General features: G+C 73.7%; 101 protein-coding genes and 1 pseudogene (2 of these 102 running past the window's edge). 54 read left to right on the top strand and 48 right to left on the bottom strand.

All coding sequences use genetic code 11. From position 1 onward, the window contains the following. The 4 genes from ACIBEC_RS11305 to ACIBEC_RS11290 all read left to right on the top strand — a co-directional run. Nucleotides 1–104 carry the final stretch of a cation:proton antiporter subunit C gene (locus ACIBEC_RS11305; protein ID WP_360491111.1) on the top strand. It extends 241 nt beyond the left edge of the window, so only the last 104 of its 345 coding nucleotides appear in the window; its start codon lies off the left edge, out of view; it ends in the stop codon at nucleotides 102–104. 65 nt (nucleotides 105–169) lie between these two features. Then, nucleotides 170–1999 carry a complex I subunit 5 family protein gene (locus ACIBEC_RS11300; protein WP_360491561.1) on the top strand — a complete coding sequence of 610 codons (1830 nt, stop codon included), beginning with the start codon at nucleotides 170–172 and terminating at the stop codon, nucleotides 1997–1999. 281 nt (nucleotides 2000–2280) lie between these two features. Then, nucleotides 2281–4107, top strand: coding sequence for an alkaline phosphatase family protein (locus ACIBEC_RS11295; RefSeq protein ID WP_360491114.1), 1827 nt, complete (start codon nucleotides 2281–2283; stop codon nucleotides 4105–4107). 389 nt (nucleotides 4108–4496) lie between these two features. Then, the gene (locus tag ACIBEC_RS11290) at nucleotides 4497–4721 is read left to right on the top strand and encodes a hypothetical protein (protein WP_360491117.1); all 225 of its coding nucleotides are present in this window, start codon (nucleotides 4497–4499) and stop codon (nucleotides 4719–4721) included. A 142-nt stretch (nucleotides 4722–4863) separates the two neighbouring features. Here ACIBEC_RS11290 and ACIBEC_RS11285 read toward each other — a convergent pair whose 3' ends face one another. Next, nucleotides 4864–5100: a DUF6296 family protein gene (locus tag ACIBEC_RS11285; protein ID WP_360491120.1), complete on the bottom strand. Its 237-nt coding sequence runs from the start codon at nucleotides 5098–5100 to the stop codon at nucleotides 4864–4866. A gap of 227 nt (nucleotides 5101–5327) precedes the next feature. Here ACIBEC_RS11285 and ACIBEC_RS11280 point away from each other — a divergent pair, with 227 nt between their 5' ends. The 3 genes from ACIBEC_RS11280 (at nucleotide 5328) to ACIBEC_RS11270 (ending at nucleotide 7767) form a co-directional block, all read left to right on the top strand. Continuing rightward, nucleotides 5328–5894, top strand: a complete 567-nt coding sequence (locus ACIBEC_RS11280) for a DUF6328 family protein (protein ID WP_396287897.1) — start codon at nucleotides 5328–5330, stop codon at nucleotides 5892–5894. A 372-nt stretch (nucleotides 5895–6266) separates the two neighbouring features. Next, nucleotides 6267–7322: an AI-2E family transporter gene (locus tag ACIBEC_RS11275; protein WP_360491126.1), complete on the top strand. Its 1056-nt coding sequence runs from the start codon at nucleotides 6267–6269 to the stop codon at nucleotides 7320–7322. A gap of 109 nt (nucleotides 7323–7431) precedes the next feature. Beyond that, the gene (locus ACIBEC_RS11270; RefSeq protein WP_360491129.1) at nucleotides 7432–7767 is read left to right on the top strand and encodes a GNAT family N-acetyltransferase; all 336 of its coding nucleotides are present in this window, start codon (nucleotides 7432–7434) and stop codon (nucleotides 7765–7767) included. 157 nt (nucleotides 7768–7924) lie between these two features. Here the strand turns inward: ACIBEC_RS11270 and lpdA are convergent, their stop codons facing one another. After that, on the bottom strand, nucleotides 7925–9331 hold the full coding sequence (lpdA, locus tag ACIBEC_RS11265) for a dihydrolipoyl dehydrogenase (RefSeq protein WP_360491132.1): 1407 nt from the start codon (nucleotides 9329–9331) through the stop codon (nucleotides 7925–7927). A 324-nt stretch (nucleotides 9332–9655) separates the two neighbouring features. Further along, complete coding sequence (locus tag ACIBEC_RS11260) at nucleotides 9656–11170, bottom strand: M28 family metallopeptidase (RefSeq protein ID WP_360491564.1); 1515 nt, start codon at nucleotides 11168–11170, stop codon at nucleotides 9656–9658. Between the two features lie 250 nt (nucleotides 11171–11420). On the opposite strand from ACIBEC_RS11260, the gene ACIBEC_RS11255 reads away from it, so the two are divergent. Continuing rightward, a complete protein-coding gene (locus tag ACIBEC_RS11255) occupies nucleotides 11421–11600 on the top strand; it encodes an antitoxin (RefSeq protein WP_360491135.1) in 180 nt (59 codons plus the stop codon). 100 nt (nucleotides 11601–11700) lie between these two features. Here the strand turns inward: ACIBEC_RS11255 and ACIBEC_RS11250 are convergent, their stop codons facing one another. Next, nucleotides 11701–11859, bottom strand: a complete 159-nt coding sequence (locus ACIBEC_RS11250) for a hypothetical protein (protein WP_360491138.1) — start codon at nucleotides 11857–11859, stop codon at nucleotides 11701–11703. Between the two features lie 73 nt (nucleotides 11860–11932). Here ACIBEC_RS11250 and ACIBEC_RS11245 point away from each other — a divergent pair, with 73 nt between their 5' ends. Together ACIBEC_RS11245 and ACIBEC_RS11240 are read left to right on the top strand one after the other, a co-directional pair. Next, nucleotides 11933–12523, top strand: coding sequence for a TetR/AcrR family transcriptional regulator (locus ACIBEC_RS11245; protein ID WP_360491141.1), 591 nt, complete (start codon nucleotides 11933–11935; stop codon nucleotides 12521–12523). Further along, nucleotides 12520–13902, top strand: coding sequence for an MFS transporter (locus ACIBEC_RS11240; protein ID WP_360491144.1), 1383 nt, complete (start codon nucleotides 12520–12522; stop codon nucleotides 13900–13902). Before ACIBEC_RS11245 ends, ACIBEC_RS11240 begins: the two co-directional genes overlap by 4 nt. Here the strand turns inward: ACIBEC_RS11240 and ACIBEC_RS11235 are convergent. Further along, on the bottom strand, nucleotides 13889–14416 hold the full coding sequence (locus ACIBEC_RS11235) for a DinB family protein (protein WP_360491147.1): 528 nt from the start codon (nucleotides 14414–14416) through the stop codon (nucleotides 13889–13891). The two genes, ACIBEC_RS11240 and ACIBEC_RS11235, sit on opposite strands and share 14 nt — an antisense overlap. Before the next feature lie 98 nt (nucleotides 14417–14514). After that, a complete protein-coding gene (locus ACIBEC_RS11230) occupies nucleotides 14515–15882 on the bottom strand; it encodes an MATE family efflux transporter (RefSeq protein ID WP_360491150.1) in 1368 nt (455 codons plus the stop codon). Between the two features lie 224 nt (nucleotides 15883–16106). On the opposite strand from ACIBEC_RS11230, the gene ACIBEC_RS11225 reads away from it, so the two are divergent. From ACIBEC_RS11225 to ACIBEC_RS11205, 5 genes are all read left to right on the top strand, one after another. Beyond that, nucleotides 16107–16640: a PadR family transcriptional regulator gene (locus ACIBEC_RS11225; RefSeq protein WP_360491153.1), complete on the top strand. Its 534-nt coding sequence runs from the start codon at nucleotides 16107–16109 to the stop codon at nucleotides 16638–16640. A gap of 188 nt (nucleotides 16641–16828) precedes the next feature. Then, complete coding sequence (locus ACIBEC_RS11220) at nucleotides 16829–17695, top strand: class I SAM-dependent methyltransferase (RefSeq protein WP_360491156.1); 867 nt, start codon at nucleotides 16829–16831, stop codon at nucleotides 17693–17695. 722 nt (nucleotides 17696–18417) lie between these two features. Further along, nucleotides 18418–19287, top strand: a complete 870-nt coding sequence (locus ACIBEC_RS11215; protein WP_360491566.1) for an isocitrate lyase/PEP mutase family protein — start codon at nucleotides 18418–18420, stop codon at nucleotides 19285–19287. Beyond that, a complete protein-coding gene (locus tag ACIBEC_RS11210) occupies nucleotides 19284–19601 on the top strand; it encodes a hypothetical protein (RefSeq protein ID WP_360491159.1) in 318 nt (105 codons plus the stop codon). Before ACIBEC_RS11215 ends, ACIBEC_RS11210 begins: the two co-directional genes overlap by 4 nt. A gap of 134 nt (nucleotides 19602–19735) precedes the next feature. Continuing rightward, a complete protein-coding gene (locus ACIBEC_RS11205; RefSeq protein ID WP_396287876.1) occupies nucleotides 19736–20752 on the top strand; it encodes a bile acid:sodium symporter family protein in 1017 nt (338 codons plus the stop codon). On the opposite strand, the gene ACIBEC_RS11200 is transcribed toward ACIBEC_RS11205, so the two are convergent. The 6 genes from ACIBEC_RS11200 to ACIBEC_RS11175 all read right to left on the bottom strand — a co-directional run bounded on the left by ACIBEC_RS11200 (nucleotide 20718) and on the right by ACIBEC_RS11175 (nucleotide 26632). Next, nucleotides 20718–21182: a hypothetical protein gene (locus tag ACIBEC_RS11200; protein ID WP_360491165.1), complete on the bottom strand. Its 465-nt coding sequence runs from the start codon at nucleotides 21180–21182 to the stop codon at nucleotides 20718–20720. The two genes, ACIBEC_RS11205 and ACIBEC_RS11200, sit on opposite strands and share 35 nt — an antisense overlap. A gap of 103 nt (nucleotides 21183–21285) precedes the next feature. Further along, nucleotides 21286–22128 carry a hypothetical protein gene (locus ACIBEC_RS11195; RefSeq protein ID WP_360491168.1) on the bottom strand — a complete coding sequence of 281 codons (843 nt, stop codon included), beginning with the start codon at nucleotides 22126–22128 and terminating at the stop codon, nucleotides 21286–21288. Beyond that, nucleotides 22125–24023: a GMC family oxidoreductase gene (locus ACIBEC_RS11190; protein WP_360491171.1), complete on the bottom strand. Its 1899-nt coding sequence runs from the start codon at nucleotides 24021–24023 to the stop codon at nucleotides 22125–22127. Before ACIBEC_RS11190 ends, ACIBEC_RS11195 begins: the two co-directional genes overlap by 4 nt. Next, complete coding sequence (locus ACIBEC_RS11185; RefSeq protein ID WP_360491174.1) at nucleotides 24020–24472, bottom strand: hypothetical protein; 453 nt, start codon at nucleotides 24470–24472, stop codon at nucleotides 24020–24022. The genes ACIBEC_RS11190 and ACIBEC_RS11185 overlap by 4 nt, the downstream gene beginning before the upstream one ends. A gap of 314 nt (nucleotides 24473–24786) precedes the next feature. Further along, nucleotides 24787–25833, bottom strand: a complete 1047-nt coding sequence (locus ACIBEC_RS11180; RefSeq protein WP_360491177.1) for a TIGR03617 family F420-dependent LLM class oxidoreductase — start codon at nucleotides 25831–25833, stop codon at nucleotides 24787–24789. A gap of 202 nt (nucleotides 25834–26035) precedes the next feature. After that, on the bottom strand, nucleotides 26036–26632 hold the full coding sequence (locus ACIBEC_RS11175; RefSeq protein ID WP_360491180.1) for a TetR family transcriptional regulator C-terminal domain-containing protein: 597 nt from the start codon (nucleotides 26630–26632) through the stop codon (nucleotides 26036–26038). Between the two features lie 145 nt (nucleotides 26633–26777). On the opposite strand from ACIBEC_RS11175, the gene ACIBEC_RS11170 reads away from it, so the two are divergent. After that, nucleotides 26778–28283, top strand: a complete 1506-nt coding sequence (locus ACIBEC_RS11170; RefSeq protein WP_360491183.1) for a carboxylesterase family protein — start codon at nucleotides 26778–26780, stop codon at nucleotides 28281–28283. A gap of 284 nt (nucleotides 28284–28567) precedes the next feature. Next, nucleotides 28568–28720, top strand: a pseudogene (locus ACIBEC_RS11165) (hexameric tyrosine-coordinated heme protein); the annotation flags it as partial. 117 nt (nucleotides 28721–28837) lie between these two features. Here the strand turns inward: ACIBEC_RS11165 and ACIBEC_RS11160 are convergent. Further along, a complete protein-coding gene (locus tag ACIBEC_RS11160) occupies nucleotides 28838–29509 on the bottom strand; it encodes a type 1 glutamine amidotransferase domain-containing protein (protein WP_360491186.1) in 672 nt (223 codons plus the stop codon). 174 nt (nucleotides 29510–29683) lie between these two features. Between ACIBEC_RS11160 and ACIBEC_RS11155 the strand changes: the two genes are divergently transcribed. Beyond that, nucleotides 29684–30610 carry a LysR family transcriptional regulator gene (locus ACIBEC_RS11155; protein ID WP_360491189.1) on the top strand — a complete coding sequence of 309 codons (927 nt, stop codon included), beginning with the start codon at nucleotides 29684–29686 and terminating at the stop codon, nucleotides 30608–30610. Between the two features lie 121 nt (nucleotides 30611–30731). On the opposite strand, the gene ACIBEC_RS11150 is transcribed toward ACIBEC_RS11155, so the two are convergent. From ACIBEC_RS11150 to ACIBEC_RS11120, 7 genes are all read right to left on the bottom strand, one after another. Then, nucleotides 30732–31568: an ABC transporter permease subunit gene (locus ACIBEC_RS11150; protein WP_360491192.1), complete on the bottom strand. Its 837-nt coding sequence runs from the start codon at nucleotides 31566–31568 to the stop codon at nucleotides 30732–30734. Continuing rightward, entirely contained in the window at nucleotides 31565–32602 is a 1038-nt protein-coding gene (locus ACIBEC_RS11145) for an ABC transporter ATP-binding protein (RefSeq protein WP_360491195.1), read from the bottom strand. The genes ACIBEC_RS11150 and ACIBEC_RS11145 overlap by 4 nt, the downstream gene beginning before the upstream one ends. 154 nt (nucleotides 32603–32756) lie before the next feature. Next, complete coding sequence (locus tag ACIBEC_RS11140; RefSeq protein WP_360491198.1) at nucleotides 32757–34193, bottom strand: RtcB family protein; 1437 nt, start codon at nucleotides 34191–34193, stop codon at nucleotides 32757–32759. Nucleotides 34194–34255: 62 nt separating this feature from the next. Further along, nucleotides 34256–34711: an archease gene (locus ACIBEC_RS11135; RefSeq protein ID WP_360491201.1), complete on the bottom strand. Its 456-nt coding sequence runs from the start codon at nucleotides 34709–34711 to the stop codon at nucleotides 34256–34258. A gap of 101 nt (nucleotides 34712–34812) precedes the next feature. Beyond that, the gene (locus ACIBEC_RS11130; protein WP_360491204.1) at nucleotides 34813–36057 is read right to left on the bottom strand and encodes a styrene monooxygenase/indole monooxygenase family protein; all 1245 of its coding nucleotides are present in this window, start codon (nucleotides 36055–36057) and stop codon (nucleotides 34813–34815) included. Between the two features lie 96 nt (nucleotides 36058–36153). Further along, nucleotides 36154–36906 (bottom strand): alpha/beta fold hydrolase, encoded by a 753-nt coding sequence (locus ACIBEC_RS11125; RefSeq protein ID WP_360491207.1) that lies wholly within the window; start codon nucleotides 36904–36906, stop codon nucleotides 36154–36156. A gap of 260 nt (nucleotides 36907–37166) precedes the next feature. Next, nucleotides 37167–37787, bottom strand: coding sequence for an AAA family ATPase (locus ACIBEC_RS11120; protein WP_360491210.1), 621 nt, complete (start codon nucleotides 37785–37787; stop codon nucleotides 37167–37169). A 222-nt stretch (nucleotides 37788–38009) separates the two neighbouring features. On the opposite strand from ACIBEC_RS11120, the gene ACIBEC_RS11115 reads away from it, so the two are divergent. Together ACIBEC_RS11115 and ACIBEC_RS11110 are read left to right on the top strand one after the other, a co-directional pair. Further along, entirely contained in the window at nucleotides 38010–39563 is a 1554-nt protein-coding gene (locus ACIBEC_RS11115) for an AMP-binding protein (RefSeq protein ID WP_360491213.1), read from the top strand. A 151-nt stretch (nucleotides 39564–39714) separates the two neighbouring features. Further along, nucleotides 39715–39897 carry a hypothetical protein gene (locus ACIBEC_RS11110; RefSeq protein ID WP_360491216.1) on the top strand — a complete coding sequence of 61 codons (183 nt, stop codon included), beginning with the start codon at nucleotides 39715–39717 and terminating at the stop codon, nucleotides 39895–39897. A 24-nt stretch (nucleotides 39898–39921) separates the two neighbouring features. Here ACIBEC_RS11110 and ACIBEC_RS11105 read toward each other — a convergent pair whose 3' ends face one another. From ACIBEC_RS11105 to ACIBEC_RS11095, 3 genes are all read right to left on the bottom strand, one after another. Continuing rightward, complete coding sequence (locus ACIBEC_RS11105) at nucleotides 39922–40911, bottom strand: ABC transporter ATP-binding protein (protein ID WP_360491219.1); 990 nt, start codon at nucleotides 40909–40911, stop codon at nucleotides 39922–39924. A gap of 115 nt (nucleotides 40912–41026) precedes the next feature. Continuing rightward, the gene (locus ACIBEC_RS11100) at nucleotides 41027–43852 is read right to left on the bottom strand and encodes a hypothetical protein (RefSeq protein ID WP_360491222.1); all 2826 of its coding nucleotides are present in this window, start codon (nucleotides 43850–43852) and stop codon (nucleotides 41027–41029) included. After that, complete coding sequence (locus tag ACIBEC_RS11095; protein ID WP_360491225.1) at nucleotides 43849–47022, bottom strand: FtsX-like permease family protein; 3174 nt, start codon at nucleotides 47020–47022, stop codon at nucleotides 43849–43851. The genes ACIBEC_RS11100 and ACIBEC_RS11095 overlap by 4 nt, the downstream gene beginning before the upstream one ends. Before the next feature lie 408 nt (nucleotides 47023–47430). On the opposite strand from ACIBEC_RS11095, the gene ACIBEC_RS11090 reads away from it, so the two are divergent. Then, the gene (locus tag ACIBEC_RS11090; RefSeq protein WP_360491228.1) at nucleotides 47431–48168 is read left to right on the top strand and encodes an ABC transporter ATP-binding protein; all 738 of its coding nucleotides are present in this window, start codon (nucleotides 47431–47433) and stop codon (nucleotides 48166–48168) included. A gap of 190 nt (nucleotides 48169–48358) precedes the next feature. Here ACIBEC_RS11090 and ACIBEC_RS11085 read toward each other — a convergent pair whose 3' ends face one another. The 3 genes from ACIBEC_RS11085 to ACIBEC_RS11075 all read right to left on the bottom strand — a co-directional run bounded on the left by ACIBEC_RS11085 (nucleotide 48359) and on the right by ACIBEC_RS11075 (nucleotide 52537). After that, nucleotides 48359–49906, bottom strand: coding sequence for an FAD-binding protein (locus ACIBEC_RS11085; RefSeq protein WP_360491231.1), 1548 nt, complete (start codon nucleotides 49904–49906; stop codon nucleotides 48359–48361). A 419-nt stretch (nucleotides 49907–50325) separates the two neighbouring features. Then, nucleotides 50326–51942 carry an alpha/beta hydrolase gene (locus ACIBEC_RS11080; RefSeq protein WP_360491234.1) on the bottom strand — a complete coding sequence of 539 codons (1617 nt, stop codon included), beginning with the start codon at nucleotides 51940–51942 and terminating at the stop codon, nucleotides 50326–50328. 262 nt (nucleotides 51943–52204) lie between these two features. Beyond that, nucleotides 52205–52537, bottom strand: a complete 333-nt coding sequence (locus ACIBEC_RS11075) for a hypothetical protein (RefSeq protein WP_360491237.1) — start codon at nucleotides 52535–52537, stop codon at nucleotides 52205–52207. 129 nt (nucleotides 52538–52666) lie between these two features. Here ACIBEC_RS11075 and ACIBEC_RS11070 point away from each other — a divergent pair, with 129 nt between their 5' ends. After that, nucleotides 52667–53341, top strand: a complete 675-nt coding sequence (locus ACIBEC_RS11070) for a TetR/AcrR family transcriptional regulator C-terminal domain-containing protein (protein WP_360491240.1) — start codon at nucleotides 52667–52669, stop codon at nucleotides 53339–53341. A gap of 4 nt (nucleotides 53342–53345) precedes the next feature. Here ACIBEC_RS11070 and ACIBEC_RS11065 read toward each other — a convergent pair whose 3' ends face one another. After that, nucleotides 53346–53936: a TetR family transcriptional regulator C-terminal domain-containing protein gene (locus tag ACIBEC_RS11065; RefSeq protein WP_360491243.1), complete on the bottom strand. Its 591-nt coding sequence runs from the start codon at nucleotides 53934–53936 to the stop codon at nucleotides 53346–53348. 491 nt (nucleotides 53937–54427) lie between these two features. Here ACIBEC_RS11065 and ACIBEC_RS11060 point away from each other — a divergent pair, with 491 nt between their 5' ends. Beyond that, nucleotides 54428–55618: an FAD-dependent monooxygenase gene (locus tag ACIBEC_RS11060; protein WP_360491246.1), complete on the top strand. Its 1191-nt coding sequence runs from the start codon at nucleotides 54428–54430 to the stop codon at nucleotides 55616–55618. A gap of 49 nt (nucleotides 55619–55667) precedes the next feature. Here ACIBEC_RS11060 and ACIBEC_RS11055 read toward each other — a convergent pair whose 3' ends face one another. Beyond that, nucleotides 55668–55823 carry a hypothetical protein gene (locus tag ACIBEC_RS11055; protein WP_360491249.1) on the bottom strand — a complete coding sequence of 52 codons (156 nt, stop codon included), beginning with the start codon at nucleotides 55821–55823 and terminating at the stop codon, nucleotides 55668–55670. Between the two features lie 107 nt (nucleotides 55824–55930). On the opposite strand from ACIBEC_RS11055, the gene ACIBEC_RS11050 reads away from it, so the two are divergent. The 10 genes from ACIBEC_RS11050 (at nucleotide 55931) to ACIBEC_RS11005 (ending at nucleotide 69417) form a co-directional block, all read left to right on the top strand. Further along, nucleotides 55931–56452, top strand: coding sequence for a MarR family transcriptional regulator (locus ACIBEC_RS11050; protein WP_360491251.1), 522 nt, complete (start codon nucleotides 55931–55933; stop codon nucleotides 56450–56452). 195 nt (nucleotides 56453–56647) lie between these two features. Then, entirely contained in the window at nucleotides 56648–57136 is a 489-nt protein-coding gene (locus tag ACIBEC_RS11045) for a hypothetical protein (RefSeq protein WP_360491254.1), read from the top strand. After that, nucleotides 57133–57999 (top strand): NmrA family NAD(P)-binding protein, encoded by an 867-nt coding sequence (locus tag ACIBEC_RS11040; RefSeq protein WP_360491257.1) that lies wholly within the window; start codon nucleotides 57133–57135, stop codon nucleotides 57997–57999. Before ACIBEC_RS11045 ends, ACIBEC_RS11040 begins: the two co-directional genes overlap by 4 nt. Nucleotides 58000–58413: 414 nt before the next feature. Beyond that, the gene (locus ACIBEC_RS11035) at nucleotides 58414–62304 is read left to right on the top strand and encodes a Pls/PosA family non-ribosomal peptide synthetase (RefSeq protein WP_360491260.1); all 3891 of its coding nucleotides are present in this window, start codon (nucleotides 58414–58416) and stop codon (nucleotides 62302–62304) included. Then, nucleotides 62301–63665, top strand: coding sequence for a M1 family metallopeptidase (locus tag ACIBEC_RS11030; RefSeq protein WP_396287895.1), 1365 nt, complete (start codon nucleotides 62301–62303; stop codon nucleotides 63663–63665). Before ACIBEC_RS11035 ends, ACIBEC_RS11030 begins: the two co-directional genes overlap by 4 nt. Before the next feature lie 136 nt (nucleotides 63666–63801). Continuing rightward, on the top strand, nucleotides 63802–65181 hold the full coding sequence (locus ACIBEC_RS11025) for a serine hydrolase domain-containing protein (RefSeq protein ID WP_396287894.1): 1380 nt from the start codon (nucleotides 63802–63804) through the stop codon (nucleotides 65179–65181). 311 nt (nucleotides 65182–65492) lie between these two features. Next, nucleotides 65493–66359, top strand: a complete 867-nt coding sequence (locus tag ACIBEC_RS11020; protein ID WP_360491269.1) for a GNAT family N-acyltransferase — start codon at nucleotides 65493–65495, stop codon at nucleotides 66357–66359. Then, complete coding sequence (locus ACIBEC_RS11015; RefSeq protein ID WP_360491272.1) at nucleotides 66356–67189, top strand: lysophospholipid acyltransferase family protein; 834 nt, start codon at nucleotides 66356–66358, stop codon at nucleotides 67187–67189. The genes ACIBEC_RS11020 and ACIBEC_RS11015 overlap by 4 nt, the downstream gene beginning before the upstream one ends. A 199-nt stretch (nucleotides 67190–67388) precedes the next feature. Then, nucleotides 67389–68342, top strand: a complete 954-nt coding sequence (gene pip, locus ACIBEC_RS11010; RefSeq protein WP_360491275.1) for a prolyl aminopeptidase — start codon at nucleotides 67389–67391, stop codon at nucleotides 68340–68342. 76 nt (nucleotides 68343–68418) lie between these two features. Next, nucleotides 68419–69417, top strand: a complete 999-nt coding sequence (locus ACIBEC_RS11005; protein WP_360491278.1) for a YdcF family protein — start codon at nucleotides 68419–68421, stop codon at nucleotides 69415–69417. 13 nt (nucleotides 69418–69430) lie between these two features. Here ACIBEC_RS11005 and mca read toward each other — a convergent pair whose 3' ends face one another. Both mca and ACIBEC_RS10995 read right to left on the bottom strand, forming a co-directional pair. Then, on the bottom strand, nucleotides 69431–70336 hold the full coding sequence (mca, locus tag ACIBEC_RS11000) for a mycothiol conjugate amidase Mca (RefSeq protein ID WP_360491281.1): 906 nt from the start codon (nucleotides 70334–70336) through the stop codon (nucleotides 69431–69433). Nucleotides 70337–70407: 71 nt separating this feature from the next. Then, nucleotides 70408–71856: an MDR family MFS transporter gene (locus ACIBEC_RS10995; RefSeq protein WP_360491284.1), complete on the bottom strand. Its 1449-nt coding sequence runs from the start codon at nucleotides 71854–71856 to the stop codon at nucleotides 70408–70410. Between the two features lie 193 nt (nucleotides 71857–72049). Here ACIBEC_RS10995 and ACIBEC_RS10990 point away from each other — a divergent pair, with 193 nt between their 5' ends. Both ACIBEC_RS10990 and ACIBEC_RS10985 read left to right on the top strand, forming a co-directional pair. Continuing rightward, entirely contained in the window at nucleotides 72050–72697 is a 648-nt protein-coding gene (locus tag ACIBEC_RS10990) for a TetR/AcrR family transcriptional regulator (protein WP_360491287.1), read from the top strand. Nucleotides 72698–72877: 180 nt separating this feature from the next. After that, the gene (locus tag ACIBEC_RS10985) at nucleotides 72878–73558 is read left to right on the top strand and encodes a DUF6445 family protein (RefSeq protein ID WP_360491290.1); all 681 of its coding nucleotides are present in this window, start codon (nucleotides 72878–72880) and stop codon (nucleotides 73556–73558) included. Nucleotides 73559–73619: 61 nt separating this feature from the next. Here ACIBEC_RS10985 and ACIBEC_RS10980 read toward each other — a convergent pair whose 3' ends face one another. After that, nucleotides 73620–74243 carry an endonuclease gene (locus ACIBEC_RS10980; RefSeq protein WP_360491293.1) on the bottom strand — a complete coding sequence of 208 codons (624 nt, stop codon included), beginning with the start codon at nucleotides 74241–74243 and terminating at the stop codon, nucleotides 73620–73622. 60 nt (nucleotides 74244–74303) lie between these two features. Here ACIBEC_RS10980 and murQ point away from each other — a divergent pair, with 60 nt between their 5' ends. The 4 genes from murQ to ACIBEC_RS10960 all read left to right on the top strand — a co-directional run bounded on the left by murQ (nucleotide 74304) and on the right by ACIBEC_RS10960 (nucleotide 78812). After that, entirely contained in the window at nucleotides 74304–75302 is a 999-nt protein-coding gene (gene murQ / locus ACIBEC_RS10975) for an N-acetylmuramic acid 6-phosphate etherase (protein ID WP_396287872.1), read from the top strand. 362 nt (nucleotides 75303–75664) lie between these two features. Beyond that, the gene (locus ACIBEC_RS10970; protein WP_360491299.1) at nucleotides 75665–76234 is read left to right on the top strand and encodes a hypothetical protein; all 570 of its coding nucleotides are present in this window, start codon (nucleotides 75665–75667) and stop codon (nucleotides 76232–76234) included. A gap of 680 nt (nucleotides 76235–76914) precedes the next feature. After that, entirely contained in the window at nucleotides 76915–78300 is a 1386-nt protein-coding gene (locus ACIBEC_RS10965) for an MFS transporter (protein ID WP_396287870.1), read from the top strand. Further along, complete coding sequence (locus ACIBEC_RS10960) at nucleotides 78297–78812, top strand: MarR family transcriptional regulator (RefSeq protein WP_360491302.1); 516 nt, start codon at nucleotides 78297–78299, stop codon at nucleotides 78810–78812. Before ACIBEC_RS10965 ends, ACIBEC_RS10960 begins: the two co-directional genes overlap by 4 nt. Nucleotides 78813–78896: 84 nt before the next feature. Here ACIBEC_RS10960 and ACIBEC_RS10955 read toward each other — a convergent pair whose 3' ends face one another. The 3 genes from ACIBEC_RS10955 to ACIBEC_RS10945 form a co-directional block, all read right to left on the bottom strand. Then, complete coding sequence (locus ACIBEC_RS10955; protein WP_360491305.1) at nucleotides 78897–80111, bottom strand: FAD-dependent oxidoreductase; 1215 nt, start codon at nucleotides 80109–80111, stop codon at nucleotides 78897–78899. Next, a complete protein-coding gene (locus ACIBEC_RS10950) occupies nucleotides 80108–80305 on the bottom strand; it encodes a 4Fe-4S domain-containing protein (protein ID WP_360491308.1) in 198 nt (65 codons plus the stop codon). Before ACIBEC_RS10950 ends, ACIBEC_RS10955 begins: the two co-directional genes overlap by 4 nt. A gap of 253 nt (nucleotides 80306–80558) precedes the next feature. Then, the gene (locus ACIBEC_RS10945) at nucleotides 80559–81758 is read right to left on the bottom strand and encodes a cytochrome P450 (RefSeq protein WP_360491311.1); all 1200 of its coding nucleotides are present in this window, start codon (nucleotides 81756–81758) and stop codon (nucleotides 80559–80561) included. Between the two features lie 232 nt (nucleotides 81759–81990). Here ACIBEC_RS10945 and ACIBEC_RS10940 point away from each other — a divergent pair, with 232 nt between their 5' ends. Together ACIBEC_RS10940 and ACIBEC_RS10935 are read left to right on the top strand one after the other, a co-directional pair. After that, complete coding sequence (locus ACIBEC_RS10940) at nucleotides 81991–82569, top strand: MarR family winged helix-turn-helix transcriptional regulator (protein WP_360491314.1); 579 nt, start codon at nucleotides 81991–81993, stop codon at nucleotides 82567–82569. 118 nt (nucleotides 82570–82687) lie between these two features. Continuing rightward, nucleotides 82688–83140, top strand: coding sequence for a hypothetical protein (locus tag ACIBEC_RS10935; protein ID WP_396287893.1), 453 nt, complete (start codon nucleotides 82688–82690; stop codon nucleotides 83138–83140). A 125-nt stretch (nucleotides 83141–83265) separates the two neighbouring features. Here the strand turns inward: ACIBEC_RS10935 and ACIBEC_RS10930 are convergent, their stop codons facing one another. After that, nucleotides 83266–84297, bottom strand: a complete 1032-nt coding sequence (locus tag ACIBEC_RS10930; protein WP_360491320.1) for a medium chain dehydrogenase/reductase family protein — start codon at nucleotides 84295–84297, stop codon at nucleotides 83266–83268. Between the two features lie 343 nt (nucleotides 84298–84640). Here ACIBEC_RS10930 and ACIBEC_RS10925 point away from each other — a divergent pair, with 343 nt between their 5' ends. Continuing rightward, complete coding sequence (locus ACIBEC_RS10925) at nucleotides 84641–86041, top strand: M14 family metallopeptidase (RefSeq protein ID WP_360491323.1); 1401 nt, start codon at nucleotides 84641–84643, stop codon at nucleotides 86039–86041. 140 nt (nucleotides 86042–86181) lie between these two features. Here ACIBEC_RS10925 and ACIBEC_RS10920 read toward each other — a convergent pair whose 3' ends face one another. The 4 genes from ACIBEC_RS10920 to ACIBEC_RS10905 form a co-directional block, all read right to left on the bottom strand. Beyond that, nucleotides 86182–87198 (bottom strand): HEAT repeat domain-containing protein, encoded by a 1017-nt coding sequence (locus ACIBEC_RS10920; RefSeq protein ID WP_360491326.1) that lies wholly within the window; start codon nucleotides 87196–87198, stop codon nucleotides 86182–86184. A 3-nt stretch (nucleotides 87199–87201) separates the two neighbouring features. Then, on the bottom strand, nucleotides 87202–87945 hold the full coding sequence (locus tag ACIBEC_RS10915; RefSeq protein WP_360491329.1) for a HEAT repeat domain-containing protein: 744 nt from the start codon (nucleotides 87943–87945) through the stop codon (nucleotides 87202–87204). 108 nt (nucleotides 87946–88053) lie between these two features. Next, nucleotides 88054–88566, bottom strand: coding sequence for an isochorismatase family protein (locus tag ACIBEC_RS10910; protein WP_360491332.1), 513 nt, complete (start codon nucleotides 88564–88566; stop codon nucleotides 88054–88056). Continuing rightward, a complete protein-coding gene (locus ACIBEC_RS10905; protein ID WP_360491335.1) occupies nucleotides 88553–89230 on the bottom strand; it encodes a TetR/AcrR family transcriptional regulator C-terminal domain-containing protein in 678 nt (225 codons plus the stop codon). Before ACIBEC_RS10905 ends, ACIBEC_RS10910 begins: the two co-directional genes overlap by 14 nt. A gap of 153 nt (nucleotides 89231–89383) precedes the next feature. On the opposite strand from ACIBEC_RS10905, the gene ACIBEC_RS10900 reads away from it, so the two are divergent. Next, nucleotides 89384–90694, top strand: a complete 1311-nt coding sequence (locus ACIBEC_RS10900; RefSeq protein ID WP_360491338.1) for an MFS transporter — start codon at nucleotides 89384–89386, stop codon at nucleotides 90692–90694. Between the two features lie 68 nt (nucleotides 90695–90762). On the opposite strand, the gene ACIBEC_RS10895 is transcribed toward ACIBEC_RS10900, so the two are convergent. Continuing rightward, nucleotides 90763–92268, bottom strand: coding sequence for a glutamate synthase subunit beta (locus tag ACIBEC_RS10895; protein WP_360491341.1), 1506 nt, complete (start codon nucleotides 92266–92268; stop codon nucleotides 90763–90765). Nucleotides 92269–92445: 177 nt separating this feature from the next. On the opposite strand from ACIBEC_RS10895, the gene ACIBEC_RS10890 reads away from it, so the two are divergent. After that, nucleotides 92446–93126 (top strand): response regulator transcription factor, encoded by a 681-nt coding sequence (locus tag ACIBEC_RS10890; RefSeq protein ID WP_360491344.1) that lies wholly within the window; start codon nucleotides 92446–92448, stop codon nucleotides 93124–93126. Then, nucleotides 93123–94508 carry an ATP-binding protein gene (locus ACIBEC_RS10885; RefSeq protein WP_360491347.1) on the top strand — a complete coding sequence of 462 codons (1386 nt, stop codon included), beginning with the start codon at nucleotides 93123–93125 and terminating at the stop codon, nucleotides 94506–94508. The genes ACIBEC_RS10890 and ACIBEC_RS10885 overlap by 4 nt, the downstream gene beginning before the upstream one ends. Nucleotides 94509–94632: 124 nt before the next feature. Here the strand turns inward: ACIBEC_RS10885 and efeB are convergent, their stop codons facing one another. The 3 genes from efeB to ACIBEC_RS10870 form a co-directional block, all read right to left on the bottom strand. Beyond that, the gene (gene efeB, locus ACIBEC_RS10880; RefSeq protein WP_360491350.1) at nucleotides 94633–95976 is read right to left on the bottom strand and encodes an iron uptake transporter deferrochelatase/peroxidase subunit; all 1344 of its coding nucleotides are present in this window, start codon (nucleotides 95974–95976) and stop codon (nucleotides 94633–94635) included. Then, on the bottom strand, nucleotides 95976–98042 hold the full coding sequence (efeU, locus tag ACIBEC_RS10875; RefSeq protein WP_360491353.1) for an iron uptake transporter permease EfeU: 2067 nt from the start codon (nucleotides 98040–98042) through the stop codon (nucleotides 95976–95978). Before efeU ends, efeB begins: the two co-directional genes overlap by 1 nt. A 291-nt stretch (nucleotides 98043–98333) precedes the next feature. After that, nucleotides 98334–98654, bottom strand: a complete 321-nt coding sequence (locus ACIBEC_RS10870) for a hypothetical protein (RefSeq protein WP_360491356.1) — start codon at nucleotides 98652–98654, stop codon at nucleotides 98334–98336. A 409-nt stretch (nucleotides 98655–99063) separates the two neighbouring features. Here ACIBEC_RS10870 and ACIBEC_RS10865 point away from each other — a divergent pair, with 409 nt between their 5' ends. Beyond that, on the top strand, nucleotides 99064–100686 hold the full coding sequence (locus ACIBEC_RS10865) for a cytochrome bc complex cytochrome b subunit (protein ID WP_360491569.1): 1623 nt from the start codon (nucleotides 99064–99066) through the stop codon (nucleotides 100684–100686). A gap of 90 nt (nucleotides 100687–100776) precedes the next feature. On the opposite strand, the gene ACIBEC_RS10860 is transcribed toward ACIBEC_RS10865, so the two are convergent. Next, nucleotides 100777–101178 (bottom strand): cytochrome C oxidase subunit I, encoded by a 402-nt coding sequence (locus ACIBEC_RS10860; protein ID WP_360491359.1) that lies wholly within the window; start codon nucleotides 101176–101178, stop codon nucleotides 100777–100779. Nucleotides 101179–101381: 203 nt separating this feature from the next. Between ACIBEC_RS10860 and ACIBEC_RS10855 the strand changes: the two genes are divergently transcribed. The 4 genes from ACIBEC_RS10855 (at nucleotide 101382) to ACIBEC_RS10840 (ending at nucleotide 104879) form a co-directional block, all read left to right on the top strand. Continuing rightward, the gene (locus ACIBEC_RS10855) at nucleotides 101382–101996 is read left to right on the top strand and encodes a TetR/AcrR family transcriptional regulator (protein WP_360491362.1); all 615 of its coding nucleotides are present in this window, start codon (nucleotides 101382–101384) and stop codon (nucleotides 101994–101996) included. A gap of 28 nt (nucleotides 101997–102024) precedes the next feature. Then, entirely contained in the window at nucleotides 102025–103566 is a 1542-nt protein-coding gene (locus tag ACIBEC_RS10850; protein ID WP_360491365.1) for an FAD-dependent monooxygenase, read from the top strand. Nucleotides 103567–103690: 124 nt separating this feature from the next. Beyond that, nucleotides 103691–104347, top strand: coding sequence for an NAD(P)-binding domain-containing protein (locus ACIBEC_RS10845; RefSeq protein WP_360491368.1), 657 nt, complete (start codon nucleotides 103691–103693; stop codon nucleotides 104345–104347). A 100-nt stretch (nucleotides 104348–104447) separates the two neighbouring features. Beyond that, a complete protein-coding gene (locus ACIBEC_RS10840; RefSeq protein WP_360491371.1) occupies nucleotides 104448–104879 on the top strand; it encodes a YchJ family metal-binding protein in 432 nt (143 codons plus the stop codon). Nucleotides 104880–104963: 84 nt separating this feature from the next. Here ACIBEC_RS10840 and ACIBEC_RS10835 read toward each other — a convergent pair whose 3' ends face one another. Next, on the bottom strand, nucleotides 104964–105983 hold the full coding sequence (locus ACIBEC_RS10835; protein WP_360491374.1) for a polysaccharide deacetylase family protein: 1020 nt from the start codon (nucleotides 105981–105983) through the stop codon (nucleotides 104964–104966). A gap of 207 nt (nucleotides 105984–106190) precedes the next feature. Between ACIBEC_RS10835 and ACIBEC_RS10830 the strand changes: the two genes are divergently transcribed. Beyond that, complete coding sequence (locus tag ACIBEC_RS10830; protein ID WP_360491377.1) at nucleotides 106191–106730, top strand: GNAT family N-acetyltransferase; 540 nt, start codon at nucleotides 106191–106193, stop codon at nucleotides 106728–106730. 63 nt (nucleotides 106731–106793) lie between these two features. Here the strand turns inward: ACIBEC_RS10830 and ACIBEC_RS10825 are convergent, their stop codons facing one another. Then, nucleotides 106794–107726, bottom strand: a complete 933-nt coding sequence (locus ACIBEC_RS10825) for a carbohydrate kinase (RefSeq protein ID WP_360491380.1) — start codon at nucleotides 107724–107726, stop codon at nucleotides 106794–106796. 391 nt (nucleotides 107727–108117) lie between these two features. On the opposite strand from ACIBEC_RS10825, the gene ACIBEC_RS10820 reads away from it, so the two are divergent. From ACIBEC_RS10820 to ACIBEC_RS10810, 3 genes are all read left to right on the top strand, one after another. Beyond that, on the top strand, nucleotides 108118–109599 hold the full coding sequence (locus ACIBEC_RS10820; protein WP_360491383.1) for a M1 family metallopeptidase: 1482 nt from the start codon (nucleotides 108118–108120) through the stop codon (nucleotides 109597–109599). A 265-nt stretch (nucleotides 109600–109864) separates the two neighbouring features. Next, complete coding sequence (locus ACIBEC_RS10815) at nucleotides 109865–110293, top strand: nuclear transport factor 2 family protein (RefSeq protein WP_360491386.1); 429 nt, start codon at nucleotides 109865–109867, stop codon at nucleotides 110291–110293. Nucleotides 110294–110384: 91 nt separating this feature from the next. Next, a complete protein-coding gene (locus tag ACIBEC_RS10810) occupies nucleotides 110385–110621 on the top strand; it encodes a hypothetical protein (RefSeq protein ID WP_360491389.1) in 237 nt (78 codons plus the stop codon). A 60-nt stretch (nucleotides 110622–110681) separates the two neighbouring features. Here ACIBEC_RS10810 and ACIBEC_RS10805 read toward each other — a convergent pair whose 3' ends face one another. Both ACIBEC_RS10805 and ACIBEC_RS10800 read right to left on the bottom strand, forming a co-directional pair. Next, nucleotides 110682–112286 carry a sigma-70 family RNA polymerase sigma factor gene (locus tag ACIBEC_RS10805; RefSeq protein ID WP_360491392.1) on the bottom strand — a complete coding sequence of 535 codons (1605 nt, stop codon included), beginning with the start codon at nucleotides 112284–112286 and terminating at the stop codon, nucleotides 110682–110684. A 199-nt stretch (nucleotides 112287–112485) separates the two neighbouring features. Next, nucleotides 112486–112927, bottom strand: partial view of a CAP domain-containing protein gene (locus tag ACIBEC_RS10800; RefSeq protein WP_360491395.1) — the end only. It continues 542 nt past the right edge of the window; the window shows 442 of its 984 coding nt (coding positions 543–984); its start codon lies off the right edge, out of view; the stop codon is at nucleotides 112486–112488.

Genomic DNA, 112927 nt, shown 5'->3' with positions numbered 1-112927 from the left:
TCGTCGGCGCCACCGTCACCGCGCTGCTCCTCGCCCTGGTGATCCAACTGCGCAAGCGCCACGGCACGGTGGACCCGGAGGAACTCACCGGGCTGCGCGGGTGAGCCCGTCGGACACCTCCGACCTGTTGCCGCTGGCCGTCGCGATCCCCCTGCTCGGCGCGGCGCTCATGGCCGTCGCCGGGCGGTGGCTGCCGCGCTCCGGCCGCGACGCCCTCGCCACCGCCCTGGCCGCCGTCGACCTCGGCTGCCTGGCGCTGCTCTGGGCGCGGACCGGCCCGGACGGCCGGGCGGTGTCCTGGCTCGGCGGCTGGCTCCCGCACGACGGGCACAGCGTGGGCATCGTGCTGGTCGCGGACCGCCTCGGCGTCGGCCTCGCGCTGCTCGCGGCGGTGCTCGTGCTCGCCGTACTCGGCTACGCCTGGCGGTACTTCGACGAGCCCTCCGGCGAGCACGGCGGGATGTTCCCCGCGCTGGTGCTGCTCTTCGAGGCCGGGATGTGCGGGTTCGCCCTCACTGGGGACCTCTTCGACGCCTTCGTCTTCTTCGAGCTGATGGGCGCCGCCGCCTACGCGTTGACCGGCTACCGGATCGAGGACCCGCGCCCGCTGCACGGCGCGCTCGCCTTCGGCCTGGTCAACTCGGCCGCCGCCTACCTGTCACTGCTCGGCATCGGCCTGCTCTACGCCCGCACCGGCGAGCTCGGCCTGGCCCAGATCGGCGCCGAACTCGACCGGCTCGCCGCGCCCGGGCGCGGCCCGGACGCCCTGCTGGTGCTCGCCTTCGTCCTGGTCTTGGCCGGTCCGCTGGTGAAGGCCGCCGTGACGCCGTTCCACTTCTGGCTGCCGGACGCGCACGCGGTCGCGCCGAGCCCGGTGTGCATGCTGCTGTCCGGGGTGATGGTCGAACTCGGCGTGTACGGGGTGGCCCGGATCCACCGGGTGGTCTTCTCCGGCGCGGGCGGCCTGCCCGACGCCGTGGTCCGGGACACCCTGCTGGCCGCCGGGGTGCTGACCGCACTGGTCGGGGCCGTGATGTGCTGGCAGCAGCGGCACCTGAAGCGGATGCTGGCGTTCTCCACGGTCGGGCACATCGGCCTGTTCCTGATCGGCACGGCCCTGCTCACCCCGGCCGGACTGGCCGGCACGGCGGTGTACGTGGCCGGCCACGCGGGTGCCAAGGCCGCCCTGTTCGGGCTCACCGGCGTCCTGCTCGACCGGTACGGCTCGGTGGACGAGCACGGGCTGCACGGCCGGGCCCGCGAACTCCGGCTGCCCGGGCTGCTGTTCGGGCTGGGCGCGCTCGCGCTGGCCGGGCTGCCGCCGTTCGGCACCGGGCTGGGCAAGGCCGTCGCCGAGGAGGCGGCCGGACACGAACTGGCCTGGCTGCCCGCCGTGTTCGTGCTGGTGTCGGCGCTGACCGGCGGGGCGGTGCTGCGCGCGGGCCTGCGGGTCTTCGGCGGGCTCGGCGCGCCGCCGAAGGAGCACCCCGAGGTGGCCGACACCACCGGCGAGGGTGAGGAACCCGAGATCCGCGCCCCGGAGCGGCGGCTGCCCCCGCCGATGGTGCTGGTGCCCGGGCTGCTGCTGGCGGGCTGTCTGGCCGTGGGCGTGCTGCCCGGCGTCGGCCGGGCGCTCGCAGCGGGGGCGGCGGCCTTCAGCGACCGCGCCGGCTACCTCGCCGACGCCCTCGGGCAGGCGACCTCACCCGCATCGACCGCGCCCGCATCGACCGCGCCTGCCTTGACCGAACCCGGGGCGGCACCGCCCGAGGCCTGGTGGACGGCCTCCGGCGTCGGGCTCGGCGTGCTCTCCGCCCTGCTGGCCGCCGGCTTCGCCACCACCGCCGTCCGGCAGGACCCCCGGCGCGGCAGCGGCGGGCTCCACCGGGCGGTCGTGCTGCCGCTGCGCCGCCTGCACTCCGGGCTCCTCGGGGACTACGTGGCGTGGCTCTCCGTGGGGCTCGCGGCGCTGCTGGTCGCGCTCACCGCGCAGCTGTGACCACCATGCGGCTTTGACGACCGCGCGGCTTTGACGACCACGCGGCTTTGACCACCGCAGAAGGTGGCACCCGGCTGACGGCTGGTCAACCATCCGACGCACCCGAACCGATTAGAAGCCAGAACGCTCCACCCCGGCCCGCCCTGGTTCACCTTGAATTCACATGTGCATGTAAATAACGTTCACCTCGCCCGTCTAGTTTCATGGCGCCCCGCCGCCACAAGATCCACGCGACGGGCCCCAACTCTGACAAAAATGACCTGACGTTCGAGGTACCAACCATGCACGCATTCCCCACCCGCACACGGTGGCTCCGCTCCGGCGCCGGCCTGCTCGGCGCAGTCTCGCTGGCGGCCTTCGGCGGCGCGCCCGCGGCCTTCGCGGCCGACGGCCCGCAGACCGCCACCCCGATCAAGCACCTGGTGGTGATATTCCAGGAGAACGTCTCCTTCGACCACTACTTCGGCACCTACCCGAACGCGGCCAACACCGCCGACGACAAGGTCAAGTTCACCGCCAAGCCCGGCACCCCCAAGGTCGACGGCCTCTCCGACGACCTGCTCCACCACAACCCGAACGGGACCAACCCGAAGCGGCTGAGCCCGGCCCAGGCCGTCACGTGCGACCAGGACCACACCTACAAGGACGAGCAGCTCGCCTTCGACGGCGGCAAGATGGACAAGTTCGTCGAGCACACCGATGTCGAGAGCTGCAAGGCCCCGATGTTCACCCAGCCCGGCCTGGTGATGGACTACTACGACGGCAACACCGTCACCGCCCTGTGGAACTACGCCCAGCGCTTCTCGATGAGCGACAGCTTCTTCAGCACCACCTATGGCCCGTCGACCCCCGGCGCACTCAACCTGATCACCGGCCAGACCCACGGCGGCTACCCGGTCGACCCGAAGACCGGCCAGAAGACCACCGACGCCTACGCGGTCTCCTCCCCGGACGCCAACGGCGTCGGCACCGTCATCAACGACCCCGACCCGGGCTACGACGACTGCTCCAGCTCCCAGCACAACCAGCTGGTGATGACCGGCAAGAACGTCGGCGACCTGCTGAACGACAAGGGCGTCAGCTGGGGCTGGTTCCAGGGCGGCTTCAAGCCGACCGACAACAAGGACGGCAAGGCCGTCTGCGGGGCCACCCACAACAACATCGTGGGTGCATCGCAGACCGACTACAACCCGCACCACGAGCCGTTCCAGTACTACAAGTCCACGGCGAACCCCAAGCACCTGGCGCCCAAGGACGTGGACGAGATCGGCCACGCCGGCCAGGCCAACCACCAGTACGACCTGACCGACTTCGACGCCGCGGTGCAGCACGGCAACCTGCCCGCCGTCAGCTACCTCAAGGCCGCCAACTACCAGGACGGCCACGCGGGTTACTCCGACCCGCTGGACGAGCAGCAGTTCGTCGTCGACACCCTGAACAAGCTCCAGAAGTCGAAGGACTGGGCCTCCACCGCCGTCGTCATCGCCTACGACGACTCGGACGGCTGGTACGACCACAAGTTCGCCGAGCCCGTCAACGGCTCGCGGGACGCCGCCAACGACAGCCTGAGCGGCGCCGGTCAGTGCGGCAAGGACGGCGGCTGGGGCGGGTACGCCGACCGCTGCGGCTACGGCCCGCGCCTGCCCCTGATGGTCGCGTCCCCGTACGCCAAGGCCAACTTCGTCGACCACACGCTGACCGACCAGACCTCGATCCTGCGCTTCGTCGAGGACAACTGGAAGACCGGCCGGATCGGCGACGCCTCCTTCGACGAGCACGCCGGCTCCATCGAGGGCTTGTTCGACTTCAAGAACCCGCAGTCGGCCACTCTCCTGCTCGACCCGGCCACCGGCCAGCCGGCCGGCGCGGCCACCCCGACCGGCCAGCCCACCGGTGGCACCACCGCCTCCGCCCCGGCCGGCCCGACGGACGGCACCGTCTCCGGCACCGCCGTCGCGGCGCCCACCAGCAGCGCGTCCGGCCCGGCACTGGCCACGACCGGTGCGGACTCCAACACCCTGCCGATCGCGGTCACGGCCGTGGCACTGCTCGCAGTCGGCGGCGGCGCGGTGTTCGTCACCCGCCGCAGGCGCGGCCGCCGCGCCTGACACCCGGCCCGGCGCGCATCACCCCCGGCACCGCCGGGCCCTCGACAGGGCCCGGCGGTGTTCGCGTTCCCAGGGCGGTCAGGCGGTCATGAACTCGGGCCGCGAGGAACAAGGGCCCCAGCCGGCCGGACAGCTGCGGCTCGGACCCCGCGCGAAGCGGCGCGGCCCGGCTGGGCGGGTGCCGCCGTCGAACGGGGCGTGGACGCGGGCGGCGGCGGACCGGTTGCTCCGTCCGGGGGCCGCCACGGCGTACAACGCGGGCCAGGCATCCGACGCGGGGACCGGCGTCCGGCGCCACAACCATCCCACCGGGTCTGGCCCGGTGGCCGTTCGGGAGGCTCCGAGGTTGCATGGACTGACCGAGCCCCCAGCGATCCGGAGGTAACGCCGTGTACGAGATGTGGGCCGAGCACGACCCGGCGGTGTCCCCGCCCGCCGTGGTGTGGCACGTGGTGGCGAAGGACGACGCGACATCGTCGCTGTGCGGGCGGTTCCTCGAACCGTCCCAGCGCGTCGTCCCGGCGGGGGACGGTACCGGTTCGGCCGAGCCGGACCGGTACTGCGATCCCTGCTTGGTCACCGTACGCGAGGCCTTGGCGGCCGGCGCCCGGTAACGGTCCGTTGCGGCATTCGTCACGCTCGTCACGCGTCGCTCGTCATGCGTCACTCGTCGCGGTCCTGGTCCGACGCGGTCCTCGCCCCTCACGGTCCTGGTCCGTCACCGCCCGTCACCGTCCTCGTCATGGCGTTCGTCCGTCACGGCAGCGGCACGGCCGGCAGGCACGGGTGCCGGCTGTCGACTCCCGGAGCCGCGAGGACGGTGGCCACCTCTCCGGTGATCTCCACCCGGAGTCCGCCGTCCGCGCTCTCCCAGACGAGGCCTCCGTCGGGCCCCACCGCGTGCGTCTCGTGAACGACGACGACGGCCGGTGGAGCGTGCGCGCCGATCGGGCCGGGGAGCGTCACCGCGTAGTGGCGCGTGAGGCTTCTCATCACGGCCTCCTTCTCTCCCCACCCTGTGTCACCGATTGTCCTCCCGGCCCAGTCGCTTGTATACGCACCATTGGTCCGCGGGCGGGTGCCGGGACTGCGCCTGCGGACAGACGTCGGTCCCACGGGACGACCGGTGGATCCCGCTCCGCGTTTGCCCCGGCCTGGCGCGGCTACACGCACCGGTGGACAGGAACCGGTGGACAGGAGGCGGAGGCGATCCCATGACCATGCCGGATACCAGCGCCAACGGCCGCGTCGGCCGACCCCGGACCGGTCGGCAGGAGTCGCCCGACGAACGGGCGGACCGTCGCTGGAGCGACCTGCTCCAGGAGGTCCGCGTCGCCCAGACCGGTTCGCAGGTGCTCTTCGGCTTCCTGCTGAGCGTGGTCTTCATGCCCCGCTTCGCCCAGCTCGGCGGTTTCGACCACGGGCTGTACGTGGCCACCGTCATCCTCGGCACCCTCGCCACCGGCGCGCTCACCGCCCCGGTCGCCTACCACCGGATCTTCGCCGGTCGCCGTCTCAAACCCCAATTGGTGGACGCGGCCGCCCGGTTGGTGGCCACCGGCCTGGTCCTGCTGGCGCTGACCATCGGCTCCGCGCTGCTGCTCCTGCTCCGGGTCGCGACCGGCGACTCGGCCTCCTCGGGCTGGATCGCGGGCGCCGTCATGCTCTGGTTCGCGTCCTCATGGCTGCTCCTCCCCGTCCTGCACCTGCACCGCCACAACGGGTCGCCCGGCCCGCCGTCGGCCGAACCCGGAGCCGACCGGCCCCCGCGCGACCCCCCGCCGTGACGTGGGTACGGACCGCGGCGCACGGGCCGCGTCCGGCAGGCGTCCGGCAGGCATGCGGAATGCGACAGGTGCACGAAGGCCCCGGCCAGAGAGACGCTGCCGGAGAGACGCTGGGAGAGAGATGCCGAGAGAGACGCCGGGAGCAGGACTTCCATCCGGGATGGCTTCCATGAGCGCGACGAGCCCGCGGTGCGATGCCCGCGGCCGCTGCGGGTCCAGCACGAGCAGGCCGCATGACCGGCATGACCGGGTCGTCGGGGTGAGGAGCCGGTGAGCCCCCGCCCTCGGCGGGCCGTACCGCTCGGCAGCCGCCGCCCTCGGGTGGCGCGGCGTCGCAGCGGCCCGGCCGGGCCGCCCGGGAACGCGCCCTCCGTGGACCGCGTCCCCGCCGGGCTGCGGACGGCCGCCGGGTACACCTGGCGGCTGGGATTGCTCGGCGTCGGTGCCTACCTGGCCGTCGACGTCCTCGCCCGGCTCGAAGTACCGGTCATCGCACTGTTCGTGGCTCTGGTCATCACCTCGGTCCTGCGCCCGCTGGTCGACCTGCTGGCCAGGGTGATGCCCCGCTCGCTGGCCGTCCTGCTCGCCTTCCTCGTCACCCTCGCGGTGATCGGCGGGGTCCTGACGCTGGTCGGGACGACCGTCGCCGACGAGTGGAGTCGGCTCGGCAACGAGTTGCGCGGCGGCCTCGGCCGGATCGACCGCTGGCTGACCGGCGCCCCCTTCCACCTGCGGCCCGGCACCGTCACCGACCTGCGGTCCAAGATCGGCGACTTCATCGCCGCCCACCGCTCGACGCTGGTCAGCACCGCGCTCAGCGGCGCCGGCCGGGCCGTCGAACTGGTCACCGGGCTCGCGCTCGCGGTGTTCTGCTCGGTGTTCTTCCTGCACTCCGGCGACCGGATGTGGTCCTGGGCCCAGCGGCAGCTGCCGGCCCGCAGCCGTTCGGTCTGGGACGGGGCCGGGCGCGCGGCCTGGCGCACCTTCGCGGGCTACACCCGCGGCGTGCTGATCGTGGCGGCGACCAACGCGATCCTGGTCGGCATCGCCCTGGCGATCCTGGGGGTGCCGCTGGTCCTGCCGCTGATGGTGCTGGAGTTCGTGGCGGCGCTCGTTCCGCTGATCGGCTCGCCGATCGCCCTGGCCATCGCTTCCCTGGTCGCCCTGGCGGCCCGCGGCCCGGTGATCGCCCTGCTGGTGCTGGCGCTGATCGTGATCATCGGCCAGATCGAGGGCCACCTGCTGCACCCGCTGGTGCTCGGCTGGTCGGTGCGGATCCACCCGGTCGTCATCGCCCTGTCGGTGATCGGCGGCGCCGTGCTGGCCGGTGTGCTGGGCGCGGTGGTGGCGGTGCCGGTGGTGTCGGTCGCCTGGGCGGTGATCGGCGAACTGCGCGAACAGCGGAGCCACCGCCCCCGCGGGCGCTGACCCGCAGGGCTCAGCCCGGGAGCGCGGGGGGATGGCCCGCGCGGGGGTGGCCTGACAGGATGCCCATGATCGACTTCAGTGACATTCCGCACGACCGAAGGGCCCCACCGTGACTACTCCCACCAGCACCGTCGTCGAGCGCGCGGACGAGCGGCACCGGTACGAGATCCTCGTGGACGGCAAGCTCGCCGGCTTCACCGAGTACCGGGACCACGAGGAGCAGCGCGTCTTCTTCCACACCGAGATCGACGACGCCTTCGCCGGCCAGGGCCTCGCCTCCCGCCTCGTCCAGGAGGCACTGAGCGATGTGCGCGCGGCCGGGAAGCGGATCGTGCCGATCTGCCCGTACGTCGCCAAGTTCCTCACCAAGCACGACGAGTTCACCGACATCACCGACCCGGTCACCCCCGAGGTCAAGAGCTGGCTGCGCACCGAGCTCTATTGACGGGCCCCGCAGTACGCGGGCGGGCCTGGCCTGGCCAGGCCTTCCCTGGTCTGCCTGGCCTGGCCCTGAGCAGCAACCTCCCCGGACCCGCCCCGGACCTGCCGCGCCCCATCGAGCAGTCGCTCGACGGGGCGCGGCGAGTGTCAGGAGCGGTCGGTCACATGTTGATCATGTGACCGGCGAGGCCGTGGATGGCTTCCTTGACCGCCTCGCCCAGGGTCGGGTGGGCGTGCACGTTGCGGGCGACCTCGTGGACGGTCAGGTCCCACTGCTGGGCCAGCGTCAGCTCGGGCAGCAGCTCGGTGACCTCGGGGCCGATCAGGTGGGCGCCGAGCAGCTCGCCGTGCTTGTTGTCGCTGATGACCTTGACGAAGCCGATCGGGTGGCCGAGGCCGTGGGCCTTGCCGTTGGCGGTGAACGGGAACTTGGCGACCTTGACGTCGTAGCCCAGCTCGCGGGCCTGCGCCTCGGTGTAGCCGAAGGAGGCGATCTGCGGCTGGCAGTAGGTGGCGCGCGGGATCATGGCGAAGTCGACCTCCATGGTCTCCGCCCCGGCGATGGTCTCGGCGGCGATGACGGCCATGGTCTCGGCGGCGTGCGCGAGCATCAGCTTGGCGGTGACGTCGCCGATCGCGTAGATGTGGTCGACGCTGGTGCGGCCGCGGCCGTCCACCGCGATGGCGTTGCGGTCGGTCAGCTTGACCCCGGTGTTCTCCAGGCCGTAGCCGTTGACGCGCGGCGCGAAGCCGATCGCCTGGAGCACCTTGTCGGCCTCCAGCACCTTCTGCGCGCCGTCCTTGGTGACGGTGACGCGGACCTTGGCGTTCGGGTCGCTGTCGTCGATCGACTCGACCCGGGTGGAGGTCAGCACCTCGATGCCCAGCTTGCGGTACTGCTTGGCAAGTTCGCTGGAGACCTCGACGTCCTCCAGCGGCACCACGCGGTCGAGGAACTCGACGATGGTGACCTTCACGCCGTAGTTGTGCAGCACGTAGGCGAATTCGACGCCGATCGCGCCGGCACCCGCGATGATGATGCTCTCCGGCAGCTGCTCGGTGAGGATCTGCTCCTCGTAGGTGACCACACGGTCGCTGAGGCTGGTGCCGGGCAGCAGGCGGGTGGTGGCGCCGGCGGCGATGACGCAGTGGTCGAAGGTGACGACCTCGAAGCCGCCACCGCTGAGCGCGACCTGCAGGGTGTGGTCGTCGACGAAGGTGCCCCAGCCGTCGTACTCGGTGATGCCGTTCTTCTTCATCAGGTAGTGGACGCCCTTGACCCGGCCGTCGGCCACCGATCGGCTGCGGCGGAAGGCCTCGCCGAAGTCGAAGGTCACCGTGCCCTCGACCTTGATGCCGAAGGTCTTGGCCTCCTTGGTGAAGATGTGGGCCAGCTCGGCGTTGCGCAGCAGGGCCTTGGAGGGGATGCAGCCGACGTTGAGGCAGACGCCGCCCCAGTACTTGGCCTCGATGACCGCGACCTTGAGGCCCAGCTGGGCCGAGCGGACGGCGGCGGTGTAGCCGCCGGGGCCCGCGCCGAGGACGACGACGTCGTAGTGCGTGCTCATGTTGCTGACTCCTCCGAGGGTGTCACGGTGTCGTGATCTCGGTCCCATGGTGGCAGGACCTTGCGCGGCGCACCCACCGGGTCTCGGTGGATGCGCTCCGCGCGGCACCGTACAGGCCGCGGGGCCGGATTGTCAGTGGTCTCCGCTACGGTGACCGCACCGACGTCCACCAGGGGTGATGACGGAGGGGAGAGGGCCGATGGCGAATTCGGGCGCGGCATTCGCAGCATGCACGACGGCATGCACCACATGCGCGGCAGGCACGGTGCGTACGGCGGGCGAGTGGGCCCGCCGCCCGAGGACGGCAGCGGGCCCACCCGGGCGTCAGGCCGTCACGCCGTGGGTGTGGCCGCTCGCGCCGGCGGCGGCCGCCTTCGCGGCCGGTACGGGCCGTTGTAGCGAGGAGAGGTCCCAGGCGTAGGTGCCGACGGCGTGGGCGATCACGTCGATGTTGACGTCGAAGGCGTCCATGTCGATGTTGCCCAGGTTGTCGCAGGCCTTGTGGTAGCAGGAGTCGAAGGCGGTGCCCGCCGTGCCGCCGTAACGCTCCGCCTGCTCCGGGGACTTGATCTTCTCGGCGCCGGTGTCGGTGCCGCCGGCCGGGATGCCCGCGTCGATGAACGGACCGTAGTCGGAGCGGCCGTCGAAGGCGCTCCGGTCGTGCGGCAGGCCGAGGCCGTCCAGGTAGCCGGTGATGTCCCGTTCGATCTGCGCCGAGCCGTCGGGGCCGGCGCCGCCACCGGCGCTGCCGGAGCCGTTGTAGACGAACTGCGCGTAGTTGGGGGATGCGATCATGTCGAAGTTGAGGTAGAGCCGGATCTTCTTCTGGTCCGCCTCGGAGAGTGACTTCACGTACGCCTCGGAGCCCTTGAGGCCGAACTCCTCGGCGGACCACCAGGCGAATCTGACCTTGTTCTTCACCGGGTGGACGGTGAGGTTGCGCGCGACCTCGAGGATGCCGGCCGAGCCGGAGCCGTTGTCGTTGATGCCGGGCCCGGCCGGGACGGAGTCGAGGTGCGCTCCGACCATCACGGTGTTGTTCGGGTCGCCGCCGCGGGTCTCGGCGATGACGTTCCAGGTCTTGCGCGGCTCCATGACGGTGCGGATGTCGAAGGTCACCCGGACGGGCCCGGCGGCTGCCTCGGCGGCCAGGGCCTCGCCGGCGGCCTGGGTGATCCCGCCGGTCGGGACCTTCCCGGCCGTCGGGTCCCCGAGGGTCCCGCTGAGGTCGCCCTCGGCGTTGTTGTAGATGAGCGCCCCGACCGCGCCCGCTGCCGCCGCGGCGGCCTGCTTCTGGGCGAAGCTGCACCCGCCGCGCCGGATCAGGGCGACCTTGCCGGTGAACCCGCCCGCCGGGTAGTCGGTGGGTGCGCAGCCGGTGGTGGCGCTGACCGGGGAGACCGCCAACTCGGCGGTCAGGCCCGCCTCCGGGCCGCTCACCGAGTACGTCATGGCGACCACGGGCACGGACTCGGCCTTCGGGGACACCACGTCGAGGCGCTGCGTACCGGCCTCGAAGAAGGTGTACTCGAACTCCTGCTTGGACACCTTGAGCCCCGCGCGCCGCGCCTGCTCGTAGACGTACTGCGCGGACTGCTCGTGGCCCTTCGAACCGGCCACCCTGGTACCGCCGTTGCGGTCGGCGATCCGCTGTAGCGCGGCCAGGGTGCCGCGGGCGCTCTCCGCATCGCTCGCCTCGACCAGCCGGGCGGCCAGCCTGGCGCCCTTGCGCGCCGGGTCCGGGTCGGCGGCGGCGCTCCCGGCACCGGCCAGCAGCAGCGGGCCGACCAGGGCGGCGAGGGTCAGCGCGGCACCCGCACCGCGGCGGGTGGCGGCGATCCGCGGGCGCGATAACGGGGTGGCGCTGTCGAGCCGGTTGGTGCGGTCGTACCGGGTGGAGCGGTCGAGCGGGGTGGTCGAGCGACGGGTGCGCAGCTTCAAGGCGACTCCTTCCGACGGGCCGTGAACTCACGATTTGACAGGACCGGAATCGCGTTGCCAAGCCCGCCGCGCACCCCGCGGGATGCGCGGAAGGGGATGCACGGTGATATTGGAGGAGTGGGGCCGTCTCATCCAGGAGTGTGACCACATGTCCATGATGGATAAGCTCAAGAGCCTGCTGAAAGGCCACGAGGAGCAAGCCGACAAGGCCGTCGACCACGCGGGTGACACCGTCGACGAACGCACCCAGGGCAAGTACAGCGGCCAGGTGGACGCCGCCCAGGAGCAGGCGAAGAACCAGTTCCGCGACCAGCCGCCGCCCCAGTAGCCGGCCGGAGCCGACACGCGGACCGGGCCCCAGCCCCCTCCGTGTCCACCACCCCGGGCCGGCCGCTCGTCGGCCGGCCCGGGGTTCGCCGTTCGCAGGGTCAGCGGTCGCGGGGTTCGGGCCGCACGGCCTCGCGCGGTGTCTCGTCCTCGGCGGCGGCGCAGCTCTCGCACGGTTCCGGCCCGGGCCGCTCGCGCAGCCGTCCGCACTCCGGGCACATCCGGTCCAGCCAGCAGGCCGATTCGCCGCCTTCGTCCATGCCGCCGATTCTGCCCGGGCACCCCCACGAAGGCGAGTAGACACTGTCTACGACCGACTGGTAGACAGTGTCCATGACTGATCAGGAAAGGGACCTCCGGGCCCGACTGGTGGCCGCAGGCGTCGAACTGGTGGCCACCGGGGGCGTCCAGGCGCTCGGCCTGCGCGAGATCGCCCGCCACGCCGGGGTCTCGCACGGAGCGCCCCGCCGCTACTTCCCCACCCACCGCGAGTTGCTCGCCGCCATCGCGCAAAAGGGCTTCGGCAGGCTCACCGACACCTTGGCCGGCGCCGACGCCCTCGCCGCCGCCACCGGGGCCGATGCCCGCAGCCGCCTCGACGCGCTCGCCCGCGCCTACCTCGGCTTCGCGGCCGCCGGCCCCGGCATGTTCGAGCTGATGTTCCGTCACGACCTGCTGGAGGGCAGCGGCGCGGAGCTGCGCCGCACCACCGTGCCGCTGTTCCTCACCTTCGTCGGCCTGGTCGCCGAGGTGCACCCGGACTGCGACGATCCGGCCGCCGCCACCGCCGCCCTGTGGTCCAACCTGCACGGCCTCGCCCAACTGCGCGCCTGGGGCAGCCTGCGGCTCATCACCGGCAGCGAGGACATCGAGCCGCTGCTGCGCGCCGCCCTGGACGCCCACCTCGGCCCGGCCGACCGGTGACGGCGCGGCCGCGCCGTCGGCTCACCCTCGCCGCGAGCATCACCGGTGCCGCGCTGGTCGCCCTCGACGGCACCGTGCTGACCGTCGCCCGGCCCGTCCTCCAGCACGACCTGCACGCCTCCGTCGCCGCCGTCCAGTGGACCGGCACCGGCTACCTCGTCACCGTCGCCGCGCTGCTGGTCTTCGCGGGGCGTGTCGGCGACCGCTACGGGCACCGGCTGGTCTTCACCCTCGGCGTGACGGGCTTCGCCGCGTGCTCGGCCGGGATCGCCCTGGCGCCCGGCATCGGCTGGGTCATCGCCCTGCGGGTGGTCCAGGGCGTGGCGGGCGCGCTGCTGCAGCCGGCCACCCTCGGCATGCTGCGCGCCGCCTGGCCCGCCGAGCGGTTGGCCGGCGCGATCGCGGTGCGCACGGCGGCGATCGGGCTCGCGGCGGCGGCCGGACCGCTGGTCGGCGGGGCGCTCACCGCGCACTTCGGCTGGCGGTCGGTCTTCCTGCTCGGCCTGCTGCCCGCCGGGGCCGCGCTGTTGTCGGTCCTCGCGGTGCCGTCCACGGAACGCCCCGTGGCGGCCGTACGGGATGGCGGGCTCGACCTGCCGGGCGCGGCGCTGCTCGCACTGGCTCTGGCCTGCCTCGTGCAGACCCTGGTCGCCCTGCCCGACTCCGGGTGGTCGGCGACCACGGCGCTCGGGCTCGCGGCGGCCGCCGCCCTCGCCGTGGCGCTGGCCCGGCACGAGCGGCGCACCGCCCGTCCGCTGCTGCCGCCCGCTCTGCTCCGCTCACCGTCGGTCGCGCCGCCGCTCGGCGTCCTGCTCGCGGCCTCGGCGGCGCTCCAGGGCGCGCTCTTCCCGGCGACGTACTACCTGCAGGACGTCCTGGGGCTCGACCCGCTGCAGAGCGCCCTGCGGGCGGCGCCACTCGCGGTGGCGATGATCCTCGCGGCTGCGGCCTCGGCCCGGCTGGCGAAGCGTCACGGTGAGCGGCCTGTGGTGCTGGTGGGGATGTCTTTGGTCACATCGGGCGCGCTGCTGACCGCCCGGCTCGGCCCCGGTTCGGGGACCGTCGCCATCGCCGTCTGCTTCCTGCTGCTGGGTGCGGGCTTCGGCGCGGTGATGGCCACGGCCACCGCGATGGTGGTCCGGGGCGCACCCACCGCCGAGGCGGGCGTCGCGGGCGGCCTGCAGCAGACCGCGCTGAACATCGGCCCGGCTCTGGGCATCGCGCTCGCCACCACCGCCGCCGGCCGCACCGAGCCCGGCACGGCGCTGGCGCCCGCCGCGCTGGCCATGGCCGCCGTGGCGGCGGCGGGAACGCTGCTCGCCGCCCGACTTCCCGGCCAATCGACCGACCGGGAACGGGAGTTCGTCACACGCCCGTGACCCCGTCGATGCACTCGCGGAGCAGGTCGGCGTGGCCGTTGTGGCGGGCGTACTCCTCGATCAGGTGGAACAGGATCCAGCGCAGCGAGACGGTCTCCGAACCGGTCACCGCCGCCGCCTGCGCGACAAGCGGGCCTGCCGCGTCCAGGGACGCTCCCGCGGTCAGCTCGCGCCCGTACTCGACCTCCGCCTGCCAGTCCGCGAGCGCCTCGGCCAACCCCCGCGCCTGGTCCAGCCCGTACCCGTCCGGATTGTCCGCGCCGTACACCGGCGGCACCTCCCGGCCCGCGAACACCCGCTGGTACCACGTGCGTTCGACCTCGGCGAGGTGCTGCACCAGGCCCAGCAGGGTCATCGTCGACGGGGGCACGGCCGCCCGCCGCACCTGGCGGTCGTCGAGCCCGGCGACCTTCCGGCGGAGCGTGGCCCGCTGGAAGTCCAACCAGCTTTCCAGCATGGCGCGTTCGTCAGCGTGCGCGGGCGGAATCGGCCGCCCGTCCGGAGTGGAACCCATGCCCGCCACTCTGGCACAGCCGACGGGGGACCACACCCGGCACGGGCCCTCCGCGCCGGCCACAGCGGCGAGTTGGCGAGCGTCCACGCCGCAGCCCTTCACTCGACCGGCTGACGCACCTGCGGCTCGTCGGCCGCCATCGGGGCCGGCGCCGACGCCGCCCGACGCCCCACGAGGGCCGACAGCAGCGCGAGCTGCAGCGCCGCGCCCACTGCCGGGCCGAGCCACACGCCCGACACCCCCATCGGCCCCGACAGCACCGCCGAGGTGGCGAGTTGGGCGCCGAGGCCGAGCAGCACGGAGAGCACCAGCGGGCGGCCGGCGCCCGCTGCCTGGTGGACGCCGCCGAGGGCCACCACCAGGGCGTACGGAAGGAGGTAGAGCGCTGCCATCCGCAGGAAGCCGACGGACTGCGCCGCCACCGCCCGGTCGTCGGTGAAGAGCGCGGTCAGCGGGGCGGCGAGCGTCGCGGACAGCAGCGCCGCCACGGCACCGAGCAGCGCGGCGAGGCGTCCGGTGTCGCGGCGCAGGGTGCGCAGCGCGCCGGTCTCCCCCGCGCCGGTGAGACGGGCGGCCTCGATCGCGGCGGCCTGGCGCAGCGCGTAGAAGGCCATGGTGACGACGAGCAGCACGCGGTAGCCGACACCGTACCCGGCCACCGCCGCGACGCCGAAGCCCGCCACCAGCCCGAGTTGGGCCGCGCCGACGGCCATCCGGGCCGTGAAGTCCAGACTGAACGGCGCTCCCGCGCGCACGATCCGCACCGCCGCCGCGCGCACTCCCCCGGCGAGACCGGCGGTCCGCGCCGACGGCGACGGCGCCGGCCGTCCCGGCAGGCGTACCCGCAGGCGCAGCGTGACAGCGAAGGCGATCGCCCGCGAGGCCGTCAGGGCCAGCGCCGCGCCCGGTACACCGAGGGCGGGCAGCGGGCCGGCGCCGAGGATCAGCAGGGGGTCGAGGGCGAGCAGCAGCGCGTTGGAGAGCAGGGCGATCCGCATCGGGGTGCGGGTGTCGCCCGCTCCCTTGAACAGTTCGTCAGCGACGCGCTGGCCGAAGAACAGCGGGAAGGCCGGGAGGGCCACGGCGAGGTACTCGGCGGCGCGGGCGGCGGCTTCGCCGTCCAGGAAGGCCCCCGCCAGCCGCTCGCGCAGCAGGAAGCCGGGGACGGCGAGCGCGACGCTTCCGGCGGTACAGAGCCGCCAGGCGGCCCGGGTGGTCCGGGCGGCCTCGGCGTGATCGCCCGCGCCGAGGGCGCGGGAGAGCCGGACGCTGGTACCGGAGCCGACCACCAGGACGAGCCCGAGCAGCAGGTTCTCGACGGTTCCGGCGAGTGTGACGGCGGCGACCGCGGCCCCGCCGAGGCCGGCCACCCAGAGGGTGCCGATCACCGAGGCGATCACCCCGGACAGCAGTTCCGCGTAGACGGGTACGGCGAGCGCCGTGAGTCGGGACAGATGCCCGCGCATGATTCCTCCCCTGTTCCGCCGCCCGAAGCCGCGCCCGGACCTGGGCCGGGGCCTCGGAATGGTCCGGGACCTCGGGCTTGGTGCGGAGGCCTCGGGTGTGGACCGGAGGCGTGGACCGGAGGCCTGGGCAGCAACCTCGAATAGAGATACATCGGATCGAGGTATATCGGCAAGAGGTAGCATGACCGCTCCACCGGGCGCACTTCGACGGAAGGGCTTCGACCGTGCTGACCCTCGCGATCCTCGGCTTCCTGTACGACGAGCCGCTGCACGGCTACGAGCTCAAGTCCCGGATCACCGGCCTGACCGGCCACATCCGCCCGGTCAGCGACGGCGCGCTCTACCCCGCCATCGCACGACTGGAGAAGGCCGGCCTGCTGTCCCGCCGCACCGAACCGGGCACCGGTGCCGCGCCGCGTCAGACCCTGGAGCCGACCGAGGACGGCCGGGCCGAACTGCTCCGGCGGCTGGCCGACCCGGAGCAGGTCGAGATCACCGACCAGATCCGCTTCTTCACGCTCACCACCTTCCTGCACCACCTCGCCGACCCACCCCGGCAGGCCGCCGTCCTCCGCCGCCGACTGGCCTTCCTGACCGCGCCGAGCAGCTTCTTCTACGACGGCGACGGCCGACCGGTCACCGCCGAGCGCGAGCCCAACCCCTTCCGGCGCGGGATGCTGCTCGTCGCCCGGGCCTCCTCGGCGGCCGAACGGACCTGGCTGGAGGAGACCATCGCGGAGCTGGAAGTGCCCCGGTAGCGCCCCGCAGCCCCCGGCAGCCCCCACAGCCCCACCCGCTCGAACGACCGAGCGACCAACCGGAATCAGGTTCTTCCGTACCTGGTTCCGCCGGGCCCCGGCGTGGCTATGATGATCCGCCTCACGTCCTCGGCGTCCCTCCGCGGCGTGACCCGCCACCGCGCCCCGCCGTCCCCCTGGAGGCCGCCGTGCCCACTGCCGAGACCGCAACCGCCCGTCCCGTGCCGCTGCAGCGCGACGACATCCCCGGCTGGTTCTTCAGTCTCGATCGGGCTGCTTTCAGCCATCTGCTGTCCGCCCAGAGCGCCGCGGGCGTCACCGGCGACATCCTGGAACTCGGCAGCTACCTGGGCCGCAGCGCCGTCCTGCTCGGCGACCACCTGCGGCCGGGCGAACGGCTGACGGTCTGCGACCTGTTCGACTCCGAGGCGGGCGACGACGACAACGCCGCCGAGATGGCCATGTCCTACCGCAAGACACTGACCCGCAGCGCCTTCGAGTCCAACTACCTGGCCTTCCACCACGAGCTGCCCGAGATCGTGCAGGCGCCCACCTCGGCGCTGGCCGACGGCCGGATCCCGGCGGGCAGCTGCCGGTTCGTCCACGTCGACGCCTCCCACCTGTACGAACACGTCGCCGGGGACATCACCGTGGCGCGGGCCGCGCTCACCCAGGACGGCCTGATCGCCCTGGACGACTACCGCTCCGAGCACACCCCGGGCGTCTCGGCCGCGGTCTGGGAGGCGGTCTTCACCGGCGGACTGCAGCCGGTGCTGCTCACCCCGATGAAGTTCTACGGCACCTGGGGCGACGCCGCGGCCGCCCGGCAGGTCCTCCTGGAGCGGGACTGGCGGGCCGAGGGCTACACGGTGGACGAGGACACCATCGCCGGGGCACGCGTGCCGCGCCTCAACTACCGGGTCAAGGCCCCCGTCCAGCGCTCCGCCTCGCGCCGACTGGCACTGGAGCTGCTGCCCCCCGTCGCCACCAAGGCGACCCGCCGGATGCTCCGGACGCTGCGCGAGCGGCGTGCCGTGCCGCCGCCGCGCGCCTGAGCCCCGACGGGCCGGCCATCCGTTTCACTCCTGCTGTCCCGTCCGCCACGTCCGCCACGTCCGCCGCCCAGTGGGGGCGGGCCGGGGTCGGCGCCCGCGTCGCCGTCGGCTGCCACACCGGTGCCGCCAACGCCGGCACGAACACGTAGGCGAGGACCGAGCCGAGGATCCCGGCCGCCGCGGCGGCGACCAGGAGGAGATTCAGGCCTTCGAACGGCGCGGCACCGCCCTGCCGGAACAGCGCGCCGAACGCCGCGACCCCCAGGGCCTGCCCCAGCTGACGGAACGTCGCCACGACCCCGACGGCCAGGCCCGCCCGCTCCGGCGGCAGCACCGCGAACACCGCCGCACCCATCGCCGGGGCCCATCAGCCCGACGCCGACACCGGTCGGCGCCGGCCCGGCCGCGCGCCCGTAGCGGCCGAGGAGCGCACGTCCAATCCGGCCTGCAGCGTGCGGGCGCCTTGCTGCCGCTCGAACGGGTCCCGTGGCGACGGATGGATGGGTGGACGGATGGGTGGGCGGAGGGTTGGGCCGATGAGCTTCTGTTACGCCTGACGTATTTTCAAAAGGCCTTCACTCCAACGAGGGAATCTCCTTTAAAGATTTGCCCACGGAACATTAAAGAGCGCATAGTGATGACACCTCAGTTTGGTCTAGGTAGCACCAAGTGCAGGCAAAGTCATCCCAGGCGAGGAGAAGGCCTTGTTCCACGGAATCACGATGGCGGACGCCCCCGGGCAGCGGCTCCGCGAGGAGATCGCTGGCCCCGGCACCACGCCCCTGATCGGCGTCTACGACATGTACTCGGCCTCCATCGCGGCCGAGCACTACAACGGCATGTTCGTCTCCGGCTTCGGCTTCGCGGCCTCCTACTACGGGCTGCCCGATATCGGTTTCATCGCCTGGCCGGACATGGTCGCCTTCGTCGAGCGGCTGCGCGGCGCGTTCCCCCTGCACCACCTGCTGGTGGACATCGACGACGGGTACGTCGATCCCGAGGTGGCCTGCCATGTCGTGCGCCGGCTTGAACGCATCGGCGCCTCGGGCGTGATCCTGGAGGACCAGAAGCGGCCGCGCCGCTGCGGTCACGCGGACGGCAAGCAGGTCCTCCCGCTGGAGGAGTACCTGGCGAAGCTGGAGCTCGTCCTCGCCAACCGGACGGACCTCGTGGTGGTCGCCCGCACCGACGCCACCGAGGAGGACGACATCCTGCGCCGTGCCCGGGCGCTCGCCGCCACGGACGCCGACGTGGTGCTCGTCGACGGCGTGCGCAGCGCGGCGTGGATCCACCGGATCCGCGCGGTGGTCGGCGACAAGCCGCTGCTGTTCAATCAGATCGGCGGCGGCAAGTCCCCCCGGCTCTCGCTCTCGGAGCTGACGGAGCTGGGGGTGGACGTGGCCATCTACAGCACGCCCTGTCTGTTCGCCGCGCACCGGGCGATGGAGGAGGCGCTGGCCGGGCTGAAGGTCGCCGATGGGCGACTGCCCGCCGCAGCCGAGGAGAGCCGGCAGATCGGCGTGCGGGAGTCCACCGAGCTGTTGGAGCGGAACATCTCCCGCTCCCGGGGGCTGACGGCGGTGACGGCGTGAGGGCCGGGCCTCGCGGGCCCGCCCCGCCCTCGGCGGCTGCCGTCCTGCGGGCCGGCGCGCTGGGGCTGGCCGGGGCGTGCGCCGTGCTCGCGGGCGGGGTCGCACCCGCGGCCGTCGGCAGTCTGATCACGGTCGTGGACAACTCCCACGCGGACTCCTGGCTCGAGATCGACCGGACGGCCAATGTCCAGAACGGCAGCGGCTCGGCGGGCAGCGACCACGACGGCGCGGGCTCGCTGGTGGGCGGTGTCCTGGGGCCGGGTTCGTCGGCCGGGCCCGCGCTCCGCCCAGTGGCGGGAGGCGGCGGCCCGTGAGCGACCGTCCGGCCGACTCGAAGCGGCAAGGACGGCAGGAACGGCCGCCCGGGGGACGGAGGAACGGGCTTCGGGCGCGTCGGCCGGTGCCACGTCGGCTGCGGCCTCGGTGGCTCGATCCGTACCTGGCGGCGTTGGCCGGGACGGTCGGCCTGGCTGCGCTGTTCCCCGCCTCGGGCGGGTCGGCGCGGGTCGCCGAGGCAGCCTGCGACCTCGCGGTGGTGCTGCTGTTCTTCCTCTACGGCGCCCGTCTCTCCACCCGCGAGACACTGGCCGGGCTGCGGCACCTACGGCTGCACGGGCTGGTGCTGGCCGCCACCTTCGGCCTCTTTCCCCTGCTCGGGCTGGCCACCGCGCTGCTCACGCCGGTGCCGCTGACCGGGCAGTTGCAGACCGGGGTGCTGTTCCTCTGCCTGGTGCCCTCGACGGTGCAGTCCTCGGTGGCGCTCACCGGCAGCGCCGGGGGCAATGTCCCGGCGGCGATCTGCGCGGGCACCTACTCCGGCCTCGCGGGGCTGGTCCTCACCCCGCTGCTGGCGGCCTGCCTGCTGGGTTCACACGCCGAGCTGTCCGCTGACGGGCTGCTGCGGATCGGGCTGCAACTGCTCGCACCGTTCCTGCTGGGGCAGGTGCTGCGGCCGTGGATCGGCGGCTTCCTGGCCCGCCACAAACGGGGGCTGACCCCGGTGGATCGCGGTTCGATCCTGCTCGTGGTCTACACGGCGTTCAGCGCGGCGGTGGCCCGGGGCATCTGGAGCCTGGCCACTCCCGCCGCCCTGTTCGGGCTCCTCGCGGTGCTCCTCGCCATGCTCGCCGCCGCCCTGGCCGCCACCGGGCTCGGGGCGCGACTGCTGGGGCTCGACCGGCCGGCCCGTATCGCGGCGGTGCTGTGCGGTTCGCAGAAGAGCCTGGCCAACGGGCTGCCGATGGCCACCGTCCTGTTCGGGCCGGAGGCGGGGGTACTGGTGCTGCCGCTGATGCTTTACCACCAGCTCCAGTTGGTCGTCGGCACGGTCCTCGCCGGGCACTGGTCCCGGGCCCCCGCCGTAGCCACTGCCACTGCCACTGCCACCACTGCCGCCACAACTCCGCTCAACGGGCAGGCGCCGGCCGCGCTCACCGGTCCGGGCGCGCCGCCAGCGCCCGGGTGATCCCCCGGCGCAGCCGGGTCGAGGCCCCGGGCAGGAGTCCCAGTCGGCGCAGCCGCTCGGCCGGCAGCTCCGGCCGTCGGGTCAGCTCCAGCACCGCCGCGTACGGGCGGTCGCCCTCCCTCAGCCGTTCGGCCACCAGGTCGACCAGCCCATCCAGGGCCGCGCCGGTGAGGGCGGGGTGGACGGCGAGCAACAGCAGCAGGCGGTTGTCGTTCCAGGTGCTGTGCCGTCGGAGGGCCAGCGCGGCCAGCAGGTCGGCTGGCGCGGCGGCGTTCCGGGCGATCGCGTGCCAGACGAACGGGTACTCGCCCCGGGCCACTTGGCGCAGCACGTCCGGGTTCGAGGTCCGTTCGGCCAGTCGGCGGTAGTCCCCGCCGTCGTGCAGCCGGCGCAGCGCCTCGACGTCGTCCTGCTGATGGGTGTCGTCCATGTTGAGGCGCGACCCTAACAGGCCGACCGTCCCTCAGGCTCCCGGCCGAGACGCCGGGCCGACCACGTCACCATGACCATGGCCATGGTGACGTGGTCGGTCGTCATCGGACGTAGTAGGCGCGGTTGTGGGCGGCGACCGGCGGGGACTGGTAGGTCCAGACCCCGGCGGCCGGGGCGTCGGCGATCAGCTGGGAGAGGTCGCGGGCGGACTCCTCGGCGGGGTTGCCGAGGTCGAGCCGGACGCGGTCGGCGGTGCGGTCGTCCAGCGCGTAGTAGCGGTAGGGCTGGTAGACGTTGAGCGGACCGGCGAGCAGCTTGCCCTCGTCGTCGGTGCCGTAGCCGGTGATCGGGGTGTTGTTGACCGGTTCGGCGGTGAGACCGACCAGGTTGACGTCCAGGGCGAGGAGTTCCTCGTCGTGGCGGTCCAGGCCGTCGGGCCCGAGGGTGGCGCGGCGGCAGGAGACGGACCAGCGTTCGCGCACGGCGGGCGCGTTGAGGGAGGGCAGCGTGGTCTCGAACCAGCCCGGGTGCTTGGGCTCGGCGTAGAGCCGGCGTCCGGCGTCGATGGCCAGCGGGTTGTCGCAGAGCACGTGCAGGCGGGCGATGCCGAGCAGCTTGGTCTGGTCGTAACCCCGGGCGTACTGGCCGTAGTTGACGGCCGGGATCCGGTCTTCGGCGAACACCGGGTGGGCGACCAGGTTGATCTCCAGCTCCTGGGTGATACCGCCGCCGTTCGGGTACTGGGCGAAGTAGAGCTGGTAGTTGAGCGACACGCACGCCCCACCGTCGAAGGCGGCGGCGTTCAGCCCGGGGTGGCGCTTGCCGAGCAGTTCGCGCGCCCGTTCGCGATCGACCAGGTAGTCGACGCCGATGTTGTGCAGCGCGCCGTAGTGGAAGGGCAGGTGGTAGGGCTCCGGTACGGGCGGCAGCGGCAGGCCGGTCATGAGGGCTCCGAGGGCGAAGGAGGTTCGGGGGTACGGGCGGTGGCCGGGGACGTGACCACAGCCGGGGACGTGACGGCCGGCGGGGGCGTGACCGCTCGCGGGGGTGCCACCACCGCCGGGCGGTGCAGCTCCAGCAGGTCCCGGTGCATCCGCTCGGCGCTGCGCAGCGCGAGCGCGGCCATGGTGAGCGAGGGGTTGGAGGTGCCGAGCGAGGGCATCGAGCCGCAGCCGACGGCGTACAGGTTGGGGTGGTCCCAGCAGCGCTGCCAGTGGTCGACGACGGAGGTGGCGGGCGAGTCGCCCATGATGTGGGTGCCGCCGGCGTGGCCCGCGCCCCGGTAGCCGTGGACGGCTCCCCGGTGTTCCAGCCGGCCCGGCCAGGCGCCCGCCGGGTAGGTGGTGTGGTCCTCGGCGCCGAGCAGGGCGAAGAGCTGGTCGGAGACGGCCCGGGCGGAGGCCATGCCCTCGCGGACGTAATCGGAGAGGTCGTAGCGGACGGCCGGTGCGGGGAGGCCGAGCGGGTCGCGCCGCGCCGCGTCGAGGGTGACCCGGTTGGCCGGGTCGGCGGGCTGTTCCAGCTCGAACTGGAGCGAGAACTGGCGGCCGAGCCTGTCGCCGAGGCGCTCGCGCAGCTCCTTGCCGCGCAGTCCCCTGCCGTGTGGGCCGGCGGCGATCAGCGCGGCCGCCTCGGCCTCGGGCGCACCGCCGGCCCAGGACCAGCCCCAGTTGCCGATCTCGATCCGGAACGGTGCCCGGCGGTCACGGCCCGGGCCGAAGCGGAAGGCCTCCAGGCCACTGGTCGAACCGGGGCCCCGGTAGGGGCCGACCGGGCGGGGCATCAGGCCCCAGGTGAGCAGGGCCGGGTGGTCCACGAGGTTCCGGCCGACCTGGTCGCTGCGGTTGGCCAGGCCGGAGAGGAGCAGCAGCCGGGCGTTCTCGATCGCGTGGGCGGCGAGGACCACCAGGTCCGCCTCCACCCGGTGGGCCGTGCCGCCGGACAGGTACTCGACTCCCCCGGCCCGCCCGCTCTCCGGATCGGCGAGCACCCGGCTGACCACCGCCTCGGTGCGCAGCTCCACTCCGGCCGCCCAGCGGGCCTGGGTGCGCAGCGGGGTGTACTTGGCCCCGGTCGGGCAGGCCGGGACGCAGCCGGCGCTGCCCGCGCAGAGCGGTCCGTCGCCGGAGCCCGGGCGGGTCGGTACCCCGCTGGCCGGTACCACGTCGGTCGGCACCCCGTTGCGGGCGTGCGGGGTGGCGGTGACGGCGAGCCGGGCGGGACCGGGCATCGCGGGGTCGCGGACGGTCCGGCCGTCGAGCACGTCGGCCAGCTGCCGGTCGAGGAAGCCGGCGGGGATGGCGCGCATCGGGAAGGCGTAGTCGTCCGGGATGGGCAGTCCGACGGCGTTGCGCTGCGCCTCGGCGTCGGCGGCGACGCCGAGTTCGTGCTCGGCGGCGCGGTAGTGGGGCTCCAGGTCGTGGTAGCCGATCGGCCAGTTGCGGCCGTGGCCGAGGTCGCCGGTGCGGAAGTCCTCGGGGTGCATGCGCGGGGTGAGCCCGGTCCACAGCAGGCCGGTGCCGCCGTTGGCGCGCAGGTAGCCGCTGGCGTACGGCAGCGGCCCGTACTGGCGCAGGTGGCCGGTGGCGGTGAAGCCGCCGTCGGGCAGACCGGTGAGGTCGGTGACATCGGGGGACGGCGCCTCGGGGTTGTGCGGGTAGGGCGAGGTGGGCGGTCCGCCGCCGGCCGCGCGGTGGGCGGCGGAGACCTCGGCGCCGGTGGGCGCGGCCCGGCCGGCCTCCAGGACGAGCACCCGCCAGCCCTGCGCGCCGAGGTGGTGGGCGACCAGGGTTCCGGCGAAGCCCGCGCCGACGACGACGGCGTCCCAGCGCGCGGTCATCGGGCCTCGCCTCGTCGGGCCTCGCCTCGTCGGGGTGCCTCGACCAGGAGCGCCTCGGCCCGGGGCGCCCCACTCCGGGGTGCCTCGGCCCAGCTGCCGTGCCCGGGCGCAGCAGCACCGGGCGGTGTGGCCCGGAAGGTCCGCCAGACCAGGCCCTGGTCGTGGGCACGGGCGGAGCTGGGTGCCTCGCCGGGCCAGGCACCGACGTACCAGAGGTGGACGAGGGCGTGCTCGTCGCGGACCCGGTGGGCCAGCACGGTGCGGTGGTGCTCCTCGGCCATGCCGGTGGCGCGCAGCTCGGGTACGTCGAAGCCCGTCAGCTCGGCGCAGACGCGCAGGAATTCCTCCGGGTCGGCCAGCTCGTCGGCCTCGTCGGCCTCATCAGCCTCGACGGGGTCCCAGTGCTGCGCCAGGTCGAAGTCGGCCGGACGATCGTCGGACACGGACACGCGGGCACCCCCACGATCGACAGCGGGCGGCCACGGAACCGGTGGCCGGGAAACGGATGGCCAGTCGGATGGCCAAGACATGACAGGTCCGGAGCGCCCATGCCTCGCTGCACGGCCGGAACTGCCACCGCGATCCTGCCGCCGGCACTCACCACCGGAAACCCGTTGCCCGAATCTGCCCGGACTTGATCACCTGCCGACCAGTCACCCACCCAGTTCGCCCATATGACGCCAGCTTTCGATCATCGAAGGTCGGTGATCGTCATCGGCGGTCAGTCCTCAGCGATCAGTCCTCGGCAGTCAGTCCAGGGCGGTCAGTCCAGGGCGCGCACCGCGTCCAGCACGTCCAGGCCCAGCTCCGGGTCGGCGTCCTCGGGCAGGCTGACGGACACTCTGGTGACCAGGCCCGCGTACCGGCGGCGGATCTCCCGGGCGACCTCCTCGACCGACCCGGACACAGCGAAGGTGTCGAGCACCCGGTCGTCGATCAGCGCGGCCATCTCCGCCCAGCGTCCGCGCACCGAGTGGGTGTGCAGCTCCTCCTGCAGCCCCTCCCAGCCGTGCTGCGCCAGCACCGGACGGTAGGCCGGGGTGGAGGCGTAGAAGGCGAGCCGCTCACGCGTCGCGGCCCGGTTGGCCGCCAGTTCCTCCTCGGTGCGCCCGGCGGCGGTGAGCACGTTGCCGACGATCTCGAACGGCCGCGCCGTCCACGCGGCCCCCTCCGCCTCGGCCCGCGCCCGCTCCTCGGCCAGCCCGGGCAGCACCTGCTCGGCCAGGTAGGCGGTGGAGGAGAACGGGTGGCTCAGGAACCCGTCGGCCACCGCCCCGGCGGTGCGGGTCATCAGCGGCCCGACGCCCGCGAGCAGGATCCTCGGCACCCCGGCCGGGACGGGGTCGGGCGAGAACACCGGGGTCATCACCGTGTGGGTGTAGAACTCGCCCCGGAAGCGCAGCCGTTCACCGGTCTGCCAGCTGTCCCAGATCGCTCGCACGGCGTGCACGTACTCGCGCATCCGGGCGGCCGGACGGTCCCAGGGCATCCCGAAGCGCTTCTCGATGTGCGGCTTGACCTGCGAGCCCAGCCCGATGACGGCCCGTCCGCCGGAGGCCGCGTGCAGCCCCCAGGCCTGGTAGGCCAACGTCATCGGGGTGCGGGCGAAGGCCACCGCGATGCCGGTGGCCAGTTCGATCGACGTGGTCCGGTCGGCGGCGCGGGCAAGCTGGAGGAACGGGTCGTACGCGGTCTCGGCGACCACCAGCCGGTCCATGCCCCGGCGTTCGGCGCGTTCGGCGGCGTCCAGGATGCCCGCCGGGTGGCCGGAGGCGGTGGCGTCGAGGCGGAAGGCGGCGGGTCGGTCCATGGCGGTGCTCCTGGTCGGGGGCTGCGGTGCTACCCGGGTAGCCTGCCACGCCCTCGGCACCGGCCCGGCCCGGCCCACCCTCGACCCGGCCCGGCCCGGCCCGGCCCACAATCGACCCGCACCGAGCGACCCCGAACCGATGCGACCCGGTACCGGCCCGGCCCGACCTCGCCTGGCTCCCTTCGACGGCCCCGCCCCCGCGCTACGCCGCGAACAGCCGGTCCAGGTGCCGGTCCACGGCGGTGAGCACGGCGGCCGGCTCGACCACGTTCAGCTCCAGCAGGGTGGCGAACCCGGTCAGCGCGAGCAGTAGGTCGGTCTCCACCACCGGGTCGCGGTCGGCCGCGATCCGCCCGTCCGCGACCGCCTGCCGGACCACCTGCTCCACCATGGCCCGCCCCTGCAGCAGCCCGCCCCGCGCCCGCGCGTGCACCTCCTCGTCGTGCAGCGCCTCCAGGACGTAGGCGGCGCCCATCCGGCTGGTCGCCCGCGCGTCGGCGTGCAGCGGAAGCATCTCGACCAGCATCGCCCGCAGCACCGCGCGCGGGTGCGGCCGGTCGCCGAGCTCCGCCAGTGCTCGGCCGACACGCAGTGCGCTCTGCTCGCCGGCGAAGTCCATGGCGAAGGCGAGCATCGCCGAGCGGGAGGTGAAGTAGTGCTGGAGCTGCCCCAGCGACATGCCCGCTTCCTGGGCGACCTCGCGCATCGTCAGGTGGGTGGCGCCGCGCCGCTCCACCACCCGCCACAGCGCCCGGGCGATGGTCTCCCGGCGCTCCTGGTGGTCCACCTGTCTGGGCATGCCCTGCCACACCTCCGAATCCCGTTCCCGCTCGCGTTCCCGTTCCCGGCGGCTTCCTGGTCCGGCATTCCCGCGAGACGTTCCCATACGCTTGACATAATACATCTGACCTATAACGCTGGAGGCACCCGAGGGAGGAGCTCACATGCTCACGCAGCCCGTCGCCCGCACCACCGAGGGAACCGTCCGCGGCTTCCTGGACCGGGGGTTCGCGGTCTTCCGTGGCATCCCCTACGCCGAGCCGCCGGTCGGGCCGCTCCGCTTCGCCGCTCCCACCCCGCCCAAGCGCTGGGACGGCGTCCGCGAGGCCTTCGAGTTCGGCCCCGTCGTCCCGCAGTCCGGTCCGCTGCAGGCGGAGTCGTCCGAGGGCACCGACTGGCTCACCCTCAACGTCTGCACCCCGGATCCGGGCCGGGCGGGGCTGCCGGTGCTGGTCTGGATCCACGGCGGCGGGTACATGTCGGGGACCTCCGGCGACCCGCTCTACGACCCGGTCGAGCTCGCCCGGGCCGGGCTCGACCTGGCCGGCCTGGTCGTGGTGGGCGTCAACTACCGGGTGGGCGCGGAGGGTTTCGCGCTGCTGGAGGGCGCCCCGGCCAACCGTGGCTTCCTCGACCAGATCGCGGCCCTGGAGTGGGTGCGACGCAACATCGCCCGGTTCGGCGGCGACCCGGACCGGGTGACCGTCGCCGGCCAGTCCGCGGGCGCCGGTTCGATCGCCGCGCTGCTGACCATGGGCGAGGCGCGCGGCCTGTTCCGGCGGGCCGTCGCCCACACCGTCCCGGGCACCCTCTGCACGCCGGCCCTGGCCGCCGAAGTCACCGCCGAACTCGCGAAGCTGCTCGGCACCGCTCCCACGGCCGCCGCCCTGGCCGAGGTCGACCCCTGGCGCCTGGCCGCGACGGTCACCGACCTCGGCGCGGCGCTCCCCCAGCACCTCGCGCGCTGGGGGCGGCTCGCGCAGAGCGGCATCGCCACCGCCCCGGTCGTCGACGGCGAGGTCCTGCCCGGCGCGCCCTGGTCCGTCCTGGCCACCGGCCGGGCCGAGGGCATCGACCTGCTCATCGGTCACACCCGCGACGAGTTCCGCCTGTTCAGCGTCCTCAGCGGCCGGCACGGCACCTTCACTGACGAGGAGGCCCGCCTCGCCCTGGAGCTGTTCGCCCCGGCACCGTCCGGCCCGGACGACTACCGCGCCGCGTACCCGGGAGCCACCGCTTCGGACCTGCTCGAGGCGGTCAGCTCCGATGCCCTGTTCCGGATGCCGTCCCTCCAGCTCGCCGAGGCCAACGCCACGGCCGGCGGCACCTCGTACCTCTTCGAACTGGCCCTCTCCGCCCCCGCGATGGGCGGCGCGCTCGGCGCCTGCCACGGGCTGGACGTCCCGCTCGCCTTCGGCACCCTGGGCAGCCCGACGGGTCGGCAGTTCCTCGGCGACCCGCCCTCCCCGGAGGTCGTGCGGGTCTCACAGGAGCTGCAGCGGGCCTGGATCCGGTTCGCCACCACCGGCGACCCGGGGTGGCCCGCCTTCGATCCGGACGCGCAGCTCACCCGGGTCCTCGACGCCCGCTCGGAGACCGTCCGCTACCCCGAGCAGGCCGCCCGCGAGATCTGGGCCGGGCACCCCCTCACCGCCTACGACCTCCACTGACGCAGGGGCGCCGTCCGCGCTGGGCCCGATCCGCTCGGCGAGGGCGGTGACAGCGGCGTGGACGGCGTTGACGGCGTTGACGGCGTTGACGGCGTTGACGGCGTTGACCGTGACAGCGGCGAGGACCGACGTCGCCTGCCGAACGGCACCGGGCCGGTGGAACCGCCCGTGCGGACCGTCCGTGCACCTGTACGACGAGAGGCGCGTCGCCGTCCGAGCCCGCGAGCAAGCCCCAGGGAGCGCAGAGAGGCCCCCTCCACCCGGCACCGGCACCGGCTGACGCCCTGCGCTGGGAGGACGCCACCGAATGGACCCTGGTCGTCCACAGGTCGACCCAGCCCGACGACGAGGTCCGCAAGCGACTGCGCCCCGAATACGCCGAGGACCCCGACTCGCTCGTCGCCGTGGCCCACGTGGTCGCCATCGAGTTCGCCACCATCGAGTTCGCCACCATCGCTGCGCCAACGACTACTGGCACTGACCTGGCCGTCCCCGGCGGCCGGACCCGCAGCCGCCGGGGCGGAAGCAGGCCCGCGCCGGGGCGGACGCCGCCGCTACGCCTGCAGCAGCTTGAGCAGCTCGGCGGCCACCAGGGCCGAGGAGGCCGGGTTCTGACCGGTCACCAGGTTGCGGTCGACCACCGAGTGCGGCGCCCAGGGCGCGCCCTCCTCGAAGTCCGCGCCGAGTGCGACCAGCCGGTCCTGGAGCAGCCAGGGCGCCCGGTCCGCCAGGCCGGCCTGGGTCTCCTCGTCGTTGGTGAAGCCGGTCAGCCGGTACCCGGCGAACGGCGAGCCGCCGTCCTCGGTGCGGGCGGCAAGCAGGGCGGCCGGGCCGTGGCAGACCACGCCGAGCGGACGGCCGGAGGTCAGCGCCTTGGTGAGCAGCCGGCCGGAGTCGGCGTCGACCGCCAGGTCCTCCATCGGGCCGTGGCCGCCGGGGTAGAACACGGCGTCGTAGTCGGCCGGGTCGACCTCGGCGAGCACCAGCGGCCGACGGAACTCGTCGATCGCCTCCAGCGCCTCGGCGATCGCCGGGTCGGTCAGGCTGGCCCGGTCGGCGACCGGGACGACGCCGCCCGGGGTGGCGACGGTGACCCGGTGGCCGGCGCCGGTGAGAGCCTGGTACGGGACGACGGCCTCCTCCGCCCAGAAGCCGGTCGGGTGCTTGGTGCCGTCCTTCAGCGTCCAGACGTCCGAGCCGGTCAGGACGAACAGGATGTCGGCCATGGTGGGTGCCTCCAGTGGTGCGGTCCCTGCCGCGACGATCCCGTCGCGGCGCTCACACCGTCGACGCTAGACCCGGCGAGCCCACAGGAACCAATGGGCCACGCGATGCGAGGCATCGGAATCCCGATGTCTCGCACGGGCGGCCCAGCCATCGGAATCCCGTAGGCTCGCGGCATGAGCGATCGGCTGCTGCCGGGTTCCGGCCCGCTGGACCTCAACCAACTGCGGACCTTCCTCGCCGTGCACCGCGCGGGCTCCTTCACGGCGGCCGCGCACCTGCTGGGCCTCTCCCAGTCCACGGTGACCGCGCAGATCCGCGCGCTCGAGCAGCGGCTCGGCCGGGAGCTCTTCGAGCGCCGGGCACGCGGGGTCAGCCCGCTGCCGTACGCCGACGACCTCGCGGCCCGCCTCGCGGTGCCGCTGGACCAGCTGGCGGGCCTCGCCGACGGGCGCGGCGGCGGCGTGCCGGAGCCGGTCCACCTGGCCGGGCCGGCGGAGTTCCTCGGCACCGTCCTGCTGGCGAAGCTGGCGCCACTGGTCGCCGAGGGCGTCCAGCTGCGGGTCACCAGTGGGCTGACCGACCCGCTGCTGGAGGAACTGCGGGCCGGGCGGCACGACCTGGTGGTCGCCACCCGGCGCCCGCGCGGCCGGACGCTGCTCGCCGAGCCGCTGGCCGACGAGGAGTTCGTCCTGGTCGCCGCCCCCGTGTGGGCCGAGCGGCTGGCCACCCGGGAGCCGGCCGGCCGGGAGCTACCCGAAGCCCTGGCCGAGGTGCCGCTGCTCAGCTACGCCGAGGACCTGCCGATCGCCCGCCGCTACTGGCGCCACGTCTTCGACCGGCGGCTGCACGCCCGGGCGGCGCTCACCGTGCCGGACCTGCGGGCGGTGCTCGCGGCGGTGACGGCGGGCGCGGGCTGGAGCGTGCTGCCCGGCTACCTGTGCCGGGCCGAACTCGCCTCCGGGGCGCTGCGGTTGCTGCACGAGCCGGCCGATCCGCCGATCAACACGGCCTACCTGGTCCGGCGCCCGGCCGGCTCGGCCAACCCGCACGTCGCCCTGGTCCGCGATCACCTGCTGGCCGTGGCCCGCGCCTGGGGCTGAGGCCCTACGGAGCGTCGCGCGGGTCGGCGAGGCGCGGGTCCGGTCGAAGGCCGCGCGGATCCTCGTTGCGCCGCGCGGTCGTCCGGGTCGAGCCGGGTGCCGGACCGGTGCCGGATCGGTACTAGATCGCGAGATCTCGCCGTTCCAGCAAGCGGAACGCCGCCAGCAGACCGAGCAGGCCGACGCCCGTGAGCACCCCCAGCGCCGCCCACGGCACACCGCCGTGGCCGAGCACGTCGCCCGGGGCGTAGTAGTGGAACGGGCTGAGGTAGCGCAGCGGCCTGGCCGGGGACCAGGCCAGCGCGACGAAGTTGAGCGCGAAACCGACCGCGCCGAAGACGACGGCCGCGCCGATCACGTACGCCCGCCGCCGGCTGAGCGCGGACACCGCCAGCACCGGGCCGGTCAGGCAGAACGCGAGGGCGCAGCCGAGCAGTCCGGCGGTGAACACCGCACTCTCCGGGACGGCGTCGCGCAGCTTCGGGGAGAACGCGACCCCGAGCGCGACGGTCAGTGTGGCGGCAGCGTTGAGCAGCACCGAGGCGGCGACCAGGGCGCCGGCCCGTTCGGCGAGCAGCCGGCGCCGGGAGACCGGGCGGGTCATCAGCAGCTCGATGGTGCCGGACTCGACGTCGGCCGCGACGGCGGCAGCGCCGAGCGAGCCGATCACGGTGAGCTGGAGGGCGATCCAGAACGGGTGGGTGAGCCCGGCGCCGAGGAGGCCGGGGTAGCTGGCGATGGAGATGTCGCCGTTGGAGCCGCTGAAGGCCCGGAACGCGCCGGGCGGATTGCGGCGGGCGGCTCCGAACAGATCGCCGGGCGGGACGGTCCCGGCGATCACCACGATCAGGGTCTCGAAGACGACCATGCCGAGCAGCAGCGAGAGCAGCATCCGGCGCCGCCGGTGCAGGGCGAGCCAGACCAGGGGGAGGCGGCGGCTGACGGTGCCCGGGTTCACGGCTTCTCCTCGGCTTCCGGCCGCTGGTCGTGGTCCTCGGCCTCCGGGCGGCGGTCGTCCTCGGCCTCCGGGCGGCGGTCGTCGGGCAAGCGGCGGTCCTCGTCCGAGCGGTAGAGGTCGAGGAAGGCCTCGTCCAGGCCCGCCTCCTCCACGGTCAGGTCGGCGACCGGAAGTTCGGCCAGCAGGGTGCGCACGGCCGGGACCACCTCGTCCGGCGGCACCAGCAGCTCGACCCGCCGGCCGTCCCAGCGCGGGGACCACCGCTCGGCGGCGCCCAGTGGCCGGGCGCCCCGCTCGTCGGCGAAGACCAGCCGGACCCGGCGGGCCCGGGCCTGGCGCAGTTCGGCCACCGAGCGAACGGTCACCAGCCGGCCGTGGCGCACGATGGCGACCCGGCCGCAGGTGCGCTGCACCTCGGGCAGCACGTGGCTGGAGAGCAGGACGGTCCGCCCGGCAGCGGCCTCCTCGGCGAGCAGTTCGTAGAAGGTCTCCTGGAGCAGCGGGTCCAGCCCCTCGCTCGGCTCGTCCAGCACCACCACGGGCGGCCGGTGCTGGAACGACTGGACGAGGCCGAGCTTCTGCTTCATGCCGCGCGAGTACTCCCCGACCGGGCGCGCCAGGTCGGCGCGGGAGAGCTTCAGCCGCTCGCACAGCTCGCGCCGGCGCGGTACGGGGGCGCCCTGGAGGGCGGCGAGCAGGTCGAGGGTCTGCTGCCCGGTGAGCTCGGGGTAGAGCCGCAGTTCGCCGGGCAGGTAGCCGATCGAGGGGGCGAGCCGGCGGTGGTCGGCCACCGGGTCGAGGCCGAGCACCCGCACCTGCCCGTCGGTGGGGCCGAGCAGTCCGACCAGGCAGCGCAGGGTGGTGGTCTTTCCGGCGCCGTTGGGGCCGAGCAGTCCGAACACCTCGCCGGCCGTGACCGACACGTCCAGACCCTCGATGCCGACCGTGCTGCCGTACCGCTTGGTGAGCGAGCGCAGTTCGATCACCGGGCCGGTGCCGTCGTCCGGTCCGTGGGTGTCCCCGTTCTGCGGCATGACCACCTCCTGCTCGCTCCTGCTCTGGCGACGGATGCGTCCGACATCAAAGCGCGCCCGGCCGGAGTAGTCGAGAGACGCGGCCGGGACGGTTACCCGCTCGCGCCGTGCGGGCGGGTGACGGCTCGCGCCGTGCGGGCGGGCGGGCGGCGGCTCACCCCTTGCACACGCCCAGCGGCACTAGGCGGGCGACCTGCCGGGCCAGCCCGGCGGCCTCGGTGACGGCGGCCACCGCGTCGACGTCCTTGTACGCCTCGGGTGTCTCCTCCGCCAGGGCCCGCCACGAGGCGGGCCGCACCGCGATGCCGCGCGCCTCCAGGTCGCTCTTCAGCTGCTCGCCGCGCACCGTGCGCAGCGCCTGGTGCCGGCTGAGCAGCCGCCCGGCGCCGTGGCAGGCGGAGCGGAAGGCCTCGTTGTCGGGCAGGCCGACCATGACGTACGAGGCGGTGCCCATGGTGCCCGGCACCAGGACCGGCTGCCCGGCCGCGGCGAGGTCGGCGGGCAGGTCGGGGTCGCCGGGCGGCAGTGCGCGGGTGGCGCCCTTACGGTGGACGCAGAGCTTCCGGGGTACGCCGTCCACCTCGTGGGTCTCCAGTTTGGCGAGGTTGTGCGAGACGTCGTAGACCAGCTCCAGGCCGATGCCGAGCGCGGTGGCGAAGGCGCGGCGGGCCGCCTCGGAGAGCAGCTGCCGGTTGGCCCGGCCGTAGTTGGCGGCGGCGGTCATCGCGCCCAGGTAGGCGCGGCCGCGGGGCGAGTCGACCGGGGTGCAGGCCAGCTGGCGGTCCGGGAGGTCGATCTTGTAGCGGTGCAGTTCGCGGTCCATGGCGCGCACGTGGTCGGTGCAGATCTGGTGGCCGAGGCCGCGCGAGCCGCAGTGGATCATGACGCAGACCTGGCCGGGCCGCAGTCCGAAGGCGGCCGCCGTGGCCGGGTCGTGCACCCGGTCGACGGCCTGTACTTCCAGGAAGTGGTTGGCCGAGCCGAGGCTGCCGACCTGTTGCAGCCCCCGTTGCACGGCGCGGGTGCTCACCTCGCCGGGGGCCGCGCCGTCGAGGACCCCGTAGTCCTCGCAGCGTTCCAGGTCGCGGGGCACACCGTGGCCGTGCTCGACGGCGTAGCGGGCGCCGCCGAGCAGGAGTTCGTCCAGTTCCTCCGGTCCGGACAGCTGCCACAGGCCGCCGCGGCCGAGGCCGCGCGGGACGGTGCGGTCCAGCAGGTCCATGAGGCGGCGGATCCGCTCGTGGTCGAGTTCGTCGCGGTCGACGCCGGCGGCCAGCAGCCGGACCCCGCAGGAGATGTCGAAGCCCACCCCGCCGGGTGACACCACCCCGCCCTCGTCGACGTCGGTGGCGGCGACCCCGCCGATCGGGAAGCCGTAGCCCCAGTGCACGTCGGGCATCGCGTAGGAGGCGCGGACGATCCCGGGCAGCGTCGCCACGTTCGCCACCTGCTCCAGTGCCTTGTCGCCGGCGGCCTGCGGCAGCAGCGCGTCGGACGCGAAAACCACGCCGGGCACCCGCATCGGCGGGCGCGGCTCGATCCGCCAGCGGTGGCGGCCCGCCGCGGTCAGTGCGATCTCCACCTCGCTCACCCGCTCCCGCGCTCCTGTGCCCCCACTTTCCCGTGTTCCCGCGTTTCGGTGCTCATCGGCACTCAGACGTCCACGGTGACCTGGCAGGTCCAGCCGCCCGGCCCGGCGCGCAGGTCCAGGTCGTGCAGCGAGACGGCCTTCGGCACGGCGCCGACCAGCGCGGCGGTGGCCGCCTCGGCCATCCGGAAGCGGATCGCCACGGTCCGGGCGCCGTCCAGCCCCTGGATACGACCGATCGCCAGCGCGACAGGCAGCTCGCCGTCGGCGTCCATCCGGTAGATGACCTCCTCCAGGACGCCCACGAGCAGGTCCGCGTCGCTCACCCCGAGGACGGTGCAGCCGCGCTCGCCGACGATCCGCGCGCCGCTCAGCTCGGCGAAACTGTCCACGACGGCGCGCACCAGCTCGCCGATGCAGCCCTCGGCCGTCGGCGCCCAGGCCTCCACCCGCAGGTCCGCCGTGTGCGGCACGCTCCGGTGACCGCTGTCGGACGGGCCCGCGGGCTCGTGTCCGTCCACGAGTGACGCCTCCCGAACCCGTTGCCGTCCTCACTCCAGCGTCGTCCCGCGAGCGGCCCGGGGGCAAGTGCGGCCGTCCCGGGCCGGCCGCCGGGAGAGTCCTACCGCGTACGTCCCAGCGAGGCGAGGTACGCGGCGGCAAGCTCGGGGGTGGCCAGCCAGGCGGCGTGGTCGCTCGGCTCGACGTAGGTGTTGGCGAGGCGGCGGGCGACCTCCTCGTGCTCGGCGGCGGCCGCGAACACACCTTGCAGGTGGTCCGGCATGGTCAGCATCGCGGCGGTGAACTCGACCGTGTGGCGGGCGTGTTGCTGCCAGAACCGCTCGGCGGTGCGGCACATCCAGTCGGCCGTGAACGGGGCGTTGCCGTGCTCGACGACGGCCCGCCGGTAGGCCTCCGCCGCGCGGGCGGCGCTGTTGGCGCCCTGGCCGGTGATCGGGTCGTTGACCACCACCGCGTCGCCGAGGCCCAGCACGTGGACGGCGTCCACGCCCGAGCCCAGCTCCGCCACCGCGCGGCGGACCGTCGGGGTGACCGCGCCGAAGAGCCCGGCCCCGGCGTCGGTCGGCTCGGCCTCCGACCAGAGTTCCGCCTCCCAGGGCAGGTACTCGCCCAACAGGGTGCGGATCCGGGCCAGCTGGACGTCCGGCTCGGGGCTGTCGCCGAACGCGTCCAGCGGACCGCCGGGCAGCGCCTCCCACAGCAGGATCGCGCAGGGGCCGGAGAGGGTGAGCGCCGGCTGGAGGTACAGCTCGCCGAGGCCGGGCAGGGCGTGCATCCGCGCCTTGGGCCCGGCGGCCGGGTCGGGCGCGCCGACGCCGTGCGCGTACAGGCAGGACAGCGCCCGCTGCGGCCGGTCGAAGGGCGAGCGGGCGGCGTCGCGGCCGAAGAGCCCGGCGAGTTCGCCGCGACCGGCCGCGACCACCGTCAGCTCGTGCTGCCGGGCCAGTTCGCGCAGCCCGTCCCGGTCCAGCGCGCGGTACTCGACCCGGGCTCCGCGCTCGGCGAGCAGCTCCAGCCAGCCGGCCAGCTTGAGCCGCTGGTCCACCGACTGGGCGGGCTCGTCGAGCGTCATGGTGAACTCCAGTGCCCGGACGGCGGCCGGCGCCGCCAGCACCGCCTCGACCGAGGAGACGGCCGGCGCCCGGTCTGCCCAGAGGTCCAGTCCGGCCGCCGCCTCGAGCCGCAGCGCCGGGCCGAACATCGCCTGGGTGGACAGCACCCGCCCGCCGCGGACCTGCTCCGGGGTGCGCTCGGCGACCAGCGTCACCTCGTACCCGTCCGCCACCAGCCCGAGCGCGAACTGCAGGCCGGCCTGGCCCGCTCCGACGACGGCGATCCGGCGCAACACGGCCTCCCGGTGGTTTGCTGACGACTCGTCACGCGGGCACAGTAGCCGAGCGGACGGGCTCGGTCACCAGTGCGGACGGCGGGCCGGGCGGGCTCAGCCGCGCAGGCGGGCGGTGAGCAGTTCCACGACCTCGGCGGTCCGGTCGGCCAGGTAGAAGTGCCCGCCCGGGAAGACCCGCAGGTCGAAGCCGCCGGTGGTGTGCCGGTCCCACTGGCCGACCTGCTCCACCGTGGCGTTCGGGTCGGTCTCCCCGATCAGGCCGGTGATCGGCACCGACACCGTCGCGTCCGGGGCGCAGCGGTACGTCTCGATGGCGGTGTAGTCGGCCCGCAGGGCGGGCAGGATCAGTTCCTGCAGGGCGGGGAGCTCGAGGATCCGCTCGTCCGTGCCGCCGAGTTCGACGATCTTGGCGAGCAGCTCGTCGTCCGGCAGCTTGTGCATCTCGCTGTCCCGGGGCAGCGAGGGCGCGCGGCCGGCCGAGACGAACAGCCGCTCGGGGCCCTTCACGCCGTCGCGCTCGAAGCGCCGGGCGGTCTCGAAGGCGACGGCCGCGCCCATGCTGTGGCCGAAGAAGGTGAGCGGCCGGTCCGTCCAGTCCCGCAGCTCGCGGTACAGCTGCTCGGCGAGCTCTCCGACGGAGCTGATCGGCGGTTCCAGGAAGCGGTTCTGCCGGCCCGGGTACTGGACGGCGAGCACATCGGCGTGCGGCGCCAGCGTGTTGGCGTACTCCAGGTAGTAGCTGGCCGAGCCGCCGGCGTGCGGGAAGATCACGACCCGGTCCGGCGCGGAGTCGGACGGGTTGAACCGGCGGAACCACGGGTTGTCGACGGCAGCGCTGCTGGGCATGCGGGGTGTGGCCTCTCTCCGTGACGGACTGTGCTGGTCCCAGTCTGGCAGCGCGGGGGTGGCCACGGGGTGTTGTGGTGATCACGCGCGCCGGTCCGCCGCCACCGCCCGGGACTTGGGAACACCCGCAGAGTCTCCGGTCATACCGAGGCCGAACGCCGCGCCGACCGCTGAGCGCGGCCCCCGACCTTCGGCTCGCCGGCTTCAGTCCGCCGAGTTCAGCTCGCCGAGTCCGGTCCGCCGGCTTCGGTCCGCCGAATTCAGCCTTCCGTCCCGAACCGCACCGTCTCCGCGCGGGAGCGGGAGGCGGCGTCCAGCAGCAGGACGGACGAGGCCTCGGGCGTCGGCATCGGCCCGTCCGACCGCACGTGCCGGGTGAGGGCGGCCAACAGCCGCTCCAGGCCCCGGCAGTGGCGGGCGAACACCCGGGGGGAGGTATGCCGGCCGCGGGCCCGCTGGCCGTCCAGCGCGGTGGCCGCGCCGACGTCCAGCAGCACCAGGTGCAGCTCGCGGCCCCGGCGGCCCGCCTCCCGGGCCAGCCAGCGCCGCATCCAGGCGCGGCTGCCGCAGTCGTGCACCAGCAGCGGCCCGCCGCCCCGCACCGAGGCGCGCAGCAGCCGGAAGTGCTCCAGCCGCGCCCACGGCCGGTACACGGCGTACGGCAGGCGGGCCGGCATCACCGCTTCGCAGGCCTCGTGCACCGTCCGCGGGTCCACCGTGCGCACCGTCGTCCCGGACCACCGGCGCAGCAGCGTGCTCTTGCCGGCGCCCGGCAGCCCGGATACCACCACCACGGCATCGGCCGGGTACGCCACGACGAACCCCGCCCCGGCCGCACCGCGCAGGTCCACCACCCCGTACGGCACCACGACCGCTTCCACCCTGCCGCCCACCCGTTTCCCCCGTTCATGTCCGACCGGGAACCCTAACAACCCCGCGCGGCATGACCCCGAGGGCGAGGTCGTCCAGGCGGGCCGGAGGCCGCCCGAAGGTCCTCGGCCCGGGCAGCGGCCGACGGTGCTCCTGCGGTCCAGGGCGACCGCAGGGCATCCCTGGGGCCGCTCTTCCATTAGGCTGACGCTCCGTCAGACAGGAGGCAGGCCATGGCTGAGGCGGGTCCGACGTACACCGGGCTGGTGCTGGGCGGGCTGGCCCGGGAGCCCGGTCGCGTGGCGGTCCGGTACGGGCACGACGGCACACTGACCGGGCAGGACTGTCTGGACGCGGTCCACCGCACCGCCCGGGCGCTGGAGCGGATCGGCCTGGGGCGCGGGGACGGGGTGACGGTGCTGGCCGGGAACCGGCCGGAGGCCTTGCTGGTGCGGCTGGCGGCGAACCTGCTGGGCTGTCGGGTGGCGATGCCGTACCCGGACGGGCCGGTGGCGGAGCAGGTGGCACTGGCGGAGTTCGCCGGGACGTCGGCGCTGGTCTTCGACCCCCTGCGCTGCTCGGCCGCGGCCGACGGGATCGCACGCGCGGTGCCCGGGGCCGTCCTGCTCTCCCTCGGCCCGGCGCCGCTCGGGCTCGGGGTGGACCTCCTGGAGCTCGCCGCCGCTTGCTCCCCCGCCCCGCTCGGACCCCGGTACGCACCGGAGGACGTGATGGCGGTGCGGTTCACCGGCGGCACGACGGGACGGCCGAAGGGCGTGCTGCGCCGCTTCGCCCGGCCGCCGCGCCCGCCGCTGCTGTCCGGCTCGACCTTCCTGCTGTGCACCCCGCTCTGCCACGGCGGTGGTACGACGGCGGACCTGGCACTGGCGGCGGGCGGCACGGTGGTGCTGCAGGACGGGTTCGACGCCGAGGCGGTGCTGGCGGCGGTGGAGCGGTTCCGGGTCTCCCGGATGTACCTGCCGCCGCACCTGCTCTACCGGCTGCTGGACCACCCGCTGCTGCCCTCGACCGACACGGGCAGTCTGCGCCGGGTCGGCTACACCGGCTGCCCGCCCTCGCCGCGGCGGCTGGCGGAGGCGACCCGGCGGCTGGGCCGGGTGCTGCACCAGACCTACAGCCTGACGGAGTGCGGGCCGGTCGCCCGGCTGGGCCCGGACGAGCACCTGGACCCGCGGTTGCTGTCCACCGCCGGCCGCCCGTTCCCGGACACCGGCGTGCGGATCCTGGACGAGGCCGGCGCGCCGCTGCCGCCGGGCCGGACGGGGGAGATCTGTGTCCGCACGCCGACCGCGATGGCCGGGTACTGGCGCGATCCTGAGCTGACGGCGCGGGTGCTGCGGGACGGCTGGTTGCACACCGGCGACCTGGGCAGCCTGGACGCGGCGGGCTATCTGACGGTGGCAGGCCGGTGGGACCCGATGGCCATCGTCGAGGGGCACAATGTGTTCCCCCGCGAGTTCGAGGAGCCGCTGCGCGCCCATCCGGACGTCCGGGAGGCGGTGGTGTTCACGACCACCGACCCGGACCGGCTGGAGCGCGTCCACGCCGCGGTGGCGCTCAGACCCGGCGCCCGGGCGACGGTGGAGCAGTTGCACCGCTGGAGCCTGCAGCACTGCGGCACGCGGTGCGCTCCGGACACGATCCAGCTCCTGCCCGCGATCCCGCTGAACGGCCTCGGAAAGCCGGACCTCGGTCTCCTGCGCGCCCTGGTGGACGACGGCACCGGCCGGGCCGCCGCCACCGCAGGGGCGCGCAAAGGGGTGTGACGCGCCCCGTCAGTGCTTCGAGCGCCCACGCGGGCGACCTCTCGCGCGGCCCCCAGCGGGAAAACCGTCCGTGGGCACTCGACCGTGCGGCCCGACCTGCCGATACCTCCCCCGGCGGCCTTCCCCGCACCGTCCCCCAGGAGGCACTACTTTGACCTGGCTACGCGTCCTGACCGCACTGGGCATCCTCGCCGTGGCGGCCAGTGCCCTGCTCGTCTTCGCCCTCTGCACCGCCACCTCCCGGGGTGAGCGCGCCGCGGAGGGAGCGCCACCGGACCTCCGTACGGACGCCGAGGCCAGCGGCCTCTTCCAGCGGATGGACGGCGACAGCTGACGCCGCCCGCCCGCCGGAACCGGGTCAGTGTCCGGCGACGTCGTCCGGGCGGACCTCGATGTGGTCGGCCGCGAGGTCGACCGCCACCCGGTGCTCCATGCCCAGCGCCTCCAGGAACTTGACCGGCAGCTGCACCCGCCCGGTGCGGTCCAGCATCACGTACTCGCGCTCGTTCACCGACTCCTCACCGTGCTCGTCGGTCACGGTGCGGCGCAGGACCTCGCTGCTGGTGCGGCCGTCCCGGATGGCGACGGTGCGGCGGACCTCGCCGGCGACCATCGGGTCGTGGGTGACGATCACGACGGTGGTGCCGAGTTCGCGGTTGACGGTGCGGAAGGACTCGAAGATCACCCCGGCGGTCTCGGAGTCCAGCTCGCCGGTGGGCTCGTCGGCGAGCAGGACCGGCGGGTTGTTGGCCATCGCGACCGCGATCGCGACCCGCTGCTGCTGGCCGCCGGAGAGTTCGTTGGGGCGCCGGTGGGCGAGCTCCCCGATCTCCAGCGCCTCCATCAGCTCGGCCGCCCGGGCCGCCTGCTGCTTCGCGCCGCCGGCGCCCGAGCCGCGGCCGCGCAGCTGCATCGGCAGGGCGATGTTCTCGGCAGCGGTGAGGAAGGGCAGCAGGTTGCGGGCGGTCTGCTGCCAGATGAAGCCGACCACCTCGCGCCGGTAGCGCAGCCGCTCCTTGGCGGACATCTCCAGCAGGTCGCAGCCGGCCACGGTGGCGGTGCCGGCGGTCGGCACGTCCAGCCCGGCGAGGATGGTGAGCAGGGTGGACTTGCCGCTGCCGGAGGCGCCGACCAGGGCGACCAGGTCACCCTGCCGGATGGTCAGCTCCAGACCCTGCAGCGCCTGGACCTCGACGCCCTCGGCGCTGAAGATCCGCACCAGCCGGTCGCAGACGATGGCCGCGCCCTCGCCGTACGCCGTGGGCGAGGCGGCGGCCAGCGCCCGCTGCCGGAGCTCCTGCAGGCTGGGGGCCTCGACGACCGCCTGCCCCTGGGGGGTGCTGTTCACCGCTCGTCTCCTGTCTCGATGGTCCGCACTACTCGTACTTTCTGCTTCATCGCGCCGGTCTCCGCTGTCCTGGCGGCCCTCGCCGCCGTCACGGCCCGTCCGTCCGGTTCCCGCGTCATTGCGGCTCCCCCGCGCGCAGTTCGGTGGCGATCTGGCGCCGGCCGGCGACCAGCGTCTCCGCCACCACCCCGAGGCAGACCAGCAGCGCCAGGCCCAGCGTGGGCAGCAGCACCGGCATCAGGGTGGGGGTCAGGGCGTCGCCGACCTTGGCGCCGACCAGTGTGGAGATGTCGAAGGCGGGCCCGAGCAGGCCTACCGCCGCCGCGGCGACCAGGCCGCCGCCGACCGCCGCCGCCAGGGTTCGTGGCAGCGCCTCGGCGATGATCAGCGCCAGCCCCTGCCGGGGTCGCAGGCCCATGGTCCGCAGCCGGGCGAGGACGGCGGTGCGGTCGGGCGCGGCCCGGAACAGCGTCAGCAGGACGGCGAGCAGGGCGAACCCGGCTCCGGCGGCAGCCGCGTACCAGAACAGCCGTCCGGCGGCGTGCTGCAGCGGGTCGTCGGCGAGTGCGGCGGCGGCCTCCCGGCTGCTGTGCACCGTGTACCCGGCGGGCAGCCCGTGGGTGGCCTTTCCGGTGGCCGCGGCCTCGTCCGCGAACAGCTTGGCCAGGCCCGTCGGCTGGGTCACGCCGCCGTCCCGGAGGGTCGCCCTGACCTGCTCGGGGTCGGGGTCGCCGACCCCGAACCACTTGTTCATCCGCTTCAGCTCCGGCAGGCGTTCCGCGGCGGGGCCGGCGGGCACCACGACGAACGGCTTGCCCGGATCCGGCAGCGCAGGCGTCGCGGTGACGATCCCGGCGACGGTGGTGCGCAGCTGGTTCCCACTGGGCGTACGGACCTGCGGCGTGCCCGCGGCCAGCCGCTTGGCCAGGTCGCGGCTGAACAGCGCGGGCACCGGGGTGCCCGGGCCGCCGGGCGTAGCGGCCAGCTTCGCCGGGTCGAACTCCCCGGCACCGACGGTCCGGGCGATCTCCGCGTACGCCGTCGGCTCGGCGACCACAAGGATCGCCTCGGTGTACTCCTTGTCCGCCCCGATGAACAGGGCCTTGGGCTCCACCCGGGCCCCGGTCGCGGCCCGGACTCCGGGCAGCTTTCCGGCGACTTCGGTGAACGACTCGGACAGGGTGGCGTAGTCCGGGATGACGACGGAGACATCGCCACCGGTCGCGATGCGCGCGGCACGGGTCCGGACGTGCTCCACCGTATCGAGCACGGTGGCACCGAATCCGGCCGTGGTGACGGCGATCAGCAGCGCCAGCAGCGGCAGCGCGGACGGCCGGCGCCGACCCGAGGTGTCGCGCGCCGCCCGGGCCAGGCCGAGGAAGCCGATCAGGCCTCGGCCGCGTCCGGCCAGCGCGGCCAGCCAGCCGACCACCACCGGCTCGATCCGGGCCAGCAGCAGCCCGCCGGTCACCGCGAGCAGCAGCGGGGCGGCCACCAGCAGAGGGTCCACGCCAGTGCCGGAGTGGCCGACGCCACGGCGCCGGACCTCCGCCACGGCCGCGACGGTGACCGCCAGGACGGCGAGTTCGCCGATCGTCCGGCGCCAGCCGCCGGGGCCCCGGGTGCGCGACCACAACAGGGCGGCCCGGGCCGGGAAGGCCAGCAGGGCGAGCAGCATCGCGGCGAGCGCCGCCAGGACCGTGTAGCCCCACCGGGGGGTGGGCAGCAGCACCACGGCGAGCACCGTGCCCAGCACGGCGGCGGGCAGCACGGTCGCCGCGCCCTCGCCGAGCAGCCGCCCCAGCACCCCGCCGCGCGAACCGCCGCGGGCCTGGAGCAGCCGGATCTCGGCAGTGCGCCGGTCGCTGTTCAGTGCGGCGGCCAGGCAGAGCACCACCACCGCGACGCCCGCGACGCCGGCCGGGCCGATCGCGCTCAGCGGCATCGCGGCCTGGTAGCGGGCGTCCGCCCGGTTGAGCACGTCGGTCAGGTTCGAGGAGGTGTGCAGGTCGGCCCGCTCGGTCGCGTCGACCAGCGCCGTGGCACCGGGCCCGGTCTGGAAGGACGCGATGGTGGCGCGGGTGCGGTCGAGCTGGTCGGCGCGCAGGGAGCCGGGGGCGACGGGCAGCCGCCAGAAGTTCTCACCGCCCGAGCCCCAGACGGCCAGCGCGGTCACGCTCGCGCCGTCCACGAAGCCGGTGGTCTGCCACCAGTTGGTGCCCTTGAGCGAGTACAGGCAGGCGCGGGCCGGGCAGCCGAGGTCGTCCCAGAACGGGTCCTGCGGATCGTTCACCCGGTAGAGGCCGACGACCCGGCCGCGACGCTGCGACGCGGGTCCTCCGCCGTCGTTGTCGATGGTGTCGCCGAGCTTGACGCCGATGGTCTCGGCCGCCTTCTTGCTCAGCACGATCGGCAGCGGGGCACCGAGGGCGGCGGGCGCGGCAGTCGGCCAGGTGCCGTCGGTCAGGGTCACCCGGTCCTCGAGGCCGTGCAGGTAGAGGAGGGTCATCATCGGCGGCGCGTTGTCGGAGAGCCGGGCGTAGCCCTGGTTGAGCATGGCGCCTGAGGCCTCGGCCCTGACTCCGTAGGCCTCGCCGGTCTGCGACAGCGTCAGCTCCCGGCCGACGCGCTCCGTGATCCTCCGCTGCACGGTGTCGAGGGCGGCGGCGGTGTCGGTCAGGCGGGTCCTGGTGGCGCTCTGCAGGCTGGTCAGGTTGAGGCCCTGGTGGCCCACGTAGTCCCGCAGGGCCGCGTCCGCGCCCCGGTCCGCGATCCGCGGGAAGGCCGCCGCCAGGAAGACGGTGACGAGCGCGAGGGCCGCCATGAGCAGCGCGGCCATCGGACTGGCGCGCAGCCTGGTGCGGACCCAGCGTGCGGGGCGGTGGGCGGGCTGGTGGGCGGTGTCGGGGGTGGGCACGGGGGTGCCGGCCTGGGTGGTCACATCTCCTCCACGAGGCGCAACCGGGTGGCCACATTCCTACGGCGGCGTCCGACGAGGAACGCCGACAGCAGCGGGACGACGGCGATCGCGGCGGCGAGCAGGAGCGCCTGGCCCACCGGCAGCCCGACCACCGCCTCGGGCAGCGGCCGGCGGGCGGCGGGGGTCAGCACGACGAACGGCACGATCAGATGGACGAGCAGGGCCCCGAGCCCCACGCCGACGGCACCGCCGAGGACGACCAGCAGAGCCGGCTCGGCCACGCTGGTGCGGGAAACCAGCCGACGGGGCGCGCCCAGGGCGAGCAGCAGGGCCGAGTCCTGGGAGCGCTGGCGGGCGGAGCCGGCCACGGCGGCGCCGAAGCCGATCGCCGCGAGGACGGCGGTGACGACCGCGATGGCCGTCAGCGCACTCTGCGGGGCGGCGCCGACCGGGTCGCCGAGGAGGCCCTCGGCCACCTCGTCGTAGAGCCGGACGTCCTGAGAACCGGGTCCCGCCTGGAGCGCGGCGGCGGCCCGGGCCGGGACGCGGTCGCCCGGGCCTGCGGCGGGCAGCCACCATTCGGCGCTGCCGGACACCGTGCGGCCTTGGGCGGCCAGCACGCGCGCGGTGGTGGCGAGGTCGACGAGGACCGCGCTGCGGCCCGCCACCGGCAGGGCCTCGACGGACGCGGTGACCTTGATCGGGAGGATGGTCCCGCTGAACGGCACCCGGACGGTGTCGCCGACCGAGGAGCCGGTCGCCTTCAGGTAGTCACGGGTGGCGACGCCCCGCACGGTCGTGGGCGTGCTCGTCCCGGCCGCCGCGCCGGCGCTCTGAGCGCCCGACCAGGCGGCACCGGACGGCACCGGGACGGCGGTCGCGGGCCCGTCGGCGGTGTCGGACACGGCCAGCCGGCGGACGAGAGCCGCCCGCTCGCCCTTGTTGCCGGCGGACGCGGTCACCCCGATCACGGTCAGCGGCGCGGCGGCGGAGCCCATCGGGGCGTCGACCAGCGTGCTCAGCGGGGCCGAGCCCCGGAGGTCGTGGTCGGCCGGGACACCGCTGAACGGGACCTTGTAGACGATGCCGAAGCGGTCCCGGAGGAGGAACGTCACCCGCAGGGCCTGGTCGGAAGCCGGGTACCCGGCCTGGTCGGTGGAGATGTCGGCGTCGATCCGCAACGGGTGGCCGGGCAGCGGCAACCCGTCCTCCGTTCCGGCGGGGGCGGGCTGGGCGAGCGGGCGGAACAGTTCGTCCCGGGTGTGCCCGTCCAGCAGGTCGCCGCGCACCGGAACACGGTCGGCGAAAGCGGCGGCGTCCACGGCGAGCACCTGTCCGGCGCCGGAGGGCAGTTGCTGCTCATCCCGCACCACGGGGACCAGCCGGTCGCCGCCCGGCAGGGCGCCGTAGCGGCCGGCCTGGCCCATCAGCGAGCCGTGCGAGGCGGAGATCCGCAGGCCGCCGAGCGTCTCGAAGGCCGCCTGGTCCCGCTGGGAGGCGGTCCAGGTGGCCTGCTGGCCGAGGGCGAGGACGCCGGTGGCCACGGCCATCACGAGCAGCAGCACGGGGCCGGTGGCCCGCGCGGGCTGACGGGCCAGCTGCCAGCCGACCATGGCCGGGCCGAGGCCGCGGCCCCCGGCAGCCACCCGGGCACCCAGCCGGGCGGCGAGCGGCAGCAGACGCAACACCACCAGGGTGCCCGCGCACAGCGCCAGAGTGGGGGTGGCGACCAGCAGCAGGTCGACGCCGAGCTTGCCCGAGGAGTCCGTGGAGAGCCCGCCGCCGTACTGGTCGAGCTGCTGGTAGGCAAGGGCGGCCAGGGCGAGCACGGCGAGGTCGCCGCCGTTGCGGGCGATGCCGGAGACCACGGCCTGGCGGCGGCCGGTCCGACGGCGCAGGGCCGCGCCGGCACCGCGCAGCAGGCTGGGCACGGTGGCCAGCACGATGCAGGCGAGGGCGCCGAGCGCGGCCACCGGCCAGAGCGCCGCGCTGATGCCGGTGTCCAGGGCGACCTGGTGGGACCGGCCGAGGCCCGCCAGGACGCGGACCAGGAACGGGGTGAGCAGCGGCGCGAACACCGCCGCCGGGGCCGCGAGCAGCACCAGTTCCAGCGCGGTGAGGGCACCGAGCCGGGTGCCGGAGGCGCCACGGGCCGCGAGCAGCTCGTTCTCCCACTCCTGACGGGTCGAGATCAGACGGACCACCAGCAGCAGGGCCGCTGCGGCGAGGACGGCCAGCTGCAGGGCGCCGATCAGCAGGGTGGACCGGGCCACCATCATGCCGGCCGACAACTCGCGCATGACGTCGGCCAGTTCGGTCTTCGCACTGAGCGACGCGGTCTTCCGCAGGTCGTCGGCGAGGCCCTGGGAACGGTCGCCGATGGCCTGGGCCGTGTCCTGGCCGACGCCCGCGAAGTCGGCGTCGAGCAGCCAGCCGCGGCTGCTCTGCAGCAGACCGCCCACGGTGAAGGCGCTCTGGTCGACCATCATCGGACCGAAGGTGGTGAAGTCGCCGACCTCGACCTCGTGACCGCCGACCGGGTCGATCCGCCAGTACGGGTCGAACGGGTCGACGGCCCGGTAGGCACCGGTGACCCGCACGGTCAGCGGCTTGCCGTCGAACCGGTCGGCGAGCTGCACGTCGGCGGGCAGCGCCTGCTCGGTCAGGCCGAGGCGGGCCAGCATGGTGTGGGGTACGGCCACCTGCGGGGCGGCGGACTGGACGGGCCCGGCGGCGGCGCCCGGCCACGCCCCGGCGAGCAGCCGGACGCGGCCTCGGTCGATATCGGCGAGGACCGTCAGGTCGACCTTGGCCGCGGCGGGCGCGACGGGCGCGGCAGGGGTTCCGGCCGCACCCGTCGTTCCGGCCGCGTCGCCGGTCGGCAGGCCGTAGGAGCGGCTGCGCAGCATGCTGTCGGTGCGCACGGGCAGGTCGCCGAACAGCTTCTGCCGGTAGGAGGCGAGCGCCTCCTCGTCCTTCGACCGCTGGTCCGGCCCGTGTTCGGCCGTCACCACCACCGTGGTCCGGGTGTGACCGGGGCCCTGGAGCGCCTGCCGCAGGCCGGCCTGACCGACACTGCTGTTGAAGGTCACCAAGGCGGTCAGTACCGCCGTGGTGATCAGTACCGTCAGCAGAACGGCAGCAGCCAGCGGCAGTCGCCCGCGCAGCCGGCGCACGACGAAGCCGAGCATCAAGTTCCTCCCCCGGATGACGTCCCCGGTAGCGTCCGCCGACCCCGCCCACCGACCCGACCCGGGCACAAATCGGCCACGGATGGACACATCGAGGACACACCGGCGCATTGATCACCGGCATTCGATCACCGGATAGCGGACGATGCTGTCAGATTCGATCCAGGAACGGAAGGGACTTGCGCGAATCAAGTAAGTAATGAGCAAATTCTTTCCATTGATAGCATCCCGGCCGAGGCTGTGCCGTTGGAATGCCATGCACACTTCACAACTCTGGCTCCACTGCGCTCCTTTGGCCGGGGACTCCGCTTTTTCCGGATTCCCCATCGGGAACGTGAACCGACGGAGCCACCGCATCCGTAGACACCGGATAGGACCGGGTCGCCACGCCCACAGGGGGGACGCCGCATGACGCAGGATCAGGCCGCCACCGCCATCGCCACCACGACCACCGAGCCAATGGTGGCCGTGACCGACCTTCGACGCAGTTTCGGTACCGGCGAGCGGACGGTGCACGCCCTGCGCGGCGTCTCCTTCGCCGTCGGCCGAGGCGAACTCGCCGCGCTCAAGGGCCGGTCCGGCTCAGGCAAGACCACCCTGCTCAACCTGGTCGGCGGCCTGGACTCCCCGACCGGCGGCAGCATCTCCCTCGACGGCATCGACCTCGCCGGACTGAACGAGGACGGCCGACTCGCCCTGCGGCGCGAGCGGATCGGCTTCGTCTTCCAGTCCTTCGGGCTGATCCCGATGCTCACCGCCGCCGAGAACGTGGGCGTGCCGATGCGGCTGCGCAAAGTCCCGCCGGCCGAGCGCGAGGAGCGTGCGCACACCCTGCTGGCGCTGGTTGGCCTGGCCGACCACGCCAACCAGCGCCCCGGCGAGCTCTCCGGTGGCCAGCAGCAGCGCGTCGCCATCGCCCGTGCGCTGGCCAACGAGCCCGGCCTGATCATCGCCGACGAGCCCACCGGTCAGCTGGACTCGGAGACCGGCCGCTCGATCATGGAGCTGCTGCGCGCGGTGGTGCGCAGCGAAGGCGTCACGGTGCTGGTCGCCACCCACGACCCGACGCTGATGGGGCTCGCCGACCGCGTGATCGAGCTCCGGGACGGGCGGATCGTCGAGGAGGGGGCGGAGCAGGCCGCGTAGCCGAAGCGAGCGGCCCGCTCGCCCGGGCCGGTGCGGCATGACAGGGCGCGGGGATGCGGGGTGCGTCCTCACACCTTTCCGCGCTTACCCCTGCCTTTCCGCGCTTACCCCTGCCTTTCCGTGCTTTCCTGTGCCTCCTCGCGCCTCCTCGCGTCTTTCTGGCTCCGCCGCGTGGCGGGTGGGAGGACGGTCAGGCCTTGGCCGGGACGATGGACTGCGCGTGGTGGAACACCTCCTCGCCGTCCCAGTACGCCTTGGCCCGCTGCAGCCGCGCGTAGTTGTCCTTGTAGTACAGCCGGGGGTAGGCCGGGTCGGGCTGGTTGGCCGTGCCCAGGTCGACGTCGGGGTAGTTGACGTAGGCGCCGTCGGTCGCGGTGTCGATCTCCGGAATGCCTCCGGTCTCCCGGTAGACGTCGCGGTAGAAGCCGCTCAGGTAGGTCAGGTGGGCGGTGTCCTCCGCGGGATCGGTCCAATAGGTCTGGTACTGCAGCTTCATGACCGAGTCGCGCTGCGGGACGGCGGTCTCCTCGGGCCGACGGGTGTTGATCCGGCAGCCGTAGGAGTCGATCTGGACCAGCGTCTTCGAGAGGTCCGCCCCCTCGACGTCCCGCACCAGCCAGTCCCAGAAGGTGGCGATCTGGGCCGGGCCGAACGGCTCCCGGTGGTAGGCGGACTTGTACTTGCCGCGCTGGTTGTCGCCCGAGGAGTTGAGCGTCATGGTGGCCTGGAACCACGGCAGTTGGCGTCGCTTCTCCGGGTACGGCAGGAACAGTCCGCCGGCGGCGCGGGTCTGGACCACCGAGCGGGTGGCCATCCCCTGCTCGACGGCCGCCACGAAGGCGTCGAGCGGCGCCGGGTCGTCGCCGTCCCACTGGCTGAACAGGACGACGTTCCCGTTGGAGTGGTGGGTGAGTTTCAGGATGGCGAACAGCCCCTGGTACACGGACTCCTGCGGGCCGCTGTGCTCCGCCATGAAGGTGCCGAAGTTGCGCACCAGGGTCTCGAAGTCGGCGGGCCGCTCGAGCAGTTCGGCCCACGGCCAGGCCACGCTGCTGAGCCAGACCCGGGGCGGCGGCTGGGGTGCCTCCGTCGCGAAGTGGTAGCGCAGCACCACCCCGAAGTTCCCGCCACCGCCGCCGGTGTGGGCCCAGAAGAGGTCCTGCTCCGGCGAGCCCTTCGCGTCGTCGCGGTGCGCCTCCGTCACCACGGCGATGCCGCCCCGGACGGTGACCACGTCGACCTGGACGAGGTGGTCCACCGTGAGCCCGTGCCGCCGGGAGAGCAGACCGAACCCGCCGCCGCAGATGTGCCCGCCCGCACCGACCGAGTAGCAGGACCCGGCGGGCAGGGTGACGGCGTACTCCCGGAACAGTGTGGTGTAGACGTCCCAGTTGGTCGCGCCGCCCTCGACGCAGTAGGTGGGCCGGCCGAACTTGTCCGTCGAGGCGGCGACGCCGCGCATCGTGCTGAGGTCGAGGATGACGCCGCGGTCGTTGTCGACGAAGCCCTCGTAGCAGTGCCCGCCCCCGCGGACCGTGGGCCGCAGTCCACGGTCCAGGGCCCGGTTCAACTCGGCGACGGCGTCGGCCTCGTTGCCCACCAGCCGGATGTAGGCGGGGCTGCTGCTCCACCGCTGGTTGAAGCCCTGGCCGAGCGTCTGGTACCGGGGATCGCCCGGCAGGATCGACCGCCCCTTCGGCAGTTCCCTGGGCACTCCGCCGGCCGCCGCCGCACTCATGGAATCGACGGTGATCCCGGCTGCCGCCGCGCCGGCACCGCCCAGGAATCCCCGCCGGGAGGATTCGCCCTGCATGCTCCGTCCCCACTTTCTCGATTCGAGAGAAGCCGGCTGGCCGCACGCTAACACGGGCATTCGGCGGTGGGAAATAATTTATAAAAAGTGTGACAGTACGTCATTTTCGGTGACCTATCCGAATGCTGACGCCCGGCGCCCCAGCGAACGCCATTGTCAGTGGCATCGACTACGGTCACCGACAACTCGACGGAACCCGCTCCCCTGGAGGTTCGATGACGATCTTCTTTCGCTTTCCCCGCGCGCTCCGGGAACTCGGCCGGAAAACACGGTTGTGGTGGCCGGCAACACCGCCGACCACCACAACCGTCGTCTCATCCGTCAGGCGCCCGAGGGCCGGACCGTCAGACCGCCGGGAAGATCTCCGCGTCCGGCTTCAGCAGCTGGCCCGACTTCGGCGCGGTGCCGTCCACCAGGTAGCGGGTGACCAGACCGTTCAGCGCCGTGCTGCGGCCGACGGCGCAGTGCTCGATCGAGTCGACGCTGACCAGCACGGCGTTGCCCAGTTCCTGCTGCATCCGCTGGGCGAACTTGTACTGGGTCGCCGGGTCGTAGAGGTTGCCGATGACCATCACGGTGTTGGAGGTCTTCTTGTTCCACGGGCCGGAGAAGCGCTCGGCGTCCCGAGCCGGGGCCGGCCAGCTCGCGCACGCGGGCGCGTCGAAGGCCTGGTAGCGGCCGAAGGTCGGCGACTCCTGCTCCCAGGCCTTGGCCACGTTCGCGAACACCCGGTCGTTCGACGGGTACGGCTTGTCCTGGCAGTTGACGCCCATGTAGGAGTCGTCCGCGGTGTACTCGGAGTCCACCGGGGCCTCCCGCAGCGCCCGCGGCACGTTCACCGAGAGGAGGTTGGCGTCCTCCTCCGCGACGTTCGCCTTCGGCGCCAGCAGGGTGGCGGCGCTCGACTTCTGCAGCACCTGGTAGGTGGCCTGCAGCGACTTGGCCAGCGGGGCCAGCTTGGCCTGCGAGTACAGGGCGCCGGCGACCTCGCTGGTGAAGCTGCTCAGCGTCACCTGGGAGCCGTTCGGCAGCGTGATCGGGCTGGTCCGCAGGTGGTCGCGGAGCCCGTCGAACTTGGCCCGGGTGTCGCCCTCGCCGAACGCGCAGCGCGGGGCACCGGCCGTCTGGCAACGCTTCAGGAACTCGTCCAGGGCCAGCTCGAAGCCGCCAGCGCGCTGACGGTCGTACTCCAGGCCGTTGTGCAGGCGCAGGTTCGGGTCGACGTTGCCGTCGATGATGATCGCGCGGACCTTGTTCGGGTACATGTTGGCGTACGTCGAACCGATCAGGGTGCCGTAGGAGAAACCGGCGAAGGTGAGCTGGGCGTCACCGACGGCACGGCGCATCCGGTCGAGGTCGCGCACCACGTTGATGGTCGACATGTGCTCGATCAGCGGGCCCGCATTCTTGCTGCAGGCGTCCGTGTAGTCCTGGTCCGCGTCCAGCGTCTCGTTGACCTCGGCCTTGGTGACCGGCACCGCGACCATGCGGTTGTTGACCGCGTCGGCCTCTTCCTGGGTCTTGAAGCACTTGAGCGGGTTGCTCCGGGCCACGCCACGGGGGTCAAAGCCGATCAGGTCGAACTTGGACTGCACCTCGGGGCCGAAGCGGCTGGTCGTCGCCCACAGGTAGCCACTGCCGCCCGGGCCGCCCGGGTTGAGGAACAGCGAGCCGATCCGCTTCGACGGGTCGCTCGCCCGCCGCCGCATCATGGCGATGCCGACCTTCTCGCCCGACGGGTTGTCGTAGTCCAGCGGCACGGGGTAGACGGCGCAGTCATAGATGCCCGGGTCCGGCTTGCTCGGATCGGGGTTGCACGGCGTCCAAGCGACAGGGTCGACCTTCGCCTCGGCCAGACCCGGGGCCTGGTCGATCGGCGCCGCCGAGGCGGCGACGGCGGAACCAGTGACAAGGGCGAGGGCGCAGGCGACTGCTCCGGCCATCGTGGATATGCGGGACAAGGAACCTCCTTGGTAAAGGGCTGCCCCAGACTGTCAGCCGGAGATCTCCGTGTGAAGACCTCGGAGCAGCGGAATATTGTCCGCGCATCATGCCGAACTCGGCGGAATATTCTGTGAATGAACCAACTTGACGGCTGATTGACCTGACGGTCAGTCATTTTGCCGCCGATCCTCCAGACCCTCTCACCCGACGGCCGGCCCGGCCGAGTCGGGTCAGGTCGCGGGTGGCGGGTGGCCGGTGGGACCCGCGGCAGGGGCGCCCCTATTTCGCGATCGGCTGCGCCAGGTTGTCCTCGGCGACCACCTGGTAGACGGCGTTCAGCGTCGGCGGGCCCACCAGGTCCTTGATCCGCCCGAAGCGGCGCTCCTCGACCGGGGTGAGCCGCTCCATCCAGGCCTGCATGGACTCCGGCCCGTGGTCGCCCTCGATGAGCGCGATGGTGATGATCTCCCGCGAGTCCTCCAACGCGGTGGCACTGATCACCCGGGTGCGCGGGTCGTCCGGGAACACCTCGTCCGGGATCCACGCCTTGCGGAACTCCCCGTACTCCACACCCTCGTTGAGCTTGCGCACCATGACGGCGACGAGCTGCATGACATCCTCCCCGGACTTCGTTTCTTGCAGTGCAAGAAGTTGACGTCGAGTATTCTTTTCTTGCACTGCAAGAGTTGTCAAGGTCCCACCGGAGCCGCCCCGGTGACGCCCGGAGCCCAGGAGGAGCAGATGCCGAACCGGCGCACCCGCCCGAGAACGGGCCTGACCCGCGAGAAGATCATCGACGCCGCCCTCGCCTACGTGGACGAACACGGCCTCGCCGCGCTCTCCAACCGCAAACTCGGCGCGGCACTCGGCGTCGAGGGCATGACGCTCTACCACTACGTCCCCAGCAAGGCCGCGCTCCTCGACGGCATGGTCGAGCGCCTGCTGGAGCTGTCCGCCGGAGACCTCTTCGCCGAGCCCAGCGGCCCGTGGACCGAAGTCGTCCGCGAATTCGCCGTCGAACTGCGCCGACTGCTGCTCGACCACCCCGCCATGCTCACCGTCCTGGCTACCCGCCCCGCCGCCACCCCCAGCGCCCTCGCCCTACTGGAACGCGGCATCACCGTGCTCCACGAGGACGGCGTCCCGCTCGGCGACGCGCTCGACATCCTCAACTCCGTCGTCCGATGGACCATCGGGCACACCCTCGGCGAGGTCGGCGAGACCCCCCACCACGAGGGCACCGAGCCCGAGCCCGAGCAGTTCGCCACCCTGGACCGGAACACCTACCCCCAGCTCGCGAAGGCCTTCGCCACCGGCGAAGGTCTCGACTCCGAGCAGTGCTTCCAGCGCACGCTCCGCATCCTGCTCGCGGGCTACGCCGCCGAACTGGAGCCCACCCGGGAGAGGCGGTCGTGACCGGCTAACTCCCGCTCGCCCCGCGCAGGGCGGCCGCCACCAGCCCCTCGATCTCGTCGGCTCCGGGCTCTCCCCCGCCCACCAGGCGGTCGAAGACCAGGCCGTCGATGCAGGCGAGCAGCGTGCCGGTCCGCCCATCGGGGTCCGGCGCGCCCCGCTCCGCCAGGAAGGCCCGGACGGCGGCGCGCCCCGCGTTCTCCCGCGGCACGAGGATCTCCCGCAGCTCGGGATCGCGCACGCTCTCCACCGCGCACGCGTACCGGGCGAGCGATCGGCGCCGCCCCTCGCCGCTCAGCCGACGAAGCATCAACTCGCGGATACCATCGACCAGTTCCTCCACCGAGCGGACGGGTACCGACTCCCCCATTACCTGCAGCTCCCCCTGGTCCAGCTCCACGAGCCGGCGCACCAGCGCGGTGAGCAGCGCCTGCCGGGTCCGCAGGTAGGCCGAGGTGGTCCCCACCGGCAGCCCCGCCGCCGCGTCCACCGCCCGGTGCGTCAGCCCCCGCACCCCCAGGTCCGCCAGCACCCCGATCGCCGCGTCCGCCAACACCGTCCGCCGATCCGGCCGCCCCTGCTCCTCATCTCGCCGCATCCCCCCTTTCTACCGGCAGCAGCCCCCGGACCACCCACCGGCACCAGCGGCTCAGCCCCTGCCCAGCTGCCTGGAAACCACGGCCCACCAACCGCTCCCGAGCAGCCGGCCTCCGATCGACCCACCCCCACCGGACGGCACACCCCCTGCCCGACCGCCTCGTCCGCCGCGCCCACCCCGCCCAGCCCACCGGTCACTTCCGACAGCCCCAGGCCCAGGCCCGCGCTCGGCGCGCCTCCACCTCCAGCCCGGCCACACGCCGGCCGGAGGGCGCCGAGTCCCTGCGAAGCGCCGAGGCATCGGGGTGGAGGAGAGTACGGACGGGTGGCCGGGGCCGCGATGCCGCCGGGGTGATCGGCCCTGCGGAGTGCGGGGCAGGGCGAGCGGGGTGGGAGCTGTAGCGGGCCCCTCCGGCCCCAAGCCCGCATAAGCCCGTAGTACGGTCCTTCTACAGCTGTAGAAACCAACTGGGAGACACGGGAGGACCGGGCATGGGTGGCAACAGCGCGGTGGTGGTCGGGGGCGGGATCGGCGGGCTGGCGGCCGCGATCGGGCTCCGGCTGGCGGGGTGGGGCGTGACCGTGGTCGAGCGGGCGGCCGTTCTGGACGACGCGGGGGCCGGCATCTCGCTGGCCGCCAACGGGATGCACGCGCTCACCGCCCTGGGCGTCGGCGAGGCGGTCGGGGCGGCCTCGCGCCGTCAGTACACCGGCGGCACCCGTACGCCGGACGGCCGCCGGCTGGCGGCGATGGACGGGCAGGCGCTGGAGCGGCAGCTGGGCGCGCCGATCGTGGGCATCCGGCGCGCGGACCTGCATCGGATCCTGCGCGAGGCGCTACCGGCGGAGTCCCTGGTGATCGGCGCCGAGGTGACCGATGTGGACACCACACATCCCTCCCGGGTCCGGGTCACCGCCGGGGACACCACGCTGGACGCCGACCTCGTCGTCGCGGCCGACGGGATCAACAGCCGCCTCCGGCACCGCCTCTTCCCCGCCCATCCCGGGCCGGTGTACAGCGGTTCGACGGTCCTGCGGGCGATCACCGAGCGCCCGATCGACGGGCTGACGGCCGACTTCGAGCTGACCTGGGGCCACGGCGCCGAGTTCGGCCACATCGCTTTCCCGGACGGTACCGCCGAGTGGCACGCCGTCGTCAACGCCCCGGCCGGGCTCCGCTACCGGGACCCGCTGACGGAGGTCCGCCGCCGTTTCGCGCGCTGGCACCAGCCGATCCCCGCGCTCCTCGCCGTGACCCGCCCGGAGGCGGTGCTGCACCACGACGTGAACGAGCTGGTCACCCCGTTGCCCTCGTACGTCGCGGGTCGGATCGCCCTGCTCGGCGACGCCGCGCACGCCATGACGCCCCACCTCGGCCAGGGCGCCTGCCAAGCCCTGGAGGACGCGGTGACCCTCGCGGCCGCGCTCGCCGAGGTGCGGATGGTCGAGGGGCGGTCGATCGAGGGTGCGCTCGCCCGCTACGACGCGGTGCGCCGTCCGCGCAGCCAGACCGTCGTCCGCGATGCCCGGCGGGCCGGCCGGATGGGTCAGCAGCTCGCGAACCCGCTGGCGGTCGGTCTGCGCAACACCGCGATCCGGCTGACCCCGCCGGGCGTGATGGTTCGGACCGTCCTGAAGCACGCCGACTGGACGCCGCCCCGGATCACACCCCGCGCCGTCTAGGATCTCGGCACCCGCGGCCGGCCCACAGACGCTCGCCGGGTTGCCGCAGTCAACGGGTGTCGGCGCGGCCGGTGGCAGCGACGGTGGCGCCCGGGCCGGTCACGGCCAGTCCTCCCGTGCCGCCGATCAGCACGCTCGGTCCCGGGATGGCGGACAGGAGAACGGACACGGCGCAGAGGGCCAGGAGCCGGCGAGGACTCATCATGCGCGGGATCGTCTCCCGCGCACAGTCGATCGCTCCCCAGCGACTTTCGGCCCGGAATCGCCGATCGGGGCTTGACGGGAAACTAATGAGGCGCCATATTACTTTTCGTGACGCAGCACTCCGAGCCCGACCCCGGCGCCCCGACCCTCGATCAGGCCCGCCGCCAGATCGCCCGCTACGGCCTTCCGGCCGACCCGCAGGCGGTTCTGGTCGCGGCCCGGCTGATGACGGCGGGGGCGCGGATCGGTCAGGCCGGCGAGGTGCATTTCGGCCGCTTCGGGCTCTCCACCGGCCGCTACCGCCTGCTGGCCGACCTGGAGGACCACGGCGGCGAGAAGTCGCCATCCCAGCTCGCGGCGAGCCTGGGCGTGTCCCGGGCGACCGTGACCGGCCTGGTCGACGGCCTGGAACGGGAGCACCTGGTGGCCCGCCGCCCGTCGACCGAGGACGGGCGCGGCAATGTGGTGATCCTGACCGCGCGCGGCGCGGACAAGTTGCGCGACCTGGCGCCCGAGCACTTCGCCCGGATGCAGGCGATGGTCGGTGGCCTCTCCGTCGAGGAGCGCGCCACCTTCCTCGATCTGCTGGCCCGGGTGGTCGCGGGCATCGACGCACTGACCGCCGACTGAGCACGAGCCGGCCACGCACCGGCCGCGACCGGCCGCACATCGACCCCGCACATCGACCCCGCACCAACTACCGCACCCCAGGCGGGCCCCGGACGGCCCGCCTCCTCTCAACCCCATTAGTTAGGCACCTAAGCACAAATAATTAGGCGCCTAACCGGTTCCACCGGAACCGCGAACCCGAAGGTGAGACAACCCATGAGCAAGAAGGCCCCCGGCGCTCCGCCGCCGTTCGTCCTGTGGCGCGAGGTCCTGGCCGCCTACGCCATGCCCGCGGTGATGGCCGGCCTCGGCGGAGCCGCCACCCGACAGCAGCCGCTGGTGGTCGCCGCCCTCACCACCATCGGCGGCACCTCGGCCCTCGTGGCCGCCGTGCTCGGCGCCGTCCTGCGCCGCCGCCCGGTCCGCGCCAGGCCCGCCCGGACGCCTCGCGCGCTGGCGGCAGCCGTCCTCGGTCTGGTCGCCGCCGCGCTCGGCCTCGCCGTCGGCCTGGCCGCCGCGCGCTGGCTCCCGCACGTCCCGATCCTCGCCGACAGCTCCTGGCCGCACCGGCTGCCGGTCGACCTGCCGGTCTCCTCCGCCATCGCCGCCACCATCACCACCTGGCGCTGGCGCGGCAGCCGCCGCATCCGCGAACCGCAGCAGCACTTCCACACCGCACCCCGACCCGAAGGACAGACGACATGATCGTCATCATGGGCGCCGCCGGCGCCACCGGCGGCGCCACCCTGCGCAGCCTCTCCGCCCTCGGCGCCCCGAGCCGCGCGCTCAGCCGCGATCCCGCCCGCCTCGCCGCCGGGCTGGACGAGCGGACGCTCGCGCAGACCGAGCCGTTCCCGGCCGATGCCGCCGACCCGGCGTCCCTTCGCACGGCCTTCCGTGGCGCCGACCGGCTCTTCCTCACCATGGCCAACAGTCCGGATCAGGTCCGGTACGAGCTGAACGCGATCGACGCGGCCCTCGACTGCGGGGTGGGGCACATCGTCAAGGTCTCCGCTCCCGCCGCCGAGCCGGACTCCCCCGTCGCGGTCTCCCGGGGCCACCACCTGATCGAGGAGCGCCTGCGGTCCTCCGGCGTCACCACCACCGTGCTGCGTCCGTACGCGTTCATGCAGAAGCTGCTGCTCCTGGCGCCCGGCATCGCCGCCGCCGGGGTGGTGCACGGCGCGACGGGGCAGGCGCGCTGCAACTACGTGGACGTCCGGGACATCGGCGACCTCGCCGCCGACGTGCTCACCCGCGCGGAGCCGGCGGCCGGCAGCTATCCGCTCACCGGCGGGCGGGCCTACAGCCACCCGGAGCTCACCGCGCTGCTGGGCGAGCTGCTCGGCCGGCCGGTCCGCTACGTCGACCTCTCTCCGGCCGAGCTGCACGGCCACCTGGTCGGGCGGGCCGGGATGCCGGACTGGCTCGCCGCCCACGTGGTGGAGATCCAGCAGCTCGCGGTGGTCCGCCGGGAGACGCCCGACGACGCCTTCACCCGTGTCACCGGGCGCACTCCGCGCACACTGGAAGCCTTCCTCCGGGAGCACCTGCACCGCTTCCGCTGACCGTCCCGACCGGGTGGCGGGCCCGGACCGGCCCGGGCCGCGGGGCCGAAGAGCTCCGGAAACGGCCGAAACGCCGGGCCCGCCACCCGAAGGGAGCAGTATTCGCTGTGGTGTGGATCACGATCCGAAATCCGGTCTGACGATCCGTCAATTCGACTGATTCACCGTCACATCAAGCCCAGATGGCCCCAGTTGTCGACTGATGCTTCGTCAGATTCTTTCACTCTCGGCCGAGTTGGGTCGAGTTGGGTCGAGCGCGGCCCCCTACGCCGCCGGTCAACCGGAGCTACCATCGGTCGGGTTGTCCGCTCCGGCCCCGGAGTGGGGTCACGCGGTTACGGCGAGTGCTCCCACCGCCCCCAGGGGCCGGACATCGATCGGAACGGGGCGAGGACGAGGAGCGCACGGGCTGCCATGACAGCTGAACCGAGCCAGCCGAACGAGCCCAGCCGGCCGCAGCAGATCGCCGCGCCGTCGCGCGCCCTGTTCCCGGGCCGCCCGGCCGCCGCGCCGCGCACCCTGGTGGACGTCCTGGACGCCACTGTGCGCGCCCACCCCGACGAGCCGGCCCTGGACGACGGCCGCACCGTGCTCAGCTACCGCGCGCTGGCCGCCGAGGTCGAGCAGCTGCGCCGCCGGCTGGCCGCCGCCGGGATCGGCCCGGGCGACCGGGTCGGCGTGCGGGTGCCCTCCGGCACCAACGACCTGTACGTCTCGATCCTCGCCGTGCTCGCCGCCGGGGCCGCCTACGTCCCGGTGGACGCGGAGGACCCGGACGAGCGCGCCGAGCTGGTCTTCGGCGAGGCCGGGGTCGCCGCCGTGCTCGGCGCCGGGCGCGCCCTGACCGCGACGGTAGAGCCGACGACCGCGCGCGACCGCCGCCCCACCCCCGCCGACGACGCCTGGATCATCTTCACCTCCGGCTCCACCGGCAAGCCCAAGGGCGTCGCCGTCACCCACCGCAACGCCGCCGCCTTCGTGGACGCCGAGGCCGCGCTCTTCCTCCGGGACGAGCCGATCGGCCCGGGCGACCGGGTGATGGCCGGCCTCTCGGTGGCCTTCGACGCCTCCTGCGAGGAGATGTGGCTGGCGTGGCGGCACGGCGCCTGCCTGGTGCCGGTCCCCCGCTCCCAGGTCCGCAGCGGCGCCGACCTCGGCCCCTGGCTGGCCGAGCAGGAGATCACCGTGGTCTCCACCGTCCCGACGCTGGCCGCGCTGTGGCCGGCCGAGGCACTCAACGAGGTACGGCTGCTGATCTTCGGCGGCGAGGCCTGCCCGCCCGAGCTGGTGCAGCGCCTGGTCACCGAGGGCCGCGAGGTGTGGAACACCTACGGCCCCACCGAGGCCACCGTGGTCGCCTGCGCCGCGCTGCTGACCGGCGACGGCCCGGTGCGGATCGGCCTGCCCCTGGACGGCTGGGACCTCGCCGTGGTGGACGAGGCCGGCGAGCCGGTGGCTCCCGGCGGTACCGGTCAGCTGGTGATCGGCGGCGTCGGCCTGGCCCGCTACCTCGACCCGGAGAAGGACGCCGAGAAGTACGCGCCGCTGTCCTCGCTGGGCTGGGAGCGCGCCTACCGCAGCGGCGACCTCGTCCAGGCCGACCCGGCCGGTCTGCTGTTCCTCGGCCGCACCGACGAGCAGATCAAGCTGGGCGGCCGCCGCATCGAGCTCGGCGAGGTCGACGCGGCGCTGCAGGCCCTGCCCGGTGTGGCGGGCGGGGCCGCCGCCGTCCGGACCGCGCGCGGCGGCAACCAGCTGCTGGTCGGCTACCTGGTGGTCCAGGACGGCTTCGACCGTGAGCGGGCCGTCGAGCGGCTGCGCGCCGAACTGCCCGCCGCCCTCGTCCCGCTGCTCGCGACCGTCGAGACCCTGCCCACCCGGACCTCCGGCAAGGTGGACCGCAACGCCCTGCCCTGGCCGCTGCCCGAGCTGGAGGCCGCCGGACCGACCGAGCAGCTGTACGGCACCGAGGCCTGGCTGGCCGAGCAGTGGTCCGAGATCCTCGGCATCACGGTCGGCGGCCCGCGCGACGACTTCTTCGCGATCGGCGGCGGCAGCCTGGCCGCCGCCCGGCTGACCACCCTGCTGCGCAGCCGCTACCCCAGCGCGGCCGTCCTCGACATCTACCAGCACCCGACACTGCGCAAGCTCGCCCGGCACCTGGAGGGCACCGCCGCCGAGAGCGTCGAGGCCCGCACGGTGACCCTCGTGCCGACCAGGGCCAAGCTGCTGCAGCTGCTCCTGCTGATCCCGCTGTTCACCGTGGTCGGCCTGCGCTGGACGGTCGCCCTGCTGGCCGCCGGCAACCTGCTCACGCACCTCGGGGACTATCCGTGGGCGCCCACCGCCTCCTGGTGGTGGGTCGGCGCGGGCGCGCTCGCGCTGTACACCCCGGCGGGGCGGCTGGCGGTCTCGGCGGGCGGTGCCCGGTTGCTGCTGCGCGGCCTGCGCTCCGGCAGCCACCCACGCGGCGGCGCGGTCCACCTGCGGCTCTGGGCGGCCGAGCGGCTCGCCGAGCTGAGCGGTGCGACCTCGCTGTCCGGCGCCTGGCTGGTGCGCTACGCCCGTGCGCTGGGCTGCAAGGTCGCGCCCGACGTGGACCTGCACTCGCTGCCGCCGGTCACCGGGATGCTGAAGCTGGGCCGCGGCTGCGCGGTCGAGGCCGAGGTGGACCTGTGCGGCTACTGGCTGGACGGCGACCGGCTGCTGATCGGCCAGGTCAAGGTCGGCTCCGGCGCCGTGGTCGGCACCCGCTCGACGCTGCTGCCCGGTGCCCGGGTCGGCAAGCGCGCCCAGGTCGTGGCTGGCTCCAGCGTCACCGGCCAGGTGCCGACCGGCCAGCGCTGGGGCGGCGCGCCCGCCGTCAAGCTGGGCCGTGCCGAGCGCACCTGGCCCAAGGAGCGCCCGCCGCGCCGGGCCCGCTGGGCCGCGATGTACGGCGCCGGCGGTGCCGTGCTCGGCCTGCTCCCGGCACTGCCGGCCCTCGCCGGGCTGGCCGTGTTCGCCCGCTTCGTCCACCAGGGCGACTCCCTCGGGCCCGCGCTCGGCGGCGCGCTGCTCGGCCTGCTGCCGGCCACCCTGGCGTACGGCGCGGTGTACGCGGCGCAGCTTCTGGTGCTGGTCCGGCTGCTGAGCATCGGCCTGGTGCCCGGGCTGCACCCGCTGCACGGCCGGGTCGGCTGGCAGGCGTGGACGGTCACCCAGCTGATGGACCGCGCCCGGGAGGTGCTGTTCCCGCTCTACGCCGGGCTGGTCACGCCGCTGTGGCTGCGGGCGCTCGGGATGCGGGTCGGCCGGGGCGCCGAGGTGTCCACGGTGCTGGCGCTGCCCAGCCTGACCACGGTCGGGGACGGCGCGTTCCTGGCCGACGACACCCTGATGGCGCCGTACGAGCTGGGCGGCGGCTGGGTGCGGCTCGGCGAGGCGAAGGTCGGCGAGCGGGCGTTCCTCGGCAACTCGGGGATGACCGCGCCGGGCCGGTCGGTGCCCAAGCGCGGCCTGGTGGGCGTGCTGTCGGCGACGCCGGCTAAGGCGAAGAAGGGCGGCTCGTACCTGGGCATGCCGCCGATGCGGCTGCCGCGCTCGGCGGACCGGGCCGACCAGAGCCTGACCTACGAGCCGCCGGCCCGGTTGCTGTGGGCGCGCGGGCTGGTCGAGCTGGCCCGGGTGGTGCCGGTGCTGGCCTCGGGGGCACTGGGCCTGCTGACCGTGGCGGCGCTGTCCTGGCTGGCCGCCGGCTCGCCGCTGACCGCCGCGCTGCTGTCGGGCGTGGTGCTGCTGGGGGTCGGCGCGGTGGCCTGCGTGGTCGCGGTGGCCGCGAAGTGGCTGCTGGTCGGGCGGTTCCGGGCGGTGGAGCACCCGCTGTGGAGCGGTTTCGTGTGGCGCAACGAGCTGGCGGACACCTTCGTGGAGATGCTGGCGGTGCCCTGGTTGGTCGGTGCGGTGCCGGGCACGCCGGTGCTGAACCTGTGGCTGCGGGCGCTCGGCGCGCACGTCGGGCACGGTGTCTGGTGCGAGAGCTACTGGCTGCCGGAAGCGGATCTGGTCACCCTCGGCGACGGGGTCAGCATCAACCGGGGCTGCGTCGTACAGACCCACCTCTTCCACGACCGGATCATGCGGATGGATACTGTGGTCCTCCGCGAGGGCGCCACCCTGGGCCCGGGCGGCATCGTGCTGCCCGGCAGCACGGTGGGCGCGCGCAGCACGCTGGGCCCGGCTTCGCTGGTGATGCGCGCCGAGTCCGTCCCCGACGACACGCGGTGGCTGGGCAACCCCATCGAGGCGTGGCAGACCACGTCATGACCACCCGTCCCGGCCCGCAGGAAGCCCCCGTCCCCGTGAAGCCCAAGCACGCCCCGGCGGCCGCCGGCGCCCCGGACCCGTACTTCCCGACCAGCGGCGACCACCGCTACCGGGTGCACCGCTACGAGCTGACGCTGGACTACCGGCCCGGGCCCAACCGGCTGGCCGGTTCGGCCCGGCTGAGCGCGGTGGCGGACACGGTGCTGGCGGAGTTCGCGCTCGACCTGGCCGAGTTCCGGATCGGGCGGGTGCTGGTCGACGGCCGGGCCGCCCGCTACACCCACCGCGCCGGCAAGCTGCGCATCCGCCCGGCCAAGCCGCTCGCGGCGGGCGCGGCGTTCACCGTCGAGGTGCACTACACCGGCAACCCGCGCCCGGTGCGCAGCCCGTGGGGCGGCCTGGGCTGGGAGGAGCTGACCGAGGGCGCGCTGGTGGCCAGCCAGCCGGTCGGCTCGCCGTCCTGGTTCCCGTGCAACGACCGGCCCGCCGACAAGGCGACCTACCAGATCGCGGTCACCACGCCGTCCCCGTTCACCGTGGTGGCGAGCGGCCGGCTGCTGACCCGCACCACCCAGGCGTCCAGCACCACCTGGGTGTACGAGCAGAGCGCGCCGACCTCGACCTACCTGGTGACGGTGTCGATCGGCCACTACCGGCCGGTGCCGCTGGCCGCGCGGCCGGCCGTGCCGCAGACCGGGTACGTGCCGGAGCGGCTGGCCACCGGGTTCGCCCGGGACTTCGCCCGGCAGCCGGAGATGACGACCTACTTCGGCGAGGTCTTCGGGCCGTACCCCTTCGGCGAGTACGCGGTCGTTCTCGCGGACGAGGAACTGGACGTCCCGGTGGAGGCGCAGGGCATCGCCACCTTCGGCACCAACCACCTCGGCGGCGGCTGGGAGCGCGAGCGGCTGATCGCTCACGAGCTGGCCCACCAGTGGTTCGGCAACAGCGTCACGATCGCCGACTGGCGGCACATCTGGCTCAACGAGGGCTTCGCCAAGTACGCGGAGTGGCTCTGGTCCGAGCACGCCGGCGGCCCGGCCGCGGCCACCCACGCCGCCGCCGCGCACGCGCTGCTGTCCGGGCTGCCACAGGACCTGACCCTCGGCGACCCGGGCCGGAAGCTGATGTTCGACGACCGGCTTTACCAGCGCGGCGGGCTCGTCGTGCACGCGCTGCGGCGGGCTCTCGGCGACGACGCGTTCTTCGCGATGCTGCGGGACTGGACGAGCGTCAACCGGCACGGCGTGGTCGACACCGCCGACCTGCGGGCGCACGCCTCCCGGTACGTCGCCACCCCGCTCGGTCCGCTCTTCGAGGCCTGGCTGGAACGGCCGGAGCTCCCGCCGCTGCCGGGCTGACCGCGCGTCGGGACAGCCGGTCGTCCGGTCGGAGGAGAGGCGGTTTATCCGGTCGGAGGCGGGGCGGTTTATCCGGTCGGAGGCTGGGCCGGGCTGGACTACTGTCCGTCACATGTCGATGAGTTTCGAAGACCACATGACCGACCTGCCCGACGAGTTGCTCCCCACCACCCGCCGCGCCCTGCTGCACCGGCTCGCCGTCGCCCAGTCCGAGGGGCGCACACCCTCGATCGTCGCCGGCGTGGTGCGCGGCGGGCGGCTGGTGTGGAGCGGCGCCCGCAGCATGATCGACGGCCACGCGCCGACCCCGGACGTCCAGTACCGGATCGGCTCGCTCACCAAGACCTTCGTCGCCGTGCTGGTGCTGCGGCTGCGCGACGAGGGCCTGCTCGACCTCGCCGACCCGCTCTCCCACCACCTGCCCGGCACCCCGGCCGGCGGCGCGACGATCGCCCAGTTGCTCTCGCACTCCGCGGGGCTCGCCGCCGAGACCCCCGGCCCGTGGTGGGAGCGGACCGAGGGCTCGCTGCGGCCCGGCCTCGGCGACCTCCTGGAGGCCGAACGTCCGCTCAAGCACCCGGCCGGCCGGCTCCACCACTACTCCAACCCCGGTTACGCGCTGCTCGGCGCGCTGGTGGAGAAGCTGCGCGGCGAGCCCTGGGGCGAGGTGCTGCACCGCGAGGTGCTGGCGCCGCTGGGCATGGACCGCACCACGCTGCTGCCCGAGCACCCGCACGCCGGGGGCTTCGCCGTCCACCCGTGGGCCGACGTCATGCAGCCCGAGCCACTCACCGACACCGGCCTGATGGGCCCGGCCGGCCAACTCTGGTCCACCGGCGTCGACCTGGCCCGCTGGGCGGCCTTCCTCGCCGCCGGCGACGACAAGGTGCTGTCCGCCGACACCCTCGCCGAGATGCGCCGCCCCGCCGTCGCCCCGGAGGACGCCGGGTGGACCAAGGCGTACGGCCTCGGCCTGCAGCTGCGCCGACACGAGGGCCGGTTGCTGGCCGGGCACACCGGCTCGATGCCCGGCTTCACGGCGGGCCTGTGGATCAGCGAGGCCGACGGCCTGGCCGCCTTCGCCCTCTCCAACGCCACCAGCGGTGCCGACGCCGCGCAGCTGGCCGCCCGGTTGATCGCGCTCACCGCCGAGCACGAGCCGCGGCTGCCCGAGCCGTGGCGCCCGCTGAACGAGGTGGACGAGGAGCTGTTGGAGCTGACCGGCCCCTGGTACTGGGGCGCCGCGCCGAACGCCCTGCGGCTGCGGGCCGGCCGGGTGCTGGAGCTCGCGCCGCTCGCCGGCGGCGGCCGCGGCTCGTGCTTCCGGCCCGAGGCGAACGGCACCTGGACCGGCCTGGACAACTACTACGCGGGCGAGACCCTGCGGGTGGTCCGGGGCGCCGACGGCACGGCCAGCCACCTGGACGTCGGCTCCTTCGTCTACACCCGCGAACCGTACGGACCGGCCGACGCCGTTCCGGGCGGCGTCGACCCGGCGGGCTGGCGGGCCATGTGAGCCGGGTCGGCACGTGAGCCGGGTGGCCCGGGTGGGGTGACCGCGACCGCGGGGGCGTACGGTGCAGTCGCACGCCCCCGTTGTCCACCCCCTGCGAACGAGCGCCCGGTGCCGGGCAGATGACCGGCAGGCCACGGGTGGTCCCATTCAACAGGTGCACATCTGCGCTCCGCCGTGCCGCAACGTGGATGCCAACCGACTCGGAGAGACATACCGAGACCGGTTCGCGTCCATGCCCAACCACCTGCGGACCGGGACGGTGCCCTGGCGATCCACGGCACCGCCGATCGTGCTGCCCTGGAGGGTCCGCCATGACCACCGTCCCCACGTACACTCCGTCCGCAGTCGCCCCCGCCCACGACACCCCGGCGGTCCCCGCCCCGCGCCACCGGCCCGCGCCGGTGTCCGCGTCCGCCCCCGCCGCCTCCCTCACCACCCGCGCCTACACCGTCTCCCTCGCCCGCGACGAGGACGACGTGCGGGCCGCCCAGCGGCTGCGCCACCAGGTGTTCGCCGCCGAGCTCGGCGCCGTCCTGCACAGCCCGGTCGCGGGCCTGGACGTCGACCCGTTCGACGAGTACTGCGACCACCTCCTGGTCCGCGAGGGCGAGCACGGCACCGTCGTCGGCACCTACCGGCTGCTGCGCCCCGAGGCCGCCCGGCGGGCCGGACGGCTGTACTCCGAAGGCGAGTTCGACCTGTCGGCCCTGGCGCCGGTCCGCCCGGGCCTGGTCGAGCTCGGGCGCTCCTGCGTCCACCCGGACCACCGGGGCAACGGCGCCGCCATCAACCTGATGTGGGGCGGCATCGCCCGCTACCTCGCCGACACCGGCAACACCTGGGTCGGCGGCTGCTGCTCGATCGGCCTGGAGGACGGCGGCGCCACCGCCGCCCGGGTCTGGGACACCGTCAGCGCCAAACACCTGGCGCCGGCGGAGTACCGGGTCGCCCCGCGCCGCCGCTGGGACGCCACCGGTGTGCCGCGCGCCGAGCGGAGTGCGCTGCCGGCCCTGCTCCGCGGCTACCTGCGGCTCGGCGCCTGGGTCTGCGGCGAGCCCGCGTACGACCCGGACTTCCACTGCGCCGATCTGTACGTACTGCTCTCGCTGGAGCGCACCGACCCGCGCTACCTGCGGCACTTCCTCTCCGGGCTGCCCGGCCTGGGCACCGCGGCATGAGCGTCTGGCTGCCCACGGCGACCTGCCGGCCCGAGACCTGCCTGGCCGGCCCCGCACCGCATGTCTCCCACCCCCGGCGGGTGCTGCGGCTGACGGCCTGTCTGGCGGCGGTCGTGGTCGGCGTCGCGCTCATCCCGCCGGTCCGCCTGCTCCCGTACGGCGGCCGGGAGCGGCTGATCCGGCTCTGGGCACGCATTCTGCTCCGCACCCTCGGGGTGACCGTCCACCTCGCCGGGCCCGACGGCGGGCCTGCCGGTGCGGCCGGGGGCGGGGGCGGCGGGGTGCTTGTGGTGGCCAACCACGTGTCCTGGCTGGACATCCCGCTGCTCGCGGCCGGACGTCCGGGCCGGTCGCTGGCCAAGACCGAGGTCCGACAGTGGCCGGTCCTCGGCCGGCTGGTCGCCTGGGGCGGCACCGTCTTCCTGGACCGCGACCGGCTGCGGACGCTGCCGGACACCGTGGCGGCGGTCGCCGAGGTGCTGCGCTCCGGACGCCCGGTGATCGTCTTCCCGGAGGGCTCGACCTGGTGCGGGCGGGAGAGCGGCCGGTTCCGGCCCGCGCTGTTCCAGGCCGCGGTGGAGGCGCGCGCCTTCGTCCAGCCGGTGACCATCCGCTACCGGCTGGCGGACGGACGGCCGACCAGCGTCCCCGCCTTCGTCGGGGACGACGGGCTGCTCACCTCCCTCGCCCGGGTGGTCGCGGCCCGCGGGCTGGTCGCCGACGTGACGTTCCTGCCGCCGATCCCGCCGCCCGCCCGGGCGTCCACCCGGGCGGACGCCCGGCGCGAACTGGCCCGGACGGCGCAGGCGGCGGTGGAAGGGATCCACTGACCGGCCGCCACGACGGCGGCCGGTCAAGCTCGGTGGGCCTCGGCCGACTCCGCCGGGTGCGGTCGCCGCGCGCCGACGGCACCACCCGGGACGGCCCCGGTCGGGCCCGGCCCAAGGCACCCGAGGGCCCCACCGGCTCCCCGGCCGCAGGATAGGCTCGCCGGGCACCCCGGCCCGTACGACCACGGAGGAGTCACCGATGCCCGACACGTACCCCCTCTACGAACCCTACGCGCAAGGCCTGTTGGACGTCGGCGACGGGCAGCGGATGCACTGGAACGCCTCCGGCAACCCGGCGGGCACACCGGCCGCGGTGGTGCACGGCGGGCCCGGGTCCGGCCACAGTCCGGGCGCCCGACGGTACTTCGACCCGGAGCGCTACCACGTCGTCCAGTTCGACCAGCGCGGCTGCGGGCAGAGCCTGCCGCACGCAGCCGACCCGTCGACCGGGATGGAGCACAACACCACCCGTCACCTGATCGCCGACATGGAGCGACTTCGGGAACACCTCGGCATCGACAAGTGGCTGCTGTACGGCGGCTCGTGGGGATCCACGCTGATCCTCGCGTACGCCCAGGCCCACCCCGAGCGCGTGTCCGGGATCGTCATCTGCGGGGTCACCATGACCGACACCGACGAACTCGACTGGCTCTACCGGGGGGTCGGCCGGCTGATCCCCGGGCCGTGGGAGGAGTTCCGGGACTTCCTGCCGACCGCCGACCGCAGCGGCGACCTCCTCGCCGCCTACAGCCGACTGCTCAACAGCCCCGACGAGACGGTCCGACGAGCCGCCGCCACCGCCTGGGCCACCTGGGAGGACGCGGTCATCTCGCACGAGGCCCTGGGCAAGCCGAACGCCTACACCGACCGCCCCTCCGACGCCCTGATGGCCTTCACCCGGATCACCGCGCACTACTTCTCGCACCAGGCCTTCCTGGAGGACGGCCAACTGCTGCGCGACGCCGGACGACTGGCCGGGATCCCGGCCGAGCTGATCCACGGCCGGCTGGACCTCGGAGCGCCGCTCGGCATTCCCTGGAAGTTGACCAAGGCCTGGCCGGACGCCCGTCTGACGGTCATCGACGAGTCCGGGCACACCGGAAGCCCGAGGATGACGGAGGCGGTCCTGGCCGCGATCGAGCGCTTCGCCTGAACACCCGGGATCCGCACGGGCAGTTGGACCGTTCGTCACAAGTGGCCCATTCCAATGAACCCCTACGATACGATGCATGATCGCCTACGCCCCAGCCGCCCTGTTCTTCCTGTTGTTCGGGATCGGGGTACTGCGCGACCGCCGCCAGTTCAGCAACGCCGTCCTCCTCGGTATCGCCGTCTCGCTCCTCTCCCTCGCCCTGCTCGCCGAACTCCGCAGGACGACCACCACGGTGGTGGAGATCGTCGCGGCGGCGATCATCCTGCTGCCGGCCCTCGGCACGGCAGCCCTGGTCTGGTTCCTGCTCTCCAACGGGCTCACCATGATCCGCAAGGAAGGCAGACGACCCGCCAACCTGCTGTCGCTGCTCGCCGGGCTGGGCATCATCGCCGTCATCGTGCTGCTGCTCGCCGCCCTCGCCACCGGCTCGCGGCGGCTGGCCATCCTGGCGGGCACCGCCGTCCTGGTGGTCCTCTACGTCTCGTTCCTGTTCGTCTGCTTCGTCGGCTACGCCTTCCTGTACAGCCGCCACCGGCCGCGCCGGGACGTCGACTTCGTGGTCGTGCTCGGCTCCGGGCTGATCGGCGGCGAGCGCGTCCCGCCGCTGCTGGCCAGCCGGCTCAACCGGGGCCGCGAGGCGTACGAGAAGCAGGCCGCGCACGGCAATCCGCCGGTACTGATCACCTCGGGCGGGCAGGGACCGGACGAGAAGCTGCCGGAGTCCCATGCGATGGCCGACTACCTGACCGAGCGCGGCTTCCCGGCCGAACACGTCGAACGGGAGGACCGCTCCCGCACCACCGAGGAAAACCTGCTCTTCAGCAAGGCCCTCATGGAACAGGCCAAGCCCGACTACCGCTGCGTCGTGGTCACCAACAACTTCCACGCCTTCCGGGCGGCGCTCCTCGCCCGCAAGACCGGTGTCAACGGACACGTCTTCGGCTCGCCCACCGCCCGGTACTACTGGCCGACCGCGACCATCCGCGAGTTCGCGGCGGTGTTCCTCTCGCACAAGCTCGTCAACTTCGGGATCTGCGGCCTCCTCGCACTCTGCGGGGTGCTCGCGGCGCTCTGAGCGCCCATGTCACCTACCCCTCCGGCCTGAGCCCGGCGAACAGGTCGTTCTCGACCCCGCCCGCCCCGGCCGCCCCGCCTGCTCCACCGGCCACGGGCAGCAGGCTCCGGGCCAGGTGGTAGTCCTCGGTCGGCCAGACCTCGCGCTCGATGTCCCGCGGGTGGGCCATGAACGCGACCCCCGGCGCGACCTGGGTGGCGTGCGCCAGCATCGCCGCGTCCCGTACGGCGAACTGCTCGGCGCACGCTATCCGGGTGGTGGTCGTCAGGACGGGCGGGGTGTCGGGCCACCCGGCGAGCAGTTCGCCCATGGCCGAGGGGACGCCGCGCTCCGTCATGGCGTCGTACAGGGTCTGGAACCAGGCCCGGGAGAGCGCCACGTGGTAGTAGAGCTTGGACGCCTGCCAGGGCTCGCCCGCTTCGGGGTGGCGCCCCGGGTCGGCGGCGGCCTCGAAGGCCGCCACGGTGACCTGGTGGGTCATCACGTGGTCCGGGTGCGGGTACCCGCCGGTCTCGCCATAGGTGATCACCACGTGCGGGCGGAACTCGCGGATCAGTGCGACCAGCGGCGCCGCCGCGGCCTCGACCGGCTGGGAGGCGAAGCAGCCCTCGGGCAGCGGCTCGTCCGGCCCCGGCATTCCGGAGTCGACGAAGCCGAGGAACTGCTGGCGCACCCCGAGGATCTCCCGGGCGGCCGCCATCTCCTCGCGCCGGATCCGGGCGATGTCGGCCCGGACCTCGGGACGGTCCATCGCCGGGTTGAGCACCGAGCCGCGCTCACCGCCGGTGCACGTGACGACCAGGACCTCCACCCCCTCGGAGGCGTACCGGGCGAGGGTGGCCGCGCCCTTGCTGGACTCGTCGTCGGGGTGCGCGTGCACGGTGAGCAGGCGCAGGCCGCCGGGGCGTTTGGTGAACATGGATACCTCCGTGAGCGTCGATCGAGGAAGTGGAGGTCGAAGGGCTGGCAGTCGAAGAACCGACGGCCCGGTCAGACAGCGTTCTTGCGGGTGTTCGGGTAGAGCCAGGCCGGCCCGATCGCCAGCGCGGACAGGACCAGCCCCCACCAGAAGGTCTCCCCGAAGGCCGCGCCCGGACGGTCCGGGTGGCCGTGCTGTGCCTGCTGGAGGGCCAGCGTCAGCACTGCCGTCCCGAGCGCCCCGCCGATCCGGTTCAGCACGTTGACCGCACCCGCGGCCGCCGGCACCTGGGCCTTCTCGACGCTCCCGTACACCGCCGCCAGGCCGGGGATCGCGATGAGCCCCATGCCCGCGCCGCGCAGCGCCAGCGAGCCGGCGATCAGCCAGTCGGCCGGGTCGGAGCCGCTGCCCAGCTGGGTGAACGCGAGCGTGCCGACGAGGGAGCAGGCGATGCCGATCATGATCAGCGGACGCGGCGCGAGGCGGTCGGTTATTCGGGCGGCCAGCATCGCGGTGACCGCCGTGCCGAGGGCCTGCGGTGCGAGCAGCAGGCCGGCCTCCACCGCCCCGGCGTGCTTCACCTGCTGGTAGTAGAGCGGCACCAGGAACATCGAGCTGTAAAGCGCGGCGCCCTGCAGGAAGCTGTTCGCCGTCGCCACGGTGAAGCCGCGCCGGGCGAACAGCCGCAGGTCGATCAGCGGCGTCCGGACACCACCGCGCCCCACCCGCAGCGCGTACCAGCCGTAGACCGCCACCAGCATCGCGCCCGCCCCGAGAGCGGCCCAGCCGGCCGCTCCGCCGCCACCGATCGTCGAGAGCCCGTAGACCAGCCCGGTCAGGCCGGGGGAGAGCAGCACCAGGCCGGTCACGTCCAGCCGGGGCTTCGGCGCGTCCGACGTCTCGTCAGCCGGCAGCCAGCGGGCGGCCGACAGCAGAATCAGCAGCCCGACCGGCACGTTCAGCAGGAACATCCAGCGCCAGTCGAGGTGCTCCAGCACCAGCCCGCCGAGGATCGGCCCCAGGACGGGGGCCAGGCTGATCGGGAGCATCAGCGTGCCCATCACCCGCCCCATCCGGGACGGCCCGGCCGCTTGTATGATGATCGCCTGGCCGAGCGGTTGAATCATCCCGCCGCCGATCCCCTGCAACACCCGGAAGGCGATCAGACTGCCCGTCGACCAGGCCAGACCGCACAGCGCCGATCCGAGCACGAACAGGACGACCGAGGCGAGCCACGCCCGCCGGGCCCCGAAACGACCGGCGGCCCAGCCCGAGAGCGGCATCGTCAGCGAGATCGCCAGCAGGTACCCCGTGGCAACCCACTGCACCGCGGCGATCGAGCTGTGCAGATCGCGGCCGACGGAGTCGATGCCGACGTTGACGATCGTGGTGTCCAGCAGTGCGAGCACCGGACCCAGCGCGAGCACCGCGGCCATCTTCCACAGGCTCGACGGGATCGCCTCCGGCTCCCCCTCCCGGACTCCCCCTCGCCGGCCCTTCGCAGTGACGGATGCGGTCATGCGCCCTCCCCTGGTCGCCCCTCGGGCCAGTCGCCCTCGAGCCCTGTAGCCACCCTGGCGATCACTGTGGCGATCGCTCCGACGGCCCTCCGGCAGCCGTTCCGACCGCCCGAGAAGAACTTAGGACGGACCCACTCGCTGGGTCAAGCCTAATTACTGTGCTCGACCCAGCGACCTGCGCTAGGCTCCCGCCATGACCGAGACCGGGACCACGCCCAACCTGCGCGAACTCAACAAACGCCGCACCCGCGAGGCGATCTCGCACGCCGCGACCAGGCTCTTCATCGAGCAGGGCTTCGACCGGACGACCATCGCCGAGGTCGCGGCCGCCGCGGGCGTCGCCAAGATGACCGTCACCAACCACTTCCCGCGCAAGGAGGACCTCTTCTTCGACCTGCACGAGGAGCTCGTCGGCCGACTCGCCCGGGCCGTCGCCGAGCGCGCGCCGGGCGAGTCCGCGCTCGCCGCGCTGCGCCGCGACTGCCTGGCCAGGATCGACCGGCACGACCCACGGCTCGGCTTCTCCGGCCCGGCCTTCGCCCGCACGGTCTTCGACAGTCCGGCCCTGATCGCCCGGCTGCGCGAGGTGCACGAGCAGAGCGAGACCGCCCTCGCCGAGGCACTGGCCGAGGCCGTGCACGAGAGACCCGTCGGCTTCGAGAGCCGGGTCGCCGCCGCGCTGTTCGGCGCCGTCGACCGGGCGGTGTTCGCCGAGGTGCTCCGCCGCACCCTGGCCGACGAGGACCACGTCGCGATCGCCGCCGCGGTGCGGCCCTCCACCGTCCGCGCCTACGAGCGGCTGGAGGGCGCGCTGGGCGGCTTCGCCGTACGGGAGGCCTAGCGATCCCGGCCGGGACGAGCCACTCGGGACGATCCGCGCAGAACAACCCCGCACAGGGCAGAACACCCCGCACCGGACGGTCCACCGCACAGGACGGTCCAGCCGGGACAGAGCACCCTTGACGAAAGGTTGACCTGCTCACGGCAGAAGGTTGACGATCGCCGCCTCTATCGTCGGCCCATGCCCTCACAGCCCATCAGGCCCACCGCGCTGCCGGTCCTGCCGTACCGCAAGCCCACCCGGGGCCGGGACTACTGGGTCCTGAACGATGTCCTGCCCGACCCGGACGCCGTCCGCGAACGCTGCCTGGCCCGCGGCGAGTGGACCGAGGGCTACCCGCACCGCCCCGAGACCTGGCCCGGACTGCGCACCATGCCGGGCCTGGAGCCCGAGGAACTGGCCCGGGTCGAGTCCCAGGTCCGCAAGGCGACCGGTGCCTCCCGACTCTGGGTGCAGAGCACCCCGGGCGGCGGCACGCTCAACCACAACTGCGTCCAGGTCGTCGGCGCCGGGGAGTCGGAGTCCCGCCCGCACACCGACTCGCGCGCCCTCTGCCGCTTCGCCGCCGTGCTCTACCTCAGCCCGGGCGCGCCCAAGGACGCCGGCACCAGCTTCTACCGCCAGCAGTTCCCCGGCGGTCGCCTTGGCGGCAACGTGGTGGACGCCCCGCACAACAATCTGGTCGAGGCGCTCGGCACCCGCCGCGTGCCCGCCGACCACTTCGTCGAGGACGTCCGCGTCCCCAACCGCTACAACCAACTGCTGCTCTACAACGCCAATCTGATCCACAGCGCCACCGGCTACTACGGCGACGAGCTGGCGGAGCGCCGGATGACGGCGGTGTTCTTCTGGATGGCCTGACGCCACGACGTCGTGACAACGTGACGCCGTGACGACGCGGCGGGCGGCGCCGCCGGGCAGCTCAGGCCGCCCCGACGTGCGCCAGGCTCGCCCGCGTCAGCGCCGCCGCCAGCCGGGCCAGGTCCTTAGCCTCGACCAGCTGCGCCAGGCCCGCCGGACTCGCCGGCAGCCCCAGCGTCCGGGCCTCCTCCAGTACCCGCTCGTCGAAGTACGGCCGCAGCGACGGCCAGACCGCCTGCGCCTCCCGCCGGAAGATCCCGGCCCCGACCGGCCCGATCCGGGGAAACTCCCGCAGCAGCTCGCCGATCCGCTCCGGCTCGCCGCCCGCTTCCTCCCGCAGCCGCCGCAGGTCGCCGTGCCAGCGGTCGAGCAGCAGCTCGGCGCCCCGGCCGAGCGCGGTGGCGGTGCTCTCGTCGTAGCGCACGTAGTGGGCCCGGCCGAGCGCGGCGATCAGCGTGTCGCGCCGGGCGTCGGCCATCGCGCGTGGAGTCCGCAGACCGGCGGCCGACAGCTCGCGCGCCGCCGCCGTGGCGGTGTCGGCGCTGATCCGCACCGAGCACAGCACGGTCAGGACGAGCAGCCGGTAGAGCGGCGAGGGCTTGTCGCGCAGCGTGATCCCGGCTTCCTCCGCGTAGGTGCGGCCGAACCGGTCCAGCAGCTCGGAAACGGTTGCTTGCACGGTCATCACCTCCTCCCCCCACGCCTGCCCGGATTCGGGCCCCTCGCACCAGGGGACGCTCGCCGCATGGACCAGGACCCCACGGACCACACCCGCCCGAACCGGCCCGCCGTACCACCGGCCGTACCACCCCCCGTGCCACCCACCGCGCCACCGGCTGTGCCATCCACCGTCCCACCGACCGAGGCGATCCGCCCCGACTGGGCCGCACTCGACGAACTGCCCACCGCCGAGCTGCTCCGTCTGATGAACGCCGAGGACCGCACGGTCGCCGCCGCCGTCGGCGGACAGCTGGAGCGGATCGCCGCCGTGGTCGACGCGGTGGCCGCCCGGATGGCGCGCGGCGGACGGCTGGTCTACGCCGGGGCGGGAACGGCCGGCCGGCTCGGGGTGCTGGACGCCGCCGAGTGCCCGCCGACCTTCGGCACCGACCCGGCACTCGTCGTCGGCCTGATCGCGGGCGGGCGGACGGCCGTGACGGAGGCCGCCGAGGGCGCCGAGGACCGCCCCGACCTCGCCGAGGCCGACGTGGCCGTGCTCGCCCTCACCCCCGCCGACACCCTGGTCGGTGTCTCCGCCTCCGGCCGCACGCCGTACGCGGTGGCGGCCGTACGGGCCGCACGGGCCACCGGCGCGCTGACCGTCGGGCTGGCCTGCAACCGCGGTTCGGCGCTGGCGGCCGCCGCCGAGCTGGCCGTCGAGGTGGAGGTGGGCCCCGAGGTGTTGGCCGGCTCGACGCGGCTCAAGGCGGGGACCGCGCAGAAGCTGGTGCTCAACATGCTGTCGACGGCCGTGATGGTCCGCCTCGGGCGGACGTACGGAAATCTGATGGTCGACGTCCGGGCCACCAACAGCAAGCTGCGCGAGCGCGCCCGGCGGATCGTCGCCGAGGCCACCGGCGCCGACGACCAGAGCATCCGTCGCGCCCTCACCGCGACCGACGGGCGAGCCAAGGACGCGATCCTGCTCCTGCTCGCCGACATCGACGCGCCCGCCGCCACCCGGCTGCTCACCGCCGCGAACGGTCGACTGCGCGAGGCTCTGAAGGCAGCCCGCAACGGCTGATCCAAGCCCGTCGGCGACGGCCAGGACGGGATCGCCGAGCTCGGAGAACAGCTGGTCACGCTGTGGCGGTCAACGGAAAACCGGGCCACACCGAAGGTCTTCGCCGGAGCCGGGAAAGCAGTCGTCGCCCCGCTCGACCGCCCCGCCTCCGGCCGAGGCGCAGGCAGGCGGCGTGCGAGTCAGGCGGCAGGCGTGCGGGGCAGGCGGCAGGCGTCGGGACGGAAGCTGCCGGTGGACCTGCCGCTCGGCATCGCGCCGCGACCCTAGCGTGAGGTGCGGCGTCGGACGCACCGGCGAGGCGCCACAGGAAACCCCGCTACGCCGTCAACTCCCGTTCACACGGAAGGACTTAACACCCACCCATGTCCAGACTCCGCTCCCGGGTCGCCGCTCTGGCCGCCCTCGCTACGATCGGGTTCGGCGCCCTCACCACGGGTACCGCCGACGCCGCCCCGGCTGTTCCGGCCACCGCTCCTGCTGCTGCTCCGGCCGCGGCCGCCGCGCTGACCGAGCCCACCCACATCCCGATGAACAGCCTGCTGAACCGCAACCAGGCCTGGTACTCGCCGAACGGCCAGATCATGCTGGCCATGCAGGGCGACGGCAATGTCGTCCTGTACCGCGGCACCACCCCGATCTGGGTGGCCAAGGGCGCCATCCCCAACGGCAACATCCTGGTCATGCAGGACGACGGCAACCTCGTCGTGTACGCCGCCGACAACACCCCGCTGTGGGCCAGCAACACCGGCGGCCACCCCGGCGCCGAGCTGGTCATCTACAACGAGGGCGCCATCGCGGTCCAGCTGAACGGCAAGGCCCTGTGGAGCAGCGTCCAGTCGACGCCGACCCTGCCCCCGTGCCCGCCGTGGGGCCCGCCCTACCCGGGTCAGGTCACCTGGCCGTGGTGCCCGACCTGGCCGTTCCCGAGCTGACCCCCGGCCCGGACGACCGCACGCCTGGGCACCTGAGCCCGGCCCGCACGCCTGCCACTCGGACGACCGCACGCCTGGGCCCGTAAGCACGGACCGTACCCCTGCCGCCCCAGCGACGGCGGGGGTACGGGCCGTGCCCCGGTCGCGCCCCGCGTGTTCCCGGGCCCTACCGACCCGACCCCGGTCGGCCTATCGTTAGCTGGCGGAAGCTATCGAAATCCCCCTCTCCGACCCCCGGCGGCCCGATGGGCCCCTCACCAGGAGGCAGCGGCGGCGACTCGACTTTCCGGGGGCGGCAGGACCGGACGTCCGCCAGGTCCGCGGCGGTGTGGAACCGGACCACCCCCGGTACAAGTGGGTGGCCCTGTCGAACACCACCCTCGGCACGCTGATCGCCACCATCAACGCGTCGATCGTGCTGATCTCGCTGCCCGCGATCTTCAACGGCATCGGGCTGGACCCGTTGCAGCCGGGCAACGTCAACTACCTGCTCTGGATGCTGATGGGGTACATGCTGGTCACCGCCGTGCTGGTGGTGACGCTCGGCAGGCTCGGCGACGTCCACGGCCGGGTGCGGATCTACAACGCCGGGTTCCTGATCTTCACCCTCACCTCGGTGGCGCTCTCCCTCGATCCGCTGCACGGCGGGGGCGGGGGCGCTGTGGCTGATCGTCTGGCGGGTGGTGCAGGCGGTCGGCGGGTCGATGCTGATGGCGAACTCCGCCGCGATCATCACCGACGCGTTCCCGCCGAACCGCCGGGGGACGGCGCTGGGGGTGAACATCGTCGCGGGCATCGCCGGGTCCTTCATCGGCCTGGTGCTGGGCGGTCTGCTGGCCGAGTGGAACTGGCGGTCGATCTTCTGGGTCAATGTGCCGATCGGCGTCCTCGGCACGGTCTGGGCCTACCGCTCGCTGCGCGACACGGGGGTACGGCGGCCCGCCCGGGTCGACTGGTGGGGCAACGTCACCTTCGCGGTCGGCCTGACCGTCCTGCTCGCGGCGATCACCTACGGCATCCAGCCGTACGGCGGCCACACCATGGGCTGGACCAACCCGTGGGTGCTGGCCGGGCTGATCGGCGGGGTCGCGCTGCCGGCCGTGTTCTGCCTGGTCGAATCCAGGGTCGCCGAGCCGATGTTCCCGCTGAGGCTCTTCCGCGACCCGGTCTTCACCGGGGGCAACGCGGCCACCCTGCTGGGTTCGATCGCCCGCGGCGGGCTCCAGTTCATGCTGATCATCTGGCTGCAGGGCATCTGGCTGCCGCTGCACGGCTACGACTACGACTACGCCGACACCCCGCTGTGGGCCGGCATCTACCTGGTCCCGCTGACCGTCGGCTTCCTGGCCGCGGGGCCGCTCTCCGGGTACCTCTCGGACCGCGCCGGGGCCCGGCTGTTCGCCTCCGGCGGGCTGGTGGTGATGGCGCTGTCCTTCGCCGGACTGCTCCTGCTGCCGACCGACTTCGGCTACCCCTGGTTCGCCGTCCTGGTGTTCCTCAACGGTCTGGGGGGCGGCCTGTTCGCCGCGCCCAACACCGCGCTGATCATGTCGAGCGTGCCCGCGGAGGCGCGCGGCGCCGCCTCCGGCATGCGGGCCGCCTTCCAGAACGCCGGCATGGTGCTGTCGATCGGCGTGTTCTTCTCGCTGATGGTGGCGGGCCTCGCCGGGTCGCTTCCGCACACGCTCACCGCGGGACTGACCGCGCAAGGCGTCCCCGTCGGCGACGCCCGGGCCATCGCCGCCCTGCCACCGGTCGGCACCCTCTTCGCCGCCTTCCTCGGCTACAACCCGATCCAGCAGTTGCTGGGCCCGCACGTGCTCGGGCAGCTCCCGCCCGGCAACGCGCAGACGCTGACCGGCCGGGAGTTCTTCCCGCAGCTGATCTCCGGGCCCTTCCACGACGGCCTGGTCGTGGTCTTCTGGCCGGCGATCGCGATGTCGCTGGTCGCGGCGGCCGTCTCGCTGGTCCGCGAACGCCGCCGGCCCGCCGCCGTCGCCGCCCCCGAGGCGGACGCCGACGCGGCCGAAGCGAAGGCGGACCCGACCACGGCGGACGCGACGTGACCGGGGCGGACGGCGCCGGACTCCCCGCCGAGGCGGTGCTCCGGCTGCGCCTGGTGATCGGCCGGCTCAACCGGCAGATGGCCCGCACCGCCGACGACCAGGACCTGACCGCCGCCCAACTCTCCGCGCTGGCCCGGGTGGAGCAGCACGGCCCGCTACGGCTCGGGGAGTTGGCGGCGCGCGAGGGGGTGACCGTTCCCTCCATGGTCCGCACGCTCGCGCCGCTGACCGCGGCCGGGCTGATCGCCAAGACACCGGACCCGCTGGACGGCCGGTCCCAACTGCTGGCCCTGGCGCCACAGGGCGAGGAGGCGCTGTCCCGGATCCGTCGGGAACGCTCCGCGCTCCTGGCCCGCCGCAGCACCCGGCTCAGCGCGCGCCAGTGCCGGGAGTTGGAGGCGGCGCTCCCGCTGCTGGAACTGCTGCTGAACGAGCCCGGAACACCCGAGCCGTCCCCGCACCCACCGAGGGCCGAATCGCCCACCACCCACGGAGGAGACGCGGACAGCTGAGGAGACGCAGACGGCTGGAGGGGCCGCGACAGCCGGGGGCCGCCGACGGGCTCCGGCGGCGGCCCCCTCGAACGTCGCCTCGCCTCAGGCCGGAACGCCCTGCCACGGCGCGCCCTGCCACGGGCCGTACGCCGCGACCTGCGCACGCAACTGCCGCAGCGCCCGGGCGGAGGCGATGCCCACCGCGCCGACGACCAGCCCGTCCCGTACGCAGGCGCCGGCGAAGCGGCGCTCCTCGAGGCCGCCATCGACGACCTCGAAGCGGTCGGCGCCGCCCGGGCGGCCGAAGGCCTGGACCCGCAGCCCGTACTGGTCGGTCCACAGGTACGGGACCGGCTCGTACGCCTGCCGCCCGCCGTCCTGGCCGGTCAGCAGGTTCCGGGCGACGCACAGGGCCTGCTCGGTGGCGTTGGTGCGCTGTTCGAGGCGCCGTCGACAGCCGGTGCGGGGGTCGGGCCAGGAGGCGGCGTCGCCGGCCGCCCAGATGCCGGGGCCGGCGGCGCAGTGGGCGTCGCAGACCACACCGTCGTCCAGCCGGACGCCGCTGCCGGCCAGCCAGTCGGTGTCCGGCACCGACCCGATGGCCATCAGCACGACATCGGCCGCCAGTTCGGTGCCGTCGGCCAGGCGCACCCCGGCGGCCCGGTCGCCGCGCCGGACGACCGCCGCGGCCACGCCCTGCCGGATCCGCACCCCGTGCTCGCGGTGCAGGGCGGTCAGCAGCGCGGCCGACTCGGTGCCCAGCACAGCGGCCAGGGGTGTGGCGGTGGACGTCAGCCAGGTCACCTCAGCCCCGAGCCCGACGGCGGTGGCCGCCGCCTCCGCGCCGAGCAGCCCGCCTCCGACCACCAACAGCCGGACGCCCGCGGATAGTTCGGCGCGCAGCGCGAGCGCGTCGGCGAGCGTGCGCAGCACGTGGGCGCCGGGCGTGGTGGCGTCGGCGCCCGGAAGCCGGCGCGGCCGGACCCCGGTGGCCAGGACGAGGGCCTCGCACCGCACCCGCCGGCCGTCGGACAGTTCCACCGTCCGCTCGCGCCGGTCGAGGCGTTCGGCCCGCACCCCGAGGCGCAGGTCGAGGCCGAGTTCGTCCAGCGCCCGCGGGCCGCGCAGCGCCAGGCGCTCCGGCTGCCACTGCCCGGCGAGCAGCTGCTTGGACAGCGGCGGGCGGTCGTACGGCGGCTCCTCCTCGGCTCCGATCAGGGTGAGGCGGCCGTCGTACCCGGCGCGGCGCAGCGCCTCGGCGGTGTGCAGTCCCGCCGCGCCCGCGCCGACGACGGCCACCGCGCGCGGTGCGCTCACGCCTCGTCCAGCCGGATCGCGGCGGCCGGGCAGACCGCGGCGGCGTCCCGGACGGCCTGGTGGGACTGGGCCGGGGGCTGGGCGTCGAGCAGGACGACGATGCCGTCCTCGTCGCGCTGGTCGAAGACCTCGGGGGCGGCGAGCACGCAGTGTCCGGCGCCGCAGCACTTCTCCTGGTCGATCTGGACGAGCATGGGGTTCCTTTCGGGGCGCGGCAGGATCGGCCTGCCGGGGGCGAACTGCACTGGGGTGGTTGGCTGTTGCGGCGGGTGGCCGACAGGGCCCGGCCCGGTCGCGGTGCCGACAGTCACCAGGCATCGGCCACCAAGCGCGTGGCACCGAGCGTCGGCCACCAGGCGTCGGGCACCGAGCCTCGGCCACCAGGCGTCGGGCACCGAGCCTCAGTCACCAGGCGTCGGGCACCGAGCCTCAGTCACCAGCCGTCGGTCACCAGCCGACGGGCAACTCCTGGACGCCGTAGATGAGCATCTCGCCGCGGAAGCGGACGTCCTCGAACGGGACGGCCAGGCGCAATCGGGGCAGCCGCCGCAGGACGGTGTTCAGCGCGATCTGCAGTTCCAGCCGGGCGAGCGGCTGCCCCAGGCACTGGTGGACGCCGAAGCCGAAGGCCAGGTGCAGGCGGGCGTCACGGGACAGGTCGAGGGCGTCGCCGTCCGGAAACTCCCGCGCGTCCCGGTTGGCGGTGTTGATCATGCAGATCACGCCCTCCCCGGCCCCGATCCGGACCCCGCCGACGGTGACGTCCTCGGTGGCGACCCGGGTCAGGCCGGAGTGCACGATGGTCAGGTAACGCAGGAGTTCCTCGACCGCGCCGGCGACGGATTCCGGGTGCGCGCGCACGTGGGCGAGCTGGTCGGGGTTCTGCAGCAGGGCGAGGACGGAGAGCGCGGCCATGTTCGCCGTGGTCTCGTGCCCGGCCACCAGGAGCAGCCGGCCCATCGCGCCGATCTCCTCGGTGTCCAGATCGCCGCGCTCCACCAGCCGGCTGAGGATGCTCCCGTCGGGCTCGGTGCGCTTGGCCTCGGCGAGTTTCACCAGGTAATCGGCCAGTCTCTGCTGGGCGGCGCCCACCTCCTCGGCCGAGGAGTCGCGGCGCAGCAGGATCCGGCTGCACTCCTGGAAGAAGTCGTGGTCCTGGTACGGGACTCCGAGCAGCAGGCAGATGACGAGGGAGGGCAGCGGCAGGGCGAACTCGCGAACCAGGTCGGCACGGGTGCGCCCGGCGGTCATCCGGTCCAGCAGGTCGTCGGCGATGCGCTGGATCTCGGGGCGCAGCGCCTCGACCTTCTTGATCACGAACTCCCCGGTGAGCATCCGGCGCAGCCGGGCGTGCTCCTGGCCGTCCATCCTGATGAAGGTGGGCTGACCGCTGCTCAGCTGTCGGGCGCCGGCGCTGATGAACGGGAAGCCGGAGCGGGTGGCGTCCGAGCTGAAGCGGGCGTCGCCGAGTACCGCCTTGACGTCCTCGTGGCGGGTGACCAGCCAGCTGGGGGCGCCGTCCCACAGGGAGACGCGGCTGATCGGCTCCTCCTGCTGAGCCTTCCGGTAGGCGGGCGACGGGTCGAACGGGCAGACACCGCGGGCGGCGGGGTGGGCGAACCGGGGGGTCTGAGCGGTTGTGGCCATCATGGGCTCCCTTCTCGGAGCTTCGGGTGCCGACGGCGTCGGGCGGGTGGGCCCGCGGCGCCGCGGAGCAGTTCCGGACCATTTACATGCCCTAAGCAACTAACTCACCGTCACGCTAACTCGCGATCCGTGGCGATGAAAGGGCTCACCGGGCGACGGTCGGATCTGTCCGAAAACCGGTCAGGGACCCGCAGCGCCACCGCGCCCCGCACCGGATCGCTACAGTTCCCCCATGCCGGACGCCACCGATCATCGGACCGCCACCTCCGACCTGGAGGCCGTGCTGGCCTCGCTGGCCTACCTGCTGACCCGCTCCCAGGAGCACGAACGCCAGGCCGCCCGGGCCGGCATCACGGCGGCCCGGGCGGACGTCTACCTGCTGCGCGCGCTCGCCGACGGGGAGGGCGCCAGCCGGGTGGGCGACCTCGCCACCCGGCTGATGGTCAAGCCCTCCCACGTCACCCGGCAGATCGACCGACTGCAGGGCCAACAGCTGGTGGAGCGCACCCCGGACGCGGCGGACCGGCGGGCCCGCCAGATCGAACTGACCACCGAGGGGCGGGCGATGCTCGACCGCCTGAAACGGGCCAACATCGCCGGGCTCGCTGACGCGCTGGAGGGAATCCCGGAGTCGGACGTCGCCGCCACCGTCACCGTGCTGCGCCACCTGATCGACCGCTACGTCCACCGGGTCCGGACCTCGGCGCTGTCCGAGGACGATACTCCCCCGGACGGACCGGCCGAGGAAACCGGAGCGGCCGGCCGCGCCGACCCGGATCCAGCCAAATCGCCCACCGTTACCAGCCAGTGACGATCCGTCCACAACCGATCCGCCGAACAGGGCGTCCTTCGAGATGGCAGAGCCCGAAGCGCGGCATCCGCCTTCGGGCCGAAAACAATCACCTCCCCTCGAAAGGGGTGCACCTGTGATCGTCTCCAAGCGGAACTCCCTGCGCCTGGCCGCCGCGACCACCCTCAGCGCGATCTCCCTCGGGCTGGCGGGCACCGCCATGGCCGCCGCCCCCGCCGCCCAGCCCGCGGCCGCCACACAGCCGGGCATCGTGCAGCAGGGCATCGTGCAGTCGGCCGCCACCCAGCCGGCCGCCGCGCACGCCGCCATCACCGCCAAGCCGCCGGTCTCCGCCGTCCCGGCGTGGCAGCTGTTCCGCGTCACCGGCACGACCACCGGCCTCAAGGCGGGCAGCACGGTGACCCTGCAGCAGAAGCAGCACGGCAGCTGGGTCACGCTGCCCGCCTCCGTCCACACGACCCGCGACGGCTCCTACTCGCTCGGCGTGAAGCTCGGCCTCAAGGGCCTGAACGAGCTGCGCATCACCAGCGGGGACAGCGCCTCCCCGGTCTTCACCGTCACCGTGCGCTGACCCACGGCGCACGGCCAACGGCCAACGGCCAACGGCCAACGGCGCGCCGAAGACGGCCCCCACCGGTGGCGGTGGGGGCCTTCTTCGGCGCGCAGGCCGCTCGGGCGAGCAGCTCTGCCAGGGGCTCAGGCCGTCAGCACGATCTTGCCGGTGACGGTGCCGGACTCCGCCAGCCGCAGGGCCTCGGCGGCGCTGGTGAGCGGCAGTTGGGCGGCGATGCGGGCGGTGACCTCGCCACGGCCCACGGCGGCGAGCACCTCGGCGAGGTCGTTCCGAAGCTGTGCCCGGAAGCGGTCCTTGCCGAGCGCGCGGCCGGCCCAGATGTTGTAGAAGTACGCGTGCCGGCCGTTGGGCAGGGCGTTCCACAGTGCGGTACGGGCAAGGATCTTGAGGACCGGCCACTGCTTGGAACCGGTGTCGTCGCGGGTGGAGGCACTGCCGTACGCGACGAGGGTGCCGCCGGGCGCGAGCAGCTGCCAGGAATCGATCACGCTACGGCCGCCGACGTGGTCGAAGACGGCGTCCACCCCGCCGGGCGCCAGTTCCCGGACCAGCGCGGGGACCTCTCCCGCCCGGTAGTCGACGGGGACGACGCCCAGGTCCCGCAGCGCCTCGTGGTGCCGGGCGGAGGCCGTACCGATCACCCGCGCCCCGGCGGCGCGGGCGAGTTGGGCCAGCACGGACCCCACGCCGCCGCTCGCGCCGTGGACCAGGACGGTCTGCCCGGCGCGCACCCGGGCCTTGCGGTGCAGCATCTGCCAGGCGGTGATGCCGTTGACCACGACCGTCTCGGCCTGCGCCGCGGTGAGGCCCTCGGGGACGTCGACCGCGTCCGCGGCATCGACGACCACGTGGCTGGCCCAGCCGCCGACCTTCACCAGCGCGGCCACCCGTCGCCCGGCCAGCGCCGGGTCGACGCCCGGCCCGGTCGACAGGACCCGGCCCACCAGGTCGTATCCGGGCACGAACGGGAACGGCGGCTGGTCGTAGTACCGGCCGCGGCGCATCTGCTGCTCGGCGAAGGAGACGCCGGTGGCCTCCATGGCGATCACGATCTGCCCCGCGCCGGGCTCCGGTACGGAGGCGTAGCGGATCTGCAGGCCCTCCGGGTCGACGATGCCCGGCAGAACGACCTCGACAAGGCGCTCGTTGGTCACGGCCGCCTCCTTTCGTAGAAGCTGTTGTGTTCGTTATAAGTTCTAACGCACTCCGGAGTGATAGTCAACAACAAGCGTGAGACCTTCTAACGCGGATGGCGCGCGGGACGCGCCACGCCGATGCCTCCACGACCGTCTCGACGAGTCCCGTTTCGAGCCGGAGCAGATGGCCGGACACCGAGGCGAGGGTGTCGCGGGACGGCAGCGGATGGCCGATGCGTTCCGCCCGGCCCGCACCTTTCCAACCTCTTGACGAACTCATGACACTGACGGACCATCATGCTGGCGCGCGCCTCACCTCCTCCACCGTTCCGCCCCCACGGACCCCCACAGGAGGACAGTCATGCGACTGCCCCGCCGAGGGAAGCCCGCCGCGGCCACCGCCGTTCTGCTGGCCCTCGCCCTCGCCACCCCGATCACCGCCCAGGCCGCCTCCCCCTACCGCCTTTCGGCGCCCACATCCGCCGGTGCGGACAGCGCCGCCGACACCGCTGCCGGCACCGCGCGGCAGTACCGGCTCGACGGCCCCCGTACCGTCGCCGAACGCACCACCATCGCCGCCACCGGCGCCTCCGTCGACGCCGTCCTGCCCGACGCGGTGGTGGTCACCGCCACCCCCGCCGAGGCCGACCGGCTGCGCACGCTCGGCTGGTCCCCCACCGCGCTGCCCGGCCCCGACCACGGCACCGAGTCGGGTTCCGGCCCCGGCGGTGAGGGCCTGGACGAGAGCCTGGCCGGCCCGGTGTACGACTTCCCGCAGGCCGACTCCGGCTACCACAACTACGCCGAGGCCACCGCCGACATCGACGCCGTGGTCGCCGCGCACCCGGACATCATGAGCAAGCGCGTCATCGGCACCTCCTACGAGGGCCGGCCGATCGTCGCGGTGAAGATCAGCGACAACGTCGGCACCGACGAGGACGAGCCCGAGGTGCTGTTCACCGCCCACCAGCACGCCCGCGAGCACCTCACCGTCGAGATGGCCCTCTACCTGCTGCACGAGTTCGGCGACAAGTACGCCACCGACAGCCGCATCGCCAACGCCGTCAACAGCCGCGAGATCTGGGTGATCCCCGACCTCAACCCGGACGGCGGCGAGTACGACATCGCCACCGGCCGCTACCGCAGCTGGCGCAAGGACCGCCAGCCCAACCCCGGCAGCAAAAGCGTCGGCACCGACCTCAACCGCAACTGGAACTACAAGTGGGGCTGCTGCGGCGGCTCCTCCGGCTCCACCTCCAACGAGACCTACCGGGGCAGCGCCCCGGAGTCCGCCAAGGAGACCAAGGTGGTCGCCGACTTCGTCCGCAGCCGGGTCGTCGGCGGCAAGCAGCAGATCACCGCCGCCATCGACTTCCACACCTACAGCGAACTGGTGCTCTGGCCGTTCGGCTGGACCACCGCCGACACCGCCACCGGCATGACCGCCGACGAGTACAACACCTTCGCCACCCTCGGCCGCACCATGGCCGCCACCAACGGCTACACGCCCGAGCAGTCGAGCGACCTCTACATCACCGACGGCGCGATCGACGACTGGCTGTGGGGCGCCCAACGGGTCTTCGCCTACACCTTCGAGATGTACCCCGGCCCGAACGGCAGCAGCGGCTTCTACCCGCCCGACGAGGTGATCGGCCGCGAGACCAGCCGCAACCGCGAAGCGGTCCTGCGCCTGGTGGAGACGGCCGACTGCGTCTACCGCGCGATCGGCAAACAGCAGCAGTACTGCGGCATCCCCGCCTGACCGGTCGCATCGCCGGCCGTCGAACCGGGCTGCGAGAGCCAGTCGACGGCCGGTCGACGGCAGGTTGACGGTCGGTCGGCAGCGGGTCGACGGCCGGTGCCGGCCGTGCGGCGCGCTGCGCACCAGCCTTCGTCCAGCCCTTACCGGGCGGCGCGCAGCTTGAGGACGTAGGTCGCGGTGAGCGCCACCGCACGGTCTTCGTCCTGGGCCAGATCCCCGAGGGCGCGTGACGACGTCGTCCCCGGGATGTCCGCGAGCGCCTGGGTCAGCCGTCGACGGGCGGGCGTTCCGGCGGTGCCGGGGGCGAGGCGGTCGACGAGTCCGGTGGCGATCCGGTCCGCCAACGCGGGATCACCGGCGGGGTCGCCGGCCAGCGCGCTCAGTGCGTCGGCCGCGTCGGCGTCGTTCCTCGCCTCGACGATCATGTCGATGAGCGTCGGGACCGCGTCGGACACTCCGCGTGTCCCGAGTGCCAGGGCCGCGTACCCGCGGACGACGATGTCGGTGTTCGTGAGGGCCTCCCGCAGCAGGGCGGTCGCCTCGCCGTTCGGAATCTCGGCGATGGACCGGACGGCACGCTCCCGCACCTCGGCCGCGGGTGAGCCGAGGCCCTTCGCCAGCGCTTCCAACGCGTCCTCGCCGGATTGCGCCAGAGCCCAGCGGAGGGCTCCGGCGACGTTCGGGTCCGACTCGCCCAGCACGGCCTCGGCCAGGGCTTCCACCGGTACGGAGACCTCCTCGGCGGCGGACAGGGCCGCTCGCTGGCGAGCGCCCGCGTTCTTCGACTCCAGCGCCTGGAGGAGCGAGACGATCTGGAGGACGTCCTCCCAGCCGGCGGGTTCCGCGGCACCGATCCGACGGAGCCGGGTGAGCAGCTCCGTCTCCGCCGCGATGCGGTCCAGCGTCCGGCGGAGGAGGTCGTCGACGAGTTCCGAGGGCGCGAAGCCGGGGTCATCGAGCGCGCGCCCGACGTCGCTCAGCGACAGCCCCAGTGACCGCAGGCTCTCGATGTGGAAGATCCGCCGGATGTTCTCCTCGGAGTACTCCCGGTAGCCGGAGTCGGTGCGACCCGACGGCCGTACCAGGCCGAGCGATTCGTAGTGCCTGAGCATGCGGGCGCTGACCCCGGACCGCTGCGCGACGTCACCGATCAACACTGCCTACCCCCCCTCCTGGTCGCGCCCGCCGAGGGCGACGACGCGCTTCGCCTCCTCGATCGCGAACTCGAATCCGGCGTCCGGGTCGCGCGACAGGCGTTCCGTGGCGATCGCGTGTGCGCGCACGCGGGGGTCGGGGTCCGCCGTCGCGGCGCCCAGTGCCGGCGCCATCGCCTCCCCGAGCGCGATCAGCGCCCGGCTGAGGCTCAGCTGCGTCTCGCGTTCGCCGCGCCCGAGCTGCGTCGCCAACCCTACGGCCAACGCCTGCTCCGCACCGTCGGGCACGAGCACGACAGCGGCCCGCCAGGCACTGCGGGCCACCTCCTCGTCGGCGTCGGACAGCAGCGCCGGTGTGATCGCCGGCCACGCGCGCCGGTCCCCGATCTTGGACAGCGTGTGCAGTGCCTGGCTCCGCGCCTGCGCACGCTCCGAGCGGGCTTCGTCGACAAGCGCCGGGACCGTCATCGATGCCGCGTGCCGGGTGAGTGCCCACGTGAGCATTTCGCGCACGGAGAACTCGGGCTCGATCGCGCACCGCTCGATGAGCTTGCCGACGAACGCCGGCTCCGGGTTCGTGCCCACGGCCAACGCCGCCTGCAGTCGGACCGACGAGTTGTCGCTCTCCAGTCCCCGGAGGGCTCGCGCCTCGTTCGCGTTCGCCTTCGCGTTCGCCTTCGCCTTCGCGTTCGCCTTCGCCTTCGTGTTCGCCTTCGCGCTCGTGTTCGTGCTCTCTGTCGGCATGGTCATCAGGACTACCTCCTCGGCCACAGTGAAGGCCTTGTCACTGTGTCAAGGTCAAGCAGAGCCGGGCCGAGGGCCGAGGGAGGCAGGCCCTCGGTCCGAGGAAGGCGGGCCCTATCCCAGCCGCAGGTCCCCCGCTGCCACGACCTCCCCGAGACGCGGGAAGTCGAGTTCCACCGACGCCCGGTGTTCCTCCGCCGTGAGCGCGGTCATCGCGTCCTCGACGAACACCAGCTCGTACCCGTGGTCGGAGGCCGCGCGGGCGCTCGACTCCACCCCGAGGTTGGTGGCGATCCCGGCGAACACCAGGGTCTCCACGCCCCGTTCCCGGAGCAGCTCGTGCAGGCCGGTGCCCTGGAAGGCACCGAGGGTGCGCTTCACCACGACCTCGTCGGCCACCGCCTCGACCTCCGCGAGCAGTTCGCTCCCGGGCGGCTGCTCGGCGACGTTCGGCCGGTCGACCCGTACGGCGACGACCGGGGCGCCGGCGGCGCGGAAGGCCCGGGCGAGCTCCAGCGAGGTCGTCACCACCTCCGAACCGGCGTGCGGCGCGAGCGGGTTGGCGACGATCCGGCTCATCAGGTCGATCAGGACCAGGGCCGTGCTGCGGGGATCAAGGGTGGGCATGGCGCCAACCTAGCCCATCCCCCGGCCCGGCCGACTCCGCCGCCTCCCGGGCGATCTCCGCCCGGAACCCCTCGATCATCACGCGCAGCCCGTACTCGAAGTCGGCGTCGTGGTCGGTCATCCGCAGCACGTCGGCGGCCTCGCGTAGCAGCGGCAGTTCGCGCAGCGCGTCGTCCGGGAACGGCGGCCGCTCGCGGTCTGCGGCGTCCTGCCGCCAGGCCTGTTCCTCGGTGACCCAGCCCATGATGTACCGGTCGACGGTCAGCAGCAGCCGCAGCGCCGTGCGCGGGCGCAGCCCAGCCCGACTGAGGGCAAGCAACTGGGCCTCGACGGCCGGGAGTTCGTCGTCGGCGGGCAGGGTGCCGGCGTGCACCCGGGCGCCGTCGCGGTAGGCGAGCAGGGCGTGGCGCTTGGCGCGGGCGTCGGCGGCGATCCACGCCGGCCAGTGTTCCGGGTCCGGTTCGCGGTCGGGCGGGAGGGCCTCGGCGAGCATGGCCTCGGCCATCAGGTCGAGCAGTTCCCGCTTGTTCTTGAAGTGCCAGTACAGGGCCGGCGACTGGACGCCGAGTTCGCGGGCGAGCCGGCGGGTGGTCAGCCCTTCGATGCCCTCCTCGTTGAGCAGGCGCAGCGCGGTGCGCACCACGTCGTCGCGTTGCAGCGCCATCCGTTCGACCTCCCGGGTTAATCGCTTGCCGGACTCACCTTATCGCCGATAAGTTCCCGAGCTGGAACTTATCAGCGATAAGGACCGCCATCACTGCCACCTGCCCACCCGCCACCACCGCGACGACGCCGGCCACGAAGGGACCAACCCCGTATGACCTCCACCCCCGACCGCTTCCGGTCCCGGCTGCTCCCGAACACCGCGCCCTGGCGGTCTTCCCGGGACTTCCGTCTGATCTGGACCTCCGGCACGGTCACCCTGCTCGGCTCGGTCTTCACCATGACGGCGATCCCCCTGCAGATCGCCGACCTCACCGGCTCGCCGTGGGCCGTGGGCGCGGTCGGGGCGGTCGAACTCGCGCCCGTCATCGTGTTCGGCCTGTACGGCGGTGTCCTCGCCGATCGCGCCGACCGCCGCACGGTGGCCCTGGTCACCGAGTTCGCGCTGGCCGCGCTCAGTGCCCTGCTGCTGGCCAACGCGCTGCTCGATGCGCCCGCTGCCTGGCCGCTCTACGTGGCCGCCGGGGTGGCCGCAGCCCTGCAGGGCATCCAGCAGCCCTCGGTCGAGGCGATGATTCCGCGCCTGGTGCCACCCGATCACCTGGTGGCGGCCGGCTCCCTGCTCTCGCTGCGCTGGAGCGTCGGCGGGGTGGTGGGCCCGGCCGCCGCCGGGCTGCTGATCGCGACCGCCGGCGCCCCTGCGGCCTACCTGGTCGACCTCGGCACCTTCCTGCTCTCGCTCGCCCTGCTCGCCCGGGTTCGTCCCGTCCCATCCGAGCGGGACGCCGTGAAGCCGCAGCTGGGCGAGTTCGTCGCCGGCGCCCGGTACGCCGCGCGGCGGCCTGACCTGATCGGCACCTATCTGGCCGACCTCGCGGCCACCGTCTTCGCCCTGCCCACCGCCCTGTTCCCGTTCCTGGCCGCGGAGCTGGACGCGACGTGGGCGCTCGGCCTGCTCTACTCGGCCGGAGCGGTGGGCAGCCTGATCGCCGCGGCGACCGGCGGCTGGACCGAGCGGGTACGCCGACACGGCCGACTGGTGGTGCTCTCCGCCGCCCTGGTCGGCGCGGCGACGGCCGCGGCCGCCGTCGCCCCGGGCCTGTGGGTCGTCCTGTTCTGCCTGGCCGTCGCCGGCGGGGCGCACTGGATCGGTGACACCTTCCGCAGTGCGATCTGGAACCAGTCCATTCCGGACGAACTCCGGGGCCGCGCCGCCGGGTTGGAGATGCTGATCGGCTCCGCCGGGCCGGCCCTGGGCGATCTGCGGGCCGGCGGCCTCGCCGTCCGGCAGGGCATCCGGGCCGCCCTGCGCACCGGCGGCCTACTCTGCTTCGGCAGCGCCGCCATACTGCCCGCCGCGATCCCCGCGCTCTGGCGCTACGACCGGCGCGCCCACCCCACCGCGCCAACCACCGCGCCAACCCTCCAACCGACCACCGGACCGGCGGCGGAGCCCACCCCATGAGGCACGCCCAGTGGCCCGGCCGGACGCGGGCACTTCAGACCTCCAGGCCGGGCGAGGGCCCTTCGGGATCACACGGTGAGTGCCCGCGCCGAGGCCCGGATCGGCATCGGGAGTTCGGTCCGCCCCCGCAGGTAGCGGTCCACCGCCGCGGCCGCCGCCCGTCCCTCGGCGATCGCCCAGACGATCAGCGACTGTCCGCGTCCGGCGTCACCCGCGACGAAGACGCCCTCCGCCGCGGTGCCGAAGCCGTCGTCCCTGACCAGGGTGCCCTCGGACCCGGTGGCGAGGCCGAGTTGGGCGAAGAGCCGCTGGTCCGGCTCCGGCCCGGTGAAGCCCAGGGCGAGCAGTGCGAGCTGCGCCGGCAGGCTCTGTTCGGTGCCGGCCCGCGGGCGGCGGTCGGCGGGCTCGGTCTCGGCGAGGCGGACGGCGGCGAGCCGGCCGTCCGGACCGGGTTCGAAGCCCACGGTGACCGCCGCGAACTCCCGGGGCCCGGCCGCCGTGGCGCCGGACTCCTCGTGCGAGGTGGTTTCGCGGTACACCTTGGGGTGGACCGGCCAGGGCTGCCCTGGCGCCCGGCGCTCCGGTGGGCGCGGGTTGATGTCCAGCTGGGTGACCGAGGCGGCGCGTTGGCGCAGTGCCGTGCCCAGGCAGTCGGCCGCGGTGTCCCCGCCGCCGACGATCACCACGTGGCGGCCTTCGGCGGAGACCGGCGAGTCCGGGCAGTCACCCTCGTCCACCCGGTTCGCCCAGGTCAGGTAGTCCATCGCCTGGTGCACCCCGGGCAGTTGGCGTCCGGGCACCGGCAGTTCCCGGCAGGCCGTCGCGCCCACGGCGACGACCAGCGCGTCGTACCCGGCCCGCAGCTCTTCGCCCGGCAGGTCGCGGCCGACCCACACGCCGGTGCGGAACGCGGTGCCTTCGGCCCGCAGTTGGTCGAGCCGCCGTTCCAGCCGGTGCTTCTCGAGCCGGAACGGCGGGATGCCGTACCGCAGCAGCCCGCCGGGGCGGTCGGCCCGCTCGTACACCGTGGTGGCGTGCCCGGCGCGGGTCAGCTGCTGGGCGGCGGCCAGCCCGGCCGGGCCCGACCCGATCACGGCGACCCGCCGCCCGCCGCCCCGCCCGTCCCCCCGCCTGTCACCCCATCCGCCGGTCTGTTCGGGCGGCAACGGTTCGTCCCAGCCTTCCTCCCAGGCCCGGTCGGCGATCGCCAGCTCCACGTTCTTGATGGTCACCGCGGCACCGTCGATGGCCAGCACGCAGGCGCTCTCGCAGGGCGCCGGGCAGAGCCTCCCGGTGAACTCCGGGAAGTTGTTCGTCGCCAGCAGCCGGGCCGCCGCCGCCCGCCAGTCGGCGGCCGCCACCAGCCGGTTCCAGTCCGGCACCAGGTTCCCGAGCGGGCAGGCGCTGTGGCAGAACGGCAGCCCGCAGTCCATGCAGCGCTCCGCCTGTCCGCTCACGATCGGCAGCAGCGCCCCCGGCCGGTACACCTCCCGCCGGTCGTCGAGCCGTTCCCGCGCGTCCCGCCGCGCCCGCTCCGCGCGCGGGGTGGTGAAGAAGGCCATCCGGTCTGCCATCGCGGCCTCCGGCAGGGCGTGCCGACACTGACCCGGCGGCCCACCCGGCGGCACGCCACCGTGTGGCCACCGTACGCCCACGAAGCAGCAGGCGAAAGCGGTACCCGGAGATGCCCGCCAGGCCGTCTACCCGACCCGCCCGGAACGGTCGTGAGCACGCCAGGGAGAATCTTCGCCATGACCCACACCGTGCTGATCGCCGAGGACGACCGGGCCATCCGCGACTCACTCACCCGCGCGCTGATGCTGGAGGGCTACCGGGTGCGGATCGCCGCGAACGGCACCCAGACCCTGGCAGTCCTCGCCGAACAGCGCCCGGACGTCCTGCTGCTCGACGTGATGATGCCCGAGCCGGACGGCCTGGAGGTCTGCCGCCGGCTGCGCGCCGCCGGCGACCGCACCCCGGTGCTGATGCTCACCGCCCGGGTCGAGGTCCCGGACCGGATCGCCGGCCTCGACGCCGGGGCCGACGACTACCTGGTCAAACCCTTCGACGTGGACGAGCTGTTCGCCCGCCTGCGCGCCCTGCTGCGCCGCAACCACACCGCCCCGGCCACCGAGGTCCTGACCGTCGCCGACCTGCGGATCGATCCGCCCGCCCGGCGGGCCTGGCGCGCCGGCGAGGAGCTGGAACTGTCCCGCACCGAGTTCGACCTGCTGGAACTGCTGGCCCGGCACTGCGGGGCCGTCCTCGACCAGGCCACCCTGTACGAGCAGATCTGGGGCTACGACTTCGGCCCCGGTTCGAAGAACCTCGCCGTCTTCATCGGCTACCTGCGCCGCAAGCTCGACCGCTCCGGCCTGGCCCCGCTGATCCACACCGTCCGCGGCGTCGGCTACACGCTGCGCGAGCCGTGACCGGCCCGGGGCGCCGCCGCCCGCGCCTGCCGCGCCTGGGCCTGCGCACCACCCTCTCGCTCGCCTTCGCCGCGATCGCCGCCCTGGTGGCGGTCCTGATCGGCGCGCTCGGCTATCACGCCGCCGCCCGGCTGATCCGGGACGACGAGGCCGCCGACTTCACGGCGGCCGTCCGGTCCGTCGACCGGCAAGTCGAACAGCAGGTCCTCTTCCCGGGCGACTTCGCCGGCCCCAGCGGCCTGAGCGACGACCTGCTGCGCCCGATCCGGGTGACCTCGCAGGCGCTCTCCCCCGACGCCCGGGTGCTCCCCGGCACGGCCCGGCTCGACCTGCCGTCGACCCCGGCCGACCGCGAACTCGCCCGGGCCGACGAGCCCGGCCGCACCGTGACCGGGCTGCGCCGACTGCACGGAGACACCCTCCGGGTGGGCGTGGTCTCGCTCGGCGGCCGTCGCGGCGCGGTCCAGATCATCCAGCAGGTCGGCCCCACCGAGCACCTGCTGTCCGCCCTGCGGATCCGGACCGCCTCCCTGGTGGCGGTCGTCGCGGTGCTCGCGGGCGGGGCCGGCTGGCTGCTCGCCCGGTGGATCTCCGGACGGCTGGTCCGGCTCACCGAAGCGGCCGAACTGGTCGCCACCAGCGGGCGGTTGGACGTCCCGGTGCCCGCCGCCGGGACGGACGAGGTGGGCCGGCTCGGCCGGGCCTTCGACCGGATGCTGGTCCGGCTCGCCGCCGCCAAGGAGAACCAGCGTCGCCTCGTCCAGGACGCCGGGCACGAGCTGCGCACCCCGCTGACCAGTCTGCGCACCAACCTCGCCGTACTCCCGGCCATGGACCGGCTGCCGCCCGCCGAGCGCGCCGCCCTGATGGCCGATCTGACCGAGGAGGCACGGGAGTTGACCCAGCTGGTGGAGGAGCTGGTGGCACTCGCCGCGGATCGCAGGGCGGACGAGCAGCCGGCCCAGGTGGTCCTGGCCGAGGTGGTCCGCGGGGCGGCCGCCCAGGCCCGGCGGCGCAGCGACCGGGAGATCCTGGTGGACGCCGACGACACCGTGGTCACCGCCCGCCCGGACGCGCTGGCCCGGGCGGTGGGCAATCTGCTGGACAACGCCGCCAAGTTCGACCCGGCCGGCGCGGGCCCGATCGAGGTGGTGGTGCGCGGCCCACGGGTGGAGGTGCGCGACCGCGGCCCGGGTATCGACGTGGCCGACCTCGACCGGGTCTTCGACCGCTTCTACCGGGCCACCGCAGCCCGTAGCCTGCCCGGTTCGGGGCTGGGCCTGGCGATCGTGGACGAGGTGGCCCGCTCGCACGGCGGCACGGCCTTCGCGACCAACCGGGCGGGCGGCGGCGCGGTGATCGGCTTCACGCTCGGCAGGTGACGCCTGACGGCTCGATGCTGACCACTGACGACATCCGGCTGACGGCACGAACGGGCCCGGCGTGACCGGGCCGCACGAACGGGCCCGGTGCGTCGACGCACCGGGGCCGCCGTGGAGTTCACCCTCAGACGGCGGCCAGCAGCCCCCGCCCGAGCCAGTCGGCGTTGTCCTTCACACCCGGCAGGACGAAGAAGTACCCGCCGCCGGTCGGCGAGATGTAGTCCACCAGCGGCTCCCCGATGAGCCGGGTCTGGGTGGCCTCGAACTGCCGCACCACGTCTTGCTGGTAGCAGCAGAACGCCAGGCCCATGTCCAGGTTGCCCGCCTTGTCGATGCCCCGGTCGTAGTTGTAGCCGCGGCGCAGGATGCGGGAGTCGTCGGTGTCGGCGGTGCGCGGGTTGGCGAGGCGGATGTGCGCGTCGAGGGGGATCGCCTTGCCGTCCGGGTCCTTGGCGTAGTCCGGCGCGTCGGTCTCCTGGTGGCCGTCGAGCGGCGCGCCGGTGTCGCGGCGGCGGCCGAACATCTTCTCCTGCTCGGTCAGGGTGACGCGGTCCCAGAACTCGATCAGCATCCGGATGATCCGGATCACCTGGTAGCTGCCGCCGACGGCCCAGGCCGGCTCGCCGGTCCCGCCGTTCACCCAGATCAGCCGATCCATCTCCCGGGACGAGCCGGTGTCCGGGTTGACGATGCCGTCCTTGAAGCCGAGCAGGTTGCGCTGGGCGCCGTCCGGGCGGGACTGGTTCTGGAAGCCGTCGATCCGCCAGAGGATCTGCAGCGCGCCGCGGGTGTGCCGGGTGAGGTCGCGCAGCGCGTGCAGCACGGTGTCCTGGCGGTCGGCGCAGATCTGCAGCGAGAGGTCGCCGTGCAGTTCGGCGGCCTGCAGGTTGTCGTTGGGGAAGGTCTTCATCGGCGTCAGCTTGAGCGGCTTGGCCTTGGCCAGCCCGTAGCGGTCGTCGAAGAGCGAGGCGCCGACGCCGACCGTGACGGTCAGGTTGTCGGTGGGGACGGTCGGGCCGAGGATGCCGCTGTCCGAGGGTGGCGCGCCGACGCCGAGGTCGGGCGGGGTGCCGCCGGCGGCGAGGAAGCGGATCCGCTCGGTCAGGGTCTTGAGGAGGTCTTCGAGGCCCTTGCGGTCCTGGGCGATCACCTGGCACGACACGAAGGCCGCGTAGCCGGGGGCCGGGGTGGTGATCCCGGCCTGGTGGTCGCCGTGGAACGGGACCGCCCCGCTCTTGGCCTGCCGGCCGTCCCCGGCGGCGGCCGGGCCGGCGCCGAGGGTGAGGGCGCCGCCGCCGAGCACGGCCGCTCCGGCACCCGCGCCGAGCGCGGCCCGGACGAAGCTGCGCCGGGCCGGACCGGCCGGACAGCCGCTCTCCGGCGCGGCCACGGCGGCGGCGCGGGCGGCCTCCTGGGCGGCAGCGTGCGGGAACGGGCAGGAGCCGGCGGCTGCGGTGTGGTCGGTCATCAGGCGGCCTTCCGGATCTCGAGCAGGGCGGGGATGGGGGCGAGGTCTTCGAGCAGCTGGCCGGTGGCGCCGTTGAGCCGGCGGCGGGCGTCGGCGGACAGCCGGTCGACCGGGGTCCAGCCCTCGGGCGCGTGGGCGGCGGCGACGAGGTCGCCGACCCGCTTCATCCCGGCGTTCACCCGCACCAGCAGCTGCGGGTCGCGCTCGTCGAGCAGCGGCTGGAGCAGGGTCAGCAGCTCCTGGGTGCCGGCCAGGTTGGCCTGGGCGGTGGCCAGGTTGGTGCCGCTGCCCATGTCGGTGTCGCCGGTCAGCTCGAACTGGAGGGTGTTCTCCAGGATCTCGTGGGCGCGCAGCGGCAGGTCGGCCGGGTCGAAGTCCTGCGTCGGGAAATCGTGGGCCAGCTTGGCGACGTTCTGCGCCAGCTCGTCCGCGACGGGCGTCAGGTCGGCGGCGGACTGGCCGTGCCACAGGCCGTACTCCAGGCGCAGGAAGCCGGTGAAGCCCTGGTCCTGGTACTTGTCGGCGAGGCCGTCCGGGCGCCCGTCGATCTTGCCGTCGAGGTCGGCGAAGGTGCCGTAGGCGGCGCCGAGCGAGGCGTACTGCAGGTGCGCAGTGAGCCAGTCGGCCTTGGCGGTGGCGAGGTCGCCGGAGTGCACGTCGGCCTGGAGCTTCTGGGACTGCGTCATGAGGGTCGCGAGGCCCTGGTCGACGTAGTCCTTGTAGCTGTCGAGCGGACCCTTGAGGTCGTCCTCGGAGACCGGCTTGACGGCCTTGACCTCGCTGCCGCCAGTGAGGTGCACGGCGGCGGAGGTGACGGCGTTTCCGCCGGTGGGCACGCAGCGCCAGGCATAGTCGCCCGAGCCGATGGTGGCGGTCAGGGCCCGGGTGGTGCCGGGGGCCAGGCCCTCGACCTCGCCGTAGACCGCGCCGGTGCCCGGGTTGACCAGGTACACCTCGGAGACCTTGTCGCCGGTGTTGTGCATCTGGAACACCTGCTGGCCGGGCTGCGGGGTGCCGAAGCCCTTGCCGCAGTCGTGCTCGGAGACGGTGACGGTGGCGGAGCTGTCCTGCTTGCCGTCACTGACCGCAATGACGGCGCCGGCCACCACGACCGGGACGGCGACCAGCGCGACCGGCAGCACCCAGCGCGGACGCCCGGGGCGCACCGGTCCGGTCTTCTGCTCGGTGGGCACGGCCTTCTCGGCCGCAGCCGGCCCGGAACCCGCGGCGGGAGTCGCGGCCGGCGCACCCGCGCCGCCCCGGACGTCCTCGATGAAACTCGTCATCACGATGCCCAGGTACGCGACGTAGCCGATGACCTGCAGGACCGTCATGGTGACGGTCAGGTTGAGCGTGCCCTGGACGAGCGTGGCGTACCAGGACGAGGCGTCCAGGTGCCCGCTCAGGTCGAAGGCGTACGTGCTTCCGCCGCCGACCAGGCCGGACTCCTGCAGGTCGCGCAGGCCGTAGCCGAGCACGCCCGCCGCGACGACGATCAGCCCTGCGCCGGTGATGGTGAAGAACCGGGTGAGGTTCATCTTCAGCGCCCGCCGGTACAGGCCCCAGCACAGCCCGGTGGAGAGCACCAGGCCGACGGCCGCGCCGAGCAGCGGGCCGGTGGACTCCCCGGCGGTGCGCACGTTGGTCCACAGGAAGAGCGAGGTCTCCAGGCCTTCGCGGGCGACCGCGAGGAAGCTGGTGAGGACCAGCGCGCCGGCGCCCATCGCCAGCGAGGCCTGGACCTTCTCCTTCAGCTCGGCGGAGAGGGTGCGGGCCGAGCGGCGCATCCAGAACACCATCGCGGTGACGAAGCCGACCGCGATCAGGCTGAGCACCCCGCCGAACGCCTCCTGGGCGTGACCGGAGAGGGTGGCGGAGGTGAAGGTCAGCACCGCGCCGAAGCTGAGACTGAGCGCGATGGCCGCCGCGACGCCGGTCCACACCTGGGGCAGTCGGGCCTTCTGGCCCGCCCGGACCATCGTGGCGACCAGGATCGACACGACCAGTCCGGCTTCCAGGCCTTCGCGCAACCCGATCAGGAAGCTGGGAAACGCCTCATCCCACATGCAGCGGGCTCCTCCCCCGGGCCACCCCGGGCCGTCACCTGTCCTCGCCCCGCCGCGGTGGCGGTGGAGCGGCACAGCCGAACGCCCCGGACGTCGTGGTCCAGGGCGCTTCGGCTTAGCTTAGGCAAACCTTAGAGCCGCGCTGGTCAACTGCACCCCCGCTTCAGGTAAGGGTTCGGTATGGAACCCCCCGTGCGTTCCCCAAACCGGCACGTCGCTGCGGTCGACGGGAGAAGGGCGGTCGGCGGGAGACGGACGGCCGGCGGAAGGCGCGCGCCACCGCTCGGCCCGTCACCCCCACCACTGCTCGGGTACCGGCTCCGGCTCGGCCGGGACCGTCACCGGTTCGGCGGTGCGCACCAGCAGGTCGCCCGCCTCCGTCTCGGCGACCAGGTAGCCGCACTCGCGCAGCACGAGCGCGGCCGCGCCGCTCAGCGCCGCGCGCGCCTCCCGGGTGAGCGGCCCGTCCGGCTCCGCGCCCGGCGTCCAGCCGACCACCACGCCCTCGGGGTGGTGGCCGATCCACAGCGGTGAGGGGCCCGGCGCGGTGTCGAACCCGGCGCGGGCCAGGGCTTCGGTGACGTCCTCGAAGAGTTCACGGTGATCCACCATTGGCGCAGCGTAGGCCGTGGACCGCGCGAGCCCCGGGCGCGGCGCGCGCCGAATCGGTTCAGCGGCACCCGACCGCAGCATCGGCACCCGTTGGGCCGACCGGCGGCCAGCCGATCGGGCGTCAGGAACCCCCGTCCGGCCCGACACGAGCGGCCGGACAGGCCGATGGACGTGCACAGTCGGCCCCCTGCCGACAGCATGTCAGAGTAAGCGCTCCATTACCCTGAGCAACGGGTCCAGCGGACCACCCCGGTCCGCGCGCCGGTCCGACCGGCGGGCCCGTATCGAGAGGTCCCATGATCACAACACTTCGCCGGCCGGCGTTCCCGCCGACGGGGATCCAGCACGGCACGCCGAGGACGCCGGGGAGCCCGTCGTGAGAACCGACCAGCAGTCGCAGCCGGGACCGGTGACCACCACGCGCGCCAAGCCCGCGAACAAGGCCGAGGCTCTCGCCGACTGGACCGACGGCCGGCTCGGCATCTACTCCCTCGCCAAGGCCAATCTGCGCAAGATCTTCCCGGACCACTGGTCCTTCATGCTGGGCGAGATCGCGCTCTACACCTTCGTCATCATCATCCTGACCGGCGTCTGGCTGACCCTGTTCTTCAAGCCGAGCATGGGCGAGGTCGTCTACGAGGGCTCGTACGTGCCGCTCAAGGGCGTCCCGATGTCCGAGGCCTACGCCTCGACAATCGACATCAGCTTCGAGGTCCGCGGCGGCCTGCTGATGCGGCAGATCCACCACTGGGCGGCGATCGTCTTCGTCGCCTCGATGCTGACGCACATGATGCGCGTCTTCTTCACCGGCGCCTTCCGCAAGCCGCGCGAGGTCAACTGGGTCTTCGGCGCGCTGCTGCTGTTCCTCGGCATGTTCGACGGCTTCATGGGCTACTCGCTGCCGGACGACCTGCTCTCCGGCACCGGCATCCGGTTCATGGAGGGCGCGATCCTCGCCGTCCCGATCGTCGGCACGTACCTGCAGTTCTTCATGTTCGGCGGTGAGTTCCCGGGCACCGACATCATCCCGCGGCTGTTCACCGTCCACATCCTGCTGATCCCGGGGATCATGGTGGGCCTGCTCGCAGCGCACCTGATCCTGGTCTTCTACCACAAGCACACCCAGTTCGCCGGGCCCGGCCGGACCAACGAGAACGTGGTCGGCATGCCGCTGCTGCCGGTCTACACGGCGAAGGCGGGCGGCTTCTTCTTCCTGGTCTTCGGCGTGGTCGCGGTGATGTCGGCCATCGCCACGGTCAACCCGATCTGGGCGTACGGCCCCTACCGGCCCGACCAGGTGTCCACGGACGCCCAGCCGGACTGGTACATGGGCTTCTCCGAGGGCCTGGTCCGGGTGATGCCCGGCTGGGAGATCAGCGTCTGGGGCGGCCACACCCTGAATCTCGGGGTGTTCATCCCGCTGATGATCTTCCCTACCGTCCTGATGATCATCTGGGGCTACCCGTTCCTGGAGGCGTGGGTCACCGGGGACCGCGGCGAGCACCACATCGCCGACCGGCCGCGCAACGCCCCGGTCCGTACGGCCTTCGGCGCGGCCTGGATGGGCCTGTACCTGGTCCTGCTGGCCGGCGGCGGCAACGACCTGCTGGCCACCCACTTCCACCTCTCGATCAACGCGATCACGTACGCGGTGCGGGCCGGCTTCTTCGCCGTGCCGGTGGTCGTCTTCGTGATCACCAAGCGGTGGTGCCTGGGCCTGCAGCGGCGGGACAAGGAGAAGGTGCTGCACGGCCGGGAGACCGGCGTCATCAAGCGGCTCCAGCACGGCGAGTTCATCGAGATCCACGCCCCCCTGCCGCAGGGCCGGCTCTTCACCCTCACGGCGCACGAGCAGCCGCGCCCGACGGTCCTGCCGCCGGAGGTGGACGAGAACGGGGTGGTCCGCAAGGCCGGCATGTGGACCCGCGCCCGGGTGAAGCTGTCCCGCGGCTTCTACGGCCAGGACAGCCAGATCGCCAAGCCCACCGCCGAGGAGCACGCGGAGGTCACGAGCGGCCACGGCCACCACTGACCCCCGCTCCGGGCAGGACGAGGGCCCGCTGCGCCGGCAACGGCACAGCGGGCCCTCGCCCTTCCTCCGGACGCAGTGGTCCTGCGAGACTCAGCCCCGCAGGACCGCCGGGACGACAGCGAACAGCGCCGCCGCCAGGGTGACGGATAGGCAGAGCGCCGCCCAGCGGGTGCAGATCCGGCGGCATTCGCCGCGGTAGCGGGCGGCCAGCCGACGGCAGCGCTCCACGGCGCGGTCCACGACCTCCTCGGCGTAGCGCAGCCGGTCGGCGGTGTAGGCCTGTTCGAGGCTCTCCCGCTCCGCGGCCGGGAGCCAGGGGAACTGTCCGGCGAAGGCGCGGGCGTCCCGCTCGGCCGCCGCGACCTCCGCCTCCCAGGCCAGGAAGCCCTCGATGCGGGCGAACTCCACCCGGGATTTCGCCCGGCCGCCCTCGCCGGTGGGCCTGCCCTGGCGAGGGTTCCGTGCTCTCGGCGGACGCTGTCTGCCACCCATGACCGCTCCTCAGGTCCTGTCGAGTCGTCCCGCCGGAATTCCTGCGGGGTTGGGCTCTTGGCGCGAATCGCTCCGCAACCAGGCAACTACTACCAGCGACGAACCGCAGGTGGCGGGCGGCTCGCCACAGCCCCGGAGGGCCGGTAAAACTTGCGTGGCACGCACTATTGCGCGGCGCGCACTTTCTGCGGAACAGTGGTGCCATGACGAACGGGCAGCCCGGCCTGCGGGAACGGAAGAAGGCCGCGACACGTGAGGCACTGAGCTGGGCGGCACTTCGCCTGGCGGTGGAGCGGGGGCTGGAGAACGTCCGGGTGGAGGACATCGCGGCCGAGGCCGGGGTGTCGCCGCGCACCTACAACAACTACTTCTCCAGCAAGGCCGAGGCGATCGTCTCCCGACACCAGGACCGGGTCCGGCAGGCCGCCGAGGCACTGCGGGAGCGACCGGCCGCCGAGCCGCTGTGGGAGGCGCTCACCCAGGCCATGCTCCTGCCGTTCGGGGCCGCGACCGAGCAGCCGGACCCGCAGTGGACCTCCGCCGTACGGCTGCTGCTGCGCGAACCGGTACTCCAGGCCGAGCTGTGGCGCGGCGGGGCGGACACGGAGGCCGGGCTCGCGGCCGCGGTGGCCGCCAGGACCGGGACCGACCCGGACCGGGACCTCTACCCGAAACTGGTCGCCGCGACCGCGCTGGCCGCGGTCAAGGTCGCCAACGACCAGTACCTGAACGCCGACCCGCCGGTGCCGTTCCGGCCACTGCTCGAGCAGGCGCTGCACCTGCTGGCAGCCGGGTTGCCCAGGCCGTCGTCCCGCTGAACTCACCGTCCCAGAGGGGGGACCCATCATGCATGACGTCGTCATCGTCGGCGCCGGCCCGGTCGGGCTGTTCCTGGCCTGCGAACTGGCCCTGGCCGGAGTCCGGCCGGTGGTGCTGGACCGACTGCCCGAGCGCTCGGGCGAGCAGAAGGCCAACGGGCTGGTCGGCCAGGTCATCCGACTGCTCGACCACCGGGGTTTGTACGAGCAGCTCGGCACCGCGCCGGGCGCGCCGCAGCCCGTACCCCGCTTCGTGTTCGGCGCCTTCCCGCTGGACCTGCAGCGGCTCGACCGGAACCCGCTGCACGCCCTGCTCGTACCCCAGCACCGGATCGAGGAGGTACTGGAGGAACACGCCCGCGAACTCGGCGTCACCGTACGCCGAAACTGCGAGGTCACCGGCTTAGTCCAGGATGCGACCGGTGTGACCGTGGACGTCCACGGCCCGGACGGCGCCGGGCAGGCGCGCGCCCACTACCTGGTCGGGGCCGACGGCGGCCGCAGCACCGTCCGCAAACTCGCCGGGATCGGCTTCCCCGGGGTCACCTCGCCCGACCCGGTCTCCCGCGTCGCCCACGTGCTGCCGCCTGAGGGGGCCCGGCTCACCGACGACGGCGAGGTCCTCCTGCCCGGCTGCCCGACCCCGATCCGCCCCTTCACCCACACCCGCACCGAGCACGGCGTCTTCGTCCTCTCGCCCTTCGACCAGGACGCCGTCATGGTCGCCACCATGGAGTGGGGAGGCCCGCCGGTGGACCAGCAGGCCCCGCTCACCCTGGACGAACTGAGCGCCAGCATCCGCCGGGTCACCGGCGCCGATCTGGCGCTCTCCCCGGCCCGCACGCCCGGCCCGTACACGCCGCGCCGCACCGTCGGCCACAACACCCGGCTCGCCGAGCGCTACCGCGACGGCCGTGTGCTGCTGGTCGGCGACGCCGCCCACGTACACGCCGCGACCGGCGGCCCCGGCCTCAACCTCGGCCTGCAGGACGCCGCCAACCTCGGCTGGAAGCTGGCCGCCGAACTCCAGGGCTGGGCCCCGACCGGCCTGCTGGACAGCTACCACCGCGAGCGCCACCCGATCGGCGAGCGGGTCTTCATGCACTCCCAGGCCCAGATGGCCCTGATGGCTCCCGGCCCCGGAACCACCGCACTGCGCGCCCTGGTCGGCGAACTGCTCTCCTACCAGGACAACCTCGCCCGGATCGCCGCGCTGCTGGCAGGCAGCGACATCCACTACGACACCGACTGCCCGCACCCGCTCGCCGGACGCTTCGCACCCGACCTCGCGCTGACCACCGCCGCGGGCGCGGTCCGGCTCGCCGAACTCGCCCGTGGCGGGCGCCCGTTGCTGCTGGACCTCACGGGCGGGAAACTCGCGCTCGCGGCCCGCGCAGCGGGGTGGCAGGACCGGGTGGACTTCGTGGCCGCCGACTGCGCCGAACCGCCCGCCGGTGCGCTGCTGCTTCGCCCGGACGGGTACGTGGCCTGGGCGTCCGGGGTCGACGAGACCGAACCGGAGGGCCTGACACGGGCGCTGCGTGGCTGCTTCGGTGACGCCCGCGCCTGAGGATGTCCACCCTCGAGGCAAAGACGTGATCCGGCCGTTCCGACGCGACTGACGCCTGGTCAACTAGGGTCGTGGCCGGCGCGTTCGGCAGGGACGGGCCTCCTCCTGACGAAACGGGGAAACGGTGCGCATCGGAATCATCGGCACGGGCATGGTCGGGCAGACCCTGGGGAGCAAGCTGGTCTCGCTCGGCCACCAGGTGACGCTGGGCTCCCGCCGCAAGGACAACGAGAAGGGGCTGGCCTGGGCAGCGCAGGCCGGCCCCGCCGCCCAGTGCGGGACCTTCGCCGAGGCCGCGGCCTTCGGCGAGGTGGTGCTGAACGCCACCGGCGGGACGGTCTCGCTGGCGGCGCTGCAGGCCGCCGGGGCGGAGCACCTCGCGGGGAAGCTGCTGATCGACGTCTCCAACCCGCTGGTGTTCGACCCCGAAGGCCAGGTGACCCTCGACCCGGTGAACACCGACAGCGTCGGCGAGCGGATCCAGCGCAAGTTCCCCGAGGCCCGGGTGGTGAAGGCGCTCAACACCATCAACTGCGAGCTGATGGTGGAGCCGGGCCGGCTGACCGGCGAGCACAACCTCTTCATCGCCGGCAACGACGCGGCGGCCAAGGCCGAGGCCGTCGCACTGCTCGGCAGCTTCGGCTGGCCGGCCGAGTGGATCATCGACCTCGGGGACATCGTGGCCGCCCGGGCGACGGAGATGCTGATGCCGTTCTGGCTCCGGATGATGGGGCACTTCGGCAACGCCGAGTTCAACTACTCCTTCCGGCGCCCCGCGTAACGCGGACGGGCCCGCCTCCCAGGTGCACCGAGCGGGCGGGCCCCACGCCCACCGGGTCCCGGGCGGCGGGAGCCACACGGCGGTGGGGGAGAATGGGCGCATGTCCCGACCTCGCCCCGCGCCCCGCACCGCCGCTCCCCGGCTGCTGCCCTCCTCCCCCTGCCCGTGCGGCCCGCCCGCCGCCTACGGCGACTGCTGCGGCCGACTGCACCGCGGCCGGGCGGCGGCCACCACCGCGGAGTCGCTGATGCGCTCCCGGTTCAGCGCCTTCGCCGCGCAGGACGAGGCGTACCTGCTGCGGACCTGGCACCCGGACACCCGGCCCGCCGAGGTCGACTTCGACCCGGCGCTGCGCTGGACCCGGCTGGAGGTGGTCTCCGCCTCCGAGGGCGGCGCGTTCCACGCGGAGGGCACGGTCAGCTTCCGGGCGCACTGGACCGAGGGCGACGAGGAGGGCGTGCTCACCGAGCACAGCCGCTTCGTGCGGTACGAGGGCGCCTGGGTGTACCTCGACGCCCTCTCGCTCGGCTGAGCCGCCCTCCGGGTGGCCGTCCCTCCGGGTGGGTCGCCCCGCCGCGTGGTCGTCCCCACAGGTAGTCGTCGCTACAGATAGTCGCTACAGGTAGTCGTCCAGGCGGCCCAGGGAGAAGCCGGCCGCGGTGACGTCGTTGACGACCTTGCGCAGCAGGTCCGGCATGGACGCCTTCCAGATGTCGGTGCCCCGGAAGTGGGTGAGGATGATGTCACCCGGATGGAGCTTCCGGTCGTCGTAGCGCCACTCCATGTGGTCCGGGAAGGCCTCCTCGTTCCACATCGGCACCCCCTGCACCCCGCAGGAGGCCGCCGCGCGCAGCGTGTCGTCGTTGTACTCGCCGTACGGCGGCCGGAACAGCCGGGGACGGACGCCGATCTGCTGCTCCAGCTGGTCCTGCTGGTTGCAGATCTCCTGGCGCTGGGTCTCGTAGTCCAGGACCTTCAGGTTGCGGTGGTTGATCGTGTGGTTGTTGATCTCCACGCCCTGGGCGTGCAGGTCGCGGAAGTAGCCGTAGTTCTCGCGGGCGAGGTAGTCGGACACGTAGGTGCTGAGCGGGATCCCCAGCTCCTCGGCCATCCGGGAGAACGCGGGGTCCTTCTCCGCGCCGTCGTCGACGGTCAGGAAGACCACCTTGTCGTCGGTCGGCACCCGGTAGACCACCGGCGGGCGGCCCTCCGCGAGCTTGACGCCCTGGACGGGGGTGAGCTGGACCCTGGTCGCCGGGCGCGGCGGCGCCTTCAACGGCGGGCTCTCCAGACCCCAGCGCTGCGCGGTCTCCAGCGCGGTCCGGACCGCCCCCTCCTGGCGCGCGACCGCCTCGCTGCTGGTCTCCTCCTCCTGGCGGGCCAGGCCAGGCAGAAACGGCGGCGCCGCAGGCGGGCGGGCCGCGCCGCGGCCGGCGACCTCGGGGGCTGCGGCGGCGGCAGCGGCTTCGGCGGGTGCCGCAGCCTCGACGGCGGGTACCGCGTCTTTCGTCGCCGGGGCCGCCTTCGGCCCGGCGGGGCCCGCCGGACCGGCGCAGCCGGTGATGACGGCGGAGAGGCAGACGGTGGCCAGCAGGCCGGTCCGCGCACCGCTCCGGCTCTTCTGACTCCCCCTCAAACCCCCATTAATCTGACAATCTGATGGTCTGTGCATAGCTGCACTGCTCCCCCGCCGCGCACCCCTGCCAATCCCCTCATCACCCGTGCGGGGCAACGGCGCGCCGGAGGCCTTGCCGTTCCTTTGCCGTCCGCCCGCCCCGCCCGGGCCCGCGCCGCCCCCGAAAACCGATTGCGACGACGGCGACAGGGAGTGGATCATGCGCGCATGACGAGCACCGCGCCCCGCCGCCCCGACCTCTGGGCCGTCGCCACGGCCGACGTGACCACCCCCGAGGCCCTGGAACTGCTGCGCGAGTACTACTACGACGTGGCCAACCGCTACTACCGCCTGCACCTCGGGCGGGAAGGCACCCCGGAGCAGTTGGAGTCCGGTCTGGCCGACTCCCCCAGCGACGACCTCGTCGCCCCGGACGGCCTGTTCCTGCTCGGCCGGTACGACGGCGTCGCCCACGCGTGCGCCGGCCTGCGGCGACTCGATGCCACCACCGTCGAGCTGACCCGCGTCTATGTCCGCCCCGACCTGCGCGGCACCCGCGGTGGCGCCCGCCTGCTCGCCGCCGTCGACGAGGCGGCACGCTCCCTCGGCGCCGACCGGATCGTCCTCGACACCCGCCTCGACCTGGTCGAGGCCCGCGCGCTCTACGCCCGGCACGGCTACCAGGAGATCCCCGCCTACAGCAACGGCCCGTACGCCCAGATCTGGTACGGCAAGGAGCTCACCGTGCCGGAGCTGCAAGGGCGTTGAACAGCAGCGGCGACGACCCGGCGGGCCGGGACCTCGCCCGGTCCCCGCTTGGAGGCCCGCCGGCTACACCACGCCGGGGTCGGAGCAGCACCCCCGGCCGTCCGCCAGGGCGGCCTCCAGCTCGGCTGCCGAGGGCGGGTCGGCGCCCGGGCGGGAGACGGTCAGGGCGGCGGCCGTCACCGCGTGGGTGAGGCAGGTCGGGAGGTCGGCGCCGCTCGCGCGGGAGTGCAGGAAGGCCGCCATGAAGGAGTCCCCGGCGCCGACGGTGTCCGCCACCGGGACCGGGACGGCCGCCGCCTCGACCCGGGTGCCCCCGGCGGTGCGGGCGAACGCGCCCTCGGCGCCGAGGGTCACCGCGACCACGGACGGGCCGAGGGCCAGCCAGCGCTCGGCGACCGCCTCGGGCCGCTCGCCCGGGTAGAGCCAGGCCACATCCTCGTCGCTCGCCTTGACCAGGTCGCTCAGCGCCACACAGCGCTCGACGCGCCGGACGGCCTCGGCCCGCTCCCCCATCAGCGCGGGGCGCACATTGGGGTCGTAGCTGATCGGTGTCCGCCCGCGCCACCGCTCCACCAGCGCCAGCACCGCCGCCGCGCCCGGCTCGGTGACCGCGCCGATCGAGCCGACGTGGATCGCGGCGGGCGCCTGTGCCAGGTCGGTCGGCGCCGCCCCGGCCGACGGCAGCGTCCAGCCGATGTCGAAGGTGTAGCGGGCCCGCCCCTGCCCGTCCAGCCGCACCACGGCCGAGGGCGTCCGCGCGACTTCGGCGGCCCGCACCCGCACGCCCGCCGACTCCAGCTGTGCCCGGATCAGCCGGCCGTTGGCGTCCGGCCCGAGCTCGGTGAGCAGCGTGGCCGGGCGGCCCAGCCGCGCCAGACCGTACGCGACGTTCGCGGGACTGCCGCCGGGGTGCACCCGGTCCGGGGCGCCGTCCGTACGGACGATGTCAGCGACGCACTCGCCGATCACCAGAACGTGCGAAGCGGGGCTGGTCACGGCGGCTCCTGGCGTCCGGGGCGGGGCTCGTCTCGGCCGCCAGCCTACGGGGTGCGTGCACGGGGAGTGCGTCCGCGGGGAGTGCCAGGGCATGAAAGTACGGCCGCCGGACCTGGCCAGGTTTTCCGACGGCCGTGGCCTCGTCCGTCAGGGGACGAAGCACTCCCGACGTTAGACCGCGCCCGGGGGCCGCGCCATCACCGTGGGCCGTCCGGGGGATGGCGGTGTGTCGCCGGCCCCCGGATCCCGCGGATCGTGCCTGCCACGGGCCGGCGGTCCACTAGCATCCGTGCGCGGTCTACCTGTCCCGGCGGCTTCCGCGTCCGCTCCCACTGGTGAAGTGCGGTGATCATTCCTGTCCAGGCCCCGTGCCGGTCTCGCCCTGTCGCTCGTGCTCAGTGCGGTGCTGCTGTCCGCGAGCGTTCCGTCGGCCGGTGCCGTCGACGGGTTGGGCGATCCGGTCTTCCCTTCGCTCGGGAACACCGGGTACCGGGCGCTCGCCTACGACCTGGCCTTCGACTACCGGGCCGACACCCGCACCGTGGACGGCACCGCCGTGATCACCGCCCGGCCCGACCGCACGCTCGCCCACCTGGAGTTGGACGCGCTCGGGCTGGCCGTGCGCGCCGTCCGGGTCGACGGGCGCCCGGCGGCCTTCGCGACGCACGACGAGAAGCTGACCGTCACCCCGGCCGAGCCGCTCCGTCCGGGCGCCACCACCGAGTTGACGGTCGAGTACACGGCCGATCCGCGGGCCGCGCTGCCGCACACGGGCTGGGTCCCGACGCCGGACGGCTTCGCGGTGGCCGGCCAGCCGGAGAGCGCGCACACCGTGTTCCCGTGCAACGACCATCCGAGCGACAAGGCCCGGTTCACCATCGCGGTGACCGCACCGGACGGCCTCCTGGGCGTCGCCAACGGCCGGCTGGCGCAGACCGAGCGGCACGGCGACGGCCGCACCACCCGCCGGTACCTCTCCCGCGAGCCGATGGCCACCGAGCTGGTTCAGGTCTCGGTCGGCGACTACACCGTCCGCGAGCGCACCGGCCCGCACGGCCTGCCGCTGCGCGACGTCGTCCCGACCGCCCGGGCCGCCGAGCTGGAGCCCGCGCTGGCCCTCACCGCCGACCAACTCGCCTGGGCGGAGCAGCACCTGGGGCCGTTCCCGTTCGAGACCTACGGCCTCCTGCCGGCCAACACCGACGCCCCGGAGGCGTTCGCCTTCACCGGCCTGGAGACCCAGACCCTGACCCTCTACAAGCCGAACTTCCTGCGCCGACCGGAGTCGGAGATCGGCTCGCACATGATGCACGAGCTGGTGCACTCCTGGTTCGGCGACAGCGTCTCCCCGGCCAGGTGGTCCGACCTCTGGCTCAACGAGGGCCACGCCGACTTCTACGGTCTGCTGTACCGCTACGAGCGCGGCTGGCCCGACGCCTGGGACCACCTCACCCTGGTCGACCGGATGCGGGACGTCTACGGGCTCGGCGACCAGTGGCGCCACGACTCCGGGCCGGTCGCCCTCCCGAACGCCGCCGACCTCTTCGACAGCCAGCGCTACACGGGCGGCGCGCTGGTGCTGTTCGCGCTGCGCGAGAAGGTCGGCGCGGACACCTTCGACCGGATCGAACACGCCTTCCTGCGTGAACACCGCTACGGGAACGCGACCACCGAGGACTACGTGCGCACCGCCTCCGAGGCGTCCGGGGAGGACCTGAGCGGGTTCCTCCACGACTGGCTGTACGGACTGCGCACGCCGCCGATGCCGGGGCATCCGGACTGGACGGTGCGGCCGGTGGGGGCGGCGGCACCGCAGGACGGGGCCCGGGCGGCGGGCGGGACGGGGGTGGCCCGGGGCTCCGGGACGCTCTGACGGCGCCGCTGGGGCTCCTGTTGCACGCCCCGGCGCGCCGGTGTGCGTCCGGTCGCCGCGTGCGCGCCCTGACCGGCAGGGGCTGGTGAGGCCATGGTGGTTCCCACGGCCCGCCCGCCGCCCGGCCTGAGTCCCGGTCGGCGCGCGGGCCGTCCAATGTCTCCGCGCGGGCCCTCGCCGCGCTCCCCGGCCGGATTGTCAGTGGCCGGTGCTAGCGTCCCCAGCACGATCGACGAACGGTCGGGAACGAACGGGGGGCCTTCTCATGGGTGTTGAGCTGCGGGAGTTCGGGGTCGAGGTCTACGACCGCTGGACGGCGCTGTGGAACGGCGAGTTCGGGCTGGCCGAGAAGATCATGGCGCCCGACTTCACCCTGCGGTACACGCAGGCGGGCTCGGAGGTGTTCGACGAGGTGCGGACGCCGGCGGCGCTGGCCGAGGTGATCCGGCATTGGCACGCCAAGCGGTCGGAGCTGCGGTTCGAGGCCGAGGGCGTCGCCGTGGTGGACTTGGAGTCGGTCGACGGGGTGGTGTCCGGCCTGGTGGCCCGGCCGTACCTGGCAAGCTTCTCGGACGGCGAGGGCGGCATCGTGGCGCGCAGCGGGACGGACGTCCTGCGACTCAGCGGCGGGCTGATAACCGAGGTGTGGTCGGTCTCCTCCGGTTCCGCCGGGCGGACGTTCTACCGGGTCTGACGCGCTGTCGGCACGGCGGCGACGGAGAGCACGGGGTGGTTCGTGCGGGCCGCCCCCGTAACCCTTCCGGCGCAGTGTCGTTGGACGGGCCATGAAGAAGCGCAGCATGCTCGCCGTCGCCTCGCTCGCCGTGGGTGTCGTGGCCTCTCTCACCGCGCCGAGTGCGCACGCCAGCGCCGTGGGCGGCCAGGAGGGACTGCCCGGGCCGTTGAGCAGCGCGCCCGACGTGGTGCCCGGCCACGTCGGCGACGCGGGCGGTGTCGTCGGGCACGCCACAGGCTTCGTGACCGGATCGGCGGACGGGCTGGTCGGGGTCACCCCCGCCTAGTCCGGGCCACGGTGTCGGGGCCGGGCCGCCGCGTCAGGGGCGACCCGGGCTCCCGTCTGCTCAGGACATCGGTGCCCCGAGGTCCTGGGTCCAGTAGGGCGTGCCGGCCTGGTTGGTTGCGACGCCGACGCCGATGTCCTTGAAGCCGCAGTCGAGCATGTTCGACTGGTGGATGCCGCCGTCCATCCAGCGGGCGAAGACCGCGGCCGGGGTGGTCGGGCCCCGGTCGATGTTCTCGCCCCACTGGGACCAGCGGTAGCCGGCGGCGGTGATCCGGGCGTCGGTGCGGACGCCGTCCGGGTTGACGTGGTCGAAGAAGCCGCGGGTGGCCATGTCGTCCGTGTGCTTCTGGGCGGCGGAGTGCAGCCGGGGGTCGATCCGCAGCGGGGCGCAACCCACCTTGGCGCGTTCGGCGTTGACCAGGTCCACCAGCTGGCGTTCCGGGTTGGGCACCGGTGCGGCGGTGACCATACGGGTCGGTGTGGGCGTGGGTGTGGGGGTGGGGGTTTCCGTGGGCGTCTCCGTGGGCGTCGGCATCGACACAGGTGTCGGGACGACCGCCACGGGTGCGGCGGCGACGCTCGGGGTGTCCTGGGCGGCGGCCGGGGCGGTCGGCTCCGGTACGGCCGCCAGCGGAGGCTCGCTGTGCTGCGGCCAGACCAGCGCGAGGGTCGTCACGGCCACCGCGGCGGCCGCGCCGCTCACCAGGACGGCCTTGCGCGCGGCGGTGCCGGCCCAGCCGCCGTGTCCTCCGGCAGCGGCGTGCGCGCCGCCTCCCGTACCGGACCCGGCGCCCGAGCCCGCCCCCAGGCCGGCGCCCGAGCCGGCTCCGGTGGCCGCGGTCTGGGCGGCGACGGCGGCCGCGGTGTGCTGGAAGTGGAGCAGGACGGGTGAACCGAGCGGGATCGGCACCAGAGCGAGACCGGCCAGCAGTCCCTCGGCGGGAAAGAGGTCGCGGCCGAGGCCGTCGCAGTCGGCGCAGCCGCGGATGTGACGGGCGATGCGCTTGCGCCAGACCGAGTTCGGGGTGCCGTCGAAGCCGGCGGTGAGCTCGGTCAGTTCGGGGCAGCGGGGGTAGGCGCTGAGGGCGCGGACGACCACGCGGCCTGCCTCGAGCTGCTTCTTCATCCGCTGGACGCGGACCGCGGTGTGCTGCGGGCTCAGGTCGAGGGCCTCGGCGAGCTCGCCGCGGGTCAGGTCGCCCGCGGCCTCCAGCCACCACAGGGCGAGCAGTTCGCGGTCGTCGGGGTCAAGCCAGCGGGTCGCTTCGGCGACCTCGCGGCGCTGGCCGGAGAGGCCGAGCCGCAGGATGGTGAGGTCGGTGAAGTCGGCCGTGGGGTCGGCGACCTCCCAGGTCTCGTCCAGTCCGCCGACGGCCTGCTGCTGACCGGCGGCGTAGCGGCGGCGCACCTGGTTCATGGTGATGGCGACCAGCCAGGAGCGGAACGAGTCCGGGTCGCGGAGCCCGTCCAGGCCGTCCAGCGCACGGATCATGGTTTCCTGCGCGACGTCGTCCACGTCGGCGTGGCCGCCAAGGGCGCGGCCGGCCACGTTGTAGACGAGCGGCAGCCAGGTGGCGACCAGCGCCTCCTGGGCCTGCCGGTCGCCGGCCTGCGCCGCGAGCACCAGGGTGCTCCCGGTCCTGTTCTGCACATCAGCGTTCATGGTCCGCACTCCGCATTGCCGTGTTTCCGTCCGCCGCTGCCTCCTCGGAGACCCGTGGGGAGTGATCAGATAACAACAATGTGCGCGGAATCGGAAAATCGGCCCGGATCGGCGGCCGTATCAGGCCGGGGCGGAGGCTGGATCGGCGGCCGGATCGAGTCGGGAAGGGCGTGCCCGAACAGCTCGGGCCGAGGGCCGGTCAGGCCGGTGCGGCGAACACCTGGGTCCACCACGGGCCGCCGGAGCCGGTCCGCACACCCACGCCGAGCTGCTTGAACGCGCAGTTCAGGATGTTGGCGCGGTGGCCGGGGCTGTTCATCCAGGCGTCCATCACGGCGGCCGGGTCCTTCTGGCCCCGGGCGATGTTCTCGCCCCAGGTGCTCCAGCGGTAGCCGGTGGCCTCGATCCGGTGGTCGGCGTGGTAGCCCTCGGGGCTCGCGTGGTCGAAGTAGTTGCGGTCGGCCATGTCATCGCTGTGCGACTGGGCCGCGGTGGCCAGCCGGGGGTCGGAGGTGACCGGCCCACAGCCGGCCTTGGCGCGCTCGGCGTTGACCAGGTCCACGACCGCTTGGGCATCCGAGGGGGCCGCGCCGCCGCCGACCGGGGCTGCCGGCGCGGTGGCGGTCCGCTTGGCGGCGGTC

This window comes from Kitasatospora sp. NPDC051164 (assembly GCF_044455625.1).
Classification (GTDB): domain Bacteria; phylum Actinomycetota; class Actinomycetes; order Streptomycetales; family Streptomycetaceae; genus Kitasatospora.
Note: the sequence above shows the minus strand (reverse complement) of the source record. Positions and strands in the feature narration are given on the sequence as shown.

Coding starts and splice junctions, on each gene's coding strand:
- mca (WP_360491281.1), bottom strand. CDS start 70,336: ATGTTCACCAAACGCCCCGGCGGCCTGCGCCTGCTCACCGTGCACGCG.
- efeB (WP_360491350.1), bottom strand. CDS start 95,976: ATGACCGACCACACCGCAGCCGCCGGCTCCTGCCCGTTCCCGCACGCT.
- ACIBEC_RS11215 (WP_360491566.1), top strand. CDS start 18,418: ATGGCGGACGCCCCCGGGCAGCGGCTCCGCGAGGAGATCGCTGGCCCC.
- ACIBEC_RS11230 (WP_360491150.1), bottom strand. CDS start 15,882: ATGCGCGGGCATCTGTCCCGACTCACGGCGCTCGCCGTACCCGTCTAC.
- ACIBEC_RS11030 (WP_396287895.1), top strand. CDS start 62,301: ATGACCACCCGTCCCGGCCCGCAGGAAGCCCCCGTCCCCGTGAAGCCC.
- ACIBEC_RS11075 (WP_360491237.1), bottom strand. CDS start 52,537: ATGCAGCTCGTCGCCGTCATGGTGCGCAAGCTCAACGAGGGTGTGGAG.
- ACIBEC_RS10940 (WP_360491314.1), top strand. CDS start 81,991: ATGCCGGACGCCACCGATCATCGGACCGCCACCTCCGACCTGGAGGCC.
- ACIBEC_RS11255 (WP_360491135.1), top strand. CDS start 11,421: ATGTCCATGATGGATAAGCTCAAGAGCCTGCTGAAAGGCCACGAGGAG.
- ACIBEC_RS10870 (WP_360491356.1), bottom strand. CDS start 98,654: ATGGTGGATCACCGTGAACTCTTCGAGGACGTCACCGAAGCCCTGGCC.
- ACIBEC_RS10970 (WP_360491299.1), top strand. CDS start 75,665: ATGTCCAGACTCCGCTCCCGGGTCGCCGCTCTGGCCGCCCTCGCTACG.
- ACIBEC_RS10995 (WP_360491284.1), bottom strand. CDS start 71,856: ATGACCGCATCCGTCACTGCGAAGGGCCGGCGAGGGGGAGTCCGGGAG.
- ACIBEC_RS11090 (WP_360491228.1), top strand. CDS start 47,431: ATGACGCAGGATCAGGCCGCCACCGCCATCGCCACCACGACCACCGAG.
- ACIBEC_RS11300 (WP_360491561.1), top strand. CDS start 170: ATGGCCGTCGCCGGGCGGTGGCTGCCGCGCTCCGGCCGCGACGCCCTC.
- ACIBEC_RS10950 (WP_360491308.1), bottom strand. CDS start 80,305: ATGCTCGTCCAGATCGACCAGGAGAAGTGCTGCGGCGCCGGACACTGC.
- ACIBEC_RS11035 (WP_360491260.1), top strand. CDS start 58,414: ATGACAGCTGAACCGAGCCAGCCGAACGAGCCCAGCCGGCCGCAGCAG.
- ACIBEC_RS11155 (WP_360491189.1), top strand. CDS start 29,684: ATGAGCGATCGGCTGCTGCCGGGTTCCGGCCCGCTGGACCTCAACCAA.
- ACIBEC_RS10925 (WP_360491323.1), top strand. CDS start 84,641: ATGCGACTGCCCCGCCGAGGGAAGCCCGCCGCGGCCACCGCCGTTCTG.
- ACIBEC_RS11005 (WP_360491278.1), top strand. CDS start 68,419: ATGATCGCCTACGCCCCAGCCGCCCTGTTCTTCCTGTTGTTCGGGATC.
- ACIBEC_RS11170 (WP_360491183.1), top strand. CDS start 26,778: ATGCTCACGCAGCCCGTCGCCCGCACCACCGAGGGAACCGTCCGCGGC.
- ACIBEC_RS11060 (WP_360491246.1), top strand. CDS start 54,428: ATGGGTGGCAACAGCGCGGTGGTGGTCGGGGGCGGGATCGGCGGGCTG.
- ACIBEC_RS11190 (WP_360491171.1), bottom strand. CDS start 24,023: ATGACCGCGCGCTGGGACGCCGTCGTCGTCGGCGCGGGCTTCGCCGGA.
- ACIBEC_RS11245 (WP_360491141.1), top strand. CDS start 11,933: ATGACTGATCAGGAAAGGGACCTCCGGGCCCGACTGGTGGCCGCAGGC.
- pip (WP_360491275.1), top strand. CDS start 67,389: ATGCCCGACACGTACCCCCTCTACGAACCCTACGCGCAAGGCCTGTTG.
- ACIBEC_RS10990 (WP_360491287.1), top strand. CDS start 72,050: ATGACCGAGACCGGGACCACGCCCAACCTGCGCGAACTCAACAAACGC.
- ACIBEC_RS11040 (WP_360491257.1), top strand. CDS start 57,133: ATGATCGTCATCATGGGCGCCGCCGGCGCCACCGGCGGCGCCACCCTG.
- ACIBEC_RS10890 (WP_360491344.1), top strand. CDS start 92,446: ATGACCCACACCGTGCTGATCGCCGAGGACGACCGGGCCATCCGCGAC.
- ACIBEC_RS10910 (WP_360491332.1), bottom strand. CDS start 88,566: ATGCCCACCCTTGATCCCCGCAGCACGGCCCTGGTCCTGATCGACCTG.
- ACIBEC_RS10945 (WP_360491311.1), bottom strand. CDS start 81,758: ATGGCCACAACCGCTCAGACCCCCCGGTTCGCCCACCCCGCCGCCCGC.
- ACIBEC_RS11195 (WP_360491168.1), bottom strand. CDS start 22,128: ATGACCGGCCTGCCGCTGCCGCCCGTACCGGAGCCCTACCACCTGCCC.
- ACIBEC_RS10815 (WP_360491386.1), top strand. CDS start 109,865: ATGGGTGTTGAGCTGCGGGAGTTCGGGGTCGAGGTCTACGACCGCTGG.
- ACIBEC_RS11125 (WP_360491207.1), bottom strand. CDS start 36,906: ATGCCCAGCAGCGCTGCCGTCGACAACCCGTGGTTCCGCCGGTTCAAC.
- ACIBEC_RS10895 (WP_360491341.1), bottom strand. CDS start 92,268: ATGGCAGACCGGATGGCCTTCTTCACCACCCCGCGCGCGGAGCGGGCG.
- ACIBEC_RS10900 (WP_360491338.1), top strand. CDS start 89,384: ATGACCTCCACCCCCGACCGCTTCCGGTCCCGGCTGCTCCCGAACACC.
- ACIBEC_RS11200 (WP_360491165.1), bottom strand. CDS start 21,182: ATGGACGACACCCATCAGCAGGACGACGTCGAGGCGCTGCGCCGGCTG.
- ACIBEC_RS10855 (WP_360491362.1), top strand. CDS start 101,382: ATGACGAACGGGCAGCCCGGCCTGCGGGAACGGAAGAAGGCCGCGACA.
- ACIBEC_RS11250 (WP_360491138.1), bottom strand. CDS start 11,859: ATGGACGAAGGCGGCGAATCGGCCTGCTGGCTGGACCGGATGTGCCCG.
- ACIBEC_RS11045 (WP_360491254.1), top strand. CDS start 56,648: ATGAGCAAGAAGGCCCCCGGCGCTCCGCCGCCGTTCGTCCTGTGGCGC.
- ACIBEC_RS11180 (WP_360491177.1), bottom strand. CDS start 25,833: ATGGACCGACCCGCCGCCTTCCGCCTCGACGCCACCGCCTCCGGCCAC.
- ACIBEC_RS11235 (WP_360491147.1), bottom strand. CDS start 14,416: ATGGGTTCCACTCCGGACGGGCGGCCGATTCCGCCCGCGCACGCTGAC.
- ACIBEC_RS10860 (WP_360491359.1), bottom strand. CDS start 101,178: ATGGGTGGCAGACAGCGTCCGCCGAGAGCACGGAACCCTCGCCAGGGC.
- ACIBEC_RS11285 (WP_360491120.1), bottom strand. CDS start 5,100: ATGAGAAGCCTCACGCGCCACTACGCGGTGACGCTCCCCGGCCCGATC.
- efeU (WP_360491353.1), bottom strand. CDS start 98,042: ATGTGGGATGAGGCGTTTCCCAGCTTCCTGATCGGGTTGCGCGAAGGC.
- ACIBEC_RS10850 (WP_360491365.1), top strand. CDS start 102,025: ATGCATGACGTCGTCATCGTCGGCGCCGGCCCGGTCGGGCTGTTCCTG.
- ACIBEC_RS11020 (WP_360491269.1), top strand. CDS start 65,493: ATGACCACCGTCCCCACGTACACTCCGTCCGCAGTCGCCCCCGCCCAC.
- ACIBEC_RS11175 (WP_360491180.1), bottom strand. CDS start 26,632: ATGCCCAGACAGGTGGACCACCAGGAGCGCCGGGAGACCATCGCCCGG.
- murQ (WP_396287872.1), top strand. CDS start 74,304: ATGGACCAGGACCCCACGGACCACACCCGCCCGAACCGGCCCGCCGTA.
- ACIBEC_RS10830 (WP_360491377.1), top strand. CDS start 106,191: ATGACGAGCACCGCGCCCCGCCGCCCCGACCTCTGGGCCGTCGCCACG.
- ACIBEC_RS10980 (WP_360491293.1), bottom strand. CDS start 74,243: ATGACCGTGCAAGCAACCGTTTCCGAGCTGCTGGACCGGTTCGGCCGC.
- ACIBEC_RS10985 (WP_360491290.1), top strand. CDS start 72,878: ATGCCCTCACAGCCCATCAGGCCCACCGCGCTGCCGGTCCTGCCGTAC.
- ACIBEC_RS10905 (WP_360491335.1), bottom strand. CDS start 89,230: ATGGCGCTGCAACGCGACGACGTGGTGCGCACCGCGCTGCGCCTGCTC.
- ACIBEC_RS10915 (WP_360491329.1), bottom strand. CDS start 87,945: ATGACCATGCCGACAGAGAGCACGAACACGAGCGCGAAGGCGAACACG.
- ACIBEC_RS11115 (WP_360491213.1), top strand. CDS start 38,010: ATGGCTGAGGCGGGTCCGACGTACACCGGGCTGGTGCTGGGCGGGCTG.
- ACIBEC_RS11280 (WP_396287897.1), top strand. CDS start 5,328: ATGCCGGATACCAGCGCCAACGGCCGCGTCGGCCGACCCCGGACCGGT.
- ACIBEC_RS10840 (WP_360491371.1), top strand. CDS start 104,448: ATGTCCCGACCTCGCCCCGCGCCCCGCACCGCCGCTCCCCGGCTGCTG.
- ACIBEC_RS11145 (WP_360491195.1), bottom strand. CDS start 32,602: ATGCCGCAGAACGGGGACACCCACGGACCGGACGACGGCACCGGCCCG.
- ACIBEC_RS11070 (WP_360491240.1), top strand. CDS start 52,667: ATGCCGAACCGGCGCACCCGCCCGAGAACGGGCCTGACCCGCGAGAAG.
- ACIBEC_RS11055 (WP_360491249.1), bottom strand. CDS start 55,823: ATGATGAGTCCTCGCCGGCTCCTGGCCCTCTGCGCCGTGTCCGTTCTC.
- ACIBEC_RS11160 (WP_360491186.1), bottom strand. CDS start 29,509: ATGGCCGACATCCTGTTCGTCCTGACCGGCTCGGACGTCTGGACGCTG.
- ACIBEC_RS11295 (WP_360491114.1), top strand. CDS start 2,281: ATGCACGCATTCCCCACCCGCACACGGTGGCTCCGCTCCGGCGCCGGC.
- ACIBEC_RS11085 (WP_360491231.1), bottom strand. CDS start 49,906: ATGAGTGCGGCGGCGGCCGGCGGAGTGCCCAGGGAACTGCCGAAGGGG.
- ACIBEC_RS10805 (WP_360491392.1), bottom strand. CDS start 112,286: ATGAACGCTGATGTGCAGAACAGGACCGGGAGCACCCTGGTGCTCGCG.
- ACIBEC_RS11025 (WP_396287894.1), top strand. CDS start 63,802: ATGACCGACCTGCCCGACGAGTTGCTCCCCACCACCCGCCGCGCCCTG.
- ACIBEC_RS11095 (WP_360491225.1), bottom strand. CDS start 47,022: ATGCTCGGCTTCGTCGTGCGCCGGCTGCGCGGGCGACTGCCGCTGGCT.
- ACIBEC_RS11065 (WP_360491243.1), bottom strand. CDS start 53,936: ATGCGGCGAGATGAGGAGCAGGGGCGGCCGGATCGGCGGACGGTGTTG.
- ACIBEC_RS10810 (WP_360491389.1), top strand. CDS start 110,385: ATGAAGAAGCGCAGCATGCTCGCCGTCGCCTCGCTCGCCGTGGGTGTC.
- ACIBEC_RS11015 (WP_360491272.1), top strand. CDS start 66,356: ATGAGCGTCTGGCTGCCCACGGCGACCTGCCGGCCCGAGACCTGCCTG.
- lpdA (WP_360491132.1), bottom strand. CDS start 9,331: ATGAGCACGCACTACGACGTCGTCGTCCTCGGCGCGGGCCCCGGCGGC.